The 115,343-nt window shown below is 27.5% G+C and carries 102 protein-coding genes, 2 pseudogenes and 1 riboswitch (1 of these 105 cut by a window edge); of the genes and pseudogenes, 84 read left to right on the top strand and 20 right to left on the bottom strand.

The features are described 5' to 3' along the window. Positions 1-108 precede the first annotated feature (108 nt). Positions 109-666, top strand: coding sequence for a collagen-like triple helix repeat-containing protein (locus EJL03_RS00515; RefSeq protein WP_125152014.1), 558 nt, complete (start codon positions 109-111; stop codon positions 664-666). A gap of 554 nt (positions 667-1,220) precedes the next feature. Here EJL03_RS00515 and EJL03_RS00520 read toward each other — a convergent pair. Further along, positions 1,221-1,649 (bottom strand): hypothetical protein, encoded by a 429-nt coding sequence (locus EJL03_RS00520; protein WP_125152015.1) that lies wholly within the window; start codon positions 1,647-1,649, stop codon positions 1,221-1,223. A gap of 281 nt (positions 1,650-1,930) precedes the next feature. Here EJL03_RS00520 and addA point away from each other — a divergent pair, with 281 nt between their 5' ends. The 17 genes and pseudogenes from addA (at position 1,931) to EJL03_RS00605 (ending at position 23,570) form a co-directional block, all read left to right on the top strand. Beyond that, positions 1,931-5,710, top strand: a complete 3,780-nt coding sequence (gene addA, locus EJL03_RS00525; RefSeq protein WP_125152016.1) for a helicase-exonuclease AddAB subunit AddA — start codon at positions 1,931-1,933, stop codon at positions 5,708-5,710. A gap of 119 nt (positions 5,711-5,829) precedes the next feature. Next, positions 5,830-6,777: an L-lactate dehydrogenase gene (locus EJL03_RS00530; protein ID WP_125152017.1), complete on the top strand. Its 948-nt coding sequence runs from the start codon at positions 5,830-5,832 to the stop codon at positions 6,775-6,777. A 175-nt stretch (positions 6,778-6,952) separates the two neighbouring features. Continuing rightward, on the top strand, positions 6,953-7,639 hold the full coding sequence (locus tag EJL03_RS00535) for a polyphosphate polymerase domain-containing protein (protein WP_125152018.1): 687 nt from the start codon (positions 6,953-6,955) through the stop codon (positions 7,637-7,639). Between the two features lie 18 nt (positions 7,640-7,657). Further along, on the top strand, positions 7,658-8,344 hold the full coding sequence (locus EJL03_RS00540) for a DUF4956 domain-containing protein (RefSeq protein WP_125152019.1): 687 nt from the start codon (positions 7,658-7,660) through the stop codon (positions 8,342-8,344). Between the two features lie 31 nt (positions 8,345-8,375). Beyond that, the gene (locus EJL03_RS00545; RefSeq protein ID WP_125152020.1) at positions 8,376-10,313 is read left to right on the top strand and encodes a CotH kinase family protein; all 1,938 of its coding nucleotides are present in this window, start codon (positions 8,376-8,378) and stop codon (positions 10,311-10,313) included. 245 nt (positions 10,314-10,558) lie between these two features. Further along, a pseudogene (locus EJL03_RS00550) lies at positions 10,559-10,954 on the top strand (methyltransferase); the annotation flags it as partial. 239 nt (positions 10,955-11,193) lie between these two features. Then, positions 11,194-13,074 (top strand): molecular chaperone HtpG, encoded by a 1,881-nt coding sequence (gene htpG / locus EJL03_RS00555; protein ID WP_125152021.1) that lies wholly within the window; start codon positions 11,194-11,196, stop codon positions 13,072-13,074. A 563-nt stretch (positions 13,075-13,637) separates the two neighbouring features. After that, on the top strand, positions 13,638-14,648 hold the full coding sequence (locus EJL03_RS00560; protein WP_125152022.1) for an ABC transporter substrate-binding protein: 1,011 nt from the start codon (positions 13,638-13,640) through the stop codon (positions 14,646-14,648). Continuing rightward, positions 14,648-15,553, top strand: coding sequence for an ABC transporter permease (locus EJL03_RS00565; RefSeq protein ID WP_125152023.1), 906 nt, complete (start codon positions 14,648-14,650; stop codon positions 15,551-15,553). The genes EJL03_RS00560 and EJL03_RS00565 overlap by 1 nt, the downstream gene beginning before the upstream one ends. After that, positions 15,519-16,313 (top strand): ABC transporter ATP-binding protein, encoded by a 795-nt coding sequence (locus EJL03_RS00570; protein ID WP_125152024.1) that lies wholly within the window; start codon positions 15,519-15,521, stop codon positions 16,311-16,313. The genes EJL03_RS00565 and EJL03_RS00570 overlap by 35 nt, the downstream gene beginning before the upstream one ends. A 357-nt stretch (positions 16,314-16,670) precedes the next feature. Then, a complete protein-coding gene (bilR, locus tag EJL03_RS00575) occupies positions 16,671-17,768 on the top strand; it encodes a bilirubin reductase (protein WP_125152025.1) in 1,098 nt (365 codons plus the stop codon). Positions 17,769-17,784: 16 nt separating this feature from the next. Next, positions 17,785-18,300 carry a flavodoxin family protein gene (locus EJL03_RS00580; RefSeq protein ID WP_125152026.1) on the top strand — a complete coding sequence of 172 codons (516 nt, stop codon included), beginning with the start codon at positions 17,785-17,787 and terminating at the stop codon, positions 18,298-18,300. Positions 18,301-18,531: 231 nt separating this feature from the next. Further along, positions 18,532-19,764 carry a hypothetical protein gene (locus EJL03_RS00585; protein WP_125152027.1) on the top strand — a complete coding sequence of 411 codons (1,233 nt, stop codon included), beginning with the start codon at positions 18,532-18,534 and terminating at the stop codon, positions 19,762-19,764. Positions 19,765-19,859: 95 nt separating this feature from the next. After that, positions 19,860-20,585 carry an ABC transporter ATP-binding protein gene (locus EJL03_RS00590; RefSeq protein ID WP_125152028.1) on the top strand — a complete coding sequence of 242 codons (726 nt, stop codon included), beginning with the start codon at positions 19,860-19,862 and terminating at the stop codon, positions 20,583-20,585. After that, complete coding sequence (locus tag EJL03_RS00595; RefSeq protein WP_125152029.1) at positions 20,572-21,324, top strand: ABC transporter permease; 753 nt, start codon at positions 20,572-20,574, stop codon at positions 21,322-21,324. The genes EJL03_RS00590 and EJL03_RS00595 overlap by 14 nt, the downstream gene beginning before the upstream one ends. 9 nt (positions 21,325-21,333) lie before the next feature. Next, a complete protein-coding gene (locus EJL03_RS00600; RefSeq protein WP_125152030.1) occupies positions 21,334-22,788 on the top strand; it encodes a sensor histidine kinase in 1,455 nt (484 codons plus the stop codon). Positions 22,789-22,874: 86 nt separating this feature from the next. Then, on the top strand, positions 22,875-23,570 hold the full coding sequence (locus EJL03_RS00605) for a response regulator transcription factor (RefSeq protein ID WP_125152031.1): 696 nt from the start codon (positions 22,875-22,877) through the stop codon (positions 23,568-23,570). Positions 23,571-23,835: 265 nt separating this feature from the next. Here EJL03_RS00605 and EJL03_RS00610 read toward each other — a convergent pair whose 3' ends face one another. Beyond that, entirely contained in the window at positions 23,836-24,618 is a 783-nt protein-coding gene (locus tag EJL03_RS00610) for a hypothetical protein (protein WP_125152032.1), read from the bottom strand. Between the two features lie 208 nt (positions 24,619-24,826). On the opposite strand from EJL03_RS00610, the gene EJL03_RS00615 reads away from it, so the two are divergent. The 4 genes from EJL03_RS00615 to EJL03_RS00630 all read left to right on the top strand — a co-directional run bounded on the left by EJL03_RS00615 (position 24,827) and on the right by EJL03_RS00630 (position 29,005). Beyond that, positions 24,827-26,284, top strand: coding sequence for an NAD(P)/FAD-dependent oxidoreductase (locus tag EJL03_RS00615; protein WP_341472402.1), 1,458 nt, complete (start codon positions 24,827-24,829; stop codon positions 26,282-26,284). After that, positions 26,284-27,522, top strand: coding sequence for an NAD(P)/FAD-dependent oxidoreductase (locus tag EJL03_RS00620; protein WP_341472403.1), 1,239 nt, complete (start codon positions 26,284-26,286; stop codon positions 27,520-27,522). The genes EJL03_RS00615 and EJL03_RS00620 overlap by 1 nt, the downstream gene beginning before the upstream one ends. Beyond that, positions 27,522-27,887: a DUF1667 domain-containing protein gene (locus tag EJL03_RS00625; protein WP_125152034.1), complete on the top strand. Its 366-nt coding sequence runs from the start codon at positions 27,522-27,524 to the stop codon at positions 27,885-27,887. The genes EJL03_RS00620 and EJL03_RS00625 overlap by 1 nt, the downstream gene beginning before the upstream one ends. 176 nt (positions 27,888-28,063) lie before the next feature. Continuing rightward, the gene (locus EJL03_RS00630) at positions 28,064-29,005 is read left to right on the top strand and encodes an AEC family transporter (protein ID WP_125152035.1); all 942 of its coding nucleotides are present in this window, start codon (positions 28,064-28,066) and stop codon (positions 29,003-29,005) included. A 44-nt stretch (positions 29,006-29,049) separates the two neighbouring features. Here EJL03_RS00630 and EJL03_RS00635 read toward each other — a convergent pair whose 3' ends face one another. After that, positions 29,050-29,784, bottom strand: coding sequence for a FadR/GntR family transcriptional regulator (locus EJL03_RS00635; protein WP_125152036.1), 735 nt, complete (start codon positions 29,782-29,784; stop codon positions 29,050-29,052). Between the two features lie 184 nt (positions 29,785-29,968). On the opposite strand from EJL03_RS00635, the gene EJL03_RS15885 reads away from it, so the two are divergent. The 10 genes from EJL03_RS15885 to EJL03_RS00685 all read left to right on the top strand — a co-directional run bounded on the left by EJL03_RS15885 (position 29,969) and on the right by EJL03_RS00685 (position 39,654). Beyond that, the gene (locus EJL03_RS15885; protein WP_164508961.1) at positions 29,969-30,412 is read left to right on the top strand and encodes a cytochrome b5 domain-containing protein; all 444 of its coding nucleotides are present in this window, start codon (positions 29,969-29,971) and stop codon (positions 30,410-30,412) included. Positions 30,413-30,426: 14 nt separating this feature from the next. Next, positions 30,427-31,311, top strand: coding sequence for a hydrogenase small subunit (locus EJL03_RS00645; RefSeq protein WP_125152037.1), 885 nt, complete (start codon positions 30,427-30,429; stop codon positions 31,309-31,311). Positions 31,312-31,327: 16 nt separating this feature from the next. Then, positions 31,328-32,734 carry a nickel-dependent hydrogenase large subunit gene (locus EJL03_RS00650; RefSeq protein ID WP_125152038.1) on the top strand — a complete coding sequence of 469 codons (1,407 nt, stop codon included), beginning with the start codon at positions 31,328-31,330 and terminating at the stop codon, positions 32,732-32,734. A 2-nt stretch (positions 32,735-32,736) separates the two neighbouring features. After that, positions 32,737-33,186: a hydrogenase maturation protease gene (locus EJL03_RS00655; protein WP_125152039.1), complete on the top strand. Its 450-nt coding sequence runs from the start codon at positions 32,737-32,739 to the stop codon at positions 33,184-33,186. Positions 33,187-33,249: 63 nt separating this feature from the next. After that, positions 33,250-33,504 carry a hypothetical protein gene (locus tag EJL03_RS00660; protein WP_125152040.1) on the top strand — a complete coding sequence of 85 codons (255 nt, stop codon included), beginning with the start codon at positions 33,250-33,252 and terminating at the stop codon, positions 33,502-33,504. A gap of 7 nt (positions 33,505-33,511) precedes the next feature. After that, the gene (gene hypF / locus EJL03_RS00665) at positions 33,512-35,803 is read left to right on the top strand and encodes a carbamoyltransferase HypF (protein ID WP_125152041.1); all 2,292 of its coding nucleotides are present in this window, start codon (positions 33,512-33,514) and stop codon (positions 35,801-35,803) included. Position 35,804: 1 nt separating this feature from the next. Then, positions 35,805-36,035, top strand: a complete 231-nt coding sequence (locus tag EJL03_RS00670) for a HypC/HybG/HupF family hydrogenase formation chaperone (protein ID WP_125152042.1) — start codon at positions 35,805-35,807, stop codon at positions 36,033-36,035. Continuing rightward, positions 36,025-37,146, top strand: a complete 1,122-nt coding sequence (hypD, locus tag EJL03_RS00675; RefSeq protein ID WP_125152043.1) for a hydrogenase formation protein HypD — start codon at positions 36,025-36,027, stop codon at positions 37,144-37,146. Before EJL03_RS00670 ends, hypD begins: the two co-directional genes overlap by 11 nt. 9 nt (positions 37,147-37,155) lie before the next feature. Beyond that, positions 37,156-38,145 carry a hydrogenase expression/formation protein HypE gene (hypE, locus tag EJL03_RS00680; protein WP_423243323.1) on the top strand — a complete coding sequence of 330 codons (990 nt, stop codon included), beginning with the start codon at positions 37,156-37,158 and terminating at the stop codon, positions 38,143-38,145. Positions 38,146-38,685: 540 nt separating this feature from the next. Beyond that, complete coding sequence (locus tag EJL03_RS00685; RefSeq protein ID WP_125152439.1) at positions 38,686-39,654, top strand: 3D domain-containing protein; 969 nt, start codon at positions 38,686-38,688, stop codon at positions 39,652-39,654. Positions 39,655-39,903: 249 nt separating this feature from the next. On the opposite strand, the gene EJL03_RS00690 is transcribed toward EJL03_RS00685, so the two are convergent. Further along, on the bottom strand, positions 39,904-40,101 hold the full coding sequence (locus EJL03_RS00690; RefSeq protein WP_125152045.1) for a cold-shock protein: 198 nt from the start codon (positions 40,099-40,101) through the stop codon (positions 39,904-39,906). Between the two features lie 803 nt (positions 40,102-40,904). On the opposite strand from EJL03_RS00690, the gene EJL03_RS00695 reads away from it, so the two are divergent. After that, a complete protein-coding gene (locus EJL03_RS00695) occupies positions 40,905-42,629 on the top strand; it encodes a pyridoxal phosphate-dependent decarboxylase family protein (RefSeq protein ID WP_125152046.1) in 1,725 nt (574 codons plus the stop codon). A 41-nt stretch (positions 42,630-42,670) separates the two neighbouring features. On the opposite strand, the gene EJL03_RS00700 is transcribed toward EJL03_RS00695, so the two are convergent. Next, positions 42,671-44,992, bottom strand: coding sequence for a type IA DNA topoisomerase (locus EJL03_RS00700; RefSeq protein ID WP_125152047.1), 2,322 nt, complete (start codon positions 44,990-44,992; stop codon positions 42,671-42,673). Between the two features lie 185 nt (positions 44,993-45,177). Between EJL03_RS00700 and EJL03_RS00705 the strand changes: the two genes are divergently transcribed. The 8 genes from EJL03_RS00705 (at position 45,178) to EJL03_RS00740 (ending at position 53,073) form a co-directional block, all read left to right on the top strand. Beyond that, positions 45,178-45,951, top strand: a complete 774-nt coding sequence (locus EJL03_RS00705; RefSeq protein ID WP_125152048.1) for an SDR family NAD(P)-dependent oxidoreductase — start codon at positions 45,178-45,180, stop codon at positions 45,949-45,951. 22 nt (positions 45,952-45,973) lie between these two features. Further along, the gene (locus tag EJL03_RS00710; protein ID WP_125152049.1) at positions 45,974-46,525 is read left to right on the top strand and encodes a DUF2284 domain-containing protein; all 552 of its coding nucleotides are present in this window, start codon (positions 45,974-45,976) and stop codon (positions 46,523-46,525) included. A 100-nt stretch (positions 46,526-46,625) separates the two neighbouring features. After that, complete coding sequence (locus EJL03_RS00715) at positions 46,626-47,090, top strand: MORN repeat-containing protein (protein WP_125152050.1); 465 nt, start codon at positions 46,626-46,628, stop codon at positions 47,088-47,090. A gap of 184 nt (positions 47,091-47,274) precedes the next feature. Continuing rightward, positions 47,275-47,550 carry a hypothetical protein gene (locus EJL03_RS00720; RefSeq protein WP_125152051.1) on the top strand — a complete coding sequence of 92 codons (276 nt, stop codon included), beginning with the start codon at positions 47,275-47,277 and terminating at the stop codon, positions 47,548-47,550. 574 nt (positions 47,551-48,124) lie between these two features. Then, complete coding sequence (locus EJL03_RS00725; RefSeq protein ID WP_125152052.1) at positions 48,125-49,441, top strand: sodium-dependent transporter; 1,317 nt, start codon at positions 48,125-48,127, stop codon at positions 49,439-49,441. A 176-nt stretch (positions 49,442-49,617) separates the two neighbouring features. After that, positions 49,618-50,607: a YeiH family protein gene (locus tag EJL03_RS00730; RefSeq protein ID WP_125152053.1), complete on the top strand. Its 990-nt coding sequence runs from the start codon at positions 49,618-49,620 to the stop codon at positions 50,605-50,607. A 283-nt stretch (positions 50,608-50,890) separates the two neighbouring features. After that, positions 50,891-52,297, top strand: coding sequence for an MFS transporter (locus tag EJL03_RS00735; protein ID WP_125152054.1), 1,407 nt, complete (start codon positions 50,891-50,893; stop codon positions 52,295-52,297). A gap of 74 nt (positions 52,298-52,371) precedes the next feature. Continuing rightward, positions 52,372-53,073 carry a lysoplasmalogenase gene (locus EJL03_RS00740; RefSeq protein ID WP_125152055.1) on the top strand — a complete coding sequence of 234 codons (702 nt, stop codon included), beginning with the start codon at positions 52,372-52,374 and terminating at the stop codon, positions 53,071-53,073. 77 nt (positions 53,074-53,150) lie between these two features. Here the strand turns inward: EJL03_RS00740 and EJL03_RS00745 are convergent, their stop codons facing one another. Beyond that, positions 53,151-54,452, bottom strand: coding sequence for an NCS2 family permease (locus EJL03_RS00745; RefSeq protein WP_125152056.1), 1,302 nt, complete (start codon positions 54,450-54,452; stop codon positions 53,151-53,153). A gap of 836 nt (positions 54,453-55,288) precedes the next feature. On the opposite strand from EJL03_RS00745, the gene EJL03_RS00750 reads away from it, so the two are divergent. The 11 genes from EJL03_RS00750 (at position 55,289) to EJL03_RS16530 (ending at position 64,314) form a co-directional block, all read left to right on the top strand. Continuing rightward, complete coding sequence (locus EJL03_RS00750) at positions 55,289-56,434, top strand: AI-2E family transporter (protein WP_125152057.1); 1,146 nt, start codon at positions 55,289-55,291, stop codon at positions 56,432-56,434. 193 nt (positions 56,435-56,627) lie between these two features. Continuing rightward, positions 56,628-56,780, top strand: a complete 153-nt coding sequence (locus tag EJL03_RS15890; protein ID WP_164508962.1) for a hypothetical protein — start codon at positions 56,628-56,630, stop codon at positions 56,778-56,780. 29 nt (positions 56,781-56,809) lie between these two features. Continuing rightward, entirely contained in the window at positions 56,810-57,730 is a 921-nt protein-coding gene (locus tag EJL03_RS00755) for a glycoside hydrolase family 73 protein (RefSeq protein WP_125152058.1), read from the top strand. A gap of 169 nt (positions 57,731-57,899) precedes the next feature. Beyond that, positions 57,900-59,285, top strand: coding sequence for a dihydropyrimidinase (gene hydA / locus EJL03_RS00760; protein ID WP_125152059.1), 1,386 nt, complete (start codon positions 57,900-57,902; stop codon positions 59,283-59,285). 420 nt (positions 59,286-59,705) lie between these two features. Continuing rightward, positions 59,706-59,855, top strand: a complete 150-nt coding sequence (locus tag EJL03_RS15895; RefSeq protein ID WP_164508963.1) for a hypothetical protein — start codon at positions 59,706-59,708, stop codon at positions 59,853-59,855. 236 nt (positions 59,856-60,091) lie between these two features. Beyond that, positions 60,092-61,519: an NAD(P)/FAD-dependent oxidoreductase gene (locus EJL03_RS00765; RefSeq protein ID WP_125152060.1), complete on the top strand. Its 1,428-nt coding sequence runs from the start codon at positions 60,092-60,094 to the stop codon at positions 61,517-61,519. A gap of 19 nt (positions 61,520-61,538) precedes the next feature. Further along, positions 61,539-62,792, top strand: a complete 1,254-nt coding sequence (locus tag EJL03_RS00770) for an NAD(P)/FAD-dependent oxidoreductase (RefSeq protein ID WP_125152061.1) — start codon at positions 61,539-61,541, stop codon at positions 62,790-62,792. Between the two features lie 47 nt (positions 62,793-62,839). Continuing rightward, the gene (locus EJL03_RS00775; RefSeq protein WP_125152062.1) at positions 62,840-63,208 is read left to right on the top strand and encodes a DUF1667 domain-containing protein; all 369 of its coding nucleotides are present in this window, start codon (positions 62,840-62,842) and stop codon (positions 63,206-63,208) included. 174 nt (positions 63,209-63,382) lie between these two features. Beyond that, complete coding sequence (locus EJL03_RS00780; RefSeq protein ID WP_125152063.1) at positions 63,383-63,616, top strand: FeoA family protein; 234 nt, start codon at positions 63,383-63,385, stop codon at positions 63,614-63,616. Between the two features lie 264 nt (positions 63,617-63,880). Continuing rightward, on the top strand, positions 63,881-64,066 hold the full coding sequence (locus EJL03_RS16525) for a methyl-accepting chemotaxis protein (protein ID WP_279222053.1): 186 nt from the start codon (positions 63,881-63,883) through the stop codon (positions 64,064-64,066). A 122-nt stretch (positions 64,067-64,188) separates the two neighbouring features. After that, positions 64,189-64,314, top strand: coding sequence for a hypothetical protein (locus tag EJL03_RS16530; RefSeq protein ID WP_279222041.1), 126 nt, complete (start codon positions 64,189-64,191; stop codon positions 64,312-64,314). A 156-nt stretch (positions 64,315-64,470) separates the two neighbouring features. Here EJL03_RS16530 and EJL03_RS00790 read toward each other — a convergent pair whose 3' ends face one another. Together EJL03_RS00790 and EJL03_RS00795 are read right to left on the bottom strand one after the other, a co-directional pair. Next, positions 64,471-65,814, bottom strand: coding sequence for a VanW family protein (locus EJL03_RS00790; protein ID WP_125152065.1), 1,344 nt, complete (start codon positions 65,812-65,814; stop codon positions 64,471-64,473). Between the two features lie 129 nt (positions 65,815-65,943). Beyond that, positions 65,944-66,435, bottom strand: coding sequence for an FUSC family protein (locus tag EJL03_RS00795; protein WP_125152066.1), 492 nt, complete (start codon positions 66,433-66,435; stop codon positions 65,944-65,946). 400 nt (positions 66,436-66,835) lie between these two features. Here EJL03_RS00795 and EJL03_RS00800 point away from each other — a divergent pair, with 400 nt between their 5' ends. The 11 genes from EJL03_RS00800 to EJL03_RS00850 all read left to right on the top strand — a co-directional run bounded on the left by EJL03_RS00800 (position 66,836) and on the right by EJL03_RS00850 (position 78,776). Next, positions 66,836-67,579 (top strand): hypothetical protein, encoded by a 744-nt coding sequence (locus EJL03_RS00800; protein ID WP_125152067.1) that lies wholly within the window; start codon positions 66,836-66,838, stop codon positions 67,577-67,579. A 75-nt stretch (positions 67,580-67,654) separates the two neighbouring features. Next, positions 67,655-68,491 (top strand): PRD domain-containing protein, encoded by an 837-nt coding sequence (locus EJL03_RS00805; protein WP_125152068.1) that lies wholly within the window; start codon positions 67,655-67,657, stop codon positions 68,489-68,491. Between the two features lie 162 nt (positions 68,492-68,653). After that, entirely contained in the window at positions 68,654-70,096 is a 1,443-nt protein-coding gene (locus EJL03_RS00810; protein WP_125152069.1) for a PTS transporter subunit EIIC, read from the top strand. A gap of 38 nt (positions 70,097-70,134) precedes the next feature. Next, positions 70,135-70,614, top strand: a complete 480-nt coding sequence (locus EJL03_RS16300; RefSeq protein WP_125152070.1) for a PTS sugar transporter subunit IIA — start codon at positions 70,135-70,137, stop codon at positions 70,612-70,614. A gap of 159 nt (positions 70,615-70,773) precedes the next feature. Then, a complete protein-coding gene (locus EJL03_RS00820) occupies positions 70,774-70,878 on the top strand; it encodes an HPr family phosphocarrier protein (RefSeq protein WP_164508964.1) in 105 nt (34 codons plus the stop codon). 164 nt (positions 70,879-71,042) lie between these two features. Further along, on the top strand, positions 71,043-72,749 hold the full coding sequence (gene ptsP, locus EJL03_RS00825; protein ID WP_125152072.1) for a phosphoenolpyruvate--protein phosphotransferase: 1,707 nt from the start codon (positions 71,043-71,045) through the stop codon (positions 72,747-72,749). 160 nt (positions 72,750-72,909) lie between these two features. Next, a complete protein-coding gene (locus tag EJL03_RS00830) occupies positions 72,910-73,944 on the top strand; it encodes a sensor histidine kinase (protein WP_206427321.1) in 1,035 nt (344 codons plus the stop codon). Positions 73,945-74,229: 285 nt separating this feature from the next. Then, on the top strand, positions 74,230-74,991 hold the full coding sequence (locus EJL03_RS00835) for an ABC transporter ATP-binding protein (RefSeq protein WP_125152073.1): 762 nt from the start codon (positions 74,230-74,232) through the stop codon (positions 74,989-74,991). Positions 74,992-75,018: 27 nt separating this feature from the next. Beyond that, entirely contained in the window at positions 75,019-76,908 is a 1,890-nt protein-coding gene (locus tag EJL03_RS00840) for an ABC transporter permease (RefSeq protein WP_125152074.1), read from the top strand. A gap of 169 nt (positions 76,909-77,077) precedes the next feature. After that, on the top strand, positions 77,078-77,968 hold the full coding sequence (locus EJL03_RS00845) for a tetratricopeptide repeat protein (protein WP_125152075.1): 891 nt from the start codon (positions 77,078-77,080) through the stop codon (positions 77,966-77,968). 160 nt (positions 77,969-78,128) lie between these two features. Beyond that, positions 78,129-78,776 (top strand): TVP38/TMEM64 family protein, encoded by a 648-nt coding sequence (locus EJL03_RS00850; protein ID WP_125152076.1) that lies wholly within the window; start codon positions 78,129-78,131, stop codon positions 78,774-78,776. A gap of 88 nt (positions 78,777-78,864) precedes the next feature. On the opposite strand, the gene EJL03_RS00855 is transcribed toward EJL03_RS00850, so the two are convergent. Further along, positions 78,865-79,248, bottom strand: coding sequence for a hypothetical protein (locus EJL03_RS00855; RefSeq protein ID WP_125152077.1), 384 nt, complete (start codon positions 79,246-79,248; stop codon positions 78,865-78,867). Positions 79,249-79,417: 169 nt separating this feature from the next. Here EJL03_RS00855 and EJL03_RS00860 point away from each other — a divergent pair, with 169 nt between their 5' ends. Both EJL03_RS00860 and EJL03_RS00865 read left to right on the top strand, forming a co-directional pair. After that, a complete protein-coding gene (locus EJL03_RS00860) occupies positions 79,418-81,373 on the top strand; it encodes a DNA gyrase/topoisomerase IV subunit B (protein ID WP_125152078.1) in 1,956 nt (651 codons plus the stop codon). Between the two features lie 50 nt (positions 81,374-81,423). Next, complete coding sequence (locus EJL03_RS00865) at positions 81,424-84,300, top strand: DNA topoisomerase IV subunit A (RefSeq protein ID WP_125152079.1); 2,877 nt, start codon at positions 81,424-81,426, stop codon at positions 84,298-84,300. A gap of 67 nt (positions 84,301-84,367) precedes the next feature. On the opposite strand, the gene rocF is transcribed toward EJL03_RS00865, so the two are convergent. Continuing rightward, positions 84,368-85,264 carry an arginase gene (gene rocF, locus EJL03_RS00870; RefSeq protein WP_125152080.1) on the bottom strand — a complete coding sequence of 299 codons (897 nt, stop codon included), beginning with the start codon at positions 85,262-85,264 and terminating at the stop codon, positions 84,368-84,370. A gap of 166 nt (positions 85,265-85,430) precedes the next feature. Between rocF and EJL03_RS00875 the strand changes: the two genes are divergently transcribed. The 4 genes from EJL03_RS00875 to glpK all read left to right on the top strand — a co-directional run bounded on the left by EJL03_RS00875 (position 85,431) and on the right by glpK (position 90,472). After that, on the top strand, positions 85,431-86,690 hold the full coding sequence (locus EJL03_RS00875) for a sigma-54 interaction domain-containing protein (protein WP_243108576.1): 1,260 nt from the start codon (positions 85,431-85,433) through the stop codon (positions 86,688-86,690). Between the two features lie 240 nt (positions 86,691-86,930). Beyond that, positions 86,931-87,635, top strand: a complete 705-nt coding sequence (locus EJL03_RS00880) for an MIP/aquaporin family protein (protein WP_125152081.1) — start codon at positions 86,931-86,933, stop codon at positions 87,633-87,635. 576 nt (positions 87,636-88,211) lie between these two features. After that, positions 88,212-88,775, top strand: coding sequence for a glycerol-3-phosphate responsive antiterminator (locus EJL03_RS00885; RefSeq protein ID WP_243108578.1), 564 nt, complete (start codon positions 88,212-88,214; stop codon positions 88,773-88,775). Between the two features lie 206 nt (positions 88,776-88,981). Further along, positions 88,982-90,472: a glycerol kinase GlpK gene (gene glpK / locus EJL03_RS00890; protein ID WP_125152082.1), complete on the top strand. Its 1,491-nt coding sequence runs from the start codon at positions 88,982-88,984 to the stop codon at positions 90,470-90,472. 58 nt (positions 90,473-90,530) lie between these two features. Here the strand turns inward: glpK and EJL03_RS00895 are convergent, their stop codons facing one another. Then, on the bottom strand, positions 90,531-90,968 hold the full coding sequence (locus EJL03_RS00895) for a SoxR reducing system RseC family protein (protein ID WP_125152083.1): 438 nt from the start codon (positions 90,966-90,968) through the stop codon (positions 90,531-90,533). Between the two features lie 284 nt (positions 90,969-91,252). Between EJL03_RS00895 and EJL03_RS00900 the strand changes: the two genes are divergently transcribed. Further along, entirely contained in the window at positions 91,253-91,798 is a 546-nt protein-coding gene (locus tag EJL03_RS00900) for a DJ-1 family glyoxalase III (RefSeq protein ID WP_125152084.1), read from the top strand. A gap of 6 nt (positions 91,799-91,804) precedes the next feature. On the opposite strand, the gene EJL03_RS00905 is transcribed toward EJL03_RS00900, so the two are convergent. Then, on the bottom strand, positions 91,805-92,200 hold the full coding sequence (locus EJL03_RS00905) for a GtrA family protein (RefSeq protein WP_125152085.1): 396 nt from the start codon (positions 92,198-92,200) through the stop codon (positions 91,805-91,807). Between the two features lie 104 nt (positions 92,201-92,304). Here EJL03_RS00905 and EJL03_RS00910 point away from each other — a divergent pair, with 104 nt between their 5' ends. Continuing rightward, positions 92,305-93,528, top strand: coding sequence for a M16 family metallopeptidase (locus tag EJL03_RS00910; protein ID WP_125152086.1), 1,224 nt, complete (start codon positions 92,305-92,307; stop codon positions 93,526-93,528). A 38-nt stretch (positions 93,529-93,566) separates the two neighbouring features. Here the strand turns inward: EJL03_RS00910 and EJL03_RS00915 are convergent, their stop codons facing one another. From EJL03_RS00915 to uvsE, 4 genes are all read right to left on the bottom strand, one after another. Further along, positions 93,567-94,997, bottom strand: coding sequence for a spore germination protein (locus tag EJL03_RS00915; protein ID WP_125152087.1), 1,431 nt, complete (start codon positions 94,995-94,997; stop codon positions 93,567-93,569). Positions 94,998-95,018: 21 nt separating this feature from the next. After that, positions 95,019-96,155, bottom strand: a complete 1,137-nt coding sequence (locus EJL03_RS00920; RefSeq protein WP_125152088.1) for a Ger(x)C family spore germination protein — start codon at positions 96,153-96,155, stop codon at positions 95,019-95,021. Beyond that, on the bottom strand, positions 96,136-97,233 hold the full coding sequence (locus EJL03_RS00925) for a GerAB/ArcD/ProY family transporter (RefSeq protein ID WP_125152089.1): 1,098 nt from the start codon (positions 97,231-97,233) through the stop codon (positions 96,136-96,138). Before EJL03_RS00925 ends, EJL03_RS00920 begins: the two co-directional genes overlap by 20 nt. A gap of 135 nt (positions 97,234-97,368) precedes the next feature. Beyond that, positions 97,369-98,604: a UV DNA damage repair endonuclease UvsE gene (uvsE, locus tag EJL03_RS00930; RefSeq protein ID WP_125152090.1), complete on the bottom strand. Its 1,236-nt coding sequence runs from the start codon at positions 98,602-98,604 to the stop codon at positions 97,369-97,371. Positions 98,605-98,739: 135 nt separating this feature from the next. Further along, a riboswitch (TPP riboswitch) is annotated at positions 98,740-98,848 on the top strand. A 217-nt stretch (positions 98,849-99,065) separates the two neighbouring features. Here uvsE and tenA point away from each other — a divergent pair. Genes tenA through thiE form a run of 8 tightly spaced genes read left to right on the top strand, consistent with a single transcriptional unit; the run spans position 99,066 to position 105,123 of the window. Next, positions 99,066-99,725: a thiaminase II gene (gene tenA / locus EJL03_RS00935; protein WP_125152091.1), complete on the top strand. Its 660-nt coding sequence runs from the start codon at positions 99,066-99,068 to the stop codon at positions 99,723-99,725. 6 nt (positions 99,726-99,731) lie between these two features. Further along, complete coding sequence (locus tag EJL03_RS00940) at positions 99,732-100,484, top strand: ABC transporter ATP-binding protein (protein WP_125152092.1); 753 nt, start codon at positions 99,732-99,734, stop codon at positions 100,482-100,484. Then, positions 100,481-101,224 carry an ABC transporter permease gene (locus tag EJL03_RS00945; protein WP_125152093.1) on the top strand — a complete coding sequence of 248 codons (744 nt, stop codon included), beginning with the start codon at positions 100,481-100,483 and terminating at the stop codon, positions 101,222-101,224. Before EJL03_RS00940 ends, EJL03_RS00945 begins: the two co-directional genes overlap by 4 nt. Continuing rightward, positions 101,221-102,234 (top strand): ABC transporter substrate-binding protein, encoded by a 1,014-nt coding sequence (locus EJL03_RS00950; protein WP_125152094.1) that lies wholly within the window; start codon positions 101,221-101,223, stop codon positions 102,232-102,234. Before EJL03_RS00945 ends, EJL03_RS00950 begins: the two co-directional genes overlap by 4 nt. A 12-nt stretch (positions 102,235-102,246) precedes the next feature. Further along, entirely contained in the window at positions 102,247-102,732 is a 486-nt protein-coding gene (gene thiW / locus EJL03_RS00955) for an energy coupling factor transporter S component ThiW (RefSeq protein ID WP_125152095.1), read from the top strand. A 16-nt stretch (positions 102,733-102,748) separates the two neighbouring features. Beyond that, positions 102,749-103,591, top strand: coding sequence for a bifunctional hydroxymethylpyrimidine kinase/phosphomethylpyrimidine kinase (gene thiD, locus EJL03_RS00960; RefSeq protein WP_125152096.1), 843 nt, complete (start codon positions 102,749-102,751; stop codon positions 103,589-103,591). Positions 103,592-103,649: 58 nt separating this feature from the next. Then, positions 103,650-104,477 (top strand): hydroxyethylthiazole kinase, encoded by an 828-nt coding sequence (gene thiM, locus EJL03_RS00965; protein ID WP_243108582.1) that lies wholly within the window; start codon positions 103,650-103,652, stop codon positions 104,475-104,477. Then, positions 104,470-105,123 (top strand): thiamine phosphate synthase, encoded by a 654-nt coding sequence (thiE, locus tag EJL03_RS00970; RefSeq protein WP_243108584.1) that lies wholly within the window; start codon positions 104,470-104,472, stop codon positions 105,121-105,123. The genes thiM and thiE overlap by 8 nt, the downstream gene beginning before the upstream one ends. 78 nt (positions 105,124-105,201) lie before the next feature. Here thiE and EJL03_RS00975 read toward each other — a convergent pair whose 3' ends face one another. Both EJL03_RS00975 and EJL03_RS00980 read right to left on the bottom strand, forming a co-directional pair. Further along, positions 105,202-106,020, bottom strand: a complete 819-nt coding sequence (locus tag EJL03_RS00975) for a TIM barrel protein (RefSeq protein ID WP_125152099.1) — start codon at positions 106,018-106,020, stop codon at positions 105,202-105,204. 108 nt (positions 106,021-106,128) lie between these two features. Continuing rightward, positions 106,129-106,938, bottom strand: a complete 810-nt coding sequence (locus tag EJL03_RS00980; RefSeq protein ID WP_125152100.1) for a dimethylarginine dimethylaminohydrolase family protein — start codon at positions 106,936-106,938, stop codon at positions 106,129-106,131. Between the two features lie 204 nt (positions 106,939-107,142). Here EJL03_RS00980 and recJ point away from each other — a divergent pair, with 204 nt between their 5' ends. Beyond that, positions 107,143-108,930: a single-stranded-DNA-specific exonuclease RecJ gene (gene recJ / locus EJL03_RS00985; RefSeq protein ID WP_206427327.1), complete on the top strand. Its 1,788-nt coding sequence runs from the start codon at positions 107,143-107,145 to the stop codon at positions 108,928-108,930. A 99-nt stretch (positions 108,931-109,029) separates the two neighbouring features. After that, positions 109,030-111,414 (top strand): PAS domain-containing sensor histidine kinase, encoded by a 2,385-nt coding sequence (locus tag EJL03_RS00990; RefSeq protein WP_125152101.1) that lies wholly within the window; start codon positions 109,030-109,032, stop codon positions 111,412-111,414. A gap of 122 nt (positions 111,415-111,536) precedes the next feature. Here EJL03_RS00990 and EJL03_RS00995 read toward each other — a convergent pair whose 3' ends face one another. Beyond that, positions 111,537-111,722 carry an alpha/beta-type small acid-soluble spore protein gene (locus tag EJL03_RS00995; protein ID WP_125152102.1) on the bottom strand — a complete coding sequence of 62 codons (186 nt, stop codon included), beginning with the start codon at positions 111,720-111,722 and terminating at the stop codon, positions 111,537-111,539. 38 nt (positions 111,723-111,760) lie between these two features. Continuing rightward, entirely contained in the window at positions 111,761-111,961 is a 201-nt protein-coding gene (locus EJL03_RS01000; protein WP_125152103.1) for an alpha/beta-type small acid-soluble spore protein, read from the bottom strand. A 242-nt stretch (positions 111,962-112,203) separates the two neighbouring features. Here EJL03_RS01000 and EJL03_RS01005 point away from each other — a divergent pair, with 242 nt between their 5' ends. From EJL03_RS01005 to nifJ, 3 genes and pseudogenes are all read left to right on the top strand, one after another. Continuing rightward, on the top strand, positions 112,204-113,277 hold the full coding sequence (locus tag EJL03_RS01005) for an undecaprenyldiphospho-muramoylpentapeptide beta-N-acetylglucosaminyltransferase (RefSeq protein ID WP_125152104.1): 1,074 nt from the start codon (positions 112,204-112,206) through the stop codon (positions 113,275-113,277). 205 nt (positions 113,278-113,482) lie between these two features. Beyond that, positions 113,483-113,909, top strand: a pseudogene (locus EJL03_RS01010) (flavodoxin). A 572-nt stretch (positions 113,910-114,481) separates the two neighbouring features. Next, positions 114,482-115,343: the 5' portion of a pyruvate:ferredoxin (flavodoxin) oxidoreductase gene (gene nifJ, locus EJL03_RS01015; protein WP_125152105.1), read on the top strand. Its footprint extends 2,651 nt past the window's final position; only the first 862 of its 3,513 coding nucleotides appear in the window; it begins with the start codon at positions 114,482-114,484; its stop codon lies beyond the right edge, outside the window.

The raw sequence follows: 115,343 nt of genomic DNA on the forward strand, positions 1-115,343 counted from the left end.
CATATAATTTTTTTCTACATTTATATAGCATAAAATAAAATTTTTCATATCATTATAGTAAGATTAATAAAATTATAAACTATATTATTAATATTAGAGGGTGATGATTTGAAAAATAGATGTAATAAAACTATATGCATACAAGGATGTGGAAGATGCACATGCCCACGAGGAATAACAGGACCTACAGGTCCAACAGGACTACAAGGAGTAACAGGAGTAACAGGTCCAACAGGACCACAAGTATTGATAGTATACGGCGGCTTATACAACGATGCCATACAAACCATTGCAGTTGATCCAGGAGTCATAGAGATGATTTCTATACCTAAAGCTATGCCAATTAACAATGTAACACTTGGAGCAGACACTGTTATAATTGATGTTACAGGCAAATATTTAGTAGAGTTTACGGTTTTTCTAAATTCAGCAGGAGGAGGTGGAATTACTACTATTGGTGTTCAAATCAACGGAACATTCTCAGAACCGTCTTTGGTAACGACTACCTTAATAGATTCAAATTTCAAGTGTATTACGTTCAGTTCTATTGTCACGTTGGCTAAAGACGATGAATTGACATTAGCAATCTCCAATACAATAGCCACAACTTTTTTTCTTGAGGCAGGAATGAACGCAAATTTGAATGTGTTACTGTTAGGAAGTTAAGGATTAGATGCCTAAAAATCATTGGTGATGCTGTTTTTTTATGCAGTAGCAGACAGCATTATTTTAGAGTTCCACCTCTTTGTCATGAAAGTAAGCGTATGTTTTCAAATGTAGAAAGGTTTGATGAAAATTTCTTCAAGCCTCCTTTTTTTAAAACTAACAATAGGTTTGCGTTAATGTGTTCAACTTGGCATCATTAGTAAAACTTTTTTATAGTAAAGTCAGAAAATTCTTTAAGCTACAGCAAATTGACAACAGAAATTTTGGATACTAATTTTTATAAATAGCGAAGGATATATGTAACTATTATGTTTCTTACAATAATTTTTAGTACCGAATCTTATTGTATTGTTTAAGCTAATAACTTTGTGATAAACACATCAACTATAACTGAAAATGATTTAATATTTATAGTCTTTTAACCCTAAAGTGCTTTTTTATCTGTAATAATTTTAAAAAATTCATTTTATTCACTATAATTCAAATTTTAAAAGATTTTATTTTATACTAATAGGCTTTAACCTAGATTGTTTTTAGTACATAGTAAATATACGTTATTTAAATATAATTTTTGTCTGGCCTTTGGCTTTTATTCCGGTAAGTTCTATTTTGATATTTTTATTATCTTTATCTGAAATATTTATAGTTTTATTTATTGGACTTTTTTCCTCATATAATGTTTTTTGGTCATTATATATTTTCACCAATAGATCTCCACTTTTTACTTTGGAATTAATTTTCATATCATAACTGGATTTATGTGAAGTTATTTGTTTTATATCTTTACCATTAAAAAATTGGAATTTAATGTTATAATTATTAAATTTACTATTGTCAGCCCAAAATTTTCCTTCGCCACTCCAATCTAGCTGACTTATTTCAAAGTTGCTTTTCTCCATATAATTTGAATACTTATATGTAAAAACAATTAAAAATAAGCACAGTACAGTTATAACAATAATAAACTTCTTGTTTTTTTTCATGCCAATCCTCCAATTTGTTAATTTTTGAGATTATTCTTTAGACTAAAAATCCTTTATTATATAGAAATTATATCATATTTTTCATATTGATGGAGAGTTAAATTTATCTTTATATGGTGTATTTGTTAAAGTAGGTTCTTAATATAAAAATTATATTTATAAGGATTTAATTAAATACTAAATAAATTTAGTTTATAATTAAAATTTTTTATTTAAATAAATGTTTTGGTCTATGGTAAAATAATAGATAGTTAATAATGCTTTTAAATGGAGGGATTAATTTGGCAAAAATTGAGTGGACTAAAGAACAAGAAAGTGCAATATATACAGATAAATGCAATTTATTGGTAGCTGCCGCGGCAGGTTCAGGTAAAACTGCTGTTCTTGTTCAAAGAATTATAGAGAAAATAATAAATAAGGATAATCCCATAGATATAGATAGACTATTAGTAGTTACGTTTACAAATGCTGCTGCTTCGGAAATGAGAGAAAGAATAGGGGAGGCTATTTCTAAAGAATTAGATAAAAATCCAGATTCTAAAAATCTTCAAAGACAGCTAACTTTGTTAAACAAAGCTAGTATAACAACAATACACTCATTTTGTTTACAGGTAATAAGAAATAATTTTCATCTTTTAGATATAGATCCAAGATTTAGAGTAGGAGATAGTACAGAGACTATTCTTTTAAAGGGAGAAGCATTGGATGAATTATTTGAAGATATGTATAATGAAAAAAACTGCACAGATGAGTTTTTACAATTAGTTGATTCATATGGTGGCAAAGATGATTTAAAGTTAGTAGATACAGTAGGGGAACTTTATAATTTTTCTCAAAGTTTACCTTGGCCATATAAGTGGCTTACAGAAATGACTGAGTGTTTTAACGTAAATGAAAATTTTAATTTTAAGGATTCTAAATTGGCTAATATATTAATGCAAGATATAAGTATAGAACTACAAGGACTTAAGGTTAAGATTTTAAATGCTATAAATTTATTGGAAAATAATCAAGGATTAAACCATTACTTACCTATATTTAAACAAGATTTATTGGATATAGAAAAAGTATTGAATAGTAAAACATGGGATGATGTTAGTGATTTTATACTAAAAATTTCCTTTTTACCTCTTCCAAGGAAAAAGGTAGATGAGTCTTTAAGGGATATAAAGGATAAGGCATTAAATATTAGAAAAAAAGTTAAAGAAAAAATTGAAAAGATAAAAGAGAATATAGTTGCAGGTACTGAAAATATTGGATTGAGACTTTCGGATTTATATCCAAGAATGAAATGTTTATCAAAACTTGTTATGGAATTTAATAAAAGATATAGTCAAAAAAAAAGAGAAAAAAATATAATAGATTTTAATGATATAGAACATTTTGCATTAGAAATACTTACTGATTTTGATAACTATGAGAATGTGATACCTTCATCTATAGCTATAGAATTTAGGAAGAAATTTGAGGAAATTTTAGTGGATGAGTATCAGGATAGTAATTTAGTTCAAGAATCTATACTAAACTCAGTATCTAGACAACCTAATATAGATTTGAAGGAGAAGAATTTAATATCTCCAAATATGTTTATGGTAGGGGATGTAAAACAAAGTATATACAGATTTAGACAAGCAAAGCCAGAATTATTTTTGGAAAAGTATAATAATTATTCTGAAGAGGAAAAAACAGATAATAGAAAAATAAAATTGTTTAAAAATTTCAGAAGTAGAGAAGAAATTATAGATGGAGTAAATTTTATATTTTATCAAATAATGTGCAAAAATATTGGAGATTTAGATTACAATGAAGGTGAAAGATTAAATGTAGGAATTGCCTTTAATGAATCAAAGGAAGAATTAAATTATGGAGGCCCTATAGAGGTACACCTACTAGAAAAAAATAATAAAGACTCCATGGTAAATGTTTATTTAGATGATAATGATATAGCATCAGAAGATGAAGAAGGGCTAGATAATATTCAATTAGAAGCTAATATGATAGTGAAAATAATAAACAGGCTAATAAATGGAGATGAGCTAAATAAACCCTTTAAGGTTCTAGATAAAGATACAAATAAATATAGAAAAATTCAATTTAGAGATATAGTCATACTTATGAGGGCTACGAAAAGTATGGCTCCTGTATTTATAGAGGAGTTTAATAACTCTGGGATACCAATTTTTGCAGATGCCAATTCAGGATATTTTGAAACCACGGAAGTTAAAACTATACTTTCATTATTACAAATGGTTGATAATCCAAGACAGGATATACCTATTCTTGCGGTGCTTAGATCACCTATTTTTTCTTTTACTGCGGAGGATATTATAGATATTCGACTAGTAAATAAAGATTTAAGTATTTATGAAAATATAGAAAAAATACAATCTATTGAAAACTGCAATGAGGATGAAATTAAGTATGTTAAGAATTTAAATGAATCTTTTATTAAAAAGATATGTAAATTTCTAAAAAAGCTTAACATATGGAGAAATAAGGCTTTACATATGGCTATAGATCAATTTATATGGGGGATTTATACTGATACAGGATATTATGGATATGTAGGGGCAATGCCTGGGGGGATACAAAGGCAAGCTAATTTAAGAATATTGTTTGAAAGAGCAAAACAATTTGAAAGTACAAGTTATAGAGGGCTATTTAATTTTATAACTTTTATTAATAAACTTAAAAATAGTAGTGGTGATATGGGGAGTGCTAAAGTTATTGGTGAAAATGAGGATGTAGTAAGAATTATGAGCATACATAAGAGTAAAGGATTAGAGTTTCCAGTGGTTATAACTGCTGGTATGGGAAAAGGGTTTAATTTGCAAGATATGAGAAAGAGTATATTATTTCATCATGAAATAGGATTTGGCCCTGATTACGTGGATTTAGAAAAGAGAATAAGTTATCCTACAATACTGAAACAGATTATTAAAAAGAAAATAAAGATAGAAACTTTATCTGAGGAAATGAGGATTCTTTATGTTGCCTTAACCAGAGCAAAAGAAAAACTTATTATTACTGGAATGGTGAATAAACTACAAGATTCTATAGAAAAATGGTGTGAGCTAGGGGAAATTTATGAAGATAAAATTCCAGATTACGCATTATTAGAAGGCAAAAATTATTTAGACTGGATAATACCAGCAATAAGTAGGCATAAGGATTGTTTAATATTTAGAGAAATAGCTGGTAGTAACTTTTCACAAAAATTAATAGATGATAATTCAAAATGGAAAATTAAAATATGGGATAGGATTGAGTTTATTGAGGAACAAGTAAAAGATGATGAAAAAAAAGATATAATAAAGGAGTTAGAAATTTTACAAAGGGATAGAAAAGAAAGTAAGTATAAAAACATTATAGAAAAAAAACTTGAATGGGTATATAAATATAAGGAATCTTTTAATATACCAGCAAAGTTTTCAGTATCAGAAATTAAAAGTAGATTAACTAGTTTAAATGAGGAAAATACAGAGAAAATTATGGCGTCTTCTTTGCTTAAAAAACCTTTGTTTTTAGAAAATAATAAAAAATTTTCTCAAGTAGAAATAGGTACAATTACGCATACTGTAATGCAGCATATAGATATTAAGAAGATTTTTACTAAGGATGATATTAAAAAACAGCTTAAAGAAATGATATTAAGTGAATTTATTACTGAAGAGCAATCTAAAGTAATTAAATTAGAAAAAATATTTAATTTTTTTAATAGTTCTCTAGGAAAAAGAATGAAAAAATCTAATAATATAAAAAGGGAGATACCTTTTTATATAGAAAAAAGTAGTACGGATTTTTATAAAGAATTACCCCAAAATATATATGCTAATGAAAAAATACTTATTCAAGGGGTTATAGATGCATATTTTGAAGAAGATGATGAATTAATTATTATAGACTATAAGACAGATTATGTTAAGGATTTAGAAATGATAAAGGAAAAGTATAGTATGCAGCTTAATTATTACTGTGAAGCCTTGGAAAGAATAACTCATAAAAAGGTTAAGGAAAAATATTTGTATTTATTTTATTGTGATAAGGAAGTTAAATTATAATATTTTTTTTATTAAAGGAGATAATATAGCTATGAAAATATTTATAATCATTTGATAATAGCTATTATTTGATATATAATATTATCACAGAATAAATTTATGCATAGGGTGGTAATAATATGAATAAAAAAGGGATAAAAATATCTATAATAGGGGCAGGGTTTGTAGGTGCAACTACTGCATATGCACTTATGATGGAAGGCTTAGCTTCAGAAATAGTTATAGTAGATATAAATAAAGATAAGGCACAAGGAGAGGCTATGGACTTAGCACATGGAGTATCTTTTGTTAAACCTGTAGATATATTATCAGGGGAGTATAAGGATACATTGGATTCTGATATTGTAATAATTTCCGCAGGTGCAGGTCCTAAACCTGGAGAAAGTAGATTGGATTTGATAGGTAAAAATACTAAAATATTCAAAGGAATTATACCAGAGGTTGTGAAATATAGTCCTAATTCTATATTATTAGTAGTGTCAAATCCTGTGGATATACTAACATATATCACTTATAAGTTATCAGGATTTCCTAAAGAAAGGGTTATTGGTTCAGGTACAGTACTTGATACTTCAAGATTTAGATATCTTTTAAGTGAACATTTTAAAATAGATGTAAGGAATGTACACACTTATATTTTAGGAGAGCATGGGGACTCGGAAATAGCTGCATGGAGTTTAACTAATATAGCAGGTATAAGTGTAGATGACTATTGCAGGGATGTATGCAAAAAATGTAGTGGAGATTTTAAAAGAAAGATACCTGAAAAAGTAAAAAATGCTGCTTATGAAGTGCTTAATAGAAAAGGGTTTACTTCTTATGCTGTTGCACTAGCGGTTAGAAGAATTGTAGAGGCTATAATAAGAAATGAAGATTCTATACTTACTGTGTCCACATTATTAAAAGGTCAGTTTGGCATAGAAGATGTGTATATGGGAGTACCAACTGTTATAGGAGAAACTGGGGTAAAAAGTATATTAGAAGTAAAATTAAATGATGAAGAATATAAAAATTTACAGGATTCGGCTAAAGTATTAAAGGAAAATTTAAATCAAATACAGTTATAGGTTGAAGGACTCTTATCAAAAATTTATGTTGATAAGAGTCCTTTAATTTGTAAGTACAGATTATTTCAAAAAATAATAATAGGATTAAAGTATTATTAAAGATTTAAAATCGTTAAGCTATTATTAAGTTTCCTTATTTATAATGGAGTCATAAAATTATAAGGAGGTGAAAAGTATGAATAAAATTAAATTTAGACACGAAATAAAGCATTATATAAATATATCAGACTATTTAAGTATAAAAAATAGATTAATAAATATTATGAGATTAGATAAGAATTCCAATAGTGATAGGGAATATAGAATTAGAAGTCTTTATTTTGATAATTATAGAGATAAGGTTTTGATGGAAAAGATAGAGGGAATAAATTCTAGAGAAAAATTTCGTATTAGATTTTATAATGATGATCATTCTTTTATTAGATTAGAAAAGAAATCTAAAATTAATGGATTATGTAATAAAGTAAGTGAGTCTATTTTAAAACATCAGTGTGAAGAATTAATAAGTGGAAAAATTGATTTTTTAAAGGAATCTAATAAAGATTTATTTATAGAATTATATTCAAAAATGAAATGGCAGTTATTAAGGCCTAGGACAATAGTAGACTATACTAGAGAAGCTTATATATATCCTGTTTCAAATGTGAGAATAACTTTTGATAAATGGATAAGAACAGGAGTATTTAGCAGAAACATATTTGATACAAACTTACCTACTGTAAAATCAATTGATGAAAAATTTATAGTATTAGAGGTAAAGTACGATGAATTTTTACCGGAGATAGTACATGATATTATACAAACTAATAATAGAAGATCTTCTGCTATATCAAAATATGCGGCGGCAAGGATATATGGTTAATTTTAAGGAGTTGATAAAATGAAGGGAACAATTAATTTTAGTGATATTTTCAAATCAAGTTTTATAGAGAAAGTGAGTTCAGTATATTTTTTAGATATAGCTATAGCTTTATTTTTAGCATTAGCAATAGGAATATTTATAATGCAAGTGTACAAGAAGACATTTGTTGGAGTAATGTATTCATCAAGTTTTGGTGTTGCATTAATGTCACTTACTTTAATTACAACATTAATTATATTAGCAATTACATCTAATGTAATTCTTTCACTTGGTATGGTAGGTGCTCTTTCTATAGTTCGTTTTAGAAGTGCAATAAAAGAACCATTAGATATAGCGTTTTTATTTTGGGCTATTAGCTCAGGAATAGTTATTGGAGCAGGGCTTATACCACTTGCTATAATAGGCTCTGTTTTTATAGGGGTGGTTATGATTTTATTTGTTAATAAAAAGAGTAAAGATAATCCTTATATATTAATAATAAACTGTGAAGATGATGGTTGTGAAAGTATTGCAATAGAAATGTTGGGTAGAAAGGTGAATAAGTATATTGTTAAATCAAAGACTGTTTCACCGGTTAGTGGAATTGAAATGACTGTTGAAATTAGAATTAAAGATGGTACTACAAATTTTGTAAATGAAATTTCAAAAGTAAAAGGAGTTTCTAATGTGGTTTTAGTTAGCTATAATGGGGATTATATGGCGTAAAATTAAATAGGTATAAAGGAGGTGCAATCCTTTGATTGATGAAAAGTATATGGATAGTATTTCTATAATAGCTATAATATTATCATTAATATTTATGATATCAGCCATTTTTATTACACTTAATAAAGAGATAACTAATAAAGAGGTATCTAATATAGAAACTGTTTTAGATAAAAATAGTATTATGAATATAAATATTGAAATAAAGGATTCGGATTGGGAATGGCTATTGGAAAATGCCACCGAGGAAGAGTATCGTAGTGCTAATATAACTATAAATGGAGAAACATTTTATAATGTAGGAATTAGGCCTAAGGGAAATTCAAGTTTAAAAATGGTAGCATCAGATAGTACAACAGATAGGTTTAGTTTAAAGATAGATTTTAGTCAGTATGTAGATGGACAAACATATCATGGTATTGAAAAGTTAGCATTGAATAATAATATATCTGATACAACTTATATGAAGGAGTATTTATCTTATGATTTATATAAGTTATTAGATGTTCCTACACCTGAATACTCTTATTCAAATATAAAACTTAATGGTAGTGAGTGGGGATTATATTTAGCAGTTGAAGTAATTGATGGAAGATTTATTGAAAAACAATTTGCAACTTCAGAAGGTAATTTATATAAACCAGAGTCAATGGAAATGGGTGGAGAAAAAGAAGGAAACATAAATCAAGGCCATATTGCAAATGGTGATATACCTAATAAATCACAAGTGATGCAAGAACCTCTTAATAAAAATAAATTAGATGGATATGAAAATGAACAACAATTTTATATAGATAAGACCGATGATAAATATGGAAAACATACCCAAGTGGATAAAGAGCAAAAATATAATATGATGGTAAATAAGCCTAAAGGAAAAGGAACAAATGGAGGTGCTAATCTTAAATATATTGATGATAATCAGTCTAGTTACTCCACAATAAAAGATAGCAAGATATTTAAAAAGACTACAGATCAGGATTTTGAAAAAATAATAACTATGATTAAGAATCTAAATCAGGGTAAAGATCTTGAAAAATATTTAGATGTTAAAGAAATTTTAGCATATTTTGCTGTAAATACTTTTCTAGTTAATCTTGATAGTTATTCAGGTGGTATGTACCATAATTATTATCTGTATGAAAATAAAGGAAAATGTTCAATAATTCCTTGGGATTTAAATATGTCTTTTGCTGGATTTAAAGTAAGTGATAGTTCAAAGGCAGTAAATTTCCCAATTGATACGCCGGTTACAGGAAGTTTAGAGGAGGCTCCATTAATAGGAAAACTTTTACAGATTGATGAGTATAAAGAGATTTATCATAATTATTTACAAAAAATAGTTAATGATTACGTTTATAATGGAGAATTTGAAAAGAGTGTTAATTTTTTAGATAAGCTTATTGGTAATTATGTTAAGAAAGATCCTACGGCATTTTATACCTATGAAGAATATAAAAAGTCAATACCACAGTTGCTTATTTTTGGGAAGGATAGATCGAAAAGTGTTACTGCTCAATTAAAGGGAGAGCAAAATTCTGATACTTACGGAAATATAATAACTACGTTAAATTTAGATGCATTAGGATCAATGGGAACAGGTGATAAAGAAAAAAGTGAAAGTGAACAAAAACATAATAATAAAAATACTAAGATAAATAAAGAAAATATAAGTAAAATTAATAAGATTATAAATGGAGCTGATATAAAAGATTTAACATCAGCGCAAAAAGAAGAGCTAGAAAAGTTAGGTGTAGATGAAACTGTACTCAATATGTTCAAAAATAAAGACCAGGCCATGGATAAAGGAAAACTACCAGGAGATATAGAAAACAAGGATGAAGAATTTAGTCAGGGAGTAAATAGTTTTAATTTGGCTAATAAAATTATATTAGTAGCATCTATAGTTGCATTAATAGCAGGACTTATCTTTTCCAAAAGATTTAAAAGAAAAAATAGAACCTATTAATGGGTTCTATTTTTATATATAAGATTATGGTAAGTATAAAAAACTTAAATTATATAATTTATAGTTTAAAATTAAACTTGCTATAAAGAATTAAAATGTTATATTATTGTATAGAAAATATTTTAAAGGACAGGACGAGCCAAAATGGAAGAAATAAAAAAATAATTAATGAAATAATTGATAATAAAACAACTGAGGAAGAAATTATAAGAGTTGTTATTAGTAATAAAATAAATAAAGACATAATAAAAAAAATTAATGCAAAAATGATAGTATTAGATCTTAAGGAAGATGTTATAAAAAAGTGTAACGATATAGCTAAAAGATATGATTATAAAAACCTTCATTTTGAGCTTGGAGATATATGTAGATTTAAATACAATAATGCAGTAGATATGGGTATAACACTCCATGCTTGTGATATGACCACAGACTATGCACTATATAATGATATAAAATTCAGCTTTTAGAGTTTATAGATATATTGCATTCTCATAAAAATATATTAATTAGAGGGGTAAAATCTAATATACCTAAAGCAAAAAAAGGAAGAATCGCTATTGCAAGTGCAAGGACTAATTCATGAGCTTAATTTAAAGCCTACACTATATAATATATTAAAAGATGATAACATAATTTAATATATTGTTTTATGAAAAGGAAGGGGTTACCTTATAAATGCACAGGTAAATAGTATAAATAATATGCTAATTTTACCTGTATTAATATGTAAATTACAAGAAAATACATTGACAAAATTTTTGTTATATGGTATATAAGAATTATTATTAGCACTCACAAAGGTTAAGTGCTAATAATATATTTAAGTTTAAATTATTTATTAAATAAATTTTTTATAGTGGGAAGGGAGAGAATTATATTGGAAAAGAAACAATTTAAAGCTGAGTCTAAAAGACTACTAGACCTAATGATTAATTCAATTTATACTCATAAAGAAATTTTTTTAAGAGAGCTTATTTCTAATGCTAGCGATGCAATTGATAAAATTTATTACAAGACTTTAACTGATGAATCATTAAAGTTTGAAAGAGATGATTATTATGTCAAAGTAATACCTGATAAAGAAAATAGAACATTAAGAATATGTGATACTGGTATAGGAATGACAAAAGAAGAACTTGATAATAATCTTGGAGTAATAGCTAAGAGTGGTTCTTTACAGTTTAAAAAAGAAAATGAATTAAAAGATGGATATGATATAATAGGACAATTTGGTGTTGGATTTTATTCTGCTTTTTTAGTGTCTGATGACGTAACTGTTATAAGTAAAGCATTTGGTAGTGATAAGGCATATAAGTGGCACTCAAAGGGAGCAGAGGGCTATACTATTGAACCTTATAATAAGGAGAAGGTTGGAACAGAAATTATACTTAAGATAAAAGAGAATACAGAGGATGAGAATTATGACGATTATCTAGAAGAACATACGTTAAAAACCATAATTAAAAAATATTCTGATTTTATAAGATACCCAATAAAGATGGATATAAATAATAAAAAACTTAAAGAAGGTAGTGAAGACGAATATGAAGAACATATAGAGGAACAGACAATAAATAGTATGGTTCCTATATGGAGAAAAAATAAAAATGAGCTTAATAAGGAGGATTATGAGAATTTTTATGCTGAAAAGCATTATGGTTTTGACAAACCAGTAAAATATATTCACACTAGTGTGGATGGTATAGTAAGTTATAATGCAATCTTGTTTATTCCAGAAAAAACACCTTATGATTTCTATACAAAGGAATACGAAAAGGGTTTAGAATTATATTCAAATGGCGTTTTAATTATGAATAAGTGTGGAGATTTATTACCAGATTATTTTGGGTTTGTAAAAGGTATTGTAGATTCAGAAGATTTATCACTTAATATATCAAGGGAAATTTTACAACATGATAGACAGTTAAAATTAATTGCTAAAAATATAAAAAGTAAAATTAAAAATGAATTAGAAAACTTATTAAAAAATAACAGAGAAAGTTATGAAAAGTTTTATGATTCTTTTGGAAGACAATTAAAATATGGTATTTATAGTGATTTTGGCATGAATAAAGATGTTTTAGAGGACTTAATAATGTTTTATTCATCTAAAGAAAAGAAGATGGTAACTTTATCTGAATATGTTGATAGAATGCCAGAAGATCAAAAATATATATATTATGCAGTGGGAGAATCTAATGAAAGAATTGAAAAACTTCCACAAATAGAGGTTGTTTTAGATAAAGGGTATGAAATTTTATATTTCACAGATGATGTAGATGAATTTGCTATAAAAGTACTAATGAAATACAAAGATAAAGAATTTAAATCAGTATCAAGTGGTGATTTAGGTATAGAAGTGGATAAGAAGGATGAAACATCTAATGAAGAAGATAAAGAAAATAAAGAATTATTTGAAAGTATGAAAGAAATTTTAGCAGATAAGGTTAAGGATGTTAGAGCCTCTAAAAGATTAAAGAATCACCCAGTGTGTTTAGCAAATGAAGGTGAACTTTCAATTGAAATGGAAAAGATATTAAATTCTATGCCTAACAATCAAAACTTAAAGGCAGATAAAGTTTTGGAAATAAATATAAATCATGATGTATTTAGATCATTAAGAAATATTTATGAAAGTGATAAAGATAGGCTTAAGCTATATACAAAGCTATTATACAATCAGGCATTGTTAATAGAAGGATTGTCAATAAGTGACCCTGTTGAGTTTACAAATAATATTTGTGAATTAATGAAATAAAGTAAATTAATCTTATTAAATATTGATTCTTCTTAGTTATAAAGAGATTAAAGTATAAAAGATACTTCTATACTTTAATCTTTTTTATTATAAATCTTTATTTTTTAGGGCTTTCCTTGTGTTTTAGTTACTATATTATTCTTAAAATCATAATATATATTTATGCTAAATAATATATTTGTTATTATAAGAATAATACAAAAAATACTTGAAAAATTTTAAAGCATAGTATACAATGTATTTAATTTATTTTCATTTTGCAGAAATGTGGTAAAAATACTTTGTAGTTTGAATATAAGAAGGTATATTATAATAAATATATCATGGTAGTATGGATTAATGTATTATAAAATTTGTAGTATGGAATAATATATGGTAACAAAGATATTTTGTTATAAGTAGTTGGGAAAATAGTAGTATGGTAGCTTAGTAGGAGATATTAGATGTGTTTTAAGTGATAAATTACAGTAGTGTATTTTATCGCTTAATTGGTATAGTTAAAGTGCTCTCCTAAGGAGAGCTTTTTATTTTATATAGTTATAATTAAATAGGAGGATGGTAGTATGGTAGTTAAAAAAGTATCGGTTTTATTGTCAACTTTATTAATAGTAGGTGCTTTATCAGGATGTAATGCATCAAAACAAGATGAGGCAAAAAAAGATATCAAAAAAATAGGAATAGCACAAATCGTAGAGCACCCTGCTCTAGATTCTACAAGAAAGGGCTTTATACAAGCATTAAAAGACAATAATTATATTGATGGGAAAAATATAATTATAGATTATCAAAATGCTCAAGGAGATAATGCCACAATTCAAACAATTGCTGAAAAATTTGTTAATGATAATGAGGATTTAATTTTGGCAATTGCAACTCCTGCAGCACAAGCTGCATATAATTCAACTAAGAATGCTAATAAAGATATTCCAATAGTCATGACAGCTGTTACAGATCCTGTAAAAGTGGGAATTGTAAAATCTTTAGATAAACCAGGAACTAATGTTACAGGAACCTCTGATGCAGCTCCAATAGATGTCCAATTAAAACTTATAAAAAAAGTAATACCATCAAGCAAAAAAATAGGTATACTTTATAATACCAGTGAGGTAAATTCAGAAATACAGGTTGAAGAGGCTAAAAAAAATGCATCTATATTTGGCATGGAAATAGTAGCACAAGGGATTACTGCAGAAAATGAAATATCTCAAAGTCTTCAATCAATTTTAGGGAAAATAGATGTGTTACTTACGATAAAAGATAATATGATAGCATCTGCTATGACAACTATTACTAAACAATCTTATGAGAAGAATATACCAGTTATAGGTACAGAAAGTGCCCATGTTAAAGGTGGAGCTCTAATAACTGATGGAATAGATTTTGAAAAGTTGGGCTATGAAACAGGATTAAAGGCTGTGGAAATATTAAAAGGTAAAAAACCATCAGAGATACCTATAGAAATACAAAAGGAATCATCAGTAGTAATAAATAAAGAGTCATTAAATAAATTAAATATAAAACTTCCAAAAGATATTTATTCAAAGGCAAAGGTAATATCTGGAGGTGAAAAGTAATGCTAGGATTTTTATTAAGTGTATTAGAACAAGGGCTTATTTTTTCCATAGTATCATTAGGGGTATATATTACTTATAAAATTCTGGATTTTCCTGATCTGTCTGTGGATAGCACATTCCCATTAGGTGCAGCCGTTACAGCATTATGTTTGTCTAAAAGTATTAATCCATTTTTGGCTACTTTTTTATCAATGATTGCTGGTATGTTAGCAGGGACGATTACAGGATTACTTCATGTAAAACTAAAGATAACAAATCTTTTATCAGGAATATTAGTTATGATAGGACTTTATTCTATAAATTTAAGAATTATGGGAAAGTCTAATGTGTCTTTTTTTAATTTTAATACTATTTTTTCTACTGCAAAATTTATGAGTTCAATTATTTTAATTCTTATATCTGCAGTGTTTATTAAAGCATTATTAGATTTATTTTTAAAAACTAAACTTGGTTTTATGTTAAAGGTAGTTGGGGATAATGAACAGCTAGTAACTTCTTTAGGAGTTAATAAAAATATTATTAAGGTAATAGGACTTATGGTTTCCAATGGGGTGGTGGCTTTAGCAGGTTCAATAATGGCACAACAACAAGGTTATGCAGCAGTATCTATGGGTACAGGAACTGTAGTAATTGGATTAGCCGCTGTAATTATTGGAGAAGCGGTATTTAAAAAGCTAACTTTTGTAAAGTCAACAACTATGGCGCTTATAGGAGCAATACTATATAAATTAACTATTGGTGCGGCCCTAAGATTTGGACTTCCACCATCTGATTTGAAGCTTGTAACAGCGTTGATAGTAATTATAGTGTTAGGGGCTAAAAACATTTGTTTAAAATTAAATGTTCAAAGAAAAAAAGGGGGGGATATAATTGTTACAGATAAAAAACCTATGCAAAGTATTTAATAATAATACTGTAAATGGGAAAAAAATTTTTCATGGACTTAATTTAACTGTAAATAAAGGGGACTTTATAACTATAATAGGAAGCAATGGCGCAGGAAAATCTACTTTGTTAAATATTATATCTGGTACAATTCCTATAGATCAAGGAGCTATATATTTAGAAGACATAGAAATATCCAAGCTTTTAGAGCATAAATCCAATAGATTTATAGGAAGAGTATTTCAAGATCCTTCAAAGGGAACGTCTCCTTCTATGACAATTTTAGAAAATATGTCTATGGCTAAGAATAAGGGAAAGAGGTTTGGTTTTAGTTTTGGTATAGATAAAAAAAATATTTCTTATTTTAAAGAGTTGCTTTCAAAGCTTGATTTAGGTCTTGAAGAAAAAATTAATAGTAAAGTGGGACTTTTATCTGGGGGTCAAAGGCAGGCTCTAACCCTCATAATGACTGCAATGACAGAACCTAAACTTTTATTATTAGATGAGCATACTGCTGCATTAGATCCCAAAACTTCAGAAAAAATAATTAAATTAACAGATAATATTGTTAAGGAAAGAAAGTTAACAACGCTTATGGTAACTCATAACTTAAATCATGCAATAAATTTAGGAAATAGATTAATTATGTTACATGAAGGTAAAGTAATTTTAGATATAGAAGGTAAGGAAAAAAAGAACCTTACTAGGGGAAAATTACTCCAATTATTTGGAGAAAATAAAGGAAAAGATTTGTTTAGCGATAGATCTTTGTTTGCATAGTATAAGAAGGGATGATGCACTAAAAAAATTAATGCATCATCCCTTTATTTTATTAAAAGAAAGTAGTTATAAAAATTATAATAAAATGTGATTTAGATTATATATTCCAATAAAATGAAATCATAATAACTTGTTTTTATAAATTATTTTACAGAAAATAAAATCTAAAAATAACAAAGTATAGTAAATACAAGATAAAAAGTTGTTTTATGTTTATACTACCATTAAAGGGAATAATATAGTAAGAAATAGATTGTTTATTTGAATGAAATATTTATCAATAATTCCATATAAAAAATAAAATTACTGAAAATTTGTTTCACATAAAGTCTTATAATATTCATGAGAGGTATTTAAATGTATAAAAATATTTTTAATCCAATAAAAATAGGAGAACTAACTTTAAAAAATAAAATAATATTTGCACCTACTTCTATGGGAGACAATCAAAAGAAAAATATTGAAAAGATAATTAACATAGCAAAAGGAGGAGTTGGTCTTATTATACTAGGAGATATTTCTGTGGTTGAAACACTCCAAGTACATACATCTACTTTATCAGAAAATAAGTTTATAAGTTATTTTAAAAAAATTACTAATGAAGTTAAAAAATATGGATGTAAAATTTCTGTTCAATTATTTCATCCAGATTATAATGTAAAATATGTTAAATCTTTATATGTAAATCAGAAGAAGAGTAGGGATGAAATAAGAAAGTTACTTAAGGAAAATATATATAGTTATACAAATGAACTAAGTTTACAAGAAATTTTAAATATAAAGGATGCATTTGTAAAAGCTGCTTTAAGAGCAGAAGAGGCAGGATTTGATATGATACAAATTCATGGAGATAGATTATTGGGAAGTTTTTCATCTAGTATTTTTAACAACAGAAAAGATTTATATGGTGGTACAGTGGAAAATAGGGTTAAATTATCAAAAGAAATTGTAAAAATGATAAAAGTTCAACTACCTTATATGCCTATTGATTATAAATTGCCTATAAGAAAGGAAAATCCGTGTATAGGTAAGGGTGGACCTAGTTTAAAGGAGGTTAACACATTTGTAAAAGTTCTTGATAAAGCAGGAGTAGATAGTTTTCATGTAACAATTGCTAACCATTCTAGAATACAGGATACTATACCTATGTATAATCATCCATTTTTAAAAGGGGAGGGATGCTTTTTAGATTTATCTACAGAGGTAAAAAAGTATACTAATAAAATTGTTTGCGGATTAGGTAAATTAAGTACACCCCAATTTATTGAAGAAGCTTTGGAAAATAATAAAGCAGATGTGGTGGCATTATCTAGACAACTTATTGCAGATGAAAATTGGGTTTTAAAAGTAAAAGATGGTAGAGAAAAGGATATTTTATATTGTGAATTTTGTAATATAAAATGTACAAATGCATTAATGAATAATAAGGAATTTGGATGTGTTTTGCATAGATAACAAGGGAGGTTTTATTTTGAAAACTTTAGTTATATATTCTTCCGTAACAGGAAATACTGAAAAAATAGTAAAAGCAGCTTATGATGAAATCCCTTTTCCCAAAAAAATTTGTAAGTCATTAAATAAACTTAGTTTAAAAAATTATGAGCTTATAATAATTGGATATTGGGTGGATAAAGGGATATGTGATAGTAGAAACGTAGAAATAATAAAAAATATCCATAATAAAAAAGTTATCTTTATGGGGACTTTAGGTGCTAAGGATAATGGTAACTATTATGAATCTATAAAAAAAAGAGTGGAAAGTTTTTTACCAGAAGATAATAAATTAATAGACCATTTTTTATGTCAAGGTAGGATAAATGAAAAACTAATAGAAAGATATAAGACAATTTTTGAAAGTAACCCTGGTGATGAAAATATAAAAAGGCAACTTGAAAATGCTAAAATAGCAAGTACTCATCCAGATAATACGGATTTAAATAATGTAAAAGAATTTATAAAAAATATTTTTAAGAAAATTGAATTTTAGTAGTTTTAAAAAGTAAAAAATAAATTACTTTATTTTTACAGGTTAAAAAATTTTAAAACATTGCTATAATAAAGAATGTAGCAGTGTTTTTTATTAAGTCTTACTTAGGAATGAAAGTTAAGAATTTGTTAATAATTAGTTTAGAAAAACTATAGCTACCTGATTTATCATAATAGTAGGGAAAGCTTTCCTAATTTAGTATGAAAATAAAATATAAAGGAGAGAGTATAAGTGAAATTAAAAAAGAAAACTGCCATGGTTACAAGTTTTACTATGGGAATATTAATGTTTGCTACAACTGCTATGGCAGAAGTAACATCTAAAAGCCCTTATGATCAGGCTAAAGATGCGATAAAATTTTCTGCAGAAAGTTTTTCAAGCAAGCTTTCAAGTTATACTATAGATGTATCAATGGTAGTTAAAGATAACGGTAAAATTATTGTCTCTGATGGAGCTGTACACAAATGTGATGTAACAAAAAAATCCTATGAACATGTTAATACCAAAACTAAAGGAGATAAAAAACTTAAAAACTATTATTATAAAGATAGAAGTGTTAGGATAGATAATAATTCAAATGAGGATGTATATTATATAACTGAATTTAAAAAACCAGATGAACAGTTCTTTCAAAATCCTTTTAAAGAAAAAGGAGCAGAGGATATTGAAAAAATAGCAGATGCTCTAGTAGGCAATTTAAAGGACTGTGTTGTATCAACGGATAAAACAGATGGTAGCAAGGAACTATCTGGGTCTGTTAGTGAAGCACAAATACCTGCTATTGTAAATGCTGTAACTTCTTATATGGTAAAAAGTAATACTCACTCAATTAATTCAAATTCTAGAGAAAATAATTATATACCTTTAATTACAAAGGATGTATATGTTAAAGAAGTTAATGGTAAAATGCAAATAGATAAGAATGGATTAGTTCAAAATCTTTTGGGTACTGGAGTATTTTGTGGGAAAGATGATAGTGGAAAAGAACATAAATTAACTTTTGAAGTGCTTTTTAAGTTGTCTAATGTTAATTCCACAGTAGTAAAAAAACCAAATTTATCAGGGGAAAAAGTTGAAAGACATGAAGAAAATGCTGTTAATATTTTAGAAAATCCTGAAAAATATATTGGTAAATATAGAAATGATTTAGTAATAATTAAAGATGGGAAATTTGTAAAAATAGGTGACAGAATTCTTGAAATAACTAATTCAGATGGCAAAAAAGTTTCAGGAACCTATAAAGAAACTTTTATAAAAGGCTATGAAAATTATAAAGATAGATATTCACATTTTAAATTTAATGGTAAATATGACCAGAGCAAATTCAGTGCAAATATTAAGATAGAAGGTTTAGAAGAGGAAGGGCATATGAATTTTGGTTATAATAAAAATATATATTTTAGTATACCTAGAGAAAATCGTAATAGAGTAGATGATGATACCTTCTTTAGAGTATTTGAATAGTAGTATATAAAGCCAAGTAAGCTTCAGCTAAAATATAAGATTTAGCTGAAGCTTACAATGTATATATTTACATAGAAATTATAGGGGGAATTATTTTGGAAAAGGTTATAGATATAAGTAACTTAAATAAGGTATATAAAAATGGAAGAGGGATAGTTGATATTAATTTAGATATATATTGTGGAGAAATATTTGGGTTTTTAGGCCCAAATGGCGCAGGGAAAACAACAACTATGAAAATTATGACAGGGCTTATTAAGCCGGATAGTGGGGATGTTAAAATATTAGGATATAGTATATTGGAAGACTTTGAAAAAGCTATGGCAAATGTAGGGTGCATTATTGAAACCGCTGAATCTTATCAGTATTTAACTGCCTATGAAAATTTAAAACAGTTTTCTAGATACTATAATGAAGTAGATGATAAGAGAATAGATGAAGTACTAGAACTTACGGATATTAAAAGATTTAAAAATGAAAAAACAAAGAAATTCTCTCTTGGTATGAAACAGAGACTTGGGATTGCAGCGGCAATTTTATCAAGGCCTAAAGTAGTTATTTTGGACGAGCCATTTAATGGTTTAGATGTAGAGGGAATGATTCAAATGAGAAATATTATAAAAAATCTTGCAAGAGAAGAAAATACCACTTTTTTCATTTCAAGTCATCTTATACATGATGTTGAACTTACATGCAATAAGATTGGAGTACTTTATGGAGGTAAAATGCTGAATGTTGATAGTACTAAAAATATATTAAAAAATTATGCTTCATTAGAAAACTACTTTGTAAGTGAGGTGGAAAGAAATGCTAGAGTTTAAAGCAGCTATTTATAATGAAATTGAAAAGTTGTATAAAAAGAAGAAAATTTTAGTATCAGCAATTGTATCATTAATTTTTATCATAATAGGACAATTTACTATTGTTGGGCTCAGAAGCGGATTTGGTGTTAGAGGAACTTCTAATATGGAATTTCCTATACTAGTGCTTTCAGTGGTAGTGAATAGTATTTTACCTTTATTTACAGCCTTAGTTACTATAGATAGTTTTTCTGGAGAGTTTTCTCAAAATACAATGAAGATTGTAATTACACGACCTATTTCAAGGCTAAAATTATTTTCTGCTAAAATATTAGCTATAATGTTATTTGTTGCAACTAATCTTGTTTTTGTAATGATTTTTTCTACTATTACTGGGGTTATTTTTAATTCTAACTCTTTTACATTAAAAGGAATAACAAAAATTCTATTATCTTATACAGTTAGTATAGTACCTATGATAATTTTAGTACTTATTATTATAATTTTTACTAATATTTTTAAAAGTGGAGTTGGAGTTTTTTTCTTATCTGTACTTATAGTTATTATTTTTAAAGCAATGGAATTTGTTTTTTCAAGATATTCTGGAATATTTTTTACATCTTTATTTAGTTGGTATAATTTATGGATAATGAGTAATTTCCCTGCTTTGAAGATTTTTCGTCAATTTATGATGATATGTAGTTACGGACTAATATTTTTTACATTTGGCTATTATTTATTTGATAAAAAAGAATTTTAAGGTGAGAATATGAATATAAAAAAACGTCTGTTAATATCTAATACTATGATTGTTATTGTACCAATAATTGCAACGGTTATAATTATGAGCACTTTTTTATTTCTTTCTCTAAAAATTACTGGTAATAATTTAGAATATGATGGGATTAAAGAACGTGTGTTTATTCAATCACAATTAATAAGTATTAAAAATGATTTGTTAAAGGAATATCCCAAAAATATAGATAGTATTGATTTTCAGGAAAATTTATATGAAAGTCTCTCACAAATCAATGGTGAATTTATTATTATAAAATCAAATAAAATTATAAAAAAACCCGATAATATTAACAAAATAGATATAGAAAAATGCTTTGATGTATCAAGAGAAAATACTTTAAATAAAAGTATTAATATCGATAATAATTCTTATATAATTGAAACTATAGATTTAAATTTCAAAGAAAATACTAATGGAGCAATAATTTTGTTGGCTCCAATTAAAAAAGATGTAAACTTTTTTAATAAATTTATTTTTATAACTGTTTTGGTGTTTGTAGTAGCCTTTATAATTACTAATATAAGCATGTCTTACATGTTTTCAAAAACTATATTAAAGCCTATTAAATCTTTAAAAAAAGCTACTACTGAAATTAGTAATGGAAATTTAGATTGTAGTATACCAGAAGAAGGAGATTGCGAGATAAGACAGCTTTGCGTTGGATTTGAAGCTATGAGGGTACAACTTAAGGATTCTATAATTACAAAAATGAGGTATGATGATAATCGTAAGGGACTTATTTCTAGTATCTCTCATGATTTAAAAACTCCAATAACTTCTATAAAAGGTTATGTAGAAGGAATCTTAGACGGAGTAGCCAATACTGCTGAAAAAAAAGAAAATTATTTAAAAACTATTTATTCTAAAGCTGAACATGTTGACCATATGATTGATGACTTGCTTTTATATTCCAAGCTGGATTTAAATCAAATTCCATTTAATTTCGAAAAAGTTGATGTTGTTGAATATTTTAATTATTGTATATATGAAAGTGAACCAGAGCTTAGAAAAAGTAATATAGATATATATTTAAAAAATGAACTAAAAACTTCTAAATTTGTTATGATGGATAGAGAAAGAATGAGAAGGGTTATATTAAATATTATAGGTAATTCTAAGAAATACATGAATAAAAATAAGGGAAAGATTATTATAAACTTAAGAGAAACTAGCTTAAGTATTATTATAGAAATAAGAGATAATGGTGCTGGGATACATAAAGATGATGTAAATAAAATATTTAATAGATTTTATAGAACTGATGCGGCAAGAAGTGGAGCAAAAGGAAGTGGATTAGGACTTGCTATTGCTAAGCAGATTGTGGAAGGACATAATGGTAGGATATGGGCTATAAGTCACGAAGAAGAGGGAATAAGCATTATGATATCTCTTGGAAAGATAAATGATAAAGTAGAAGGAAACTAAGACTTCAAATAAATTATAAATGTGCAATACTATTAGAATTTTTAATTTAAAAGGAAATAGCAAAAGTTAAGGGGGAATTTTATATAATGAAAAAAATATTAATAGTTGAGGATGATTTAAGTATTGCAGAACTTCAAAAAGATTATTTGGAGATTTCTGGATTTGAAGTAAAGATTTGTACAGATGGTGTTTCAGGATTAAATGAAATAAAAGAAAATAAATACGATTTAATAATTCTTGATGTTATGCTACCTAAAATTGATGGTTTTGATATACTAAGGATTATTCATGATAATAAAGATATTCCTGTTTTAATGGTTTCTGCTAAAAAAGAAGAAATTGATAAAATAAAAGGATTAAGTTTAGGTGCCGACGATTATATTACGAAACCTTTTAGTCCTGGGGAATTAGTCGCTAGAGTTAAATCTCATATTCAAAACTATGAAAGATTAAAAAATAAATTTAGTAATGAGATAAGTAGTAATATAATTTCCATAAGAGGACTTGAAATACATAAAGATTCTAGACAAGTTTTTATTAATGGTGAGGAAATTAATATGGCACAAAAAGAATTTGAGTTGTTATTGCATATGGCTAAGTATCCCAATAGGGTTTTTGGAAAAGACGAGTTGTTTGAAAGCATTTGGGGATTGGATTCTCTTGGAGACAGTGCTACAGTTACAGTTCATATAAGAAGAATAAGAGAGAAAATTGAATTTAATCCATCCCAACCACAGTATATTGAAACGGTATGGGGAGTTGGTTATAGAGTAAGAGTTTAGAAAATGTCCTAGCTTATAAACTAGGATATTTTTTATACAGAAATTAATATTATTATATAATAATTTAGGCCAAAATTTATAAAACATATAGGAAGAGGATGGTGAGTATAAAAAGGGTCTTAGTAGATTGAATAAACATAAAAATATTATACTAATAACAATTTTAATTTTATTTATAATAAGAATTCTTTTAGAGTGTATTAGGGTATTAAGTTGAAACTCTAATACACTCTTCATTATTAAATATACCTTTATATAATTATTTTTAGTGTGGTAAAATATAACCTTCATTTCTAATGAATTTATATCCAGCTGTCAGGGCATCTTTTTCCCCTTGGGCAGTGGCTGTAGTAAAATTATCGTTTCGATTACTACTCCAAAACAGTTTCAAAGGGACAGTCCCTGGTATATGATTAGGAAAAATATATCCCTCAACTCTAACGAATTTATATCCAGCTGCCAGAGCATCTTTTTCCCCTTGGGAGGTTGCAGTAGTAAAATTATCACCACGAGTACTACTCCAATATAATTTTAAAGGTACCGTACCAGGTGCCTCATATGGGAATATATAGCCTTCAACTCTTATAGGTTGATATTTGGCTGCCAGAGCATCATTTTTCCCCTGAGAAGTTGCAGTAGTAAAATTATCACCACGTTGGCTACTCCAAAACAGTATTAAAGGTGAAAATAAAATTTTTACAGCTAGAATTTCATTTGAAGAAATATTAACAGGTAATAATAATGATTCCACAGTTATAGTAAAGGATTCAGGTTTACCGGTTATTTTTTTTATATTATACCAATTACTTGGAGGAGGTAAGCCTTCCCCAGGAGGTTGAATAGTATCAGAGGATGGAAGGGGTTTAAGACAAACAAAACATTTACAATTGTTTTTGTAACAGTAATTAAGAAAATAATATTTAGTAGGATTAGGTTGTTCAGAAACACCATCACATTCGTTCCGTATATTTCTAGTTGGATTATATGGATACATTAATTCATTAGATGTAAAATAGGGATTTGTGAAAAATGGCATAAAAAAAAACATTATAGAATCTCCTTATTTTAATACACTTTATTATATGTATAAATTAACATTAAGGATACAAATATAATTTAAAATAATTAATTATTCAATTTACAAAATATTCTGTTAGCATTATAATAATATTAAGTTAATTTAGTATACTTAATATGTTTAATGCATAAATTTAAATTGTATTGTGTTTTAAAAATAAAAGTAAAGGGGGATGAATATGAAGGATAAAAAAAATGATGTAATTATTATTGGGGCAGGAGTCGTTGGAAATGCAATTGCAAGAGAGTTATCTAGATATAATATTAAGGTTTCAGTATTAGAGAAAGAATTAGATGTGGTTTGTGAAACTAGTGGTAGAAATAGTGGAGTACTTCATGCAGGGTTTAACAATAAACCTGGAACACTTATGGCAAAATTTTGTGTAGAGGGGAATATAGGATTTGATAAAATAGCAAAAGAACTTGATATACCTTTTAAAAGGGTTGGAAAATTAGTAACAGGTTTTACAAAAGAGGATATTCAAGGTTTAAAAGAATTAAAAGAACGTGGAGAAAAAAATAATGTCCTAGGATTGGAAATTATATCAAGAGAAGAAATTAAAAAATTGGCTCCAAATGTAGAAGGAAAGGCAGCACTCTATTCTAAAATGACAGGAATATTAGATCCATTTATATATACTATTGCTTTAGCAGAGAATGCTTGTGAAAATGGAGTGAAATTTTATTTAGATAGGGAAGTATTAAATATAAAGAGAATAGATAATTACTATGAAATTACTACAAATAAAGAAACTTTTTATAGCAGATGGGTAATTAATAGTGCAGGATTGAATTCTGATAAAATTGCTAGGATGGTTGGCATTAAAGATTATACAATACATCCTTGTAGAGGAGAATATTTTATTTTAGATAAAAGAGCAGGATCACTTCTTGAAATCCCAGCCTACCCAGTTCCAAATAAAAAAGAAGGTGGACTTGGAATACATCTTACACCTTCAATTCATGGAAATATATTTATTGGACCTAGTGCTCAGTATATAGATGAAAATGACAATTACTCTTCAACCAACGATATTATGGACATGCTTATAAATGAAGGTAAAAAAATATTACCTGAAATAAAAAAAGAGCATTTCATTAGAAATTTTTCTGGTATTAGACCCAAATTAGTTGATAAAGAAAAAGGAGGTTATGGAGATTTTGTAATAGAGGAAAGAAATGAAATACCTAATATGATTAATCTAATAGGAATTGAATCTCCAGGTTTGACTTCCGCAGTGCCTATAGGAAAATACGTAGTAGAAAAAATTAAAGAAAAGGAAAGTTTAAAAGAAAATAAAGAATTTAATCCAGTACGAAAGAGTATATTAAAGTTTTCTGAGCAATCAGAAAAAAAACAGGAAGAACTTATAGAGAAAAATCCTAATTATGGAGAAATTGTATGCAGGTGTGAAACTATTACAAAAGAAGAGATACTGCAGGCTATAAATAATCCATTGGGAATTGATACTGTAACAGGAATTAAATACAGAACAAGGGCTATGATGGGAAGGTGCCAGGGTGGATATTGTCAAACAAGAATCACTGAACTCATTATGAATGAAAAAAATAAGGATGTTAAGGAAATTATTTACTCTAGAAAATATGGAAATATGTTTTCAGGGAGGGTGAGATAATGGATACTATAATAAAGGATGTAATAATTATTGGTGCGGGACCTGCTGGACTTTCAGCAGCATTAAAATTTAAAGAAAAAGGAATAGAGGATATTTTAATTTTAGAAAGAGAAAAAGAAGCAGGGGGGATATTAAGACAATGTATTCATGATGGATTCGGATTAGTAAGATTTAAAGAAGCGCTTAGCGGCCCTGAATATGCAAATAGATTTATTGAAAAAATAGAACAGGAAAAGATAGAAATAAAAATGGAGGCAACGGTATTAAATCTTACAAAGGATAAAGAAGTTTTAGTATCTTCAAGAAATGGACTTATAAGGTATAAAGCTAAAGCAATAGTATTAGCTATGGGATGTAGGGAGAGAACTAGAGGGGCTATAAGTATACCAGGTACAAGACCCGCTGGAGTGTTTACAGCGGGAGTAGCACAAAGTTATATGAATTTAAAAAATATAATGGTTGGGAAAAATATAATAATATTAGGTTCTGGCGATATAGGACTTATAATGGCAAGAAGATTTACATTAGAAGGAGCAAAAGTATTGGCAGTTATAGAAAAATTACATTATCCTAGTGGATTACCTAGAAATATTCAGCAATGTTTAAATGATTATGGAATTCCATTATATTTAGGACATACAATAACCAATATCAAAGGGAAAGAAAGATTAGAATCAGTAATAGTAAATAAGGTTGACGAAAAGGGTATACCTATTGAGGGAACAGAAAAACAGTATAAATGTGATACTTTAATATTATCTGTGGGATTAATTCCTGAAAATGAATTATCTATTAAAGCAGGAATAGAAATTGATGAGAGAACAAAAGGTCCTATTGTAAATGAGGATTTAGAAACTAGTGTTAATGGAATTTATGCTGCAGGAAACGTTTTGCATGTTCATGATTTAGTTGATTTTGTATCCAATGAAGGAGAAAAACTAGCGGAGGCGGCAACTAGGTATATAAAAGAAGAGAGGGAAAAAGAAAATAATATTGTTATTACCATGGATAATACTATCGCCAATGTAGTACCTCAAAGGATAAGTGGCAGGGAGGATGTAATGCTTGCTTTAAGAGTTAGTAGACCTTATAAAGAAAGGGAAATACAAATTGTTCAGCATGAAAAGGTAATAAAGGCAAAGAAATTAAAGAAATTAAATCCTGCGGAAATGATACACATATTATTAAAAAAGGAAGAAATTTTAAATAAAGAACAGATAAAGGTGGTGGTATATTAATGTATAAGGAGATAACCTGTATAGTTTGTCCAAATGGATGTGAATTAACCATAGAAACGCAAGAGGATGAAATAATGGTTTGTGGAAATTTATGTAGCAAAGGAAAAGAATATGCTATACAAGAGATTAAGAATCCTAAAAGAACCATAGCATCTTTAGTTAAAGTAATAAATGGTGTAATACCGCTTGTTAGTGTAAGGACCACAAAGGCAATACCTAAAAAGGAGATATTTAATGTTTTAGAAGAGATAAAAAAAATTGAAAGAGATGCACCAGTGAAAAGTGGAAATATATTAATTAGAGATGTATTGGGGCTTAAATCAGATATAATTGCTACAAAATCCGTGGATAAAAAGAACAAATAATATTTTACCCCTAGGGTAATTAAAATATTATAACTACTATTTTAATTAATCCTGTGTTAAAATTAAAAAATAAATTTAGTTATAATATAGAGAGTATTGTTTATGTATTTTATAAAAAGTTAAAATAAGATATAAAGTACGGATAGCAGTATTAAATTATTAAAAGGGGGATTTTTATGGAACTTTTAAGTGCTTTCGGTAGCATATTTAGTATTATTATTATGATAGCTATTGGTTATTTTTTAACTAGAATGGAATGGATTGACAAACAAGGGGCGAAACTATTTTCTAGAATAGTTATAAATGTATCATTGCCTGCGTTGATGATTAATAATCTTATGTCAGACTTTGATAGAAATAAATTATTGAGTTTAGGCAAAGGACTCATTATTCCTTTCCTTTCTATAGCTTTAGCATATATAATAGGTAAAATATTTATTAAAGTATTTAATATTACACCAGGTAGAAAAGGGACATTCTTGTCAATGTTCTTTGTTTCAAATACTATATTTATTGGATTACCAGTTAATTTAGCATTGTTTGGGTCTGAAAGTGTACCTTATGTTCTATTATATTATATAGCTAATACTACATTCTTTTGGACTATAGGAGTTTTTGAGATTAGCAAGGATGGAGCAGGGGAAAGTGGTAATTTTTTATCTATGAGTACATTAAAAAGGATATTTTCACCACCTTTAATGGGATTCATAGTGGCTATAATTTTAATACTTTTATCTATCCCTGTTCCTAAATTTATAATGGACACTTGTAAATATCTAGGTAATTTAACTACTCCTTTATCTATGTTATTTATAGGTAATACTATGTATTATATTAATTTAAAAGGAATAAAATTTAATAAAGATATTTGGGGAGTTTTATTGGGGAGATTTATAATATCACCATTGTTAGTTGTACTGTTATGTATTATATTTCCACTACCAGATAACCTTATGAAAAAAGTATTTATTATTCAAGCTGCTATGCCAGTTATGACTAATACAGCTATAGTTTCTAAATCTTATAATGCAGATTATCAATATGCGGCCATTATGATAACAATAACTACTATTTTGAGTTTATTTATAATTCCTATATATAAAATACTTCTTCAGTAGAACAAAAGAACCTTTTATTTTAATGATAAAAGGTTCTTTTTATTTTATATAAGTTTATTACAAAATATGTTAGGTAATTCTTTGGTTACACCATAGGCATGATTTAAATGATCCCTCATAGCCTGTCTAGCTTTTTCTTCATTCCTACTTATAAGTGCTTTATATATAGCACTATGTTTTTCTATAGTATTAAATCTATCATCATTTGTTAAAGCTTTATGTATTTGTTCTAATTGATTATATATCAGTACATTAAGTGTGTTCATTAATTTAGAACATAGGTTGTTTTTGGCACAGTTTAATATTGTAATGTGAAATAATTGGTCTAGTTCAGTAAATTTCTTAATATCTCCTTTAGGAAGTTTTATAAGGTCCTCAGAAATTTTTTTTAATATTATAAAGTCCTCCTCTGTTGCTCTTAATGCAGCAATACCTACCATTTCTATTTCTATAGACATCCTAAGTTCAAATAAATCAGTATTGCTTGTTTTTTCAAAGGCTAATATATATGTAAGAGGTAAATAATAATTGTTATTTTTAGGATTACTAATAGCTATTCCTTTTCTTGGAGAAACAGTAACAATGCCCAAAAACTCCATAACTCTTAATGCTTCACGTAATGTTGGACGACTAACATTTAAAATTTCCATTAGTTCACCTTCATTATATAATTTTTCACCATAGTCTAATTTATTGTTTAGAATAGAATCTATAAAAGTTTGAATTATCTGAAAGTAAGTTTTTTTATTTTTTATAGGTTTAATATCTGCTTTATTCATTATGGCACCTCAATTTATATATTTTTAAATTATATAGATTAGTTTACAATATTATACTAACACTTTAATTGAAATAGGTCTATTAAAATAAGTATGATGATTATATTTTAAATTTATTTTAGAATTTTTATATAACTAGTATCATATTTATTATAAGAATGGATTAATAGGAGAGGGTAAGTTTATGAAACCTTATCAGTATGAAAAACTGATACACAGAATGGAGCAAAATATATACAGCCTTCAAGTTATAAGTTTTATGAGTATTAATATGTGTGAAAAAGTATTTTATCATAAATTGGCAATTGAAGAAATGTATAAATTAGATATTTTAAAAGATTTTATATGTAATATGAATTATACAGATAAAATTTATAGAAATAATATTAATGTAAGGCAACAGCGTTTTACATTAGAGGAACTTTCAAAATATGATGGGAAGAATGGAAATAAAGCATATGTTGCTATTGATGGTGTAGTTTATGATGTAACTTATACTGCGGCTTGGGCAGCAGGAACACATTTTGGACTTAAAGCAGGGAAAGATTTGAGCAAAGAACTTACAGAATGCCATAATAAGGAGAAGATAATAAAAATTTTAACACCTATAGGAACTTTAAACAATTAATAGGAGGAATATATTTGGGAAATCATGTATGTCTAGTACTAAAGTCTAAACATTATACAGCAAAAGATCTTATAGAAACAGCTATTTCTAGAATAGAATCTAAAGAAAAGAAAAAAATGAATTTAGTATGGATAGAGGCGGCTGGGTGTTCGGGAAATATAATATCATTATTAAATGGATGTGCGCCTAATGTAACATATTTTTTAACAGATTTAGTTAATTTAAAATATAATAATAGTCTTATGAGGGCTCAAGGAGACGAGGCCGAGGAACAATTAATAAAAACTCTTGATACAGAATTTATACTAATAGTAGATGGTGCTATATCAACAAAGGACAATGGAATTTATAATATTGTAGGTTATTATAAAGGAAGATCTATAACGGGAATGGAAGAGGTAAAAAGAGTTGCTGAAAAAGCTAAGTATATACTTACTGTAGGAACTTGTGCCTCTTATGGTGGAATTTCTGCAGCAAAACCAAATCCATCTGGTTGTATTAGTGCAGCTGATTATATAAAAAAGGAATTAAATCGTGATGTTATAAGGTTACCAGGATGTCCAGCTCATCCAGATTGGATTATGGGTACTATAGCAAATTTAATATTATTTGAAGATATAAAATTGGATGAGGATAGAAGACCAATTACTTTTTATGGTGTAACTATACATGATATATGTCCTAGAAGATCGTTTTTTGAAAAAAGGATATTTGCAAAATCTGTAGGAGAAACAACTTGTATGTTTAAGCTAGGATGTAGAGGACCAGTAACAAAAACTGACTGTTCTATAAGAAAGTGGAATGATTATGTAAATTGGCCTATTGGAGACAATACACCATGTATAGGCTGTGCTCAAAAAGGATTTCCAGATGCTATGGAACCATTTATAAATTTTTAAGTTTGGGGTGAAAATAGTGGCAGATAAAGTAGTGATAAATCCTGTAACTAGAATAAGTGGATTTTTGCAAATAACGGCTTACATAGAAAAAAACAAAATTATAGATGCTAAAAGCCAAGGCATGCTTTTTAGGGGTTTTGAAAAGATGTTAAAAGGAAGATCTCCATTAGATGCTATTTATTTCACTGAAAGAATTTGTGGGATATGTTCTACAGCGCATTCTGTAACGTCTGCAAAGGCTCTTGAAAATGCTTATAGTATTATGGCAGATAGCAATGAAGATATGATTAGGCAGGTATTACATGGAAGTGAATTTTTACAAAATCATTTAAGACATTTTTACCAATATGTTATGCCAGATTACGTTAGTGGATTTAATATAAATCCCATTTATTCTATCAATCATAATGATTTTAGAATACCAAAAAAGCAAAGTGAAAAGCTTATAAAAAATTATTTTAATTCTTTAATTTATAGTAGAAAGGCTCATGAGATATTAGCGGTTTTGGGAGGGAAGGCGCCTCATAATCATGGAGTTTTTTTAGGTGGAGTTACAGTAAATATTACAGCTCAAGAAATTGTTCAAATTAAAGCACTGGTTACAGAAATTAGGGATTTTATAACAAACAAAATGTTAGACGATGTAAATACAATTTCAAAATATTATAATGATTATTTTAATATAGGGGTAGGTTCTAAGAACTTAATGACCTATGGTGTATTTGATAATCTTGAAAAAAATACTCATTATGTATCACCTGCAGTTATTATAAATGGAAAAAGAGAAGAATTAGATACTGATAGCATAAATGAAAATATATATAGGGCTTGGTATAAGTCATCAGATAACGTGTTAAATATTGAGGATGAAAATTGGGAAACGGATCCGTTTAAAGAGAAAGGGTATAGTTTTATAAAGGCACCAAGATATAAGGGTCATGCAATGCAGGTAGGGCCGCTGGCAAGAATGTATATAAGTGGGGATTATAAAAATGGAATTTCAACTATGAGTAGGATTGTTGCTAGGGCATTGGAAGCTGAGAAAATTTCAAATATTATGCTTAATCTTTTAGATAAAATACAACCTAGGAATAGTACAAATAAGGTTTTTTCTTTACCTAAAAGTGCTGTAGGATATGGTTTTATGGATACTACAAGAGGGGCTTTAGCTCATTATATAAACATAAAAGAAGGGGAAATAAAGAATTATACAATAATAACCCCAAGTACTTGGAATTTATCTCCGAAGGATTCTTATAGAGTTTCTGGAGCTTTAGAGGAAGCTTTAATTGGTACACATATTAACAATCCCAAAAATGCTACAGAAATTGGAAGGATAGTTAGATCTTTTGATCCATGTGTTTCTTGTGCCACACATGTTTTAAGTAATGATTTCTCTTCTATTGATATAAGGGTGGTGTAGTTATGGGTAAAAAGGTTATTGCTATAGGAAATAGAATAATGAAAGATGATGCTATTGGAGTAATTTTAGGTGAGGAACTTAGAGATGATTTAGAGAGGATAGGTTTTCAGGTTATACTAGGTGAAACAGATGTAGATTATTGCTTAAGTTTTATAGAAAGTGGAGATTTTATTTTTATTTTAGATTGCACTTTATATGGTATTAAGCCTGGAAGTATTTCTGTAATAAATATTAAGCACAAAGAAGATTTTTATGAAAAGGGGTATTCTCAGCATCAATTAAGCTTAATAAAGCTTTTAAATAGTTATAATGTTGAAAGAATAAATGGGTTTATTATAGGAATAGAAGGAGTGGATGTAAATTATGGAGTGGACATAAGTAAAGAAATTTTAGAAAAATTTGATCATATAAAAGATGAAGTTTATAATATTATACTTTCAGAAGTAAATTAAGTTAATCTTAAAATATATAATATCTTGATTTATTGGCAGTATTTTAATAAGGAGGAGTGTTAAATGCATGATTCATTTTTAATGCAAAATATTTCTAGTGAGATTAAGAGGATATGTAAAGAAAATGGTTTAAAGCGTGTAACTTTTTTAGAAATTACTGTTGCACATAGCAGTCATATAACAGAGGATAATCTTTTAGAACATCTTAAGGATTTAAATGGTGATTTAATAAATAAATTTACTAAGGTAAAAGTAAATTATGAGGATATAGAAGAACTTATAGCTATTATAAAGGAGGTTCAAGGGGAAAAAAATTAAGATAGATATGATAGGAGAAAAGGTATCTTATGTGGTGAAAATATTTGGAATTGTTCAGGGGATAGGGTATAGACCTTATATTTATAAAAGAGCAAATAAATTAGATATCAAAGGTTGGGTTAGTAATTATGGTGGTACTGTAATTATAAATGTGGAAGGAACAAGAGAAAAGGTAGGTACTTTCCTTATAGATATTATAAAAAAGCCACCTAAACTAGCAGATATAGAAAAGGTAGAGGTGCATAAAGAACAAATAAATGGTTATGAAAGTTTTAATATAAAAAAAAGTATATATTCCAATATTAAGTTAAAATATATTATGCCTGATATAGCTACATGTGATAACTGCCTAAAAGATATTTCAAACAAAAAATCCGGAAGATATAGATATGCCTTTACTAATTGTACCTTATGTGGACCAAGGTATTCTATAATAAAGTCATTACCTTATGATAGGTGTAATACTACTATGGATAAGTTTTTTATGTGTCCAGTATGCCATGAAGAATATAAAAATGTAGAAACAAGAAGATTTCATGCCCAGCCTACTTGTTGTGAAAACTGTGGACCGACACTTGTGCTAACAGACAATAAAGGGAGAGTTATTAATTGTTTAGATCCAATAAATAAATGTGCTGGTTTTATAAAGAAGGGTAAAATAATTGGAATCAAAGGAATAGGTGGATTTCATATAGTTTGTAGTGCTTTAAATACTCAGGCCGTTAAGGAAATTAGAAAAAGGAAAAACAGAAAGGAAAAACCTTTAGCATTAATGATGAAAGATATAGAACAGGTGAAAAAATACTGTAAAGTTAGTATAAATGAAGAAGAAATATTAATGAATAATAGAAGACCAATAGTTCTTTTAAATAAAAAAAATGAGGAAGATGAATTTATAGACGTAGCACCGAGGGTAAAAAAATATGGTGTCATGCTTCCTTACACACCAATACATCATCTTTTATTTAAAGAAAATATACCTCCTGTTATTATGACAAGCGGCAATATTAGCGGTAGCCCAATAGAGTATAGTAATGAGGGTGCTATAAAAAATATCTCTAAATTGGTAGACTTTTTTTTAATTAATAATAGGGATATTAATACGCCGGTAGATGATTCGGTAGTTAAAGTTATAGATGAAAAATTAGTAATAAGTAGATTAGGACGAGGGTATTCGCCTTATTGTGCTTACAAGAAGATAAATCATAAAATACTTGCTTGTGGTGCAGAGGATAAAAGCACTTTTTCTTTTTCATTAGATGGTATGGCATATATGAGCCAGTATCTTGGAGATTTAAAGGAATTAAAATCCTATAAAGAATATATAAAATGTATGGACAATATGAAAAATATTTTTGGATTTCAGCCTGATTTTATAGCTTTTGATATGCATCCTAATTATATGTCTACTAATTATGGTAAAAAAATATCTAAAAGTAAATTTAAAATACAAGTACAGCATCATCATGCACATATGGCAAGTTGTATGTTGGAACACAATATATGGGATAAGGTTATAGGTATAGTATATGATGGAACGGGATTAGGAAATGATGGGAATATTTGGGGAGGAGAATTTTTTATAGGGGATAGACACAGGGTTAATAGAGTAGCGCATTTAAGAAATACAAAAATACAAGGTGGAGATTCATCTCAAAGAGATATATGGAAAATTGGTGTAAGCTATTTAAAAAGTGTAGAGAATAAAGAATTAAGAAATTTTGGTTTGGAAAGATTAGAAAGCATTTGTAAAACAACTACAGATAATACTTGTACTGCACTAGATTATAATTTGAATTGCTATAACACATCAAGTTTAGGAAGATTATACGATGGAATTTCTTCTATTTTAGGAATAAAAGAAAATATAACTTATGATGCTCAGGGAGCTATAGAACTTGAAAGTGTTTTAAATCCATATATTAAGGAAAGTTATAATTATTTAATAGAAAATAAAAATGGTATGTATATTTTAAATTATTATCCTATTATAGAGGATATATTAATGGATATAAAACATGGTAAAAAAATTTCAGTAATAAGTGCTAAATTTCATAATACTATTATTAATATGACTGTTGATATGACCTGTCAACTAAGAGAGGAGTTTAAAATAAATGTAGTGATTTTAAGTGGAGGAGTTTTTGAAAATATATATCTTATAAAAAAAATATATATATTATTAAAAAGTAAGGGATTTAAGGTTTATTTTAATGAAAAAATACCTATTAATGATAGTGGAATTTCATTAGGACAAGTAGCTGTGGCAGATGAAATATTAAATAAAAAGGAGATATAAGATGTGTCTTTCTGTATGTGGGAAAATAAAAAGTGTTAATTTACCCTTTGCATTTATAGATATTAAAGGAATAGAGACCTGTGTAAATGTTGATCTTATAGAAAATCCAGAAAATGGAGATTTTGTATTAATTCATGCAGGGTTTGCTATAAAAAAAATAGAAAAAGAATATTATGATTACTTAGATCACGCATTAGAAGAAATGTTTATTGAGGATAATAATGTATTTTAACTTAGAGAATGTAATTACTAGAATAAATGAATATGCATGGGAAATAGACACAGAAAAAATAAATATAATGGAGGTATGTGGAACTCATACAAATTCTATAGCCAAATATGGTATAGGTAATGTAATTTCAAACAAGATAAATTTGTTGTCAGGTCCAGGATGCCCTGTATGTGTTACTAATGAAGAATACATAGATGCAGCAATATATTTGGCATCTAAAGATAATATTATCATAACTTTTGGGGATTTAATGAAGGTAAAGGGGAGTAACTCTACACTTTCTATAGAAAAATCAAAGGGAAGAAATATTCAAATAATTTATTCTATAGCAGATGTAATTGATATAGCTAAAATGCATTATCCTAGAGATGTGGTGTTTTTAAGTATAGGATTTGAAACTACGGCACCTTTGATTGCATCCCTCATAAAGGAAACATATATACAGGGAATTAAAAATTTATTTTTTTTAACCTCCATAAAAATAATGCCGCCTATATTAGAAAAAATTATATCGACGAAAAATAAAAATATACATGGTATAATTTGTCCAGGAAATGTTTCAGTTATAACTGGTGAATGTAAATTTAAATTCATTTATGAAAAATATAATGTTCCTGCGGTAATTTGCGGTTTTGAGGAAAAAGATATACTAGCTGGAATATATTTTTTGCTTAGAAATATTTATAGAAAGGATAATAATATAAATGAGTATGGCTTTAAAAATTTATATAGAAGATGGGTTAGCGGTAGCGGAAATAAAAAGGCACAAGAAATTATTAAAGATGTTTTTGAAATAGGAGATGCAGTATGGAGAGGAATAGGTAATATAGAAAAGTCAGGATTAACTATAAACAGAAAGTATTGTTTTTTAGATGCAGTAAATAAGTTTAATTTACATGAGAACATAAAAGAAAAGAATTATAAAATAAAGAATAAATGTAGATGTACAGAGGTTTTACTTGGGAGTATAAATCCTTATGAGTGTGAGTTGTTTAATAATAGTTGTACGCCAGATAATCCTCAGGGAGCCTGTATGGTTTCAAGGGAGGGGTCCTGTGCAGTGCATTACAAATATAGTGCTCAGATTTTTAAATATAGTGGAGGTAAATAGTTTATGAATATGGATACAATTGGACTTATTCATGGAGAGGGAGGCAAATTTACTCAAAAGTTAATAAAAGATATTTTTTATAAAAAATTTGATAATCCTATTTTAGTAAGAGATACTGATTCTGCCCTTATAAACCTTTATTCAAAGGAAATTGCATTTACCACGGATTCTTTTGTGGTAAATCCTATATTTTTCAGAGGAGGTGATATAGGAAAATTATCGGTTTCTGGCACTATCAATGATTTGATTTCTTGTGGCGCAGAACCTAAATATCTAAGTTTAGCTCTAATTATAGAAGAAGGTTTTTCTGTAAAAGAATTAACTAAAATTGTTAACTCCATAAAAGAGACTAGCATATTAGCTAATGTTCATATAGTTACAGGAGATACAAAAGTGGTGCCCAAGGGTAAAGCAGATGGTATTTTTATAAATACTACAGGCATAGGATATACTTATGAATACAAGCCTAAAAATATAGAAAATAAAGATAAGATAATAATAACTGGTACTATAGCAGAGCATGGTACGGCAATAGCCGTAGATAGATATAATTTAAAGGTGAAGGGAAATATAAAAAGTGACTGTATGCCTTTAAACTATCTTACAAAATATATAAAAAAATATTATAGATATATTAAGTTTATGAGAGACCCAACTAGAGGGGGAGTAGGACAAGTATTGAATGAATTATCTAAAAGGTATGGTTTAGGAGTAAGAATAACCAAAGATAGTATTCCTATAAGGCAAGAGGTGGAGGCAATAAATGATATGTTAGGAATTAATCCTCTCTATTTAGCTTGTGAAGGAAGGATGATAATAGTTGTTGATAAAAATATTCCTTTAAACATTTTAGAACAATTTAAAAAGGAAATTAGTATGGATGCTGCTGTTATAGGTGAGTTCACTGATAAAAATGATTTCGTATATATAGAAAATTATTTTGGTGGTAAAAGAGTATTAGGAGAATTAGATACTCAAATATTGCCTAGAATATGTTAATTTAAATAATAACTCTTTTAGATATTAAAAAATAACTATTTAGAAATAAAGACCATTTTATTATGTTTTTCCTAACAGCATATTTAAATTATAGCAAAATAAATTAAATAAGATATAATATTTAATTTTTATGTAAATAGTAGGTTGATAGTTTGGAAATAATGTGATAATCTTCATTTTAAGAATATACTTATATATAATAGTTAGGAATTTAAATTAAATCTAGATATAAATTTAACTTATTATAATAGATATAAGGCTTGTTTATAAATAATTACGAAGGACCAGTAGAATAAAAGTATAATCAATGGTTAAGATCAATTCAAGTTATATAAAAAATCTTAATAATTTATGTTTACTAATAATTTAATAAGTTATTATAAAGAAGGAAATACAATAAATTACTGTCATAGATTTATTTCAGATGGTATAATACTATTTGAAACTTAATAAAGTATGAAAAAACCATTAATTATTTTTGAAGTCTACGTATATAATCTACATAAAGATTATTAATTAAGAGGAGGAAAAAGAGTGAAAATTAAAAGGAAAGCTGTGTCTTTGGTTATAATGTTTTCAATAATTATAACTAATACAGGAAATTTTTTTACGGTTTCAACAGTTAATGCATCCAATGAGTTAACTCAAACTCAAAAGAATAAAAAAGAGTTGCAGGAAAAAATAAATAAATTGGACAAGGACATAGATGGAGTAATAGAAAGAATTGATAAAAATAAAAAGGATATGAATAGAATTGATAGCCAAATTAAAGATACTAAACTTAAATTAAAATCTATTGAAGAAGATACAAAAGCACAAAATGAATTGTTTAAAAAAAGGGTAAAAGCGATGTATGTAAGTGGTGGGACTAGCTATATTGATGCACTTTTATCTGCAGAGGATTTTGGAGATTTTATATCTAGAGTAAATACCATTTCCAAAATAATGGAATATGATAAGAACATTGTGAAGAAGTTAAAAGACGAAAAACAAGCAATGGAAAAGTATAAACAAAATTTAGATTATGAAAACAATAAGTTAGATGCTTTAAAAGAAAGTAATAATACTACACTAGAGAAATTAAGTAAAAGTATAAAAGAGCAAAGGGAATTACTTAATAAGGAAACAGAGAAGGAACAAAGGCTAATGGCTATTGAAAGAGAAAAAGAAAGGAAAAGAGTGAATTCCAATGATTCACCATCTCGAGGGGGATATAATTCTTTTACGTATTCAAAGATTGTGAATATGGAGTCTACGGCATATTCAGGAGATGGAATTACTGCCACAGGAACTAAAACAAAAAGAGATGCAAATGGATATAGTACTATAGCTGTAGACCCAAGGGTTATTCCATTAGGAACTAGAGTTTTTGTAGAGGATTATGGATATGCTATAGCTGAGGATATTGGTGGAGCTATTAAAGGAAATATAATTGATGTATTTTTTTATTCTGAAACAGAGGCGCGAAGCTGGGGAAGAAAATATGTCAAAGTTTACATACTAAAATAAATGATTATAATTTTACTTGGTCAATGTTTTGATATTAAGGTGATAAGTAAATAAAAATATAAGAATATAGTAAGAAATAAAGTTATTTAAGTTTTAGGAAAAAGTTATCTAAACTTAGATAACTTTTTATTTGGTTAGTATTTAAGTAATAATTAGGTATTACTTGTTTAGTAAAATTAAATTTAACATTTTACACAAAGAAAAAAACCTGAATATCACTATTCAGGTTTTTCTAATAATCCAATAAAATTAGATTGTTTTAATGTTTTCAGCTTGAGGTCCTTTAGCGCCATCAACAACGTCAAAAGTTACCTTTTCGCCTTCTTCTAAAGTTTTGAATCCTTCTTTAGAAATTTGTGAGAAATGAGCAAATACATCATTTCCTTCTTCTGTAGTAATGAATCCAAATCCTTTAGTTGCGTTAAACCATTTTACTGTACCTGTCATGTTTTCTTACCTCTAATATCTTTATTCCTTAAATTCTAAATTAATAATTAATAAAATCCTGAAATCTATACAGTAAGTTATATAAACCTTATATCGTTCCAAAAAGATTAAAAATAAATTATTTAATTTGAATCAAGGTTGAATACATTTATTATTATATAGCATATACATAATATTTCAAGTGTTTTTTATGATTTTATATAAAATATTTATGTTAAAGTTCATTTTCTTAATTTTCAAGCGATAAATCTATTGATTATTCATCATAATATTTACCATTACTGAGAAGTTTTTTCATTTAGAACCCCTAATATTTTATAATTACATTTTTTAAAACATTTCTATGACCTTTCATTAAATAAGAAAAAATTTAGCTTCAAATATATTTGCTTTGATTAAATATAATTTTTAAGAGTTTTTATTGCATTTGATTCATAACCTTTATTCATAGAATTTTTGCTCCAATAAATAGGATTATCGTTGATATTTTATTAAGTTAATCTAAATTGTTACCTCACAGCTGTCTATATACAAATCTTCTATGGTAAGGGTGTTGGTGTCATTTTCAGTTAAAAGTATGACATAAAGTATTTTGATTTTAGTTTTAATAATAGTTTAAAAGATGATGAAAATGAATGAATATACAAAAATTTAATTTATAAGATTCAGTGAAATATATGTTTTGAAAAAAATATTGTAGAGTATTATAATAGATTTGGTAGATATTATAGGTTTGTGTAATTATATGTATATAATATTTTTTGAATATCTACTAAAATAAAGCAAATGGAGAGTGACACAGAATGGCAGAAAAAAAAGAAATATTAAGATGGCAAAGTATATTGCAGGAAAAAGTTCAGCCTGCTTTTTTGGCACCCTGGGAGGAAGAGGCAAAGGAAGAAGAGTTTAAAAATGTAGTCAAGGAGACTTTGAGAAATATTAATACATTAAAAGGAAGCAAAGAAGATAAGAAATGTTTTCTAGGGGAGCCAACTTGCTGTATTTCTAATGAAAAAGATATTAATGAAGTAAAAAAAATGGCTGAAATGCCTGAAAAGTCTACTTCAGTTAAAGAAGTTATGAAGGAAGTAGTTCATTATTTTAATGGTATGTTTAATTGGGTACATCCTAAAACTATGTTTAATGTAGCGCCGCCTGCAGCAATACCATCTGTTATGGGAAATCTAATGGGTTCTATGTTCAATCCTAATCTGGTTGAACAGGAATACTCAGGAAATATAGCAGCACTGGAAATTGAATCTGCGGCTATGATTTCAAAACTTATAGGATATGATCCAATTAAGGCTACAGGGCACTTTACTTTTGGGGGAACAGGAGCATATCTTTTTGCAGCTAAATTGGCAATAACTAAGTGTCTTGGTAAAGAAAGTAGATATTTTGGAATAAGAAAAGATGCACAAATATTAGTGTCAAAAGTTGGTCATTATGCAGTAAAAAATTGCAGTGATTGGACTGGCCTAGGTATGAACAATATAAGAAGTATAGACTTACTTGAAGACAGTTCAATGAACCTTAATCATTTAGAACAGGTTATGGAAGAATGTTATAGGGAGGGAAAACCTATAGCTATGATTGTTGCCACTATGGGAACAACAGATGCATTTGGAGTAGATGATATAAATGGTATTGTTAAAATATGTGACAGATTTGTTAAAAAACATAAATTAAATAAAAAACCGTTTATATATGCTGATGCAGTAATAGGTTGGGCATGGTCAGTATTTAATTCATATGATTTTAGAGAAAATCCCATGGAGTTTTCAAAGGACACCTTAAATGCTATAAAGGAATGTAAAGAAAAGATAAAATATCTTAAACTTGCTGATGCAGTAGGTATTGATTTTCATAAAACAGGGTTTACTTCTTATAATTGTAGTATGGTGTGTATAAAAAATAATAGTGATTTAGAATTATTATGTAGAGATAAAGATCAAATGGCATATTTGTATCAGTTTAGTGCTTATACACCAGGAGAGTACACTTTGGAATGCTCAAGAGCAGGAAATTATGCTCTTGCGGCTTGGTGCAATTTAAAATATTTCGGACTAGAAGGATATAGAGTACTTTTAGGGAATTTAATAGAATCCGAGAAGGCATTACGAAAGGTTATAGAAAATGAACCTTCTATGGTATGTGTAAATGAAAAAGATCATGGATCTGTTACCCTATTTAGGGTTTATCCAAAGGAAATAAGGAATAGACTAGATTGTGATAATTTTGCCAATGTACAGTATAAAAGAGAGATTGGGGAAGAAAAGTTTAAAGAAGAATTAAGAAAAAATAATGAATATCAATTTAAGTTAGCACAAGAGATACAAAGAATGTTATTTGAGGAAAATGGACCGGCATTAAGTTTTACAAGTAGTTTTAAACTTACATCTTACGGGGAACCTATAGCAGCTATAAAGGCTTATCCAATGTCTCCATATATGGCATGTTATGAAGAAGAATTAAAAGAAGATATAATTAAATTTATATTTAAAGCTGCTAAAAATTTAGAAAAATAAAGTAGTCTGGCTGTGATAAATATTTTATCACAGCCAGACTTTTAGCTATTATTGAAAGAAAATTGGATTTTAGAATTTTTTATTATAAGTCGTGCGCTAAACTCTTTACCTTTTTTTGATTTCAAACCCGTTAATAGATCTGTTTCACCTGTTTTTATTAATTTTTTTATTTGTGTATCAGATACTTCTTTACCACATATCTCACCTAAAAAAAATTTACAACCACTTTGCCAATTATCACATCCATAGCCTTTACTGTTTTTTACTATGTTACCAGCTTTGCAAATAGGACATAATCCTAAGGACTCTCTAGATGTAAAATTGTATTTTGTAGCTTTCTTTTTAGTATTTGCAGTAGATTTATTTTTAGGTATATTACTATTACTTTCTTTTACTTTTTCTAAATGGCTATTTATATTACCTATATTGGTTACAGAAATAACCCTTTGTATATTTGACTTTGTGTAAGACTCAAGTTTTTTCATAAAAATTTCAGGAGTTATTTCTTTTTTATATACCATGGTTAATCCTTTTTCCCAACTAGCAGTAAGTATTGGATTTAGTAAAGTTGGAATAGATTTTTTTATAACTTCATAAATCATTTCTCCCTTTTGCGTTGGAGTAATAATTTGAGTTTTTTTATCGCAGCTAATATAGTCTATCTTTTGCAATTTATTTAATATTTCCGCTCTTGTGGCGGAGGTTCCTATACCTGCGCCTTTAATTTGTTCTCTAAGCTCTTCATCTTCAATAAGTTTACCTGCGTTTTCCATAGCTATAATTATAGAACCTGAGGTATATCTTTTAGGAGGAGAGGTTTCACCTTCTTTTACTTCCATATCAATTACATCAATGGGCTGTCCTTTTTTTAGTTTGCTTAAGAATTTCAGATTTTTAGAATCCTTAACTTTTTTATTATCTTTTAATACCATAAGATAACCCTCATCCACACATACTTTATTTGTTGTAAAAAATCTTTCGTTACCCACTTTAGTTGTAATAGCTATTTTATTGTATTTAGCAGCAGGATAAAAAATGGCTAAAAATCTTCTTACAACTAAAATATAAATAGATTTTTCTAAGGATGAAAGAGTTTCAAAGTTTTTTAGCCCTTCACCTGTTGGAATAATTGCATAATGATCTGTTATTTTGCTATCATTTACATACTTAGTTTTTTCTAAATTTAGGTGCCATTTTTGTGTAAGTATGTTTTCTGCTATTTTAGAAATTTCTAAATTTCCTTTAAAAGAAACTAATTTTTTTATATTTTTAAATATTTCTTTTGCTACTGCTTTAGATAAAACTCTTGCATCTGTTCTAGGATAAGTAAGTAATTTTCTCTCATATAATAACTGAATTTTACTTAAAGTTTCCTCAGGAGGAATTTTAAATTTTTTAGAACATTCATTTTGAAGTTCCGCTAAATTAAATAATAGGGGAGCATTTTTATTTTCAACAGTTTTTTTAATAGTTTCAATTAAGGATTCTTCTTCAAATATTTTTTCGCCTATCTCATCTATAAAGGTTAGTGCAATATCTCTATTTTTAAAACCACCTTCATTATATAAAAGAGGAGAATTAAAATATTTAGAATTTTTAAAAGATTTCCACTCTCCATCATAAATACATTCTTCTTCAAAAATACCTTCAGTATCACCATCAAAACTTCCTAATATTTTATAAAAGGGTGTTTTCACAAAGTTTCTTATTTCACGTTCTCTATCAACAATCATACCTAATACACAACTCATAACCCTTCCAACAGCAATACAGGCTTGCTTGTTATCTGTAGCATTAGCTATTGATCTGCCATACTTTAGCGTCAAAAGCCGTGAAAAATTTATACCTAAAAGATAATCTTCTTTAGCTCGTAGATATGCAGAGTGGGCCAGTGAATCATATTCAGAAAGATTTTTAGCTTCTTTTATACCTCTTTTTATTTCATCTTCAGTTTGAGAATCAATCCAAACTCTCTTTTTTTCTTTGCCTTCTACGCCTACTAATTGATCTACAAGCCTATAGATATACTCTCCCTCACGCCCAGAGTCAGTACATACATATATTGTATCTATGTCTTTTCTTAGTAATAAATTTTTTACGGTATTGAATTGTTTAGAAACTTGTGGAATTACTTCATATTTATATTCTCTGGGTAAAAACGGTAATGTGTTCAAAGACCATTTTTTAAGATTAGGATCATAAGCCTCAGGGTAACTCATAGTTACCATGTGTCCTACGCACCATGAGAATACTGACTTGTCTGATTCTATGTAACCATCTTTTTTTGTACCTTTTATGTTTAAAAGTTTTACATATTCCATAGCCACTGAGGGCTTCTCTGTAATAAATAAAGCTTTATTCATTAAAAAACCTCACAATACATAAATAGTTTAAATTTCCTATTAAGGAATGTATAAATATAATCATATCATAAATTAATTAATTAAATAAAAAAAACTGAATAATCACTTTTTAAATATATTTGTTTATATTAACTATAAAGACTATAATCAAGGTAAGGAAGATTATTAAAAGGTTGGTGTGGATTTTGAAAGAAACTGTATTAATTACTGGTGCTTCTTCAGGAATTGGATATGAGCTGGCACAAATATTTGCTAAAAATCATTATAATCTTATTTTAATTGCTAGAAGAGATAAGAGACTTAATGAAATGTCTAAAAAATTTTATAAAAATTTTAAAACTAATACAATAGTTTTAGTTGAAGACTTAACAAAAACTAATACAGTGGAAGAAATTGTTAATAAAATTAAAAATATGGGCATTAATATAGATATACTTATTAATAACGCTGGTATTGGATATTGTGGTTTATTTCACGAAATAGATTTAAAAAATCATAATAAAACAATAGAATTAAATATAGTTGCATTAACTAAGCTAACAAAACTAATATCTATTGATATGGTGAATAGAAGAAAGGGTAGAATACTAAATGTGGCATCCACTGGTGCATATCAACCAGGACCTTTAATTTCTGTATACTATGCCACAAAGGCATATGTATTATCCTTTTCAGAAGCTCTTTATAATGAACTAAAACCATATAATATAACGGTTTCTACATTATGTCCTGGGACTACCATGACAGAGTTTAGTAATAATGCTGGAAAAGGAGATCTAAAAAGTGCTATGAGTCCTGAAAGAGTAGCAAAAATAACTTATAATCAATTAATGAGGGGCAAGAGAATAATTATACCAGGTGTTTTAAATAAGATATTAATTTTTTTCTCTAAAATAACACCCAGAAGAATTTTGGCTGCTATAGTAAGGAAAATTCAATATAAAGCAATGAAAATTTAAACATGAAAAGAGGGTTTTAATTATGAGTACTATAGAAAATAATAGTATAGTTGATTTTGCATTATCACAAGGGGCTACCTATGCGAAATATTTTAATCCAGATATTTTAGTGTTTTCTGAAAAGATTAGAAGATACTGTGAAGAGAACTTATGTGGTCACTATGGAACCAATTGGGCTTGTCCTCCTGGGGTTGGACCTATTAAAGAATTGGAAAAGGAAGTAAAAAAATTTAATAATGGGGTTGTATTTCAAAGTGTAGCAAAAATTAAAGGAAAATATGATAAGGAAGGTATGTTTAAAGCTAGAGATATACATAATAAACTTTTGAAAGATTTGTATAAGCAGTTAAAGGATAAGTATAAAGATATTATATTTTTCCCAATGGGAGCAGGACAGTGTGATATTTGTAAAAAGTGCGCATACATTGACAATGAAAAATGTAGATATCCAGAAAAAGCAATATCTTCAGCAGAAGCGTATGGTGTTGATTTAGTAACTCTCATTAAGGAGTGTGGTTTAAAGTTTAGTTACTCTGATGATACAGTTGCATATATAGCATTGATAATGTGGTAAATGTAATAGTAATAAAATTAATCTTTAAGATATATCATGTAACTGTTTTATAAAATATGATAATATAAGGGAAAATATAAATTACATAAGGAGAAATAGTATGGAAAATAATGAAACCAATAATGAAGAGTTCCATAAAGAAAATAAGCCACATGTGCATGGTGGCAAGTATATTGGAGAAAGAAAAAATGGTAAGGCTCATGGAGAAGGAACTTATTTATATAAAGACGGGAGTAAATATGTAGGTCAGTGGCAAGATAATAAAATGCACGGACAAGGAGTGCATACTTGGATAGCTGGAGAAAAATATATTGGCTCATGGAAAAATGATGAGAAACATGGATATGGAATATATACTTGGGAAGATGGAGAAACCTATGTAGGTGAATGGAATAATGGGAGAAAACATGGGTTAGGTATATATGTATGGTCAGTAGGTGATAAATATATAGGACAATGGGAAAATGATAAAAGAAGTGGAAATGGAACATTTATTTGTTCAGATGGGGAAACATATACGGGTACATGGGCAGAAGATAAACTTATATTAAAAGATTGTAAGTAATATATAAAGAGCATCTAATGTTTTTAATATTAGATGCTCTTTATATATATGTATTATTTGGTTAAAATATATAGGGCAGAAAAGGAGTTTTGTAAGTGACTTATTTTGTAGTAAAAAGAAAAGCAAAAATACTATAGAAGTAACTGGACATCTTTACGATAATTCTAGCTTTTGTGATTACAGTATGGGAGATACAACAATACCACCTATATGTTTAAAGCAAACAGATTTAAAAGAATTATATTCAGTACAAACTCCACTATTTGCAGCATCATATTATCCTAATAGACATTTAAATGAAAATTTTTTGGGATATGAAATTTTTTTAGATGTAATAAAAGATGCAGCAAATTGTGGGAGAGAAAAATTTGATACAGATATAGAGTTGGATCATTATTACATGGCACTTTGTTATTTAAGCTATGCTGGAATCGAAGATAAAAAAACTTTAATGATTTAACATCAAATATAATAGGAATAGATAAAAACGATATATTGACTGTGGATAAATTTTAAAAAATTAATATTCCATCAATAGTATTTGGAGGATTTGGTAAGGATTTTCATAAATTTACCGAAAGGCTAAACATCCCTTATTCTTTAAAGGTATTATCAAAACTTTATTATAAAATTATAGAAAATTTGTTTAACAAATATGAAAATAAGGTAATAAATAAAGGTTTACAAGGGTGAAATTTTATGATATAATCCGTGAATATAAGATATATTGTAAGATGGTAGTACAGATAATGAAGGAATAGTAGTAACTTTTGTGTATTATAAAGAGAGCACAAGTTATGGTGAAAATTGTGTGTTGCGAAAGTGTATGAATTACAATCCGGAATCTTAATGTGAAAGCATTACGGAGGTCATCCGATAAAATGATTTAGAGATTATATATAAACTTTTTATATATAAAGTAAGGTGGTAACGCGAGTCTTTTCGTCCTTATACAGGATGAGAAGACTTTTATTTTTAAATTTAATTATAGTTAGTTATTATAAGTTTTATACAATTTCAAGGAGGAAGGTAGTATGGTAGAAAAAAGAGAAAGTTTTTCAGGTAAGTTAGGTTTTGTTTTATCTTGTTTGGGATCTGCAATAGGATTAGGTAACATATGGATGTTCCCTTGGAAACTTGGAGAATATGGAGGAGCTGCTTTTTTAATTCCATTTTTTATATGTGTGTTTCTTTTGGGAGCTACAGGTCTTGTAGGGGAATTTGCCTTTGGGAGAATGAGAAAAAGTGGTTCTCTACAAGGTATAAAATATGTTTTTGAAAAAAGAGGATTAAAAGGCGGGAAAATATTTAGTTTAATACCTACCTTAGCAGTTGCAGGAACATTAATTTTTTATGCTGTAGTAGTAGGATGGGTATTTAGATACTTTTTTTCTTCTTTCAGTGGGGCTATTTACAATGTGGATATAGAAAATTATTTTAATACGTTTGCTGGTACAAAATCTAGTATTATATGGCATTTTATAGCACTATTTTTTACTCTATTAATAGTTACTTTAGGCGTAACTAATGGGATAGAAAAAATAAATAAGATTATGATGCCAGCACTATTTATTATATTTTCAATATTATTAATTAGAACTTTGACATTACCTGGAGCCAGGGAAGGATTGAAATATTTATTAGTACCAAAATGGGAGTATTTATTAAAACCAGAAACTTGGATAATGGCACTTGGACAAGCATTTTTCAGTGTATCTCTTAATGGAGCAGGTATGGTTGTGTATGGAAGTTATTTAAAAGATGATATAGATATACCTAAGGCAGCTATTCAGGTTGCTATATTTGATGTAATATCAGCTCTTCTTGCAGCATTTATGATAATACCGGCAGTTTTTGCTTTTGGGTTAAACCCATCAGCGGGACCATCTTTATTATTTATTACTATGCCACATGTATTTAAGGCCATGCCTTTTGGTTATATTTTCGGTATATTATTCTTTTTAAGTATTATTTTTGCGGCAATATCTTCTATTATAAATATGTTGGAGGCAACTTCTGAAGCTTATATGGGAAAATTTAAGGTAAGTAGATTTAGGGCATGTTTAATAATTGCTATCATTGCATTTGTTATAGCCATTCCTTTAGATTTAAGCATGGTTAGGTTTGGAGCTTTTGCAGACTTTATAACAATTTATTTAGCACCATTAGGATCAATAATTGCTGCCATAACTTTCTTTTGGATTTATGGTATAGATAAGGCTAAGAAGGAAATAAGTAAGGGTATGAACCATCCTATAGGGAAATGGTTTGAGCCATTAGCAAAGTATGTATTTGTAATATCAGGTATACTAGTACTTATACTAGGTATTGTATATAATGGTATAGGATAAAAATAATAAGATATAAACAGGAAACATATTTCCAGTTTATATCTTTTTTACTTTAGTACATTTAATATATAAGTAATTGGTTATGGTAAATATAAAATAATAATATTTTTATTTTGTATTTATCTAAATTATAATAAATTACGGGATTAATAAATATTATTTTTAGGAGGATTTTTATGAAAGATTTAAAAGAAAACTATAAAGGTATTATTTTTAGTTTTATAATTGCGTTAATTTCAACAGGTCTTGGGAAAAAACTCCCTATAATTGGGGGGGCTGTTTTTGGTATTGTAATTGGGGTAATAATAAACAATACTATAGGTAAACCTGATTCAACTAAAAAAGGAATTGCTTTTGTATCTAAAAAGGTTCTTCAATGGTCAATTGTTTTATTAGGAGCAGGACTTAGTTTTAATCAGGTTAAAGAAACTGGTATGGAGTCTTTATCAGTTACTGTAGTTACTATAAGTGTAGCTTTTTTGTCAGCATTTTTAATAGGAAAGTTTTTAAATGTACCAAGTCATTTAAAATCATTAATAGGAGTGGGAACAGCTATATGTGGTGGTTCAGCTATAGCAGCCATATCACCAATAATAGAAGCAGATGAACAGGATATTGCATATTCAATTTCAACTATATTTTTCTTTAATATTATAGCAGTATTAATTTTTCCACCTCTTGGACATTTATTGAATTTAACAGATAAAGGTTTTGGATTATGGGCTGGTACAGCTATAAATGATACATCATCTGTGGTAGCCGCTGGGTATGTATTTAGTAATGCAGCAGGAGAGTTTGCAACTATAGTAAAGCTTACTAGGGCTACACTTATTATTCCGATTGCCCTTATATTTGCGTTAATAACTGCTTACAGAAAAAAACAAGAATCCAATTTTAGATTAAAAAAAATATTTCCTTGGTTTATATTATGGTTTTTGATAGCATCAATATTAAATACTGTTGGAATAATTCCTAAGGTTTCGATTCCTTATATAAATGAAGTAGGTAAGTTTATGATAGTTATGGCCCTTTCGGCAATCGGACTTAGTGCTAATTTTAAAGATATGATTAAATCAGGAGTAAAACCTATATTTTTAGGGCTTATTGTATGGTTTAATGTAGCAGTATCAAGTTTGATTGTCCAGCATTTTATGAAACAATTATAATTAAAACGCTTATAAAGTTATAACGATTAATTAGATATTAAATATGAGGATTTCCTTTTATGGGAGTCCTTTTAAAGTTTTCTTTTATAAAAATAAAAAAGTTTTATGAAACTAATAATTTAAAAAAATTTTAAATAGATTTTTATGTAGAAAAATAGGATAAATAATATAAATTTACTTAATAATTTAATTAGATTGATATAAATCAAAAAATATGTTACATTTTAATAATGTTACTTTTAAATTTAAAGTAAAAAATTTAATGAAGGTAGGTACATAATTAATGGATAATAAAGTTTATGAAAATAGATGGTTAATTTTAGCTATTGTAGTTATACAACCTTTTATGGCTTGCTTAGATGGAAGTATTGTAAACATAGCACTGCCCATTATGGCGAAAAATTTTTCTGTGTCTATGGCATCCATAGAATGGGTGGTAACAAGTTATTTAATAATGATTTCTGCAGCTATTTTATTGTTTGGAAGACTAGGAGATGTAAAGGGAAAAACTACTATTTTTAAATATGGATTAGTAGTTTTTGGATTGGGGTCTTTGCTTTGTGGTATTTCTAATAATTTGATTTTACTTGTAATGTCAAGAGTGGTTCAAGGGATAGGGGCATCTATGACAATGGCCACGAGTCAAGGTATAATAACTCAGGTTTTTCCAGCTAATGAAAGAGGTAGGGCTTTAGGCATTTCTGGAACATTTGTGGCTTTAGGTACCATGATTGGTCCTCCAATTGGTGGATTTATTATATCTGCATTTAGTTGGCAATATATTTTTTTAATAAATGTTCCAGTAGCAATAGTGGCTTTTATATTTGCCATGGAAATACTACCTGTTAATAAGGAAATAGTTAAGCAGAGAATAGATTTTTTAGGTGCAATATTATTCTTTATATTTACAGTGTTAATATTTAGTGCAATGATCATAGGGCAACAAATAGGATATAGTAATAGATTTATAATTTTAAGCTTTATAGTTTCTATTATTTCATTTATAGGTTTTATAATGGTACAGAAAAAAGTAGAGGAGCCTTTGTTAGATTTATCTATATTTAAGAATAGGGTATTTTCTACTAATATATTATGTGCTTTTATATCTTTCACGGCTTTAAGTTGTGTTAACATAATTCATCCATTTTATCTTCAAGATGTACTAAAAATTACCCCTGGGAAAGCTGGTATAATTATGATGATATACCCAATAACCCTTTCATTAATAGCCCCTTTAAGTGGGTATTTATCAGATAAAATAGGAAGTAAAATACTAACTTTAAGTGGATTATTTGTTGTTACTTTAGGATTTTTATTTATGTCTACTTTAAAAGAGAATACTAGTATAATTTATATTATTTTATTTGTTGCTATGTTAGGGCTTGGTAATGGATTATTCCAATCTCCTAATAATTCACTAGTTATGTCTACTGTACCTAAAAATAAATTAGGCATTGCAGGAAGTGTTAATGCGTTAGTTAGGAACTTAGGATTTGTTTTTGGGGTATCAGCCTCAACTACAATTTTGTATAATAAGATGAGTTCTAACATTGGATACAGGGTTTTAGGCTATGTAAGTGGCAGAGAGGATGTATTTGTTTATGCTATGAAGTGGGTTTATATGGAAGCTGCCATAATATGTTTTATTGCATTTAGCTTTTCCTTAATTGATAAGCTTAAAAAAAGATAAATTTATATATCTGTTCTAAATAAAAATGCTTACACTATATATTATAGTGTAAGCATTTTTAGGTGTGAAATAAATTGAATAATTTTATTTTTCTTATTTTTATTTTACAAATTTGTGTATTTATAAAACTTATAATTAATTTACTCAAAAGAAAAGATGAGTATGCAAGTGATACAACTATACCTTTAAGAGAAAAATTAATATTAAGTACAAGTTGTATAGTATGTGCAATAATTGTATATACAAATAATACTACTTATTATTCTATATTTGTACTAACAGGTATGATAATATCCTTTTTCGGAGATTTAGCTATGGCGGGTGTATTAAGCTTTTCTAATAGATTAATAGGTGGTATGACATTATTCGGATTAGCACATATATGTTATTTTGTTGGATTTATTTTTACTATAATATTTATGGGCAAATTTAAAATAGGTATTAGTATATTAAATTTGTTTATATTAATTATATTTATATGTATTTGCAATAAGTTTATTAGAAATAAGTTTAATGGGGATATAGATACATTTAATATAGGAGTAGTTTATTCAACTTTAATTTTAAATATGGCTATTAATGCTTTATGGCTGGCTTTTGCATCTCAGGGAAAATTTATAATTACTTTTATAGGAGCAAGTTTATTTATAATATCAGATGGTATAATAGCATTTATGGAAAGTCAACTATTTCAAATAAAACATTCAGGACTTGTTATATGGATAACATATATTGCAGCACAGATGTGCATTATAATTAGTCCAATAATTAAATAATATAATAAAAAATGCGACTATTATAATATAAGTCGCATTTAGGCTGTTTTTTAAATTTAATTTAGTAACAGCTTTTTTTATATGAAGAATTTTAGTATAAACAATACTGCCAATATATAAGTTGCTATAGATACTTCTTTTCCTCTGTTTGTTAATAATTTCAATAACACATAAGAAACTACTCCAAATATTATACCATCAGAGATATTATAAGCTAACGGCATCATTATTATAGTAAGAAAGGCTGGAATAGCTTCAGTAAAATCTGACAAGTCTATCTCCTGTATAGGAGATAGCATAAATAATCCAACTAAAATAAGTGATGGCGCAGTAGCTGCCGATGGGATCATTAAGAATAATGGAGATAAAAATAATGCTAAAATAAACATTATTGCAGTAGAAACAGCTGTTAAACCCGTTTTACCACCGGCTGCAACTCCTGATGCACTTTCTACAAATGTAGCTACAGTGCTGGTACCAAAGCAAGCTCCTAATGTTGTTCCAATAGCATCTGAAAGTAAAGCTTGTTTTGCTCTGGGTACATTTCCATTTTCATCTAACATTCCTGCTTTAGTAGAAACACCTACTAAAGCTCCTACAGTATCAAACATATCCATAAATAATAAAGTGAATAATGCTATAAACATATCTTTACTTAATATATCATTCCATTGGAATTTCAAAAATATAGGACTTATACTAGGAGGGGCACTAAAAATAGAATTTGGAAGTTTAGTTATTCCCATAGGTATTCCTATTAGAGTCGTAAGTATAATTCCAAGTAGTAAGGCTCCATTTACATTTTTAGCAAGAAGAACTCCTGTTATTATTAACCCTATAATTGCAAGTAATGCTATACCATTTGTTATATTTCCTAATGATAGTATTGTACCTGATTTAGGGTGCAATACTATTTGAGCATTTTCTAATCCAATAAATGCTATAAATATGCCTATACCTACAGAAATTGATTTTTTAATATTATTAGGTATAGAGTTCATTATAGCTTCTCTAATATTAAAAGCGGAAAGTAATATAAAAATTATTCCTTCTAAAAAGGCTGCAGTTAATGCGAATTGCCATGTGTGGCCCATTCCTATTACAATAGTGTAAGCAAAAAAGGCATTAAGTCCCATGCCTGGCGCTTGGGCAAAAGGCAATTTTGCGTATATTCCCATTAATAGGGTTGATACTATTGCAGCAAGTGCGGTGGCTGTAAACACGGAATTAAAATTCATGCCAGTTTCTGATAAAATTGCTGGATTAACTATTAAGATATAAGCCATTGTCATAAATGTAGTTATTCCTGCTAAAATTTCTGTTTTAATTGATGTTTTATTTTCTTCTAATTTAAAATACGAATTTAATAAGTTATGCATGTTATTCTCCTTTGCTTTATTTTTGCACTCGTACATATTAACAAAAACAAATATTAAAGTCAATAATATCTGCGAACGTTCTTATAAAAATATACTTAATTTTAAGGGGTTAATATTGAATGAATTTCATATAAGCATATTTAAAAATCAAATGTTCGTAATTATTATGTTTTAGAAATTATAACAATTTCCACTAAATAAATTTTAGAATATAACGATTATTTAATTTGAAACATTAATATTAATAATTAGAAAGTAAAAAAATGAACTATAAACTAATATTTATACTTATAACTATAGGGTTTGTACTTCCTTTTACAATTATACTAGTAGTTATATTTTCTTATTTTTTTAAATCCTAATGGGAAAGTTATTTAAAATATTATGTTTTTATAGGATTAATTCTTTAATTAATAACTTTATTTACATATTAAATAAAGAATAGTTTAAAGATAATCTAACTACAGGAGAGTTAAAGTACTTGGAATAATCTCTAAAGTATTATTCCAAGTACTTATGAAATAGCAGTAATTACTAAATATATGTAATGAGAGTAGAAATTAATAAAGAAATAAATGGTTTATTCAATAGTGTCATGGTGAAAGTAATGCGGAGATTTAGAAAATATATTTTAGAAATTATTTATAAATTTATTATTAAAGTAAAAAATGATATAAATGAGTATAAAATATATTTTATATTAAATTAATGTAAATTTTTTTATTATGTATGTAATAATGTATATGGCAGTGTTAATATTATTTTAAATGGCATCACTTTTTTGTATTAATATGTTATAATTTGGATATAGTTTATCTAGAGGGAGTTGATAAAAGTTGCAGTTTCACAAAAATAGGATTTTAAGATATTTAGATATAGTTATAGCAGTGATAATTGGATTTATATTAATAAAATTAATAAATAATTATAATGTGTTTTTTTCTTTTGTAAGTAAGTTTTTTTCTATAATTTCTCCCTTTATATTTGCTATGATAATAGCGTATATATTAAATCCTATAATGAATTTTTTAGAAAGAAAATTTAAGTTAAAAAGAAGTTTAAGTATTTTGATTACATATTCTTTAATAATATTTATTATAGCTATTTTTTTAATATATTTAATGCCTAAAATTACATCTAGTATCATAGATATCGGGAAAAATATTCCAGAAGTTGCCACTAAATCTCAAAATTGGATAAATAATTTTATACAAAAACATGGGTTGCAAGACTATATAGTCAATTCAATGGGAGATTTTAACCTTAAACCTGATTTTTTAGTTTCAAAGGCTAGTACTATATTAGTAAATGTGTTAAATACATTATTATCTAAAACTTTATCATTTACTAATTCTTTTATAAAATGGATTTTTGGTTTTATTATATCTATATATGTTTTAGCTGACAAAGAAAGAATAATAGATTTTTTCAAGAAAATTATATATATAGTTTTTAAAAATAAAAACGGGACAAGAATAATGACTTTCTTTAAAAATATACATTATATGATAGGAATTTATATAGGAACTAAGGCATTAGATTCACTAATAATCGCCATAATAGCGTTTGTAGGATTAAATATTTTAAAATCCCCATATACACTGTTAATAGCTTTAATTGTAGGGGTTACTAATATGATACCTTACTTTGGACCCTTTGTTGGTATGGTAGCGGCCTTTATTATTAACATATTCTTTAGTCCATTAAAAGCACTTTTTGTACTTATATTTCTATTTTTGTTGCAGCAATTTGATGGATGGTATTTAGATCCGAAACTTATAGGTGGTAAGGTAGGGTTAAATCCATTCTTAATAATATTTGCAGTCACTGTAGGAGGAGGTTTTTATGGTGCTATAGGGATGCTTTTAGCAGTACCTACCATGGCAGTTATAAAGATTTATGTAGACAAATTAATGTTAAAATACAATGATATTATAAACGATAGGGTTTATTCTAAAGATATAAATAATGAAGAGAAATAATAAAACTGGGGCATGTAGTAATTAATGTATTACTATATGCCCTAATTTTTATACAATTTATTTAGAAAGGCGTATATTTTAAGAAATAATTTATAAAAAATGTAATAATTAATTAATAAATTTTTAATAAAAAATATATTCTTATAAAGTAATATGGTTATAAATAAAGGAGTATAGATTGAGGGAGATATATATGGGAAATGATAGAATTTTAGGATTAGTTATTATAATGATAAGTGTTTTATTAAGTATTTTTATATCTAACAGAAAAAATTTAAATAAAACCAAATGGATATTAGGAGATTTAGTTTTGTTAGCAGGTGGCTTTTATATTATAGTTATATAATAGGCAATTTTTAATATAGGGGGAATACAATGTGCAAAAAGAAGAAAACTTGTTTGATTACTGTATTAATTATATTTTCTGTTGCAATTTATAGTTTGAAGATATTATTAAACTATAAAGGTGTAAAAATTGATGTTGGTTATATGAAAAGATGTATAGAAATAGCAGATGAGGTTAGTTATAATAGTTTTCAAGTAAATTGGAAATATTTATATGCAATAACTTTAACTGTGAATAAAGATGAGTTAAAAAAAATAAAAGACCAGGAAATCAGAAGTATTGCTAATAGTTTTATTGTGAAAAACAATGATGCTAATAAGTTTAAAAAAAGCAACTATAAATTAAGAAGTTTGGATGAAGTTTTAACGGAAATGAATATCATAGATAAGCAAAAAGATAAGGTATATAAATATATGAATAAGCTGGAGAATAAAGCTTTAGTAAACATAAGTGTTGAGCAAAAGGAATTTATAAATAATTTAGAAAAATATGCCATAGAGGGTTATTATAATTTTGGTATACTGCCATCAATAACTATCTCCCAGGCTATATTAGAATCAGGTTGGGGAAAATCTAAACTAAGTATACAGGCTAATAATATTTTTGGAATAAAAGCAGATAAGAACTTTCATGGGAAGTCTATATTAATGGAGACTAAAGAAAACTACAAGGATGTTATAAAAGACAAATTTAGAAGTTATAATTCACCAGAGGAATCTATTAAAGACTATATGAATTTTTTGAAAGAAAATAAAAGATATAAGCAAAATGGTGTATTTGATGCCACACATTATACTAAACAAGCTAAAGCTATAGAGAAAGCAGGATATAGTACTATACAAAATAAGAAAGGTGATAAGGTATATTCACAGATGTTAATAGACATAATAAAGCAATATAATTTACAGCTTATAGATAATAAGGCACAAACCTACTATTTTAATAAATAAACAAAAATCATATATAGAATTTTAAAATATTTGAGTTTGTTTTTGTAAGATTAATCCAAATAAAAGGATAAGTAAAGAAAGAATAACTGTTTAATAAATACATATATATATAGTACAACTTTCTGTTATTACATTATAAAAATATTTATAAATAATTGGGAGGAGTGAAATGGAAAGTTATGATACTATAATAAAAAATGGTATTATTGTTACCGAAGGGGATACTGTTAAAGGGGATATAGGAATAAAAAAAGGGAAAATAGTAACCATATCTGAAAGTTTACAAGGTGCTGAGGGGAAAATTATTGATGCTTCTGGAAAGTATATTTTTCCAGGTGGTATAGATCCACATACACATATGGATATGCCGTTTTGTGGAACTTTTTCTAGTGATGATTTTATTACTGGAACAAAAGCTGCTGCATGTGGTGGAACTACTACAATAGTAGATTTTGCTATACAGCCTAAAGGTAAAACTTTGAAAGACACAGTTAAGATTTGGAGAGAAAAATCAGATAAAAAATCTTGCATAGATTACGGAATTCATATTGTAATTACAGATATGAATGATACCATTATGAGGGAAATACCAGATATAATAAAAGAAGGATATTCTAGCTTCAAATTATTTATGACTTATGATGGAATGAAAGTAGATGATGATACTTTAATGAAAACTCTTATGCATGTTACTAGAAGTGGTGGATTGACTTGTGTGCATGCAGAAAATTACTATGTTATAGACTACTATACAAAAAAATTTTTAAAAGAAGGGAAAATTGAACCTAAATATCATGCAATATCACGTCCTGAATTATGTGAAGGAGAAGCGGTAGGAAGAGCTATAAAACTAGCGCAAATATGTAAAGCTCCTTTATATATAGTTCATAATACTTGTGAGGCATCTACATCAGAGATAGCTAGAGCAAGAGAAAGAGGATATCCAGTTATGGGTGAAACTTGTCCACAGTATTTATTTTTATCTAATGAAAATTATGAAGAACCAGGTTTTAATGGATCAAAATACGTTATGTCCCCTCCTCTCAGAAATAGGGAAAACTGGCCGGTTTTATGGAAAGGATTACAAAATAACACATTACAAGTAGTATCTACAGATCATTGCCCTTTTTTTATAAAACAGAAGGAAATGGGCCTAGATGATTTTACCAAAATACCGAATGGGGTACCAGGAGTGGAACTTAGAATGTGTCTTATGTATAATTATGGGGTTAGAGAAGGAAGAATTAGTTTACAAAGATTTGTAGAATTAACTTCTACTAATGCAGCTAAAATCTTTGGGATGTATCCCCAAAAAGGAACTATTGCAGTTGGGTGTGATGCAGATATAGTTATATTTGATCCCAATAAAGAACTTACTATAACTCATAAAAATCTTAATGAAAATGTGGACTATACACCTTATGAAGGTTTTAAAATAAAAGGATATCCAATTATTACATTATCACAAGGAGAAATAGTGGCTAAGTATGGTAAATTTATTGGAAAAGAGGGAGCTGGGAAATTTATAAAAAGAGGAAAACCTAAAATTATATAATATTAAGATAATTACAAGGGTAGGTTTGAATTATGAGTTCACTGACTAAACTTACCATAACTACAGCTATTATTTGTGGAGTTGGGCGTTTATATGTAGTTTTTCTACATTTGCAGCCAATGGAAATTTAAAAGTTACACTTCTGGTACTTATTTAGGAGGAATTCTAGTTTTGTAAAAAGGTAGAAAATAGCTTTATAGGGTAATAAATAAAAGAAATAATAATAAAAATAAATTGCTTTCTTTATATTATACAGTTAAATAAAGAACTGTTTTTATAAAGGAAGCATTTTAATGTTTAATGTATTATTTTATCGAGTTTAAAATATTTTTAAAGTTATTTAAGAATTTATTATAAATAACGATAAATAACTGTAGTAATAAGGGGAATTACTTTACATGCAATAAGGGAGGGACAGTGGTGAAAAATATAAAAGGGTTTTGGAACAAGATTACTAAGGACAACTTAGAAAACGATATCAATATTAAAAAATATATAATGGATTTTGGAAAAACAAAAGAAACTATAGAACTACTAATGATGTTAAATAATAGTTTTATTATAAAATAGGTTTATAATTTATCAGTATGATAGCAGTTATATTGAAAACAATTATATAAAATAGCATAAATATTAGAAAATAAAATTATTTATAAAAATATTGAAAGATAAATATATATATGGTACAATAGTGTTGAAAAATGTTATGATTAATTTAAGGCAGAGATTAGAGAGCCTTAATTTAGGAGAGATAGAGTTCTCTCTTAAATTAAGGCTCTTATTTTTTGCCACAAAGGAGGAACAATATGTTTGATATAATAATAATTGGTGCTGGAGTTACAGGGTGTGCAATAGCAAGAGAATTATCTAAATATAATTTAAAAACATGTGTACTAGAAAAAGAAGCAGATGTTGCAGCTGGTACTAGTAAAGCAAATAGTGGAATAGTGCATGCTGGAGAAGATCCAATGCCAGGTACACTAAAGGCTAAGATGAATATAAGAGGAAATGAAATGTTTGATAAACTAAAAGAGGAGTTAGACTTTCCTTTTAAGAGAAATGAATCTTTAGTGCTTTGTTTTAATGAAGAAGATATATGTAAATTAGAAGATTTAAAACAGCGTGGACTTGAAAATGGAGTTCCTGATACCATGAGAATATTAAATAGAGATGAAGCTTTGAAGTTAGAACCAAATTTATCAGATAATGTTGTAGCGGTATTAACTCTGCCTACAGGAGGAATAGTATGTCCTTATGAATTTACAATTGCATTAGCGGAAAATGCAAATATAAATGGAGTAGAGTTTAAATTTGATACAAAGGTTTTAGAGATAGAAAAAAAAGAAGATTCATATGTATTGCAAACTAATAAAGGCAATATAGAAGGGAAAATAGTTATAAATGCAGCAGGTCTTTTCGGAGACAAGCTAAATAATATGGTTAGTGATAAGAAATATAGAATTGTTGCTAGAAAAGGTGAATATCTATTATTTGATAAGTCTGTTGGAAGCATGGTAAATAGAACATTATTTCAATTACCAACTAAAATGGGAAAAGGGGTTTTAGTAACTCCAACTGTGGATGGAAATTTACTTATGGGACCTACTTCAGTGGATTTAGATGATAAAGATAATTTAGAAACTACAGCAGAGGGATTAGGTATGATTTTTGAAAAAGCTCCTCTTACAATTAAAGAAATACCGTCAAGACAAGTTATAACGTCTTTTGCAGGACTTAGGGCTCATGAGGTATCGGGGGATTTTATAATCGAAGAGGTGGAAGATTGTAAAAATTTTATAAATGTTATAGGTATAGAGTCACCAGGACTTACTAGCGCACCAGCTATTGGTGAATATATTAGAGAAATAATAGTGGATAAGTTAAAACCTGAGAAAAATAAAGAATTTAATCCTATAAGAAAATCTATACCTAAATTTAGAGAAATGAATAATGATGAAAGAAAAGAACTTATAAAAAGGGATCCAGCCTATGGGAGAATAGTTTGTAGATGTGAAACTGTTACAGAAGGAGAAATAAGAGATTCTATAAGAAGACCTTTAGGTGCAAGAAACTTAGACGGAGTAAAAAGAAGAACGAGAGCAGGTATGGGAAGATGCCAAAGTGGATTTTGTTTAAATAAGACTGTTGATATATTAGCTGAAGAGCTAAAGACTATGCGTAAAGGTGTAACTAAATTTGGTAATAAATCAACTGTACTTGTAGATAATGAATAAAAAAATGGAGGGCTTAATTATGCAACAATATGATATTGTTATAATAGGTGGGGGTCCAGCAGGACTTGCAGCAGCAATAAAGGCTAAAGAAGAAGGAATTGATAATATATTAATACTTGAAAGGGATAAGAGTCTTGGTGGGATACTTAATCAATGTATTCATAATGGTTTTGGGCTTCATACTTTCAAAGAAGAACTTACAGGACCAGAGTATGCTCAAAGATTTATAGACAAGATATCAGATATGAAAGTAGATTATAAACTAAATACTATGGTTATTGATTTAAATGAAGATAAAATTATAACAGCAGTAAATGATGAGGATGGAATATTAGAAATTAAAGCAAAGTCTATAATACTCGCTATGGGCTGTAGAGAAAGACCAAGAGGTGCAATAAATATACCGGGTAGTAGATGTGCGGGTATATATACTGCTGGTACTGCACAAAAGTTTGTAAATATAGAAGGGGAAATGCCAGGTAGAGAAGTAGTAATACTTGGATCTGGGGATATTGGACTTATAATGGCTAGAAGAATGACCCTTGAGGGGGCGAAGGTAAAGGCAGTAGTTGAGCTTATGCCGTATTCAGGTGGACTTAAAAGAAATATAGTTCAATGTTTAGATGATTTTGGTATTCCTTTAAAACTTGCCCACACTGTTACTAAAATTGAAGGAAAAGATAGGGTTACAGGAGTTAATATATCAAAAGTAGATGATAAAATGAGACCAATAAGGGGAACAGAGGAATACATTCCATGTGATACTTTATTGTTATCTGTAGGATTACTTCCTGAAAATGAGCTTTCAAGAAAAGCAGGAGTAAAACTTGGTGTAACTGGTGGACCAGAAGTAGATGAAAGAATGGGAACTAACATAGAAGGTGTATTTGCTTGTGGGAATGTACTACATGTACATGATTTAGTTGACTTTGTTACGGAGGAAAGTTATAATGCTGGTAAAAATGCAGCTGATTATATAAAAGGTAAGAAAGTTAATAAAGAAGTTGTGGAATTAATACCGGGAAATGGAGTGTCTTACACTGTTCCAAAAACTATTCATGTAGATAATATAAATAAAGGTGTGGATATTAGGTTTAGAGTCAGAAATGTGTTTAAAGATAAATTTATATCAGTATATTTTGATAATAAGCAAGTAATTCATAGAAAAAAAAGGGTACTAGCACCTGGAGAAATGGAAACTTTAAAACTTGCAGAAGGTATGTTTGAAGAAAATCCTAACTGTAAAAATATTACCATAAAAATTGAGGACTAACGTATATAAATATTGTGTTAATATAAGTAAGAGAGAGGAGAATTTTTATGAATAGTAAAGATTTAGTATGCATAGGATGTCCTATGGGATGTGCTCTTCAAGTTGAATTAAAAGATAAAAAAGTTACAAAAGTAACAGGGAATATATGTCCTAGGGGAAAGGCTTACGCAGAAAAAGAGTGTACAAATCCTACTAGAATAGTGACTTCTTCTATTAAACTTGAAAATGGTGAAATAGATATGGTTTCTGTTAAGACAGAAAAAGATATACCTAAGGGTAAAATTTTTGAATGTGTACAGGCTATAAATAAATTAAAAGTTAAAGCACCAATAAATGTGGGAGAAATACTAATAAAAGATGTTGCCAATACAGGAGTAAATATTGTAGCTACAAAAAAAGTGAAGGCAGTTAATTAAATAGATTAAATAAAGCATGTAATGTTAAAGTTTTAATATTGCATGCTTTATTTAATATTTACATAGTAGAGAAAATGTAGTAAAATATTATTGATAATAAATATCATTATCAATAACGAAATGGTGTTTTAATTATATTAAAAATTGAACTTATTAGTTTAAGGAGGAATATATATGAATGGATTAAATGTGCCTTTAAATTTTTTGAACGAGGGAAGATTTGGCAGGGTAGAAAGTATATCTAGTGGTGAATTAATAATTAAAAAACTTATGGAAATGGGTATTGTAAAAGGTAGTACTATACAGGTTATGAAAAATGATATGGGACCTATGATACTAAGAATAGGAGAGACACGTTTAGTATTAGGTAAAGGAATGGCGCAGAAGGTTATAGTTAGGGAATGCTAATATGAATAAGTTTATAGTGCATACTTATAAAAACACTGTTACTTATTTTTTATTAATAAATTTAATAACTATAATTATTAGTAGTATTTTATTTTTGAAAGGTATCAATATTCGTAATTTATTAATGATCCAATTTATAGAAATTTTATTAATTTTTCTGTTAACCTTATTTGTAAAGAAAGTTTTTTAAAAGGAAATACTATAAAATCTATTAAAAATACAGAAGTAGTTTTCAAAGATATAGAAAAAGGTATTATAAATGTTATTAATAAATCAAAAAATGTGGAAGAGATAAATAAGATTTCGGAAGATATTATAAATATAACTAAACGAACTAATTTACTTGCACTAAATGCATCTATTGAGGCTGCTAGGGCAGGAGAACCAGGAAAAGGATTTACTAGCTTGCGGAATAATCATCTGTTAATGCGGAACATATTAAAATTATAATAGCTATAATAAGAGAGTCTATAAACGTTTTAAGTAGAGGAGCCAATACATTACTAGAGTATATTAAGTCTAATATTAATAAAGATTATAATGAATTTTTAAGTATCTGTGAAGAGTATAACGTGGATATAGAAAATATAAGTAATACTATGGTTGAAATCAGTAATACAAAAAAAGAACTTACTTTTTCTATTGGAGAAATAAATAAAGTAAAAGAAAATGTAACATTATCTATAGGAAAAGCTTAAAATGATATAACGGAAATGTCTTTTGATATATTAGATGCTGTAGATAAAATATATATAATTAAAGAAAATACCAATAATATTAAAGCTACAGAAAAATTAGATAATTCCATGGAAAAGTTTAAAACATAATGATTCCGTCTAGATAGTTAGACGGAATTAATATTTTTTTGTACCCTTTATTATAATTTCATCTGAGCATTTATAAGTATCATTTGAAATAAGCTCCTTAGAAATTAGTTTATTATTTTTATAACCTATTAAGTAAACTTTAACTTTTAAACCTTGTACAGGGGATTGTACTTTTCTACACATATCATAAGGTAAGTTTTTATCATATTTGTATATTGTTTTAGGAGGTTTTTTTTCATAGACTTCATTTTTTAAAGTATATTTTATTTTATTTAAAGAAGAATTAGAGTAAATGTTAAAAGTTAATTTATTATTTTTTATATAACCCTCTATATAAATAGGAAAATTTAAAGTGTTTTTAAATTTATAATCAATTTCCTTTCCGGATACTGTGGCATCAAATCCTGGTTGGATGTAAGATGTAGTTAATGAATGGTTACTTCGTTCTAAAGACTTTATATTAAGTCTTATTATTGAATTATATAGTGTTGACGATACTTGACAGAGTCCCCCTCCAATACCTTTTGAAAGTTTATTGTTTATAATTATGGGGGCTTCTTTAAAACCTCTTTTTTCTGTTGTTTCTCCAACTGTATTATAGAAACTAAATGTATCTCCGGGCATTAATATTTTTCCATTAATTTTTGATGTGGCTAAAATTATATTAGTAATTCTTTCTTGAGAGGAAGAACCTAGATTAGTAGAAAAGGAAGACACTGTGGTATTAATTTTTGAAAGTTCATTTTTAGTTATGGATGGATTAAGTGTTTTTATTTGTGCATTTATTTTAACTTTATTCTGTCTAGCATGGGTTGACACTCTTGTTTTTATATCTTGAATCAGTTGTTTTTTATCAAGTTTTTTCCCAAATACATCATCTATAATGATGAGTTTACCTGGTGAAATTGACTTTATTGAAGCATTTATGGCTTGTTTATTTATATCTTTTTCTATTTTATTTACTAAATTTATTATTGGTTTATTATCATATCTGAATTCTACAGGAAAATTTTTTGAAGGTGATTTTATTAAAGTTCTAATTTTATTTAAAAGTGTTGAGTCTTTTCCATATAAGAAAGCTTTATTTACTGTAGATTCTAGATTATACTGAGGATTAAGCTTTGATAATTCAATTTCATATATTTTTTTATCAGCGTTTATTAAGAATATAGCATGACTATTATACTTCAAGTTTTCTTTTAATAATTTAATTCCGTCATCTTTGGTTTTACCAGATACATCTATACCATTAATAGAAACATTAGGATAAAATACATTACTCCATTTATTTAAATAAAAATAAGCCAAAATACAAGATAAAGTTAAAATAAATATTATTACCATGAAAATTAAGGTGTTGTTTCTTTTCATATAATCATCCCTTTATATATTAAAATAACAAATATCATTATATTGTTATTTTAAACATATAAACTCTAATTATTATGGTGGTTTAATGGTATAGCTTCATTAATAAACATTATTTGGAAATTTTTAAATTTATTTGGATTCACTTTTACAATTAGATTTAGTATATATTTTTGAATTTAAAATATAATCTGTGATTTTATCTACTAAAGCAGCTATAATTATACCTATAAAGGTGTTGATTATTCTATCTATAGCATACTCTTGAGAAGGAACACCTTTAAGATTTGTCATGATAGCAACAAAAACTATGCAACTTATAACAATGGAACTAGGATGTTTAAATAATCTACAAAGATATACTATAATTATAATACCTATACCACAATAGATAGCTGTATCTTTAAGAAAGAGATAGAATATAAGTCCCATTAAAGCTCCAATACACGTACCGAAAAATCTGTTTTTACCTGCTACACAAGTAGAGGAAACAGATTCTTTCATGCAAGATATAGCAGCTATACATGCATAGAAAGGATACTCTCTATGAAGTATATTAAATAAAACAATACATAAAGATACAGAAATAGCTACCTTGATACTATATGAATCTATCCTTTGCATGTAAAAATCCCCCCGAAGTATTTGTATTTATTATGCAATATTATTTTATCATAAAATATCATTTATTGTCTTATGATTATGTTACATATGTATTAACTTCATAATTATTAAGGCATAATATTAATATTAGGGGACAAGTTTAATTATGTATTATTTTATTATATAATAAATCATAATGAGTTATTTAATCAAGTTGAATTTTACGGAGATAATATAAAATATTTACTTTAAATAATAAAATTAGATATAATAAAATTTTAGTATAAAGAATATTGTAATTACTATATAAATAATAATTTAATATGAATATAAATATATATAAAGTTTAATATAAATAAAAAACTTTAGTATGAAAAATTATTTCATTAGTTGTAAACTTAATTATTAGGGGAGGATTAGGATGCTTGAAGAAAAGCTTATAGACATTATTAATACTTTAGATATATGTAACCTAGAGAAATCTAAAGAAGAACTAAAAAAATATATGTATTTACATCTATTGTCCTTAGATGATAAAGATGATTTATCTTGTGAAGAATTAGAAAGAATTTATTATATTATTTATGAAAGAAAAAGATTTAAATCGGAGAATAAAATAGGCACAGAGTTATTGCTTTTAGAGAAGTTTAAGAAAGCTTTTAATAGTTTTATATATGATTTAGTGGAAAGGGATTATTTATGGGATGCTATTGAGCTTACATCTAGTGTTTTAAAAGATACTGGAGGAATTTCGAGAAATATAAAACTTTTAGTTGAAAATAATAAACAGCAGGAATATTTATATTCTGAAATTTATCTTGAGGATTTAAAAAGAGAGTTTTATATTAATATAAGAAGGAAGGTATTATATAGTATATTTTCAGAAATGAATTTAGTTATGGGACTTATTTATTCTATTAGATTTGATATAGAAGAAAAATGTCAAGAACATGGGAGAATAGTATTATCTTTTTTAAAGGATTATAAAACAGAAAAAATTAAAAGTTTACACGAATTTAATAATGAGGCTCATACAAAAGAGGTAAAGAAGCTATTAAGTGAAGAATATTCATTAGAGCTTCAAAGAAGGATGTATCTGTGGGATAAGTTAACTATAGAATTAAAGGATCATTATTGTCTTGAAAAATTATATTTTGATGAATAGTGTTTATTTTCATATAATTTAAAAAAAACATGTTGAAATTTAGTAATAAATATTTTATAATATGAGGAGAGGGACATGATTGATGGATATAAGGTAATAAAGCCATTAAATAATAATGTAGTTGTTACTGAAAGATATAATAAAATATTTATTCTTTCAGGTAAAGGTATAGGATTTGGAAGAAAAAAAGGAGAAATTATATCGGAACAGGCAACTATAGAGCAAAAATTCATACAAATTGACGAGAAAGAAATAGATAGTTATAAAAATGTACTAGAAAATATTGATGAAGATATTTTAGCAGTAACAGAAGAGATAATTGATATGGCATCTAATAAACTAGAAGAAGAATTAAATTCTCATATCCATATTGGTTTAGCAGATCATATAAATTTTGCTTTAAAACGTTTAAAAGAAGGAATAGATATCATTAATCCTTTTTTATATGAAATTAAAACTTTATATAGTGATGAGTATGCTATTGGGGAGAAAACCTTAGAAATTATAAAGGAAAGGCTAAATGTTCAATTGCCGGAGAGTGAAATCGGTTTTATTGCTCTGCATATATATTCCGCTAAAATGAATGTACAGGTGTCAGATAGCCTTAAAATTACTAGAATAGTGAAAGAAGTAATTGAATTTATAAGTGATAGATTAGATATTAAATTAAATGATAAAACACTTGAATATTCTAGATTAATATCACATTTAAGATATGCACTATATAGAATAGACCATAATAAAAGCTTGGAGAATATGTTTTTACCCTCTGTAAAAAAGCAGTTAAAAAAGGAGTTTAAAATATCAAAGGAAGTATGTGAATTTATAGAAAAAAGATTAGAAAAGAAAGTACCAGAAGATGAAGTAGGGTATATTGCAGTACATATACATAGACTAATAGAATCAAATTGAATAGAAGCGTGTTACTGATACGATCAGGCATGAGCTTTATTAAATGCTATTATAGGCATTTTATAAGCTTATGTCTTTTTATTTGTTTAAATTTAAAAAAAACTAATAATTTTTCAAATTAATATAAAACTAAAGTAAGGAGTAGTAAAGGAGGATATAATTATGGCTAATAATAAAACATTTAAGGTATTACAAAAAGTTGGGAAAGCCGTTATGACACCTGTATCCGTACTACCTGCAGCAGGTATTTTAGTTGCAGTTGGTAGATGGTTAATGCAAAGTAGTGGAATGGTAAATTCTATTGGGCAGGTAATATATAATGGAGGCTTAGCGGTATTTGTAAATTTATCGTTAATATTCGCTGTAGGAGTAGCTATAGGGTTTACTGGAAATGTTGGCGTAGCAGGTTTAGCTTCAGTGGTAGGTTATGGAGTATTAACTAGTGTACTTAAAGCTATGGGTGGAATTTTAAATATTCAAGCTAAGGGCATAGAAAACATTGATATGGGAGTATTTGGAGGAATAATTATAGGTCTTATGGCAGCAAAAATGTATGAAAAATTTCACGAAACAAAATTACCTCCATATTTAGGTTTCTTTGCAGGAAAGAGGCTTGTGCCAATTGTAACAGCAGCAATGGCTATATTAATAGGAGTTGTTTTTTCATTTATATGGCCTCCCATTCAGACGGGGATAAATTCTTTTGCTAATTTTGCCACAGGGTCACCCTTTGGACCAGCAATATATGCAGCAGGAAAAAGAGCATTAATTCCTGTAGGATTACACCATGTATTTTATCCGCCATTTCTATATGAATTTGGCAGATTTTTAGATCCAGCAACAGGAGAGATGTTAAGAGGGGAAGCTGCTAGATTTTTTGCAGGAGATCCTACAGCGGGATACTTTATGGCAAGTGAATTTCCAATAATGTTATTTGGACTTCCAGCAGCAACTTTAGCTATGTATTTAAGAGCTAAAAAACAAAAAAGAAAAGCTGTGGCAGGTATGATGTTGACAGCGGCTGTAACTTCTATATTAACAGGTATAACAGAACCTATTGAATTCTCATTTATATTTTTAGCTCCAATTTTATATGTATTTCATATATTTGGGGCATTTATATCAGGGCTTTTAACTAAATTTTTTAGTATAAGATTGGGATATAGTTTTTCAGCTAGTTTAATTGATTATATACTAGGTATTTCTAACTCTCAAAATGGATGGAAGTTATTTTTAATAGTAGGACCTATAATAGCAGTATTATATTTTGTGGTATTTTATTATGCTATAGGAAGGTTTAATTACAAGACTCCAGGAAGAGAAGAGGATTCTGATTTGGAAGAGAATGTAGAAAAAAAATCATTAGATAGTTCCTCGAAGGCAGCAAAAGTTTTAAAGGCACTTGGAGGAAAAGAAAATATAGATAGTATAGATGCTTGTATTACTAGACTTAGACTTACAGTAAATAATACAGATAAAGTTGATAAAGAACAGTTAAAAAGGTTAGGAGCAGCAGGAACTATGGATGCTGGAGGAGGAAATTTACAAGTAGTATTTGGACCAGAAGCTGAAATGCTTAAGGATGAGATAAAAAAAATAATGTAGATAGATATACAAATTATTAATATGAAGGGAGCAATATAATGTTCAAGTTTTTCAAGAAAAATAAAGTTGTAAAAATAAAATCACCATTTATAGGAAGTTGTTTTAAAGTAGAGGAGATTCCAGATGAGGTGTTTGCATCAAATATGATGGGATATGGAGTTGGATTTTCATCTAAGGATGGAGTATTATATTCACCAGTAAATGGAGAGATAGTTCAGGTATTCCCAACTAAACATGCTGTAATTATTAGGTCAGAGGAAGGACTTGAAATATTACTTCATATAGGTATAGAAACTGTATCTATGAAAGGAGAAGGATTTGAAACTTTTGTTGGAGCAGGAGATAAGGTTAAAGTTGGAGATAAATTAGTATCTTTTAATTTAGATTTAATAAATGAAAAGGCTAAATCAGATTTAAGCCCTATGATAATCACAAATAAGGATATTATAGAAAAGGTAGAATTTAATTATGGAGAAGTAGATAAAGAGTCATTAATTGCTGAGGTTTGGTTAAAGTAATTTAGAAGGATTTTGAAACTATAATAAAGAATATATTAATAAAAAATAAAACTGGTATATATGCTAGGGTAGATATGAAGACAGTAAATAAAGCTTTAAAATTTAAGTTTAGTATAAAAGCAAATAATATAATGCTAAAAGTTTTGTTGGTTTATGTCTATGTCATGTACAAAAGGAGATGAAATAATCATTAAAAGTGAAGAAAATGATGAAAAAGAGGCTATTAATCAAATAGTAGATTTAATAGAAAATCGTATTAAGTGATTCTAAATTTATAATACGTATTTAAGCTACGGCTTCTCTATTTTGTAACTATTCTTATTTAGAGTATGAAAGTTATTATAATAAGGTAGTATTCATAGAGAGGATAGAAATGCTTGAAGGAATCCAATAAAAAAACACTGGATAATAAAGAGGGAGGATTTCAAATGTTAAAGGGAGTAAGTGCGTCAACAGGAATTGCTATAGGTAAGGCTTTAATATTAAAGGAACTGAATTATAATATACAAAAAAACAATGTGGAAAACGCAGAAAAAGAAAAGGAAAAACTAAATTTAGCTATAGATAGGGCAAAAGAGCAGTTAGAGAAAACTATTAAAAGTACAAAGGAAAAATTGGGGGAAGAAAAATCTAAGATATTTGAAGCACATTTACTTATGTTAGATGACCCAGAGTTTACAGGAGCTATAATTTCTAAAATAGAGGGAGATAAAATAAATTCAGAATATGCTGTAAAAACTACTAGTGATGAATTGGCTATGATATTTGAATCATTAGATGATGCTTACATGAGAGAGAGAGCAGCTGATATTAGAGATATAAGTAAAAGATTAATTAAAATATTAAATGGGGATGAAAGTTTATCCATTGAAGATATAGATCAGCAATGTATTATAATTGCCAATGATTTAACACCATCAGATACTGCTCAAATTAATAAGGATTTAGTTTTAGGATTTGGAACCCAAATAGGAGGAGTTACATCACATTCAGCAATAATAGCACGTTCTATAGGTATTCCAGCAGTATTAGGGGTTGGGGAAGATATTAAAACTATAAAAGAAAATGACATATTGATTCTTGATGGAGATAATGGAAATATCATAGTAAATCCTGCGGAGGATGTGCTAATTCAATATAGAGAAAAAATGCAGGAACAAAGAAAGTTTAGGGAAACTTTGTTAAAATTTAAAGAACAAGAGTCAATAACATTAGACAATAAAAAAGTTGAAGTTGTATCTAATATAGGTTCTATAGATGATGCAGAAAATGCTCTAAAAAATGGAGCGGAAGGAATAGGTCTTTTTAGAACGGAATTTTTATATATGTCTAAAGATAATCTTCCTACAGAACAGGAGCAATTTCAGGCTTATAAAGAGGTTTTGGAAAAACTAAATAACAAACCTGTAATAATAAGAACATTGGATATAGGTGGGGATAAAAAACTAACATATCTTCCTATAGGAGAGGAATTAAATCCTTTTTTAGGGTATAGAGCTATTAGGTTATGTTTAGACAGAAAAGATATATTTAAAACTCAATTAAGGGCTTTACTTAGGGCTTCTGTATATGGAAATTTAAAGATAATGTTTCCGATGATATCAAATATACAGGAACTTAGGGAAGCAAAAGAAGTGTTAGAGGAATGTAAAGCAGAATTAAGAAAAGAAAAGATAGAGTTTAAAAATGATGTACAAGTAGGAATAATGATAGAGATTCCATCAGCAGCAGTATCATCAGATATACTTGCTAAAGAAGTGGACTTTTTTAGTATAGGAACTAATGATCTTATTCAATATACAATTGCAGTAGATAGAATGAATGAAAGAGTCTCCTATTTATATGATTTTTTCAATCCAGCAGTATTAAAACTTATAAAGATGGTTATAGAAAATGGTCATAAAGAAGGTAAATATGTAGGCATGTGCGGAGAAATGGCTGGTAATAAATATTTAATACCACTTCTATTAGGAATGGGATTAGATGAATTTAGTATGAGTGCATCTTCTATACTAAATGCTAGAAGAATAATAAGTGAATCAAATTATAAGGAATGTATTAAAATAGTAGATAAAGTAATGGCACTAAGTACTTCTACAGAGATAAAGGAATACTTAATGAGCATAAGTAAATAGTTTTAAACACCTAAAGATTTTTTATAATAAGAAGTCTTTGGGTGTTTCTATTTAGTAGAGAAATAAATTTACAAAGTTTAAAATCTATAATAAAATGAAGAAAATAATAAGTAAGGGATATACTAAATGGTATAGTATTAAATTGGGGGAAAGAATTAAAATGAATATAAAGAAATATTTAATTGATAAAATATATTTAATTATATTTTTTGTTGTATTAATGATATTTGTATCTTTAATGGTTTATTTAGATGGAACAGTTAAGGTTCAATTAGCCAATATTATATATATGAATTTTGTATCCTTGTTTCTATTCATTTTTTATTTATTTATAGATTTTTTTAAGCGTAAAAGATATTACAATGCTTTGAATTATATTATAGAAAATGTTAATGAAGATATTGTTAGTGCCCTTCCAGAGGCAAGAAATAATGAGGAGAAAATATATAATAACCTCTTTAAAAAACTATTTGAAGAAGAAGCTATTAAAATCCATAGATTAAATAATGATAGAAGGGAAAATTCAGAATTTATAACAAGTTGGGTACATGAAATAAAGACTCCTATAGCAGTTACTAGACTTATAATTGAAGATTCTATGGATAAATCTAAGGAAGAGATATTAGATAGTATAGAAGATGAAATAAATAAGATAGATGGATATGTAGAGCAAGCTTTATATTATTCAAAAATAGATGATTTTTCTAAAGACTATTTTATACAGGAAATAAATTTAGATAAAAGTATAAAAGAAATTATAAAAAAACATGCCAAAACCTTTATTGGAAAGAAAATAAAAGTAGAGATAGGTGAAATAAATATAGAAGTGCTTACAGATAAAAAATGGATAGACTATATAATAGACCAGATTTTAAGTAATGCATTAAAATATACTAATGTATCTGGTAGTATAAAAATTTATACAACGGAAGATAAAAAAGAGAAAAGGCTTATAATATTAGATAATGGAAATGGTATAAAAAAGGAAGATATAAATAGAGTATTTGAGAAAGGTTTTACAGGACACAATGGAAGAGAGAATGTTAAATCTACTGGAATGGGTTTGTATTTATCTGATAAGTTAGCTAAGAAATTGGGTCATTATATTAGTATAGAGTCAAAGTTTTATGAGTACACAAAAGTTATAATACATTTTCCCAAACTTACAAACTATTATAGAGTGTATAAAAAATAAATTATAAACTAAAAAGCTGTTGAAATATATTATTTTCAACAGTTTTTATTTTTAAAGTTAGTATTTAGAAAATATATAAAGGTAATAATATATATAATGTTATTTGTGACGAAAATGTAAGGAAATATATTAAATTGTAAGTTATATAAATGGTTTAAGTGGGTATAAAAAATTATAATTTAAAGTGTAGTTTTAGTTCCATACGGTCAATGAATTAAAAAATTGATGAAACTTATATAGAAGTATGTCTAATACTCAAAAAGGATTTTAGGAGGATTATTTAATATGAAAAATGTATTAGTAATAAATAACTTAAGAAAAGTATATGGAAAAAAAGGAAATATGTATACAGCTTTAAATGATGTTAATTTTGAAATAAAAGAGGGAGAATTTGTTGGAATAATGGGACCATCTGGGGCTGGGAAAAGTACACTTTTAAATGTAATAGCTACAATAGATACTCCTACTTCAGGGAACATTATTGTAGATGGCAAAGATATAGTGAAAATGAATGAAAATACTTTATCAAATTTTAGGAGGGAAAAATTAGGGTTTATATTTCAGGATTTTAATTTATTAGATACTTTAAGTGTAAGAGAAAATATAGTTTTGCCATTAGCACTTTCTAAAATTAAACCTAGTTTAATAGATAAGAATGTTTTAGATATAGCAGAAAGTCTTGGAATAAAAGATATATTAGAAAAATATCCATATGAAATATCAGGAGGTCAAAAACAAAGAACAGCGGCTGCAAGAGCTATGATAAATCATCCAACATTAATACTTGCAGATGAACCTACAGGTGCATTAGATTCAAAGTCTTCTACAGAACTTTTGCAAAGTCTAAGTGATATGAATGAAAGCGAAAATGCAACAATAATGATGGTAACACATGATGCATTTGCCGCTAGTTATTGTAAAAGAATCTTATTTATAAAAGATGGGTCAATTTTCACGGAAATTGTAAGAGGTGGATCACGTAAGGAGTTTTTCCAAAAGATTTTAGACGTACTATCTACTCTTGGTGGTGGACTAAGTGAAATGTAGTATTAATTTATATAAGGGGGTAGAACAATGAATCTATTTGAAATTGCCACAAGAAATATAAAAAGAAACTTTTATAATTATTTCATATATTTTACATCAATAGTATTTAATATAATAATATATTATACATTTTCAGCCATAAGATATAATCAACAGGTGCAACAAACCGCTGGACAATCTATAAAAGTGGCAGCAGGCTTCAAAGTGGCAGCTATAATAATAGCAATATTTGCTACTATTTTCATATGGTATTCTACATCTTTTTTCTTAAAAAAGAGAAAAAAAGAAATCGCACTATATTCTCTTTTAGGAATAAAAAAGAAAGAAATTGGAAGAATGCTTTTCTATGAAAATATAGTTATAGGATTTATAGCATTATTTGTAGGGATAATACTTGGAAGTATATTCTCAAAATTTTTTATAATGATACTTATAAAGTTTATGGAAGTTAATATATCCATAGCATTTTCTCTAAGTCTACAGGCTATTTTAAATACAACTCTTGTTTTCGGTATATTATTTTTGTTAACGTCCATTCATGGATATAGCATAATTTATAAATATAAATTAATAGATCTTTTCAAGGCAGAGAGTGTAAGGGAAAAAGAACCTAAAGTTTCTATTGTGTTATCAGTAATTTCATTGTTAATTATTGTGCTAGGATACGTAGTGGGACTTAAAACAGATAACGGTAATTTTTTATTAAATGTGTTATTAACAACGATTTTGGTTATAATTGGAACATTTGGTTTCTTTAACTATTCTTTAGTATACTTTATAAAAAGGTCAAAGAAAAATAAAGAAAACTACTATAAAGGTATAAATATGATTAGTACATCTAATTTATTGTATAGAATAAAAGGCAATGTAAGGACTTTTTCTATAATATCTATTTTAAGTGCCACTACATTGACTTCTTTAGGTATAACATATAATCTTTATTCAGGAATAAAGGAAGCAGGAGCAGTACAATATCCTTATACATTTGCTTATATAAATAGTAATGAAAAAATAGATGAAAAGGTAGAGGATATAATAGCTAAATATCCAAGGAATAAAAAGGTATTATCTTCTGAAGCTGAATTCATAAAAGTAAATTCTGTTAAAGCTGTAAAAAATAAAAATGGGATATATTTAATATCGGAAAGTGAGATTAATAGATTACTTAAGGAAAGAGGAGTTAAGGAAAAATTCTCTATAAAAAATGATGGTGAAGCTATAATATTAGAAAACTATAGAGATGATAAAAATTATCAAAATAATATTGAAGAGATACTTAGTAATGGTAAGAAGTACAGTTTTAGAGTTGTAGATAAAAGCAACTATTCTCCATTAAACTATTTCATGATAGGTACTAGTTTTATAGTAAAAGATAATATATATAATAAACTATATAATGAAAATCAAGTATTACGAGGGAAAGGTTATATATTAGAAAATAAGGATAATACAAAAGAATTAATATTAGATTTGGTAAAAAATTTACCACAAAATATAGAATTATCCTCTTACTATGATGAAGCATTTAGCATTGTATCAGGACTAGGAATATTTATGTTTGTTGGTGTTTTTATAGGGCTAGTATTTTTAATCTCCACAGGTAGTATAATTTATTTCAAGCAGCTTATGGAGGCAAACGAAGATAAAAAAAGATATAATATATTAAGAAAAGTTGGAGTAAATAAAAAAGAAATAAGAGCTTCTATAGCAAAACAAATATTTATAGTATTTTTTATTCCATTAGTTCTAGGAATAAGTCATAGTAGTGTTGCTATAATTATGTATAAATATTTATTTAATGCTGAAGTTTTAAAACCCACATTAATAATAATGGGAGCATATACATTTATATATTTAATATATTATATTTTGACAGTAAATTCTTATACAAAAATAGTAATGGAAGAAAGAAATTAAAGATTAGATAAGATATGGTTTTTATTATGCAGATTAATACCTGTATGATAAAAACCATATAATTTTATTAATATTTATAAATTTTCACTATAAGTTGTAATAATGGCTTGGATTAATGTAATATATATGAGTAAGATAAAATAATGTATTCAAATGGGGTTGGAACTTTATGAACAATAATTATATGATGAAGAACTATAAGAATATAGCTAATAATTTTAAAGAAAATAAACAATTAATAAAAGCAATTCAATTTTACCGAAAAGCTTATAAATATGATGAAGGTAAAAGAGATATAGAATTACTTATAGATATGGCAATTATTTATGATGAACTAGGTAGTTTTAAAATGTCTTATGAAAAATATTTAGAAATTTTGAAGATAAAAGAAGATGAGAGAGCTTATTATGGTATTGCTATTTTGTATGATGGTTTAAGGGAATACCAAAAAGCTATAGAATTTTATAAAAAGGCCATAAGTTTAAATCCATTTTATTATGAGGCATATTTTTTTATGGCAAATACATATGATGAATTGGGTAAAAAAGAAAAGTCAATTAAATACTATAAAAAAGCATTAGAAATTAAGCCTTTAGATTTTTGGGGACATGCAAATTTAGGTTGTATATATGAAGAATTAAATAAGAATGAATTAGCTTTAAAAGAGATGAAAAAGGCCTTAGAGATTAAAGAAAATCATTATATGGCTTTATTTAACATGGGAGTAATATTAAAAAAGATGGGGGAGTATAAAGAAGCTATAAAGTATTATAAAATGTCTATAAATGAAAATAAATATTATGGATATTCATTTTTGAATTTAGCAGTTTTATATAAGGAGTTAGATGATCTTAAAAAAAGTATTATAATTATAAGTCAGGGCATAGAAAATAATCCTAAGGAAGGTTATTTATATTATAATAGGGCATGTTTTTATGTTCATGAAAATGATATAAAATCTGCGGTAAAGGATATGAGAATAGCTATAAAGCTCTACCCTGATTTTAAAGAATATATGAAAGATGATGAGGAACTTAAACCTCTACTGCATTTAATATAAGAATTAAAGACCAATGGATTTTAGTCTAAGGTCTTTTATTTTATATAAGATTTCACCTTAAATCTATATGAATAATTTTTTATACTATTGTTAATAAGATGTTAAATTGATACAATCTATATTGGACAAATTATTATTTATATACTAGAAAGGAGTTAGTATGAAAAAAAAGAGTATATGGAAAATAGTCATTTTAATTTCTATAATAATATTTATAGTATTTATTGTTACAAAACATGGAGTTGATTTTAAAAATATTAACATAAAATCTCTAACTCATTTCGTAAGAAGAAGCGGAAAATATGCGGCAGTATGCTTCCTTATAATATGCGGATTGAAACCAATAGTACTTTTTATCCCAGCAGCTATGTTATCTATAGTAGCTGGAATTATATTTGGTCCTGTAAAAGGGTTTATATTAAATATGGGAGGCTTTTTTTTAGCAGGAACTCTTGCATTTTATTTATCTAGATTTTTAGGTAAAGAGTTTGTAGATAGGATTCTTAAAGGAAAAGCACTTAAAATAAATAATAATTTAGAAAAAGATGGATTTAAGGTGTTGTTTTTATTAAGACTTCCACCAGTACTTCCTTATGATCCTTTGAGTTATACTTGTGGTCTAACTAAAATGAAATACTCAGATTTTATATTGGCTTCATTGTTAGGGGTAGTACCTGAAACTTTATGTTATTCACTAATGGGGAAAAATATAATTAATCCATGGTCACCTAAGTTTATAATCCCTTTATGTTTTATAATCATTGCGACAGTATCATCAACATACTTTTTTAAAAAGGCAAATTCATAAAAATACATAAAGTTAAGAGTAATAGATGAATACTTATAAAAGGTTTTATCATTACTCTTAACTTTTACTTTAAATTACACAATAAAACTTACTCTAAGGATTTTTTACTGGGTAATAATGCGGCTGCAAGTCTTATAACATATCTTATACTATCATCTGATATAGAACTTTGTAAATTTAATGCATTAATAGCTTCCTTAGCCATTTTTAAAGCTTTTTCCTCTTTTATTTCATTATCCTCATCTTTATAATTAGACTCTACATAATTTACAGCTGTAGAAATTGCTCTAAGAATATTTTTGGCATTTTCAGGAGTAGCCTCATCATTACTTAAAGTATCTAATAGTATATATGCTACACCAAAGTAGTCATCTTTTATTGAGACGTCTTTATCTTTTAACAAATATACTAGATATCCTATTCCAACTACTAGAAATGCTATTAATACATATTGGAGAATTATAGAAACCATCAATTCATCTCCTTTCCAATGTCTTAATATTTGTATATGCAATATAATAGAAAAATGAACCTTTTAGAATAAATAATTATTTTAATTATATGAGAACATTTGTTTTTATAAAAAATATTTGATATAATCTTAATCTGTGATAAAAGTTTGTAAGTAGAGGAGGATTTATATGATTAATGAAATAGATAAAAGCTCCTTATATGATGTAACAGCTCTTACATCTCTTGAAAAACTAGAGCCTGTACGTATAAGACCTGGAATGTATATAGGTTCTACAGGTTTAAAAGGACTACATCATTGTATATGGGAAATACTAGATAATGCTATAGATGAGATTTCTAATGGATATGGTGATACTGCCACTATAATTTTGAATAAAGATAAAAGTGTTACTATAAAAGATAATGGTAGAGGTATTCCAACGGGAATACATCCTATAAAGAAAAAATCTGGAGTAGAGATGGTATTTACTGAATTACATACTGGAAGTAAGTTTGATAACTCTGTTTATAAGACTTCAGGAGGACTTCATGGTGTTGGAGCTTCGGTGGTAAATGCTCTTTCTAATTGGCTTGAAGTAACAGTGAGGCAGGATGGACATATATATAGACAGAGGTTTGAAATGGCTTATGATAAGTCTCTAAAAAGGGAAATGCCAGGTACGCCTGTAACTAGTTTAAAGATAGTAGGAAAAACAAAAGAAACAGGTACAGAAGTTACTTTTATGCCAGATAAAGATGTTTTTTCAACTATAGAATTTAAATTTGATATAATAGATGAAAGACTCCAAGAATTGGCTTTTCAAAATAAAGGCATAAAACTAAAATTTATTGATAATAGAAAAGAAGAGGTTTTAGAAAAAGTATATCATTCAGAAAGAGGACTATTAGATTTTATAGATTATTTAAATGAGAGCAAAACTGTTCTTCACAGTGAAGCTATATTATTTGAAGGGGAGAGAGAAGTAAATAATATAAAATTGTACGGTGAAGTGTGTGTTCAGTTTACAGATTCAACTACAGATTATATAGCAAGCTATGTAAATAATATCCCTACTACTGAGTCGGGTACTCATGAAACGGGGTTTAAAACTGGGATGACCAGGGCGTTTAAGGAATGGGCTAAAAAACTTAATCTTATTAAAGAAAAAGATAAAGAGTTTGAGGGTGATGATTTAAGAGAAGGAATGACTGCTATAATAAGAATTAAATTAACGAACCCTATTTTTGAAGGACAGACTAAGACAAAGCTTGGAAATAATGAAGCTTATGCAATGATGAATGATTTAGCTTATACTAAATTTTCGGAGTGGATAGAGGATAATAAAGATATAGCATCATCTATAATAAACAATGCATTAGATGCTGCGGCGAGAAGAGAAAAAATAAAGAAAATAAATGATGCAGAAAAAAAGAAAATAGGAAAGGGTACTGCTCCTCTTGCAGGAAAGATAGCGGTTTGTACATTAAAGAACACATCATTTTCTGAATTTATAGTAGTGGAGGGGGACTCTGCTGGTGGTTCAGCAAAACAAGCAAGAGATAGAAGATTTCAAACTATAATGCCTTCAAAGGGTAAAATAATGAATACGGAAAAACAAAAGCTTGAAAATGTGTTAAGTAGTGAAGAATTAAAAATATTTAATACAGCTATAGGTACTGGTGTACTTGATAATTATAAAGAAAAAGATCTAAAATATAATAAAATAATAATTCTTTCCGATGCAGACGTGGATGGTTACCATATTAGAACATTATGGATGACTTATATATATCGATACATGAGATCATTAATTTCCAATGGGCATCTATATATAGCACTTCCACCACTTTATAAAGTATATAAACAAAGTAAAAGTAAAGAAACTGTAAAGTATGCTTATAGTGATGAAGAATTAGAGAAAGTAAAAAAAGAAGTTGGCAAAGGATGCCTAATACAAAGATATAAAGGGCTTGGAGAAATGAACCCTGATCAACTGTGGGAGACTACATTAAATCCAGAAACTAGAACGCTACAAAAAATTACTATAGAAGATGCTTCGAAAGCCGAAAAAATGGTTTCGTTATTAATGGGAGATATAGTAGAACCCAGAAAAAACTATATGTATAAATATGCTGAATTTTAGGCTGGAAGTATTTCCAGCATATTATTTTTTACTTGGAGGTATTAACTACAATGGCTAAAAAATTTGATATTCCAAATGATAAAAATATATTAGAAGTACCTATTGAAGAAGCCATGCCAGAAAATTATCTTCCTTATGCAGTAGAAGTTGCTAAGGATAGAGCCTTACCAGATGTTAGAGATGGTTTAAAGCCTGTACATAGAAGGATAATTTATGGAGCTTATAAATTATCTGCTTTCCCAGATAAACCTTATTATAAGTCTGCTAGAATAGTGGGAGATATATTAGGAAAATATCATCCGCATGGAGATACTTCAGTATATGATGCAATGGTAATACTTGCACAGAATTTTACTACTAGAAAACCTATAATAGATGGGCATGGAAACTGGGGAAGTCAGGATGGAGATAGTGCAGCCGCTATGCGTTATACAGAAGCTAGATTAACACCTATTGCCTTGGAAATGATAAGGGATATTGATAAAAATGTAGTTGATATGGTAGATAATTATTCTGCCTCGGATAAAGAGCCAGAAGTGCTTCCGGCAAGATATCCTAATATACTTGTAAATGGAGCATTTGGTATTGCGGTAGGACTTGCTACAAATATACCGCCACATAATTTAATAGAGGTTATTGATGCATCATTAGCTTATATTGATAACAATAATATAACTACTAAAGAACTTATGAAACATATAAAGGGGCCAGATTTGCCAACAGGAGGAACTTTAATAGGGAAAAATTCGTTACTACAAGCTTATGAAACAGGTGTTGGAAAAGTTACATTAAGAGCTAAAACTAGTATTGAAACATTAGAAAATGGAAGGTTTGGAATAATAATAAAAGAATTTCCTTTTAGGAGAAATAAGTCTAAAATTTTACAAAGTATATCTGATATGACTGGAGATAAAAAACATTCTAAAGCTTTAGAATCTATTAGCGACATAAGGGATGAATCAGATAGAAATGGAATTAGGGCAGTTATTGAATTTAAAAAATCAGTAGATAATGATACTGTTTCAAAAGTACTTAAATATTTATACAAAAAGACGGAGCTTCAATGTAACTTACCTTTCAACATGGTAGCTATAGCTAATGGAAAGCCGGAGACTTTAAGTCTTAAGTCAATAATAGAGTATTATATTGAACACCAGAAAGAAGTGGTTACTAGAAGAACCGAAACTCAACTTCACATTGCAGAAAAAAGATTTCATATTGTGGAAGGCTTTATAAAAGCTATAGGAATTATGGATGACATAATAACCACTATAAGAAGTTCAAAATCTAAAAAAGAAGCTAAAGAAAATATTATGAAAAAATATTCATTTAGTGATATTCAGGCAGAGGCTATATTAGACCTTATGCTTTATAAACTTACAGGGCTTGAAATAAAGGCATTTGAAAAGGAGTATAAACACCTTGAAAAAGAGATAAAAAAACTTAGAAAAATATTGGAAAATAAGAAAGAATTATTAAAGGTAATCAAAAGTGAACTTGAAGAAATAAAAAATAAGCATGGAGATGCTAGAAAAACAGCAATAGTTGAAGATGACTCTAAGGCTAAAATTGACATAGAGGAGTTTGTAGTAGAAGAAGATGTAGTAATTACAGTTTCAAATGAAGGGTTTACAAAGAGGGTATCTTTAAAGTCTTATAATCGCTCTAATGCTAATATAGAGGATATAGAATATAGAGAGGGAGATTTCAATAGATTTTTAATCAATAGCAATACAAGAGATACATTAATGATTTTTACAGAGAAAGGCAATATGTATCAGACAAAGGTTATAAATATACCTGAATTTAAATGGAAAGAAAAGGGTAAGAGGTTAGAGGAAATAATAAAAGGTATAAATTTAGAGGAAGAAAATATTGTAGATATATATTCTATAGATAATATTGTGGCTCAAAAAGATTTTATATTTGTTACAGCTAATGGTGGAATTAAAAAAACTAGTTTAGATAAATATAATACTAATTATTCTAAATACATGGCTTTAAAACTTAAAGATGGTGATAAATTAGTAAAGGTTAATCTTTTACAAAAAGAGAGAGAAGAAAAGTTTATAAAGATAAAAACCAAATTAGGATTAGAGTTTGTTTTAGAAGAACCTATATTAGAAAATATGGATAGAAATATACTGCCTATTACAGTAGCCAATTTAGGAAATAAGGATTTTATAAATTATGTTAATTTTATAGAAGAAGGGGTATTTAAAGAATTTACATTACAGTGGAATAAAAATGGTAGAATAAAACAACTTCTAAAGGTAAGACAGAATAAGAAAGTGGGTAATATAACTACGAATACTCATGAAGATTTACTTATATTTTTGGATAGTGGCGATGTAGTAAAGATACCTTCATTAATATTTACTAATATAGAGAATAAAGATATCAATTTAGAAGATTTAATAGAATATCAAAGTGAAAAAACTAAAATTCTTAATATAATAGCAATAAATAATAAAGATATTGAAGAAATATATTTCTTTACTAAACATGGATTAGTGAAGAAAACGTTGATAAATGAGTTTTTAGGAGATTATTTAATTACTACTGCATATAAATTTAGAGGAGATGACCAATTAATATCTGTTCAAGTTAGTAAAGAGTGTGAAGAGTCAGATATAATTATGATAACTAAAAGAGGTATGTGTATAAGATTTAATAAAAATTTAGTAAGTGCTATGGGACGAATAGCTTCAGGTGTTACTGGGATAAGTGTTAAAGATGATGATGAATTAGCCTATGTAATTATTGCTACAGATAATATAAAAGGTTTTTTAATAAAAACTAAAGAAAAAAATTCTAAGAAGATATTATTAAAGGATATTAAAAGGCAAAATAGAGCAGGTAGAGGTAATAATATAATGATGGTAGCAATGGAAGACTATATAAAAGAAATAATCTTAAAAGAATAAATTTTAAAATATATAAAGTCTGTGTAAATCTAAAAAGATAGATACGCAGACTTTATTTTAAATATAATTATTTTAAATATTTAAAAGTCCAATCCAATAAGTCTATGCAAAGGTCTGAAGTTATATCATCTTTATCTAAGACAGGGTTTAGTTCAACAAAGTCCATAGATTTGACTAATTTACTTTCGGCAATACACTTTAATAATGTTTTAGCTTCACCGACAGTCATTCCTTCTTTAACCGGAGTACCAGTGCCAGGTACAAAGTTTGAATCTATACAATCGATGTCGAAACTTAAATGCACAGTAGATATATTTCTCTCTTTAAGTGTTTTTATTATATTAGTTATTACTTTTTTCATACCAGCTTCTTTTACATTTTGTGTTGAATAAACATTAAGATGGTTAGTTAAAATAAGGTCAGATTCACCTTTATCTAAATCACGAGCTCCTATAATAAACACATTTTCCATTTTAACCTTTGTACCATGAAAATATAAGTCAGTTAAATCTTCATAACCTACACCCATAGCGGAAGCAAGTGGCATTCCATGTACATTACCAGTTTCAGTAGTAATGTGAGAATTTATATCACCATGAGCATCTACCCATATAACTGCAAAGTTTTTATAGTATTTGCTTACGCCTGAAATACTTCCAAGACCTAAACTATGATCCCCACCTAAAACAAGAGGAAAACTTCCAGAGTTTAAGGAGGTATATACCTGATGAGCTAGGTTCGTATTTACTTCTACTATAGGTTTTAAATATTTCATTTTTGGATGAAAAGAAAATTTATGATTTTCTTTTACTGAAGGTACAAATAAGTCACCTAAATCATAAATTTTATGATATTTACCTAGGATATTTAACACATTTTTTTCTCTTAGTTTTCTAGGACCTAAATCCACACCTTTTATATCTGAACCATAAAATATTGGAACGCCTATTACGTTTATGTCCATTTAATTACCCCCTTAATATGATATAATTTTATAGTACGATAAAGAATTATATAACATATTAAAAAAATATATAAGTCTTTTTTACAAATGCAGATTATTAAAAATTTTCATACTTATTATTTGCTTAAAGTGACTTTTTTATATATTTAGGTTTGGAGGGTTAAAAGTGAGCAGAAATAATGAGTTACAGGATATTATGGATTTACTTAAAAAATTAGAAGGTAAAAAATATGGTATATGTATTAGAGATACAGAAGGTATTATAAAGTATATAAATAGTATATATTTAAAGAATATAAATTGTGAAGCTGAAAGTTTTATAAAAGGTGATAAAAAAGAGTCAATTTTAAATGAGAGGGATTGTTATTTAAAACAGAAAACTATAAAAGAGAATAATGTATGTGAAAAAGATCCTTTTATAAAATTTATTGGTAAAAGCGATAGTATAAGTGAAGCATTAAATATAGCAACTAAGGCGTCTAAGGGGAATTCTAACGTAGTTATTTTTGGAGAAAGTGGAACTGGAAAGGAACTTATAGCTGAAGGAATACATAAAGGAAGTTACAGGGCAAATGGACCTTTTATAAGAGTTAATTGTGCAGCTATTCCATCTAACCTTTTGGAAAGTGAGTTGTTTGGTCATGAAAGAGGGGCTTTTACAGGTGCCATAAGAAAAAAATTAGGCAAATTTGAACTTGCTGAAAATGGCAGCATATTTTTGGATGAAATAGGAGATTTAGAAAAGAGCTTACAGGTGAAAATTCTTAGGGTTATACAAGAAAAAGAGTTTCAAAGAGTAGGCGGAGAAGAAACTTTAAAAACAAATGCAAGGATTATAGCCGCAACAAATAGAAATCTAAAAAAAATGGTTGAACAGGGTGATTTTAGAGAAGACTTATATTATAGACTAAATGTTATTCCAATACAGCTGCCTCCTTTAAGAAATAGGAAGGATGATATTGAATTATTAATTGATTACTTCTTAGAAAAGATGAATTTACAATTAAATAAAAATGTAAAGTTTATTACAGGTAGAGCTATGAAAGTATTTATGAATTACAATTGGCCAGGAAATATTAGAGAATTAGAAAATATTATAGAAAGGATTATGACTCTTATAGATGAAGATTACATAGACATTCATCATATCCCTAAAGGTATATTAGAGCAGGATAAAACTTTTATAAATGAAAATGATAAAAGTAAGGGTGGCATAAATAATATATTAAGTATTTCAGCTAAGGATGAGATATTACCCTTAAAAGTGTATGAAAAAAAGATTATAGAGACTGCTTTAAAAAAATATGGAAGCTTTAATGCAGCAGGTAAGGCACTTGGAATAAGCCATAAAACTGTAGCTGCAAAATCAAGACAATATGGAGTAGAGAAGCAAGTTATATGGGACAAAAGAAATAAAGTTAAATAACCTGGTAAAAAAGAACAAGTTGGTCAAAATTACCAATAAGATTATGATATTAGGTAATTTTGACCAGGTTTTATGAAATGCTTTTCTTAAATATATTTCAGAAAAATCTGCAAATTCAGACGGGAACTATATGTGGTAGTTATTGGCATATTAATGGCATAGTTATTGCTAATATAAAACATAGGAGTTGTAACCGGTTACCCAATTCCTACTTAACAAAAACATGGGGGGTATTTTTTTATGTCAAGTTTTATGGGTGAATTAGTCGGAACTATGCTACTAATACTACTCGGTGATGGTGTTGTTGCCAATGTTGTATTAAACAAAACAAAGGGACAAAGTTCAGGATGGATTGTAATTACTACAGGTTGGGCTATTGCAGTTGCAGTACCAGCGTTTATTTTCGGTACTATAAGTGGTGCACACTTTAATCCAGCTCTAACAATAGCACTGGCAGCTATAGGGAAATTTCCAGCAGCTGAAGTTTTTTCTTATATAGTTGCACAGATGATAGGTGCTATCATAGGAGCCTTTTTAGTTTATCTTATGTATTGTGATCATTTTGATGCAACAGAGGATCCTAATTCAAAACTTGGAGTGTTTTGTACAGCTCCAGCTATTAAAAATACATTTATAAATTTTATGACAGAAGTAATTGGTACATTTGTATTAGTATTTGGAATACTTGGTTTTGGACTTCAAAAGGCAGCAGACGGTGTAGGTACATTATATGTTGGTCTATTAATATTAGTTATAGGTGTTTCACTTGGTGGACCAACAGGATATGCTATTAATCCAGCAAGAGACTTAGGTCCAAGGATTGCACATGCAATATTACCAATAAAGGGAAAAAGAGATGCTGACTGGGGATATGCATGGGTTCCAGTTGTAGGGCCAATAGTTGGTGGACTTATAGCTGCATTTTTATTTGTAGCGTTGTTTTAATAAAGTATAGACAATGTCTAAATTAAAGGAAATTATTTCTAAATTGAGCAAATGAAATATGAATAGTATTAACACATGTGGATGTATATGAGCGGAAATCTAATAATTATCTAAAATAAAAGTATTTTATCTTAGATAATACAGCATTTATACTAATAAAATTAATTTATGTGTATAAAAATTCACAGTGCACAATTGTGCATAGGATAAATTTATTATATAATTTTAATGGCAGTTGTGCATTGTGGGTTTGTATGTTTAGTTATTTATAACAGTTAATTCTGCTTTAACCATTAGAAAAACGTATATAAAGCCCAATTTAGTTTTATATATAAGAAAGAAGTTATAATTAAAGACAACAAGGATAACTTAGATTTATAGAATAGAAATAGTATATAGTTCCCCATTATCTAAAAACCTAAATTTTAAAAATAAAGGAAAAACCCCATATGCTTCATCAGTTTATCAAGCTATAACTGGAGCTGTTAAAATGAGTATGGATATAAGTTATGTAAAAAAGTTAAACTATAGTTGGAGAAAAGAATTTTGTAAAAAAAGTATAAAGGAGCTCATAAAATGATTAGATTTAGAGAACTTTTATTGGAAAACCCTGTTATAGCGGCGCTAAGAAATGATAAAGATTTAGAGAATGTAATAAAAAGCAAAGCTCTAATTACATTTGTACTTTATGGAAATCTTATGAACATTGGAAAGATATGTGAAAAACTTAAGGCTGCAAATAAAATAATATTTGTGCATTTGGATATGATAGAAGGGTTAAAAGGAGATGCGGCAGGAATAGAGTATATAAAAAAATTTGCATCACCTGATGGTATAATTACAACTAAAAGTAGTAATATAAAGTATGCTAAACAGTTGGGTTTAGCAACTATACAAAGAATTTTTATAATTGATTCACTATCACTTAAAACAGGTATAAAAAATATCCATGAAACAGGTCCTAGTGCTGTAGAGGTTATGCCAGGTATAGCCAGTAAAATAATACATTCTATTGAAAAAGAAATTAATATACCTATAATAGCAGGAGGACTTATAAAGACAAAAAAAGATGTTATTGACTCCTTATCAGTAGGAGCACTAGCTATATCTACTACTTCAGAGAAGTTGTGGAATTTATAGAAAATATTAAAAAGTAAGAAAAGTTGAAAAATAGACAAAATTCTAATATAATTATAATAGAATATTGAGGCGGAGAAAAAGAGAGCCATATTTATGAAAAACTCATAGTAGTGAGTCTTCTTAAGTATGGCTTTTTTTATATAAATTATACAAATGAAAATTTAAATTAAGATGATATTAAATATTATTTGGGGGGTTTTAAAATTATGGCTAAGTATGTAATGGCATTAGATCAGGGAACAACTAGTTCAAGATGTATTATTTTTAATGAAAGGGGTCTTGTTGTTAGTGTAGCTCAAAAGGAGTTTAAACAGATATATCCAAAGGCTGGTTGGGTTGAACATGATCCAATGGAAATATGGGCAACACAATTTAGTGTAGCTGCAGAAGCTATGGCTAAAGGTAATATAGAAGCTGATGATATAGCGGGAATAGGAATTACAAATCAAAGGGAGACTACTATAGTTTGGGATAAGAGAACAGGACTTCCTATTTACAATGCTATAGTTTGGCAATGTAGAAGAACTTCAGAAACTTGTGATAAAATAAGGGAAAAAGGCTATGCTGATATGATTAAGAGCAAAACAGGATTAGTACTTGATGCATATTTTTCTGGAACAAAAATTAAATGGATACTAGATAATGTACCAGGGGCTAGGGAAGAAGCTGAAAAAGGAAACTTATTGTTTGGTAATGTAGATACCTGGTTAATTTGGAATTTAACTAAGGGAAAGGTACATGTAACCGATTATACAAATGCTTCAAGGACTATGATTTTTAATATACATGATTTAAAATGGGATGAAGAGTTACTAAAATTATTAGATATTCCAAAGGCAATGCTACCAGAAGTAAAACCATCTAGTTTTGTATATGGTGAGACTAATCCAGCATTGTTTGGAGCACCTATAAAGATAGCAGGTGTAGCAGGAGACCAACAAGCGGCTTTATTTGGACAAACTTGTTTCCAAGAAGGAACAGCAAAAAATACTTATGGTACAGGATGTTTCTTGCTTATGAACACTGGTACAAAGGCTGTTGAATCCAAAAATGGTCTTTTAACTACTATAGCAGTAGGTATAGATGGCAGAGTTGAATATGCACTTGAAGGAAGTATATTCGTAGGTGGTGCAGCAATCCAATGGTTAAGAGATGAAATGAGAATGATTAAAGATTCTCCAGAATCAGAAAAATATGCAGAAGAAGTAGAAGATACAAATGGTGTATATGTAGTTCCAGCTTTTGTTGGGCTTGGGGCCCCATATTGGGATCAATATGCTAGAGGAACAGTAGTAGGACTTACAAGAGGAACTAAAAAAGAGCATTTTATAAGAGCTACTTTAGAGTCATTAGCATATCAAACTTATGATGTGTTAAAGGCTATGGAAGAAGATTCAGGTATAGATTTAAAGGCATTAAAAGTTGATGGAGGTGCTTGCGCTAATAACTTCTTAATGCAATTCCAATCAGATATATTAGGAGTTTCCGTAGAAAGGCCAGAAGTTATAGAAACTACAGCTCTTGGAGCAGCTTATTTAGCGGGGCTTGCTGTGGGATATTGGAAGGATAGAAATGATGTAGCTCAAAACTGGGCGATATCAAAGACATTTGAGCCAAATATGGAGAATGAAAAATCAGATGATTTATTAAAAGGATGGCATGATGCTGTTAAGAGGTCAATGGGATGGTGTAAATAGATATAATAAATAAGAAGTGAGATTTAAATCTCACTTCTTACTTTATAAATTTGTATTTTTAAAGACCTAATCTGATTAGTTCATCATTAGGTATAACTCTTACAAGTTTGACAGTTTCTTTTCTGTGTTTTACATGTAAATTATTCACTATCCTTAGTATCCCATAGGATAGTGCTAAAAAAGTTAATCCAGTAAAAGCTGAGGTGAGTTCATTTTTAGTAATGTAATATCCTATACCTACACCTAATAGCATAAGTATAAGTGGAACTACATAGGCGAAAAATGTAAATTTAAAGAAAGTATCATCTTCCATATTAACTTCTACGTAATTTCCGGTTTCAGCAAGTACCTTTTTATTATCCATATCTAATGTTAATGGTGGTGTTTCACAGTGAGATGAACAATGGGCACAATTATCTCCGCAAGCAGACATTCGCTTAAAAATAACGTAAGCTTTATCATTTTTTACTTCTTTTACAAAGCCTATTTGATTCATAATCGTCACTCCTTAGCTTAGAGTTTAATATGAAAATATTATACCATAGGATTATAAAATTACAAGTAAAATACCATATGGTGGTATTTTACTTGTAATTTTACTTTTATTATGTTATATAATTATTAATTCTAATGTTAATTTAGATCAGAGAAGATTTAATTTACAAATTATGCTATTTAATAGATAATAATTATTAGTTTCATATAATTAGTTTCATATAATAAGTTAACTTTAAGGGAATTAAAAGCTAAGAAAAATTAGAGAAGGAGTAGGGATGTGCAATGAAAAATATTTTGGTGATTTTAGCGGAAGGATTTGAAGAAATTGAGGCATTTACAGTAGTTGATATTTTGAGAAGAGCTAATTTGATTTGTGAGACATGTTCCTTAAAAGATGAGTTTGTATCTGGAACTCATAATATAAAAGTAAAATGCGATGTAAGTATAGATGATATAGATAAAAATGATTATAGTGCAGTTATTTTACCAGGGGGGATGCCTGGGGCAATAAATTTAAGAGATGATAATAGAGTAATTAGTTTATTAGATGATTTTTATAAAAGTAAAAAATTTATTGGTGCAATATGTGCAGCACCAATAGTTTTAGCAAAAGCTAATATAATATCAAATTTAAATATAACATCTTATCCAGGTTTTGAAAGAGAGCTAATTGGTGCTAATTATTTAGAAAAAGATGTTGTACAAGATAAGTTTATAATAACAAGTAGAGGACCTGCTACTGCTATGGAATTCACCTATAAATTTTTGGAAAATTTAATAGGTAAATCTAAGGTAGAAGAAATTAAATCCAGTATGCTATTTAAATAAAAATAACTAGTTTTTAAATATTAGCTTTTTATTTATTAAAAAGCTAATAATACCTGTACATATAGAAGCTATCAATGCACATATATTGCACCAAAGGATTTGAGGAATATTAAACCTATTATAAAGTGATAAAGTTGACAGTATTAATGAATTTAAAAGGGCGGCTATTCCTAATATTGAAGCATATTTTATATAGGCCCCCTCTAGTTTAAAAGTATATTTTTTATTTAAGTAATATCCATTAATAGAATAAAACATAAAGGAAATAAATTTAAATAAAATATTTATATAGCCAGAATACATATTTGTTATTTTCCAAAGTATGTTTAGTATAATAAAATCTATGATTACATTTGAGGTGCCTATTGCAGCATATAGTATAAATTGTTTTAAAGTTTTCATAACACACCATCCTAATATATAATTAATATAATTATATACCTAATTAAGGAAATTTTAAAAACTTATATTATAAATTAAAAAAATATTAATATGTAGGTGATATAATGATATCTTATGAGTTAGAAAATGGTATAAAAATTATATATAAAAAAATAGAGGATAACATAACCTCATTTTGTATAGGAGTTAAGGCTGGAGCTATAGAAGAAAAAGAATTTCCATTGGGAACAGCTCATTTTGTAGAACATATGGTATTTAAAGGTACTAAAAAAAGAAATGAATCTACCATAAATGCTTTGTGTGATGAAATATTTGGATTTGAAAATGCAATGACTAATTATCCTTATTGTATATATTATGGAACCACTTTAACAGAGGATTTTGAAAATGGATTAGAGCTATTTTCAGATATAATATTAAATCCTGTATTTCCTGAGAAAGGTTTTGAAGAAGAAAGAGAAGTAATACTAGAGGAGTTAAAACAGTGGAGTGATGAGTTGAGTCAATATTGTGAAGATCAACTTTTTCTAAATGCTTTTTCTAAAAGAAGGATAAAAGATTTAATAATAGGAAATGAAATAAGTATAAATAATATTAAATTAGAAGATTTAAAAAGTTTTTATGAAAAATATTACATAGGAAATAATATGGTTATTTCTGTAGTAACTTCTATGGAATTTGAAAAAGTAAAGTTAATAGTTAGAAAGTATTTTAGTCAATGTAAAGTTAGTGAAAAATTTAGTGTTTTAAATGAAAATATTAGGTATGAAAATAATATTAAAGGCATTTTTACTAGTGTAAGGGAGGATATAAAGGGTGCAAGGATACAATATTGTTTCCCAATACACCAATTAAATAATAGAGAGGTTAAAATATTAAGTTTATTTAATAATTTTTTTGGAGAGGGAACTAGTAGTATATTATATGATTCCATAAGGACTAAAAATGGTGTTGCCTATGAAATAGGAAGTAGTATAAAAAATGAAATAGGAATAAAAGTATTCTCTATTACTTTAGGTACTTCTAAGGAAAAAATAGATAAAGCTTTAAAGCTCATAGATAGTTGTATTCATGATATTAAAAATAAAAAAGAATTTTTTACAAAAGATAAAGTAAATAAAGCAGCTAAAAGTATGAAGTTAAAGAGAGAATTAAGGCATGAAAAATCCGTACAAATGGCTAAAGATTTTACATGCTATGAACTTATGTACGGTAATTATAAATTAGTGTTTGAGGAAATAGATTATCTTTTTGATATAACCCATGAAGATATAAATAAAGTTATAAATGAGGTTTTAAAATGTCCTAGTATTCAAATAATAAAATAATATATGAATAAAAAAAGAAAAAAATAGGATATAAGATCCTATTTTTTTCTTTTTTTATTTTTAGTTTTTAAAAAACCAGGTCTATGATTATTAAGTCTTATATCGCTAAAAACAAATTCCTTCATATCATTAATATTTATAGGGGCAATAGGAGAAGTATATGGTACACCAAAACTAGATGTGGAAACTAAATTTACTATTATAAAAGTTATTCCTATGACAAAACCAAATAAACCTAAAGCTCCTGTTAAAAAAATAAGTCCAAATTTTAATATTCTTATGGGGTTCATTATGGTATAGTCAGGTACAATAAAGGAAGTCATAGTAGATAGAGAAATTATAATAACCATAAGAGGGCTTACAAGTCCAGCGGATACAGCAGCTTGACCTATGACAATAGTTCCTACTATACCTATAGCGGGACCTATTTGCTTTGGTAATCGCAGACTTGCTTCTTTTAGAAGTTCAGCAACAAATTCCATTAAAGTTGCCTCAATTAAGGCGTTTACAGGAACTGTGGCTCTTGCAACAGCTAAGGCTAAAATATATGAAGGAGGAAGAAAATCTGGATGAAAACTTACCAAAGCCACATAAAAGGATGATAAACTAAGTGAAATAAAAAATGATAATATTCTAATGAATTTTATTAATAGTGATAAATATAAATTATCATAATGATCATCACCGGAGTCTAGAAAATCTATAAACGTTTGAGGTAAAAGTATAGCAAGATTACTTCCATCTACTATAATACAAAGTTTACCATTTAATATACTAGCACAAGCTTTATCAGGCCTTTCACAAATTCCTGTTTCAGGGAATAGACTTATAGTTTTATTAGATATAAGTTTTTGAATATACCCTGATTCCAGTATTCCATCTATATCTATACTTTCTAATCGTGATTTGCATTCATGTACATATTTGGGATTTATAACATCATCTATGTATATAGTGGCTACTTGAGTTTTGGTTCTTTTACCAATATAGGTATAATCAACTTTTAAATTTGGATCTTTAACTCTATGGCGAATTAAAGATAGATTTGTTTCAAGGCTTTCTGTAAATGAGTCTTTAGGACCTTTAATAGCATTTTGTATTTCTGGTTTATCTATAGATCTTTTCTCTACTTTTAAAGTATTGGTGACTATATATTTATTTTCATGGCACATTAGTATAACGGAATTTCCGTCAAGGATGTAGTCAAGTATTTTATTTTCATCTTCATAAATATAAACATCATCTATATAAATAATAGAATGAGCTATTATATCTGTAGTTAAATTATCATAGGGATATTGTAAAATGGGTTTAATAACATGGGTTGATAGTCTATCTTTATTTGTTATAGAAGGAATGTATAAAATGTAAATAGTTTTCCCTTCTTTAATTAATTTTCTTACGGAAATATCTGATTTATTATTAACTAAATCTTTAACAAATATATTTATATCTACATTTTTTATCATAGCTTATATCCACCTTAAAATTTATTGTTTTTTTGCACTAGAGTCGAATAAATTTAAGTTAATAATATCCACATCAATATTGATATTGATTTTTGCTTCAGGAAATTTATCATTCCAATTGATAGAGTTATAAATCATTGGATTTTCTGCCCTAAAATATTTGGCAAATCTAAATATGTCACATTTAAATTTATGTTGATATCTGTCTATTGTACTTGAAACTTCATTATAAATTTTTTTCTGTAGCATTTTTTCTAAAGTTTTAATCTTATTTTCATCTATAGGAGTAATATTATATTGATATTGGAGTTTTTCTTTTAAAGACAAATTAAGATCTATAACTACAGTATTATTTACATAAGAGGTTTTAATGTGCCTTTTTACTTTTACTGGTTCAAATGACAATAGGTTTTTGCTATCCTTATCCAAAGAAAAAGTTTCTGGAAAAGACGGATTTTTAGATAATATATATAAAAGTCCTTTAGTATCTGTACCTGTTAGAATATCAATTAATTTAGAGTCCTTTAATATAGCAAGGCCTAAGTTTCTTATAGAACCGTTATCTATTCCAATGTACGGAAGAACGTATCCAATATTTTCAAAATTAATATCATATACTATGTCTCCTATTGTTGGATATACAGATTCTCCAATTTTAGCTAAAGTGTTTATGTTATGTTCTATAAAAAAACCTACAGCAATGTCGTTAGGGATTTTTTGACTTAAAATATCTTTGGGAGAATCTTTACTTATAACAGGAAGAAGGGTTTTTCTATAATCGTATAATTTATTAATTCTATTTATATAAGGCTCGATACCTTGCTCTGCGTAGTTTTTCCCAAAGATTACAATTCTAGTTGCACCTAAAAATGTCGGGTAAGCTCCGCTTCTATCTATATTAAGCCTTCCGTTTTCAAAATTACTACCATAAGCTATATCCACATAAGATTCTGGTATAACAGCGGAGTTCATATTAGTCATAGAATGAAGTTTAGCAATTTCTCCATAGAATTCATAAGTATCATTTACTTTATCTACTCCAATGGAAATTACAATACTTCTCTTTTCAATATCCTCATAATCCCAGCATCCACAGAGTGTTATAGGCATTATTAAAAGAAGAAACAATAAAAGTAGTTTATTTATATTTTTTATCATATTTTTCCACCTTAATTACTATAAATATTATAAAGGGAATTACAACGCTACAAAAAATTCCTAGATATTCTGAGAATCTAAGTAGTTTATCTATTTCAAAAGAAGTTTTAATTAAAGTATTTAATGGGATGGATAACATAAACAGTAATACATAAATTATTCTACAATTTTTTATTTTAAGTAATCTTTGTGTTAAAAAACCAGATGCGTAAGTATATATAGTGGCTGTTGTATATACACTCATTAGCCAGGTTATTAAAGAGATTCCATCAACTCTACCAAAAAAATCTAAATAAGTAATGTCAACTCTTCTGATAGCCGCAATTAATGCATCTTCGTAGTGTATAATATCGTCTAATCCAATAATAGATAAAGTAGATTCTACAATTAATATATATAGTAGTCCTATAATTATCATCATATAAGAAGAGTATTTAAATAATTGTTTTTTCTCATTCTTTTTATTTAGTGGTATTATTAATAATAGTTCCATTCCTAAAAATGGCATTATAGCTTTTGGTATATCTTTTATGTAAGAAAATATATTTCTAAAACCTAAAATAGGCTGTATATTAATTAGTTTACCATTAAAAAACATAATAATATGGGTTATAAAGGTAAATAGTATAATGAACACTCCATATAACTCACACATTCTAGCTATAACTGATAATCCTTTATTAGCAGTATAAGTACAAATAGATATAAGTAATAAAAAGATTATCCATTGGGGAGTTTTGACTAAAAAATTTGCCTTTATTATTTCTCCAGTATTTCTTATGGAAAGGACGGAAAAAGTATAAAAATATATTATATATACTAGTATTAAAATTTTACCTATGGATTTATTGGTTATAATATTAATATATTCATCAAAGGTTTTATTTTTAAAAGTATAATTTATATATAAAATTATATATGTTATAAATAAAGCTAAAGTAGTTGCTAAAATAATGGTTATCCATGCAGCAGTTCCAGAAGCTTCTGTTAATGCCTTTGGAAGCCCAATTATTCCATATCCAACAATAGCGGAGAATAAGTAAAAGGCTAGCTGCCTATTAGAAATATATTCTTTCATATAGTAACCTCCCAATGTATAGTTATTATATGTATTTACTAGTGATTTATTCTCTATATATATTAATGGAATAAAAAATTTCTAATATAAAAAGCTCTATTAAAAACTATAGAGCTTTTGTATAGGTATTAAATTTTATAATACAAAATAATAGGAGTCTAATAAATAAGTAGCATTGTATTTTATACAAAGTTTTTTTAGCATATTTTTAGGTTTATCAGGATTGTCTAATTCATCTAATAATTTGAAAAATTTATTTTTTTCTTTCTGAGATGCACTATCCTTAACATATCCCCAGGTGTGAAGTATTGTATTTTTAAAATTTTTTTCATTATAAGGTAAAGATAATATTTTATCTAAAATCTTATAAAAATTAATTATATCAGCTTTAGAGTTAATTATTTTACTGCATTCTTTATATAGCAAATAGTTTTTTTCCATGACAGTGTATTTGTATTTAGACCACTCATTGAATTTTATATATGGCTTGTTTTTAAAATATAAGCTATTTATACATTCTATGGCGGAAATATCTTTATCTTTTACTTCTAACATAATATCTGTATCTAATTCTTTAATATGATCATAAAAATTTAAAAAGTTTTCTATATTAACATGATTTGAATGAGCAGCATTTCTTTTTTCGGGATTACTATCTGAATAATGAATTTTCATGTTTCCATCCTCACTTTTCCAAGTTGATTTTACAATTTTTAGGATTTCTAAAATATTTTCATTGGTGCTGGGATTAAAGTAATTATGAAGATTATCAAATACAGCGGGAATATTCAATTCTGTACATAGATTTAAAACCTCGTCTATATTAAATAATTTGTCATCATTTTCTAAGACTAATCTTTTCATAGCGGAGGTGGATAATTTTTTAAAATTATTCTTAAATCTTTTTAACGCTAATGTTTTATCATTATAAGCACCACCTACATGTAGGATAATTTTGTTAGAATAATCTACATTTAAAGCATCTAAAAAACGAGTATGATACTCTATATCTTCTATACTCTTAATTGCAACTTCTTTTGATGGTGAGTTAAGTATAGTATATTGCCCTGGGTGCATGGAAACCCTTATGTTATTATCTTTTATAAAATTTCCAATGCAATTTAATTCTTCGCTAAATGTGCTCCACCATTTACAATCATTTATTTTATGACTACCAAAAGGAATAATATCCGAGCTTATTCTAAACATATATATATCATTATCAAGATTATATTTTAAAATTTTTTGTAAATCTTCAAGATTAAGCTTTACACTTTCATAGAAACGATCAAAGGTAAAGTTTTTTAAAATAAATGATCTGGTAGTTCTTGCATCTATACCCATTGGTATACAAGCATATCCTATTTTCATAAAATTACCTCCATTGTTCTTAGGTTAAATAGAATAATTTAACTAATAAGTAGTTTATAGTATATTGAAAAAATAGTCAATATTGGTTGCAAAGTCTAATATATTGTAGTATTATTATGTTTATAAAATTAAATAATATAATCTCAGGGGAGCTGGTTGTGCTAGCTGAGAGTAAGAACTTGATTCTTAGACCCTTTAACCTGATCTGGGTAATTCCAGCGTAGGAAGTTTTAGATTTTATTTACGAAATTAAAACACAAATCCTAGGGTGGTTTGTGTTTTTTGCTATACACAAATCTAAATAAATTCATTTAGTTAACAGTTATAAGGTTAAAGAAATCAAAATCAGTTCTTACTATATTCCCAAAATATATTAAAAAATTTTTAATATGAAAGAAAAAATAAAGGAGGAAAATTTTAAATTACTTTAAAAAATTAAAAGAAAAGGGGAATTTTAAATTATGAAATTTTCACAAAAATTATATAAAAGTGTAGAGAAAATATGGAATTCATATTATACTCATCCTTTTGTAAAAGGTATAGGAGAAGGAAATTTAGATGTTGAAAAATTTAAATTTTATATGATTCAGGATTATTTATATCTTTTAGATTATGCTAAGGTTTATGCATTAGGCATTGTAAAAGCAGATGATGAGGAGACTATGCAGGGATTTTCTTCTATGGTAAACGATATATTGAATGGAGAAATGAGTATTCATCGTTCATATATGAAAAGGCTAGGAATTACTAATGAAGATATAGAAAAGACCAAGCCTAACCTTAGTAATATATCATATACTCATTATATGCTTGCAGTAGCACACAATGGAAGTTTAGCAGAACTTACGGTATCTTTGCTTGCTTGTATGTGGAGTTATCAAGAAATAGGAACAAATTTAAATAAAGTACCAAATTCTATAGAACATGAGTTTTATGGAGAGTGGATAAAAGGGTATATCTCTGATGAGTATAAAAAGTCTACAAAATGGGTTATAGATTTAATAGATAGGTTGTCACAAGATATGAGTAAAATGGAATTAGAAAAATTAAAAGAAATATTTATAAATACTAGTAAATATGAATATATGTTTTGGGATATGGCTTTCAATAAGGGGATGTAAAATTATATGTTGAATTTTTCAAAGGTAACTTTTAAGTATAAGGACAATAAAGATTATATTATAAAAGATTTAAATTTTGATGTAGATAAAGGGGAATTTATAAGTATAATTGGTCCAAGTGGATGTGGTAAAAGCAGTTTATTTAGAGTGATTTTAGGTCTTGAAAAAATATTATATGGACAAATTTTTGTGAATGAAAAAAATATAGAATATTATAAGCCATATATAGGTTATATGCCCCAAAAAGATTTGTTAATACCTTGGAGAAATATTTTAGAGAATACTTATCTTCCAATGGAGATACAAACAAAGAATATAAAAAAATCAAAAATCGAGGCTGAAAAATTTTTAAAGGATTTTGGATTAGAAAAATATAAAAATAAATATCCTAAAGATTTATCAGGAGGTATGAGACAAAGAGTGTCTTTTATTAGAACATTGCTTACAGGAGCAGAAATTTTATTGTTAGATGAACCTTTTAGTGCTCTAGATGCTATAACTAAAATTGCTATGCAAGAATGGCTTTTAGAGCAATGGAGTAATTTAAAAAACACTATATTATTTATAACTCATGACGTAGAAGAGGCTATATTTTTGTCTAGTAAAATATTTGTGGTATCTAATAAGCCTATAACTGATTTAAAAGAGGTTATAGTACCTTTAAAATATCCAAGGATAAGAAAGGATCTAATGAAACCAGAAATTTTAAAGATAAAAGAAGAATTAGTAAATGAATTAAAACAGAGGGTTAAATTATGAAAAAATATACATCATCAATAGTAGTAAGTAGCGTTTTTTTTATAATTTGGGAGGGAGTTGCAAGATATATTAATGCAAGTTATATATTACCTTCGCCAAGCAAAATATTAGAAAAAATATGGATGTTAAAGGAGCCTTTATTTGAAGTACATTTACCTGCTACATTAATGGTTACATTTTTAGGGCTTTTTATATCTATATTTTTAGGAGTAGTTTTGGCTATAGCTATGAGTTTTAATGAAAAAATAGAAAGGACAATGTATCCCATTGTTGTAATAACACAAACTATTCCCATAACAGCATTAGCACCGATATTTGTGCTCTGGTTTGGCTATAGTATATGGAGCAAAGTTTTAGTAACTATACTTATGACTTTTTTCCCTATAACAATTAATGTTTATGATGGATTGCGATCAAATAAAAAAGATATAGAAGAACTTTTAATAACTTATGGAGCCACTAAAATACAGATTTTTTTAAAATTAAAGTTCCCATCAGCATTACCGTATTTTTTTTCAGCACTTAAAATATCCTTACCCCTTAGTGTTATAGGTGCAGCTATTAGTGAGTGGCTTGGATCACAGTCAGGTCTTGGATATTTTAGCAAAAGAATGATGACACAACTTGATGGAGCAGGAGTTTTTGCACCAATAGTAATTTTATCCTTTATAGCATTAATATTTGTTTGGATTATTAATATTTTGGAAAATAAAATAATAAAATGGAGGAATGAAGGATGAAAAGACTGAAGAGTTTATTTTTAATAATATTATTAATAGGTATAATTTTCACCGCATGTGATAATAAGGGGAGAAATAAAAAGGATAGCCTATCACAATTAGAAGATATAGACTTGGTATTAGATTGGTACCCTAATGCAATACATAGTTTTATATATACTGCTATGGAAAAGGGATATTTTCAGGAACAGGGATTAAACGTAAATATTAAGTTCCCATCTAATGCAACTGATCCAATAGCATTAGTAGCCGCTAATAAAGCAACTGTAGGGATTTATTATCAACCAGATGTTGTAATGTCAAGGTCAAATGAAAAGGTCCCAATAAAGTCTATAGGTGCTATAGTACATAAGCCTTTAAACGTGATTATTTCATTAAAGGAGAAAAATATAAATTCACCAAAAGATTTATCAGGAAAAACTGTTGGATATTCAGGAAATCCTTTGAATACTGAATATGTTAAAACAATGGTACAAGCAGATGGAGGGGATGCTAGTTCAGTAAAAGTTATAGATGTGGGTTTTGAATTGCTATCTTCTATGATAACAAAAAAAGTGGATGCTACCACAGGGGGACTTATAAATCATGAGATACCAGTTCTTAAACATGAGGGACATAGTATTAATTATTTTAATCCATCTAAATACGGAGTACCTAATTATTATGAAGAAATTTTTGTTACCAGCGATGAAACTCTAAAACAAAAATCAGAAACTTTGAAGAAATTTATGAAGGGATGCAAAAAAGGATTTGAATTTATGAAAAAAACCCCTGATGAATCTCTTAATATATTATTGAAAAATCAGCAAAAAGATAGCTTTCCTCTAACAAAGGAAGTAGAAAAAGAAAGTATGAATATGCTTTTGCCTAAGATGGAATCTGCTGAAGAACCGTTTTTATATCAAGATAGGAAAGTATGGCAACAGAATATAAATTGGTTATACAAAAAAGGTTTATTGAATAAAAAGATGAATGCAGATGATTTTTTTGTTAATTTAGATGAAATATAATAGGAGGTTATTATGAGTACAGAGAAACTTACATTTTCAGCATTGCTAATAGCCATAGGTATTTTTCTGGGAAACTTAATTTATATTCCAATAGGAATCTCAAAGTGTTTTCCAATACAACATAGTATTAATGTTATTTCAGCGGTTACTTTAGGATCTTATTATGGAACAGCAATTGCTTTTTGTATATCATGCTTTAGAAATATATTAAGTACAGGTTCTTTATTAGCTTTTCCAGGCAGTATGGTTGGAGCATTGTTAGCTGGTATCATTTATAAGAAAACAAATAAAATTTACTATGCATGTTTGGGAGAAATTGTAGGGACAGGTATAATTGGTGCATTATTAGCATTTCCAATATCTAAATTTATTTTAGGGAAAAATGTAGTAGCACTATTTTTTATAACACCTTTTTCTATAAGTACAATAGGTGGAAGTGTTATAGCTTTTATTGTATTAAAAGCATTAGGAAAAAAGATTCCAATATCAATTAATTAAGGGAGGATCATTATTTATGAAAAAAGTATTAACTATTGCGGGGTCAGATAGCTCAGGGGGAGCAGGTATACAGGCAGATATAAAAACTATGTCAGCTCATGGGGTTTTCGGTATGAGTGTTATTGCTGCAATTACTGCTCAGAATACTCAAGGAGTTTTAGCAGTTCAGGATATAGATAAGGAGATAGTTGCTGCACAAATAGATGCAATTTTTACAGATATTGAAGTAGATGCAACAAAAATAGGAATGGTATCTAAAATCGAAACTATAGATGTGATTAGTGAAAAATTAAAAAAATATAAGCCTAAAAATATAGTTTTAGATCCAGTGATGGTATCTAAAAGTGGGTATGATCTTTTAAGACCAGAGTCTAAAATGAATTTAGTTAAAAATTTGATACCTTTAGCTACAGTTGTGACTCCTAATTTACCAGAAGCAGAGGAAATAGTTAAAACATATAATAAAATTTTGCCAAAAGAGGATAGGTTAAATATAGAAAAAATAGTAGATAGTAAAGATATGGAAAAGGTAGCTAGTTTTATTTCAGGTATTGGACCTAAATATGTATTAATAAAAGGAGGACATTTAGAAAATGATGCGGTGGATATTTTATATGATGGTAACAAAATGCACTATTATCAAGGTAAGAAAATAAAAACTAAAAATACTCATGGTACAGGGTGTACTTTATCATCTGCAATAGCTTCTAATTTAGCACTTGGCTATTCTGTAGAGGAATCGGTAAGATTAGCTAAAGAGTATATAACTATTGCAATTGAGCATTCACTAGACATTGGAAAAGGGGTAGGACCTACAAACCATTTTTATATTCTTTATAAAAATGCTGGAATGCAATAAGGTAAAAAGTTTTGTGAAATTTATATCTAAATATAAGTTTAAAAATTGGAGGAGCAAAATGTATAAAGATATATCAAAAGCTTTAGAGAAGGTAAAAATCAAAAATCCACTCATCCATAACATAACTAATTATGTGACTATAAATGATTGTGCAAATGTTATTCTAGCCATTGGTGGATCTCCAGTTATGGCAGATGATGAAAATGAGGTAGAAGAGATGGTTTCTATAGCTTCATCATTAGTAATTAATATTGGTACATTAAACAGCAGTACCGTTAAATCTATGTTGCTGGCAGGTAAGAAAGCTAATGAACTAGGAATACCAGTAATCTTAGATCCCGTTGGAGTTGGTGCTACCTCGTATAGAAAAAGAATATGTGAAACACTTATAAAAGAAATTAAATTTGCAGTTATAAGAGGAAATATATCTGAAATTAAAAATATAGCTGGAATAAAAACATTTACTAAAGGTGTAGACGCAGTAGAGGAAAGTGAGAATTTATGTAAGGACTCTATTAAAGTTAAAAAACAAATAGGAGAATCTTTATCCAAAAGATTAGGAACAGTAATAGCTATATCAGGTAAGATAGATTCTGTAAGTAATACAAATAATACTTATTTTATTAAAAATGGAAATGAGAATTTATGTAAAGTCACGGGAACTGGGTGTATGAGTACAGCATTAATTGGAGCTTTTTGTGGGGGAGAAGATGACTATTTGAAAGCGACGATTTCAGCAGTAGTTTCTATGGGGATTGCCGGAGAAATAGCTTATGAAAAAGCAAAAAAATTAGGAATAGGTTCTTTTAAAGTTGCCCTAATGGATGCTATATACAATATAAATGAAGAAATATATAAAGAGAGAGGTGGTATTTTCTGTGAATAAGAATGAGAGAGTTTTTTGCAAGAATAATATTGATTATTCTCTTTATTTAGTTACTGATAGAACTATATTAAAAGAGAAGAATTTAGAAAAGGCAATAGAGGAGGCAATTCTTGGAGGAGTAACATTAGTTCAACTTAGAGAAAAAGATATAGATACAAGGAATCTTTTTGAAATTTCAAAAAAAGTTAAAAAAATTACTGATAGGTATAATATACCTCTAATTATAAATGATAGAATTGATGTTGCATTGGCAGTAGATGCAGGTGGTGTACATGTAGGACAAAGTGATATGCCCGCAGATGTGGTAAGAAAAATTATTGGTGATGAAAAAATAGTTGGGGTATCAGTAGGAAACTTAAAGGAAGCAAAGGATGCTAAGAAACAAGGTGCAGATTATTTAGGTGTGGGCGCTATTTTTTCTACAAGTACCAAAAAGGATGCTAAAAGTGTATCATTAGATGAATTAATAAAAATAAGAGCGAATGTAGAAATTCCAATAGTAGCTATAGGGGGAATAAATCAATACAATGTTAATAATTTAAAAAACACAAATATAGATGGAATATCTGTTATATCTGCCATTTTAGGTAGGGAAAATGTGAAAAAGGCTGCTGAGGAATTAAAGGGAGTATTAAAAGAATTTTAAAAAGGAATATATCCTATAGCAGCATTATAGTTTTCAGTGCCATAGGATATATAAATATTTATTAAGCAAAAGTGATAATTATAATGAAAAATAATATTCTTTTAATAACAAGGCATCTTCTTCTAATATTGGACTTTCACATATAATACATCCTTTTATATTGAAAGCTTTAAAAGCTTTAAGACAATCTTTATAATTAAAATCACTTTCTAAAAATGGAAGGTGATTTTTTTCTCCTTTTGGTCCATAGTTTATTCCGGATATATGAATATGCATATCTTCTAAAGCGTCATAACCAAGTTCATCTTTTATATATTGAAGTATTTTTGCAAAATCATCATATTTTTTAAGAGAACCGTTATATCTAGCATGAACATGGGAAAAGTCTATACAAGGTTTACAAGTTTTAATGGATTTACATAGGGCTACAATTTCCTCAAGGGACCCAAATTGTGTCCCTTTACCGGTAGTTTCTAATCTATAATTTACTCCTATATCAGGAAGTTTTAACAAGTTTTCTTTTATTGTATTAAAGGTTTCTCCCTTTGAATCTTTCAAATAAAATCCAGGATGAAATACAAGACTTTTACCATTAACTTTTTTTAATCCTTCTGCTCCTTTTATTATTCTTTCCATAGATTTGTTTTGTTTTTCTATTTCTTCTGCATTAAGGTTAATATAATAAGAACCATGGGCAGAAAGATAAAAGTTATTTTCAAGCTTAGATTTTAAAACATCATCCTTATTTTTATCCGTTATATTAACGGAACGTACAAAGGGAAGCTCCATAGCATCTAAATTTATTTTTTTCAGATAGTCTATACCGGTTTTATAAGTAAACTTAGATGAATCCTTTCCTATAGGTAGTCCAGATATTCCAAAAAGTAATTTATCCAAAATAACACAACCTTCCTATATATGATAATACAAATATTTTAAACTCCATAGGTATTTAAGTCAAACAAAAGTAATTTTATATGAAAATTAAGAAGGAAATTTTAATTGTTATACTCTAAGTATAGGAAGAGTACTACAAGTAAAACTTCCACCTGCTTTCATTATTTCACTATAATCTGTGTAAATTCCCCAAAACCCATTTTCATTTAAAATATTACTTACTTCTTTACAGCTAGTTAGTATTTTTCTATTACCAAGGCATATAAAATTAGGACCTAAGTTGTCTGCGGCATTTCCTTTTAATATTATACAGTTATTGAAGTATTTAGAGATTATATTTTTATCAAAAACATAATCAGTTATTACACAATTATTCTTATCTATACTATTAAATACACAGTCTAAATGAAGTTTATGGTTATCAAAATTAATAGGAATAACTTTTACAGATATATTATATTCATTTAAAACATTTTGAAGTTCATTACAGGCTTCTTTTGTACTTCTTCTACTCATACCAACAAAAACTACATCATCATGAAGTATAATATCCCCGCCTTCTATATTATGTTTCATTTCATATGTTTTTAAGTTGTGTTTTTTTGCAAACCTTTTTAAAACAGTAGGTTCAATTAATCTTTCAGGACTTTTCAATTTGGATATAAAAAGAATATCTTTGATTACAAATCCAATATCTCTTGTAAAAACTTGAGAGGGACTATTTATTATATCTAAAAATTGAACTTTTACGCCATTTTCTATCAATAAATTCACAAAATTGTTGTACTGGGAGTACATAAGATCATAGTTAATTCTACCTTTATAAGGATTATTAGAATCTATTATTTCAAAATTACAAGGATACACCATCAAATAATATAAAAGTTTATCATATTGATTATTTAAGTATACATGCATATAAAACTTACCTCCAATAATTATATATCTAGTTTTTATTTAATTACTAAAATTTATTCATTTAGATAAAAATATAAATTACAGAAATTGAGAACTTTAGATATTTATTATATAATTAAATATAAATGCAATTTTACAAAAATTATTTTAAAAGATGATGAAATTATATTAAATCATATATATAATATATAAAGAGGTGATATGGTGAAAAAAAGATGGATGCTTAAATGTAACAGTAGTGATATAAAAAAGTTATCAAAAGAAACAGGCTATGATGAAACTTTAGTAAATATATTAGTTAATAGAGGAATAAAAAAGCTAGAAGATATAAATAAATTTATGAATGCATCTTTAGAGGATCTTTATGATCCTTTTTTAATGAAAGATATGCAAAAAGGTATAGACATAATAACCTATGCTATAAAAGTGAATAAAAAAATAGTTATATATGGAGATTATGATGCAGATGGAGTTACTAGCACAGTAATATTATATAAAGCATTAAGAAGATGCAATGCAAACTGTAGTTACTATGTTCCTCACAGGGAATTAGAAGGATATGGAATGAATGATGAAAGAATAAGAATTATGAAAGAGGAGGGTGTAGAACTTATTATAACCTGTGATAATGGGATTTCATCCATTGAACCGGTTAAATTAGCAAAAAAATTGGGAATAGAAGTTATTATTACAGATCATCATGAACTTCCTTTTATGGAAAATGAAAATGGTGAAAGAGAGTATTTTATTCCTGAAGCAGATGCCATTATAAATCCTAAAAGGCAGGATTGTAAATATCCTTTTAAAATGCTTTGTGGGGCAGGAGTAGCTTTTAAATTTGTACAAGCACTATATAGGAGTAAGGATATACCTATTGAGGAAACTTATGAGTTGCTGCAATACGTATCCATTGGAACTATATGTGACATAGTAGATTTAGTTGATGAAAATAGAATACTTACCAAACAAGGTTTAAAAGTTTTAAAAGATACAAAAAATAAGGGGCTTATTGCTTTAATGGATGAAAATAAAATTGACATTAAAAAATTGAAGTCTTATCACATTGGATTTGTTATAGGACCTTGTATAAATGCAACTGGGAGACTTGAAACAGCAGAATTGTCTGTTAAATTACTTTTAGAAAGTAATGAAGAACAAGCCAAAGTTTTAGCTAGTGAGCTTCATAATTTAAATACTGAAAGACAAAGGATGACTACAGAAAGTGTAGAAAAAACAATAGATTTTATAGAAAATTCATCTATAAAAAATGATAAAGTATTTGTTATATTTATGGATAATATACACGAAAGTATAGCTGGAATTGTGGCTGGTAAAATTAGAGAAAAATATAATATACCTACTATAATATTAACTAAAGGGAAAAATATAATAAAAGGTTCAGGAAGGTCTATAGAAAATTATAATATGTTCGAAGAACTTATAAAATGCAAAGATTTTTTAGAAAAGTTTGGCGGACATCCTATGGCTGCAGGACTATCTTTGAAGGAAGAAAATATAAAAATACTTAGGGAAAAACTAAATGAGAACTGTATTCTTAAAGAGAAAGACTTTATTCCCAAATTAACAATAGATAAAAGATTAAGATTAGATTTAGTTAGTGAAGAGTTTGTAAAAAATATTCAATTATTAGAACCTTTTGGGAAAGGAAATTCTTGTCCAATGTTCGCTGAAAAAAATGTTTTAGTAAATCAAATTAACATATTGGGTAAGGATAAAAATACTTTGAAGTTGAATTTAAATTTTCATAAAGGTTTTAATAAAATAAACGGAGTTTGTTTTGGGAGGGCACAAGAGTTTTTAAACGATTTAAAAGAAAAATTTAATGGAAATTATGATAATGTTTTAAATAATCCTACAAATTTATTTATGGATTTTATATTTTACGCAGATATAAATGAATATAAAGGATTTGTAACTCCACAAATTAGAATAATAGACTATAGGTTCAGTAACAATAGTAAAAAAAAATAAAATTTACATTAAATTAGTTAACAGTACAGAATATAGAAGGGGATTAAAATTAATTAAAAAATAAAAATATAAATTTGAGTACATTATGGGGGACATGAGATGAGCAATTTTTATGAAAGCATTCCTTTTGGAGTAATTTTACTTAGAGGAGATCCTTTAAAAGTAGATTATATAAATAGTAGGGCAGAAAAAATTTTAAATGTAAATAGGGTTTTAAATGAAGAAATTAACAAATTACCATTTTATAGCGATATAATTAATATTGTTAAAAAAGTTAAATTTGATAATAAAGAAAGATATTTAAGAAATATAAAAATTCATTCTGGAAAATTTATAGATGTGACTATAAATTCAGATAGGGAATGTGTAAGGTTATTTATTGCTGAAATACCTTTAGAAACTTTTAAGGAAAATGAAAATAGTATATTTAAAAATGACAAGGTAACTATTAATGTATTAGAGGCATTACCACATTTAATATATATAACAGATATAAAAGGGGAAGTTAAATATGTTAATGATGGTGGAACTAATAAGTTGCTAAAAAAAGATTTGATAAAAATGGAGAATATATTTGACCACTTTAAAGTGCATACCCCTTATGATGAAAATGAAAAACCTTTAAATATAATTCAATTACCTGCTTATAGAAGCTTAGAATATGGGGAAGAAATAATTAATAAGGTGCTTTTGTATAAATTTAATAATCAAAATGTGTATATATCAGTTTCAAGTTTTCCTATATATAATTCTAATAAAATTATAGGATTGGTTTGTATTTGTTTAGATGTAACTGGTGGATATTTAAATAGATTAAAAGAAAAGGAAGAAAGAGAAAAGTTTTTATCTCTTTCCACAGAATTAAAAACAAAGTGTGATATTATAGAAATTCTTAGAATGAGGGAAAAGGAACATTTAATGCATTTAAAAGATGTCATAAATAATATATCCGAGGGTATATTGGTGGTAGATAGTAATCATAAAATAAGCATCTGCAATAATTCGGTACATGATATTCTAGGCTTAAAGCAAATAGAACTAACAGATTATAAAAATATAATAAGAAAATATACTATAAACATAGATGAGGGAGAAAAAGTATTAGAGGAATATTATAGGGATTACTATATGAAAAATAAACCTATTAGAAATATGACTTTAAAATTAACTGATAATGGTTCAAAAGAGGTTAAGTACATAGAGTTTAATAGTAATCCTATAATTAAAAGCAATGGGAAATTAGTTTATATAATAATTACAATTAAAGATGTTACTGAAAAAAGATGTCATCAGATATATGCAGAAGAACAGGCAGAGTTCGTAAAAAATGTAGTTAATACTTTAGATGTACCTATAGCGGTACTAGATTATCCTAGATTAAAATATAAATTATTAAATGAACAATTTGTGAAAATGATTTCTAAGATATTAGGAAGAAATTTCTTAGAAAAAGAGATTATGGAAAAAAGTATATTAGAGACTTCTCCAGATTTAATTGATAGTAAGTCTATAGTAAAATTATATAATGCAGTGAAATATAAAGAAGAATTAGTATTACCAATATATTGTATTAATGAATCTGGGGAGGAAAAAAAATATTATAAAGTAAAAGTTGTGCCATATACAATTAAAGAAAATATAGTTAGAATATATATTCATGGATTAGATGTAACAGAAGAAATAAATCATAACTTAGAATTGGAAAAAGTAAATAAAATGAAAGATGAATTTTTTACAATAATCTCTCACGAACTTAGAACGCCTCTAACAATTATATATTCTGCATTACAATTAGCATATGATATTTATAAAAAAGAATTAACCCCTAATATAGATAAAACATTAAATAGAATAAAACAAAACTGTAGTAGATTATTAAAATTAACTAATAATATTATGGATATTTCTGAAGCAGATGCAGGTTTTTTAAGCATAAATAATAATGAATTTGAACTTGTTTTAGAAAGTGAAAATATAGTTAATTATTCTAATTATTATGCTAGAAAAAAAGGTATTAATATAATTTTTGATACTAATGAAGAGGAATGCATAGTTAATATAGATATAGAAAAATACCAAAGAATATTATTAAATTTAATATCTAATGCAATAAAATATACTCCTGAGAACAAAAATATTTATGTTCTGCTACATGTTAAAGAAGATGAGTTTTGTATAAGTATTAAAGATGAAGGGGTGGGAATACCAGAAGATAAAATAGAATTTATATTTGATAGATATTCTCAAATTAATAGCACATTGTCTAGAAGAGCAGAAGGAACTGGATTGGGGTTAGCCATAGTGAAAAAATTCGTTGAAGTTATGCAAGGAGATATAAAGGTTAATAGTAAGGAAATGCAAGGATCAGAGTTTATAATTACTTTAAAAAAACAATCGCCAGTTAAAGATACTACCAATAAATGTGTTACTTTAAATGAAAATTTTGATGATATAGTGAGTATTGAAATGTCTGATATATATTAACAAACCGCATAATAAATATTATTAATTATTATGCGGCATGTATATTGCCATATGGGGAACAGTGTGTATTTTTAGCACACTGTTCAATTCTTTAATTTTTTATTTTATCTTTTGTAAATATTTTATAAGTTTTTTTCGTATTGTTCTACCATTTTTTTTACCATCTGACCACCAACAGAACCACATTCTTTAGAGGTTAAATGTCCATTATAATCAGTAAATTGAACTCCTAATTCTCTTGCAGTTTCCATTTTAAATTTGTTTAATCCTGCTTTGGCTTCTGGTATTAAAACTTTATTATATGCCATATTTTCTCACCTCTAATTTAAAATGAAATTAAATATATCTATTTTGAACTTAAATTTCTTTCATATTGTTCTACCATTTTTTTTACCATCTGTCCACCAACAGAACCATTTTCTCTTGAAGTAAGATTTCCATTGTATCCTTCTGTTAAGTTAACACCTACTTCTCTTGCTGCCTCCATCTTAAATTTGTTTAACCCTGCTTTAGCTTCTGGTACTAAAACTCTATTTCTACTTGCCATTTTTATTACCTCCTTTTTATTTTTGTACTATTATCTTAACCAGAAGAGAAATAAATATATTAGTTTGTTGAAGGTAAAAAAAGTAGTAGATGCATAAATTAGAAAATAGTACCAAAAATAATTTTATTTAATATTTTAATATTATAGGTATAATAGACAATTGGATTTAAATAATATAAAATTAAAAAGGAAACTTATAAGATAATAAATAATAAAAAGTAAAATAAGGGTGGTTGGTTACTTTGGAAAAACGTAAAATAATTTTAACTGGCGGTGGCTCAGCGGGACATGTAACTCCCAATTTAGCCTTAATACCAAAGCTTATAAAATTAGGATATGAAGTTGAATATATAGGGACCAGTGATGGAATAGAAAGAAGTATTATTGAAAGTGAAAATATAAAATATCATGTTATATCTAGTGGAAAACTTAGAAGATATTTTGATATAAAAAATATTTCAGATCCTTTTAAAGTTTTAAAAGGTATTTTTCAAGCTAAAAAAATTATAAAAAAGCAAAAACCTAATATAGTTTTTTCAAAAGGAGGATTTGTATCTGTACCAGTAGTTATAGGAGCATATTTAAATAAAATACCTGTTATTGTTCATGAATCTGATATAACTCCTGGTCTTGCAAATAAGCTTTCAACACCATACTGTACAAAAATTTGTGTTACCTTTCCAGAATCTATAAAAAATATAAAAGGTAATAAAGCAGTTTTAACAGGAACTCCAATCAGGGAAGAACTATTTAAGGGAAAGAGAGAAGAAGCAATAAAATTATGTAAGTTTTCTGGTAAGAAGCCAATATTACTAGTAATAGGTGGAAGTTTAGGGTCAAGGATTATAAATGATAATGTAAGAAAAATACTACCAGAGCTATTAATGAATTTTGATGTAATTCATATATGTGGTAAGAAAAATACTGATAATAGTTTTAATAATGTAGAGGGATATAAACAATATGAATATGTACAAAATGAGATTTCCCATTTTTTAAATGCAGCAGATATTGTTATATCTAGAGCAGGTGCAAATGTTATTTTTGAACTCCTATCATTAAAAAAACCTAACTTACTTATACCTCTTTCTAAGAAATCTAGTAGAGGGGATCAGATATTAAATGCCAATTCTTTTAAAAGAAATGGTTATAGTATAGTAATAGAAGAAGAAAATCTTAATGAAATAAATCTTTTATCTAAATTAAATGAATTATATAACAATAGGGGAAAATATATAAAAGCTATGGAAAAAAGTCCTGTTCAAGATGGTGTAGAAAATATTATTAAAGTTATAGAAAAATATTCAATAAAATAATTTAGAATAGTGGGAAAGATTATCTGAAAATACTTTAGATAATCTTTTTTCTATTTATGAATAATAAAGTAAAAATATTTTAAAATATATAATAAACATATTGATAAAAATAATAAAGAAGAATATAATAAATATATAATATCAATTAATGATAATTATTAAATAGTAATTATTATATATAATTGTTTTGAGAGGAGAATTAATGATGAAAAAAGTATCAATTATTTATTGGAGCAGTGGGGGAAATGTGGAAGTACTTGCAAATAATATAGCAGAAGGTGCAAAAGAATCTGGTGGGGAAGTCAAAATTAAATATGTTAAAGATGCTGAAGTTGAAGATGTGTTAAAAGCAGATGCAGTTGCTTTTGGTAGTCCTTCCATGGACAACAATAAGGTGGAGCAAGATGAAATGGCTCCATTTTTAAAAAAAGTTTAAAGAATTACCTATTCAAAAGAAACCTTTAGTTTTATTTGGATCTTATGGATGGGATAATGGAGAATTCATGAAGGATTTAGAAAAACAAATGGTAGATTATGATTTTAATGTGGTAGGAAAAATAGTAGTTCAAGAATCACCTAATAAAGAAGAGTTAGAAAAAGCAAAGGAGCTCGGTAAAATTCTTTCTAAATAATATTGAGTTTATATTAAAAAAGTTGCTAAAAATATTAGCAGCTTTTTTAGTATATTAATATTACTCATATAACTGTGTTTTGCAAAGATTTATGTGGAGTGAAAAAGTTAATTTAACCAATAAAAAATAAAAAAAGTGTACAATAATAAAAAATTTATGTTATAATAGCTTTGCAAAGGTTTTAATAGAAAAAAATTATATATATATTAAAATTTTATAAATAAATCTTATTAAACCTTTATTTTAAACAATTTTTTTAATGTAAACTATAATTATCTTATTTTACATATTTATTTTTTTGGTGTATATTAGAAATAATGATATTTTTATTATATATTGAATTAATCAAAAGCAAAAAGTATAAAAAAAAATAAAAGTATCAAAATATGTAAAATCACACATTATATTATAAAATTTAATATAATGTTATTTTAAAGTTAGTCTTTAAATATTTTAATTAAAATAGGAGACAATATTTTAGAGTAATTTAACTTGTTTATTATAATTTTGTAGATATTCTACAAAATTTTAAACTTATATATCAAAAATATATAGAAAGAAGGGAATTTTCAATGAGAAGAATGAAGACTATGGATGGTAATACCGCTGCTGGATATATATCCTATGCATTTACAGATGTAGCAGCTATATACCCAATCACTCCTTCATCACCAATGGCAGAACACGTTGACGAATGGGCTGCTCAAGGACAAAAAAATATATTTGGTCAAACTGTTAAATTAATGGAGATGCAATCAGAAGCTGGAGCTGCAGGAGCAGTTCATGGTTCATTACAGGCTGGTGCATTAACTACTACATATACTGCATCACAGGGTCTATTACTTATGATTCCTAATATGTACAAAATTGCAGGAGAATTTCTTCCTGGAGTATTCCATGTAAGTGCAAGATCAATTGCAACACATGCGTTAAATATATTTGGAGATCATTCAGACGTTATGGCAGCAAGACAAACAGGATTTGCCATGATTGCTGAAAGTAGTGTTCAGGAAGTTATGGACTTATCAGCTGTTGCACATTTATCAGCTATAAAAGCCAGTGTTCCATTTGTAAGTTTCTTTGATGGATTTAGAACTTCACATGAAATACAGAAAATAGAAGTATTAGAATATGATGAATTAGCAAAATTAACTGATATGGATGCTGTTAATGCGTTTAGAGCAAAAGCTTTAAATCCTAATCATCCTGTAACTAGAGGTACTGCTGAAAACCCTGACGTATTCTTCCAGGGAAGAGAAGCAGCTAACAAGTTCTATGATAAAGTTCCTGAAGTTGTTGAAAACTACATGAATGAAATCAATAAATTAACTGGTAGAGATTATAAGCCATTTAATTACTATGGTGCTCCAGATGCTGAAAGAATAATCGTAGCTATGGGTTCAATCTGTGATTGTATTGAAGAAACTATCGATT

Origin of the sequence: Clostridium rectalis, assembly GCF_900626095.1 — a bacterium.
In the GTDB taxonomy this organism is placed as follows: Bacteria; Bacillota; Clostridia; order Clostridiales; family Clostridiaceae; genus Clostridium_AS; species Clostridium_AS rectalis.

What these genes read in the sequence shown, in the direction of transcription:
- EJL03_RS00630 (WP_125152035.1), top strand. Translation starts at nt 28,064, where the DNA reads ATGGAACTTTTAAGTGCTTTCGGTAGCATATTTAGTATTATTATTATG.
- EJL03_RS00625 (WP_125152034.1), top strand. Translation starts at nt 27,522, where the DNA reads ATGTATAAGGAGATAACCTGTATAGTTTGTCCAAATGGATGTGAATTA.
- EJL03_RS00565 (WP_125152023.1), top strand. Translation starts at nt 14,648, where the DNA reads ATGCTAGGATTTTTATTAAGTGTATTAGAACAAGGGCTTATTTTTTCC.
- EJL03_RS00795 (WP_125152066.1), bottom strand. Translation starts at nt 66,435, where the DNA reads ATGCAAAGGATAGATTCATATAGTATCAAGGTAGCTATTTCTGTATCT.
- hydA (WP_125152059.1), top strand. Translation starts at nt 57,900, where the DNA reads ATGGAAAGTTATGATACTATAATAAAAAATGGTATTATTGTTACCGAA.
- EJL03_RS00770 (WP_125152061.1), top strand. Translation starts at nt 61,539, where the DNA reads ATGCAACAATATGATATTGTTATAATAGGTGGGGGTCCAGCAGGACTT.
- EJL03_RS00805 (WP_125152068.1), top strand. Translation starts at nt 67,655, where the DNA reads ATGATTGATGGATATAAGGTAATAAAGCCATTAAATAATAATGTAGTT.
- EJL03_RS00715 (WP_125152050.1), top strand. Translation starts at nt 46,626, where the DNA reads ATGGAAAATAATGAAACCAATAATGAAGAGTTCCATAAAGAAAATAAG.
- EJL03_RS01000 (WP_125152103.1), bottom strand. Translation starts at nt 111,961, where the DNA reads ATGGCAAGTAGAAATAGAGTTTTAGTACCAGAAGCTAAAGCAGGGTTA.
- EJL03_RS00530 (WP_125152017.1), top strand. Translation starts at nt 5,830, where the DNA reads ATGAATAAAAAAGGGATAAAAATATCTATAATAGGGGCAGGGTTTGTA.
- EJL03_RS00730 (WP_125152053.1), top strand. Translation starts at nt 49,618, where the DNA reads ATGAAAGATTTAAAAGAAAACTATAAAGGTATTATTTTTAGTTTTATA.
- EJL03_RS00745 (WP_125152056.1), bottom strand. Translation starts at nt 54,452, where the DNA reads ATGCATAACTTATTAAATTCGTATTTTAAATTAGAAGAAAATAAAACA.
- EJL03_RS00810 (WP_125152069.1), top strand. Translation starts at nt 68,654, where the DNA reads ATGGCTAATAATAAAACATTTAAGGTATTACAAAAAGTTGGGAAAGCC.
- EJL03_RS00905 (WP_125152085.1), bottom strand. Translation starts at nt 92,200, where the DNA reads ATGAAAACTTTAAAACAATTTATACTATATGCTGCAATAGGCACCTCA.
- EJL03_RS00755 (WP_125152058.1), top strand. Translation starts at nt 56,810, where the DNA reads ATGTGCAAAAAGAAGAAAACTTGTTTGATTACTGTATTAATTATATTT.
- EJL03_RS00980 (WP_125152100.1), bottom strand. Translation starts at nt 106,938, where the DNA reads ATGCATGTATACTTAAATAATCAATATGATAAACTTTTATATTATTTG.
- EJL03_RS00850 (WP_125152076.1), top strand. Translation starts at nt 78,129, where the DNA reads ATGAAAAAAAAGAGTATATGGAAAATAGTCATTTTAATTTCTATAATA.
- EJL03_RS00595 (WP_125152029.1), top strand. Translation starts at nt 20,572, where the DNA reads ATGCTAGAGTTTAAAGCAGCTATTTATAATGAAATTGAAAAGTTGTAT.
- EJL03_RS00700 (WP_125152047.1), bottom strand. Translation starts at nt 44,992, where the DNA reads ATGAATAAAGCTTTATTTATTACAGAGAAGCCCTCAGTGGCTATGGAA.
- EJL03_RS00920 (WP_125152088.1), bottom strand. Translation starts at nt 96,155, where the DNA reads ATGATAAAAAATATAAATAAACTACTTTTATTGTTTCTTCTTTTAATA.
- tenA (WP_125152091.1), top strand. Translation starts at nt 99,066, where the DNA reads ATGAAATTTTCACAAAAATTATATAAAAGTGTAGAGAAAATATGGAAT.
- EJL03_RS16300 (WP_125152070.1), top strand. Translation starts at nt 70,135, where the DNA reads ATGTTCAAGTTTTTCAAGAAAAATAAAGTTGTAAAAATAAAATCACCA.
- bilR (WP_125152025.1), top strand. Translation starts at nt 16,671, where the DNA reads ATGTATAAAAATATTTTTAATCCAATAAAAATAGGAGAACTAACTTTA.
- EJL03_RS00605 (WP_125152031.1), top strand. Translation starts at nt 22,875, where the DNA reads ATGAAAAAAATATTAATAGTTGAGGATGATTTAAGTATTGCAGAACTT.
- EJL03_RS00560 (WP_125152022.1), top strand. Translation starts at nt 13,638, where the DNA reads ATGGTAGTTAAAAAAGTATCGGTTTTATTGTCAACTTTATTAATAGTA.
- EJL03_RS00790 (WP_125152065.1), bottom strand. Translation starts at nt 65,814, where the DNA reads ATGAAAAGAAACAACACCTTAATTTTCATGGTAATAATATTTATTTTA.
- EJL03_RS00540 (WP_125152019.1), top strand. Translation starts at nt 7,658, where the DNA reads ATGAAGGGAACAATTAATTTTAGTGATATTTTCAAATCAAGTTTTATA.
- EJL03_RS00655 (WP_125152039.1), top strand. Translation starts at nt 32,737, where the DNA reads ATGGGTAAAAAGGTTATTGCTATAGGAAATAGAATAATGAAAGATGAT.
- EJL03_RS00725 (WP_125152052.1), top strand. Translation starts at nt 48,125, where the DNA reads ATGGTAGAAAAAAGAGAAAGTTTTTCAGGTAAGTTAGGTTTTGTTTTA.
- thiM (WP_243108582.1), top strand. Translation starts at nt 103,650, where the DNA reads ATGTATAAAGATATATCAAAAGCTTTAGAGAAGGTAAAAATCAAAAAT.
- EJL03_RS00995 (WP_125152102.1), bottom strand. Translation starts at nt 111,722, where the DNA reads ATGGCATATAATAAAGTTTTAATACCAGAAGCCAAAGCAGGATTAAAC.
- EJL03_RS00940 (WP_125152092.1), top strand. Translation starts at nt 99,732, where the DNA reads ATGTTGAATTTTTCAAAGGTAACTTTTAAGTATAAGGACAATAAAGAT.
- EJL03_RS00690 (WP_125152045.1), bottom strand. Translation starts at nt 40,101, where the DNA reads ATGACAGGTACAGTAAAATGGTTTAACGCAACTAAAGGATTTGGATTC.
- glpK (WP_125152082.1), top strand. Translation starts at nt 88,982, where the DNA reads ATGGCTAAGTATGTAATGGCATTAGATCAGGGAACAACTAGTTCAAGA.
- EJL03_RS00945 (WP_125152093.1), top strand. Translation starts at nt 100,481, where the DNA reads ATGAAAAAATATACATCATCAATAGTAGTAAGTAGCGTTTTTTTTATA.
- EJL03_RS00610 (WP_125152032.1), bottom strand. Translation starts at nt 24,618, where the DNA reads ATGTTTTTTTTTATGCCATTTTTCACAAATCCCTATTTTACATCTAAT.
- EJL03_RS00895 (WP_125152083.1), bottom strand. Translation starts at nt 90,968, where the DNA reads ATGAATCAAATAGGCTTTGTAAAAGAAGTAAAAAATGATAAAGCTTAC.
- ptsP (WP_125152072.1), top strand. Translation starts at nt 71,043, where the DNA reads ATGTTAAAGGGAGTAAGTGCGTCAACAGGAATTGCTATAGGTAAGGCT.
- EJL03_RS15885 (WP_164508961.1), top strand. Translation starts at nt 29,969, where the DNA reads ATGAAACCTTATCAGTATGAAAAACTGATACACAGAATGGAGCAAAAT.
- EJL03_RS00670 (WP_125152042.1), top strand. Translation starts at nt 35,805, where the DNA reads ATGTGTCTTTCTGTATGTGGGAAAATAAAAAGTGTTAATTTACCCTTT.
- EJL03_RS00600 (WP_125152030.1), top strand. Translation starts at nt 21,334, where the DNA reads ATGAATATAAAAAAACGTCTGTTAATATCTAATACTATGATTGTTATT.
- EJL03_RS00840 (WP_125152074.1), top strand. Translation starts at nt 75,019, where the DNA reads ATGAATCTATTTGAAATTGCCACAAGAAATATAAAAAGAAACTTTTAT.
- EJL03_RS00845 (WP_125152075.1), top strand. Translation starts at nt 77,078, where the DNA reads ATGAACAATAATTATATGATGAAGAACTATAAGAATATAGCTAATAAT.
- EJL03_RS00820 (WP_164508964.1), top strand. Translation starts at nt 70,774, where the DNA reads ATGTCATGTACAAAAGGAGATGAAATAATCATTAAAAGTGAAGAAAAT.
- thiD (WP_125152096.1), top strand. Translation starts at nt 102,749, where the DNA reads ATGAAAAAAGTATTAACTATTGCGGGGTCAGATAGCTCAGGGGGAGCA.
- hypD (WP_125152043.1), top strand. Translation starts at nt 36,025, where the DNA reads ATGTATTTTAACTTAGAGAATGTAATTACTAGAATAAATGAATATGCA.
- EJL03_RS00735 (WP_125152054.1), top strand. Translation starts at nt 50,891, where the DNA reads ATGGATAATAAAGTTTATGAAAATAGATGGTTAATTTTAGCTATTGTA.
- EJL03_RS00835 (WP_125152073.1), top strand. Translation starts at nt 74,230, where the DNA reads ATGAAAAATGTATTAGTAATAAATAACTTAAGAAAAGTATATGGAAAA.
- EJL03_RS00720 (WP_125152051.1), top strand. Translation starts at nt 47,275, where the DNA reads ATGGGAGATACAACAATACCACCTATATGTTTAAAGCAAACAGATTTA.
- EJL03_RS00830 (WP_206427321.1), top strand. Translation starts at nt 72,910, where the DNA reads ATGAATATAAAGAAATATTTAATTGATAAAATATATTTAATTATATTT.
- EJL03_RS00800 (WP_125152067.1), top strand. Translation starts at nt 66,836, where the DNA reads ATGCTTGAAGAAAAGCTTATAGACATTATTAATACTTTAGATATATGT.
- EJL03_RS00915 (WP_125152087.1), bottom strand. Translation starts at nt 94,997, where the DNA reads ATGATAAAAAATGTAGATATAAATATATTTGTTAAAGATTTAGTTAAT.
- EJL03_RS00520 (WP_125152015.1), bottom strand. Translation starts at nt 1,649, where the DNA reads ATGAAAAAAAACAAGAAGTTTATTATTGTTATAACTGTACTGTGCTTA.
- EJL03_RS00990 (WP_125152101.1), top strand. Translation starts at nt 109,030, where the DNA reads ATGAGCAATTTTTATGAAAGCATTCCTTTTGGAGTAATTTTACTTAGA.
- EJL03_RS00615 (WP_341472402.1), top strand. Translation starts at nt 24,827, where the DNA reads ATGAAGGATAAAAAAAATGATGTAATTATTATTGGGGCAGGAGTCGTT.
- EJL03_RS00925 (WP_125152089.1), bottom strand. Translation starts at nt 97,233, where the DNA reads ATGAAAGAATATATTTCTAATAGGCAGCTAGCCTTTTACTTATTCTCC.
- EJL03_RS00660 (WP_125152040.1), top strand. Translation starts at nt 33,250, where the DNA reads ATGCATGATTCATTTTTAATGCAAAATATTTCTAGTGAGATTAAGAGG.
- EJL03_RS00780 (WP_125152063.1), top strand. Translation starts at nt 63,383, where the DNA reads ATGAATGGATTAAATGTGCCTTTAAATTTTTTGAACGAGGGAAGATTT.
- thiW (WP_125152095.1), top strand. Translation starts at nt 102,247, where the DNA reads ATGAGTACAGAGAAACTTACATTTTCAGCATTGCTAATAGCCATAGGT.
- EJL03_RS00535 (WP_125152018.1), top strand. Translation starts at nt 6,953, where the DNA reads ATGAATAAAATTAAATTTAGACACGAAATAAAGCATTATATAAATATA.
- EJL03_RS15890 (WP_164508962.1), top strand. Translation starts at nt 56,628, where the DNA reads ATGGGAAATGATAGAATTTTAGGATTAGTTATTATAATGATAAGTGTT.
- hypF (WP_125152041.1), top strand. Translation starts at nt 33,512, where the DNA reads ATGATAGGAGAAAAGGTATCTTATGTGGTGAAAATATTTGGAATTGTT.
- EJL03_RS00910 (WP_125152086.1), top strand. Translation starts at nt 92,305, where the DNA reads ATGATATCTTATGAGTTAGAAAATGGTATAAAAATTATATATAAAAAA.
- EJL03_RS00855 (WP_125152077.1), bottom strand. Translation starts at nt 79,248, where the DNA reads ATGGTTTCTATAATTCTCCAATATGTATTAATAGCATTTCTAGTAGTT.
- EJL03_RS00695 (WP_125152046.1), top strand. Translation starts at nt 40,905, where the DNA reads ATGGCAGAAAAAAAAGAAATATTAAGATGGCAAAGTATATTGCAGGAA.
- EJL03_RS00950 (WP_125152094.1), top strand. Translation starts at nt 101,221, where the DNA reads ATGAAAAGACTGAAGAGTTTATTTTTAATAATATTATTAATAGGTATA.
- hypE (WP_423243323.1), top strand. Translation starts at nt 37,156, where the DNA reads ATGGATACAATTGGACTTATTCATGGAGAGGGAGGCAAATTTACTCAA.
- uvsE (WP_125152090.1), bottom strand. Translation starts at nt 98,604, where the DNA reads ATGAAAATAGGATATGCTTGTATACCAATGGGTATAGATGCAAGAACT.
- EJL03_RS00620 (WP_341472403.1), top strand. Translation starts at nt 26,284, where the DNA reads ATGGATACTATAATAAAGGATGTAATAATTATTGGTGCGGGACCTGCT.
- rocF (WP_125152080.1), bottom strand. Translation starts at nt 85,264, where the DNA reads ATGGACATAAACGTAATAGGCGTTCCAATATTTTATGGTTCAGATATA.
- EJL03_RS00765 (WP_125152060.1), top strand. Translation starts at nt 60,092, where the DNA reads ATGTTTGATATAATAATAATTGGTGCTGGAGTTACAGGGTGTGCAATA.
- EJL03_RS00880 (WP_125152081.1), top strand. Translation starts at nt 86,931, where the DNA reads ATGTCAAGTTTTATGGGTGAATTAGTCGGAACTATGCTACTAATACTA.
- EJL03_RS00860 (WP_125152078.1), top strand. Translation starts at nt 79,418, where the DNA reads ATGATTAATGAAATAGATAAAAGCTCCTTATATGATGTAACAGCTCTT.
- EJL03_RS00900 (WP_125152084.1), top strand. Translation starts at nt 91,253, where the DNA reads ATGAAAAATATTTTGGTGATTTTAGCGGAAGGATTTGAAGAAATTGAG.
- EJL03_RS00865 (WP_125152079.1), top strand. Translation starts at nt 81,424, where the DNA reads ATGGCTAAAAAATTTGATATTCCAAATGATAAAAATATATTAGAAGTA.
- EJL03_RS00635 (WP_125152036.1), bottom strand. Translation starts at nt 29,784, where the DNA reads ATGAATAAAGCAGATATTAAACCTATAAAAAATAAAAAAACTTACTTT.
- EJL03_RS00710 (WP_125152049.1), top strand. Translation starts at nt 45,974, where the DNA reads ATGAGTACTATAGAAAATAATAGTATAGTTGATTTTGCATTATCACAA.
- EJL03_RS00775 (WP_125152062.1), top strand. Translation starts at nt 62,840, where the DNA reads ATGAATAGTAAAGATTTAGTATGCATAGGATGTCCTATGGGATGTGCT.
- EJL03_RS00885 (WP_243108578.1), top strand. Translation starts at nt 88,212, where the DNA reads ATGATTAGATTTAGAGAACTTTTATTGGAAAACCCTGTTATAGCGGCG.